The sequence below is a fragment of the Ruegeria sp. ABM4_193 genome (assembly GCF_056158705.1).
The window spans coordinates 460,864-575,882 of the sequence record NZ_JBSWTT010000003.1; the positions used below are offsets into that span (position 1 = coordinate 460,864).

110 protein-coding genes and 3 pseudogenes (1 of these 113 running past the window's edge) are annotated in these 115,019 nt (G+C 55.2%); 45 read left to right on the forward strand and 68 right to left on the reverse strand.

Translation table 11 applies throughout. The features are described from left to right. Positions 1–163: 163 nt before the first annotated feature. The 10 genes from ACXADZ_RS20390 to speB all read left to right on the forward strand — a co-directional run bounded on the left by ACXADZ_RS20390 (position 164) and on the right by speB (position 11,174). Positions 164–1,435 (forward strand): imelysin family protein, encoded by a 1,272-nt coding sequence (locus ACXADZ_RS20390; RefSeq protein ID WP_475199397.1) that lies wholly within the window; start codon positions 164–166, stop codon positions 1,433–1,435. Between the two features lie 78 nt (positions 1,436–1,513). Next, positions 1,514–1,807: a (2Fe-2S)-binding protein gene (locus ACXADZ_RS20395; protein ID WP_171188466.1), complete on the forward strand. Its 294-nt coding sequence runs from the start codon at positions 1,514–1,516 to the stop codon at positions 1,805–1,807. Next, entirely contained in the window at positions 1,755–2,240 is a 486-nt protein-coding gene (gene bfr, locus ACXADZ_RS20400; protein ID WP_171091394.1) for a bacterioferritin, read from the forward strand. Before ACXADZ_RS20395 ends, bfr (ACXADZ_RS20400) begins: the two co-directional genes overlap by 53 nt. A 13-nt stretch (positions 2,241–2,253) precedes the next feature. Beyond that, positions 2,254–3,747, forward strand: coding sequence for a di-heme oxidoreductase family protein (locus ACXADZ_RS20405; RefSeq protein WP_475200137.1), 1,494 nt, complete (start codon positions 2,254–2,256; stop codon positions 3,745–3,747). 3 nt (positions 3,748–3,750) lie between these two features. Next, positions 3,751–4,761: an imelysin family protein gene (locus ACXADZ_RS20410; protein ID WP_475199402.1), complete on the forward strand. Its 1,011-nt coding sequence runs from the start codon at positions 3,751–3,753 to the stop codon at positions 4,759–4,761. A 3-nt stretch (positions 4,762–4,764) separates the two neighbouring features. Beyond that, positions 4,765–5,850 (forward strand): DUF1513 domain-containing protein, encoded by a 1,086-nt coding sequence (locus tag ACXADZ_RS20415; RefSeq protein WP_475199404.1) that lies wholly within the window; start codon positions 4,765–4,767, stop codon positions 5,848–5,850. Positions 5,851–5,951: 101 nt separating this feature from the next. Next, positions 5,952–7,841 (forward strand): biosynthetic arginine decarboxylase, encoded by a 1,890-nt coding sequence (gene speA, locus ACXADZ_RS20420; protein WP_475199407.1) that lies wholly within the window; start codon positions 5,952–5,954, stop codon positions 7,839–7,841. A 25-nt stretch (positions 7,842–7,866) separates the two neighbouring features. Then, the gene (locus tag ACXADZ_RS20425; RefSeq protein ID WP_475199409.1) at positions 7,867–9,090 is read left to right on the forward strand and encodes a saccharopine dehydrogenase family protein; all 1,224 of its coding nucleotides are present in this window, start codon (positions 7,867–7,869) and stop codon (positions 9,088–9,090) included. Positions 9,091–9,165: 75 nt separating this feature from the next. Then, positions 9,166–10,335: a carboxynorspermidine decarboxylase gene (gene nspC, locus ACXADZ_RS20430; protein ID WP_171669539.1), complete on the forward strand. Its 1,170-nt coding sequence runs from the start codon at positions 9,166–9,168 to the stop codon at positions 10,333–10,335. Continuing rightward, positions 10,332–11,174, forward strand: coding sequence for an agmatinase (gene speB, locus ACXADZ_RS20435; RefSeq protein WP_475199412.1), 843 nt, complete (start codon positions 10,332–10,334; stop codon positions 11,172–11,174). The genes nspC and speB overlap by 4 nt, the downstream gene beginning before the upstream one ends. On the opposite strand, the gene ACXADZ_RS20440 is transcribed toward speB, so the two are convergent. Next, entirely contained in the window at positions 11,171–11,761 is a 591-nt protein-coding gene (locus ACXADZ_RS20440; RefSeq protein WP_171669537.1) for an HD domain-containing protein, read from the reverse strand. The genes speB and ACXADZ_RS20440 overlap by 4 nt on opposite strands. 101 nt (positions 11,762–11,862) lie before the next feature. Here ACXADZ_RS20440 and ACXADZ_RS20445 point away from each other — a divergent pair, with 101 nt between their 5' ends. Further along, complete coding sequence (locus ACXADZ_RS20445) at positions 11,863–12,696, forward strand: LysR family transcriptional regulator (protein ID WP_475199413.1); 834 nt, start codon at positions 11,863–11,865, stop codon at positions 12,694–12,696. On the opposite strand, the gene lptF is transcribed toward ACXADZ_RS20445, so the two are convergent. After that, entirely contained in the window at positions 12,693–13,832 is a 1,140-nt protein-coding gene (gene lptF / locus ACXADZ_RS20450; protein ID WP_475199415.1) for an LPS export ABC transporter permease LptF, read from the reverse strand. The genes ACXADZ_RS20445 and lptF overlap by 4 nt on opposite strands. Positions 13,833–14,041: 209 nt before the next feature. Between lptF and ACXADZ_RS20455 the strand changes: the two genes are divergently transcribed. Then, positions 14,042–14,968, forward strand: a complete 927-nt coding sequence (locus ACXADZ_RS20455) for an alpha/beta hydrolase (protein ID WP_475199417.1) — start codon at positions 14,042–14,044, stop codon at positions 14,966–14,968. Between the two features lie 1,011 nt (positions 14,969–15,979). Here ACXADZ_RS20455 and ACXADZ_RS20460 read toward each other — a convergent pair. Continuing rightward, complete coding sequence (locus tag ACXADZ_RS20460; protein ID WP_475199418.1) at positions 15,980–16,702, reverse strand: glutathione S-transferase; 723 nt, start codon at positions 16,700–16,702, stop codon at positions 15,980–15,982. A 276-nt stretch (positions 16,703–16,978) separates the two neighbouring features. Between ACXADZ_RS20460 and ACXADZ_RS20465 the strand changes: the two genes are divergently transcribed. Continuing rightward, the gene (locus tag ACXADZ_RS20465) at positions 16,979–17,392 is read left to right on the forward strand and encodes a universal stress protein (protein ID WP_475199421.1); all 414 of its coding nucleotides are present in this window, start codon (positions 16,979–16,981) and stop codon (positions 17,390–17,392) included. Positions 17,393–17,467: 75 nt separating this feature from the next. Here ACXADZ_RS20465 and ACXADZ_RS20470 read toward each other — a convergent pair whose 3' ends face one another. Then, positions 17,468–19,075, reverse strand: a complete 1,608-nt coding sequence (locus tag ACXADZ_RS20470) for a BCCT family transporter (RefSeq protein WP_475199422.1) — start codon at positions 19,073–19,075, stop codon at positions 17,468–17,470. 765 nt (positions 19,076–19,840) lie between these two features. Between ACXADZ_RS20470 and ACXADZ_RS20475 the strand changes: the two genes are divergently transcribed. Together ACXADZ_RS20475 and ACXADZ_RS20480 are read left to right on the forward strand one after the other, a co-directional pair. After that, entirely contained in the window at positions 19,841–20,731 is an 891-nt protein-coding gene (locus tag ACXADZ_RS20475; RefSeq protein WP_475199424.1) for an MBL fold metallo-hydrolase, read from the forward strand. A 2-nt stretch (positions 20,732–20,733) separates the two neighbouring features. After that, positions 20,734–21,675 (forward strand): MBL fold metallo-hydrolase, encoded by a 942-nt coding sequence (locus tag ACXADZ_RS20480; RefSeq protein ID WP_475200139.1) that lies wholly within the window; start codon positions 20,734–20,736, stop codon positions 21,673–21,675. A 1-nt stretch (position 21,676) separates the two neighbouring features. Here ACXADZ_RS20480 and ACXADZ_RS20485 read toward each other — a convergent pair whose 3' ends face one another. The 14 genes from ACXADZ_RS20485 to ACXADZ_RS20550 all read right to left on the reverse strand — a co-directional run bounded on the left by ACXADZ_RS20485 (position 21,677) and on the right by ACXADZ_RS20550 (position 34,593). Next, the gene (locus ACXADZ_RS20485) at positions 21,677–22,735 is read right to left on the reverse strand and encodes a YeeE/YedE family protein (RefSeq protein WP_475199426.1); all 1,059 of its coding nucleotides are present in this window, start codon (positions 22,733–22,735) and stop codon (positions 21,677–21,679) included. 52 nt (positions 22,736–22,787) lie between these two features. Further along, positions 22,788–24,011 (reverse strand): 5-aminolevulinate synthase, encoded by a 1,224-nt coding sequence (gene hemA / locus ACXADZ_RS20490; RefSeq protein WP_475199428.1) that lies wholly within the window; start codon positions 24,009–24,011, stop codon positions 22,788–22,790. Position 24,012: 1 nt separating this feature from the next. Beyond that, positions 24,013–24,447 (reverse strand): DUF302 domain-containing protein, encoded by a 435-nt coding sequence (locus ACXADZ_RS20495; RefSeq protein WP_475199430.1) that lies wholly within the window; start codon positions 24,445–24,447, stop codon positions 24,013–24,015. A gap of 80 nt (positions 24,448–24,527) precedes the next feature. Then, positions 24,528–25,790, reverse strand: coding sequence for an FCSD flavin-binding domain-containing protein (locus ACXADZ_RS20500; RefSeq protein WP_475199433.1), 1,263 nt, complete (start codon positions 25,788–25,790; stop codon positions 24,528–24,530). A gap of 24 nt (positions 25,791–25,814) precedes the next feature. Then, the gene (locus ACXADZ_RS20505) at positions 25,815–26,522 is read right to left on the reverse strand and encodes a c-type cytochrome (RefSeq protein ID WP_475199435.1); all 708 of its coding nucleotides are present in this window, start codon (positions 26,520–26,522) and stop codon (positions 25,815–25,817) included. 2 nt (positions 26,523–26,524) lie between these two features. Next, positions 26,525–27,850, reverse strand: a complete 1,326-nt coding sequence (locus ACXADZ_RS20510; RefSeq protein ID WP_475199437.1) for a c-type cytochrome — start codon at positions 27,848–27,850, stop codon at positions 26,525–26,527. Then, positions 27,834–29,096: a sulfite dehydrogenase gene (gene soxC, locus ACXADZ_RS20515; RefSeq protein ID WP_475199441.1), complete on the reverse strand. Its 1,263-nt coding sequence runs from the start codon at positions 29,094–29,096 to the stop codon at positions 27,834–27,836. Before soxC ends, ACXADZ_RS20510 begins: the two co-directional genes overlap by 17 nt. A gap of 24 nt (positions 29,097–29,120) precedes the next feature. Beyond that, on the reverse strand, positions 29,121–30,818 hold the full coding sequence (gene soxB / locus ACXADZ_RS20520) for a thiosulfohydrolase SoxB (RefSeq protein ID WP_475199446.1): 1,698 nt from the start codon (positions 30,816–30,818) through the stop codon (positions 29,121–29,123). Positions 30,819–30,906: 88 nt separating this feature from the next. Continuing rightward, positions 30,907–31,752: a sulfur oxidation c-type cytochrome SoxA gene (gene soxA, locus ACXADZ_RS20525; protein WP_171672338.1), complete on the reverse strand. Its 846-nt coding sequence runs from the start codon at positions 31,750–31,752 to the stop codon at positions 30,907–30,909. 70 nt (positions 31,753–31,822) lie between these two features. Continuing rightward, positions 31,823–32,152 carry a thiosulfate oxidation carrier complex protein SoxZ gene (gene soxZ / locus ACXADZ_RS20530; protein WP_171672336.1) on the reverse strand — a complete coding sequence of 110 codons (330 nt, stop codon included), beginning with the start codon at positions 32,150–32,152 and terminating at the stop codon, positions 31,823–31,825. Positions 32,153–32,188: 36 nt separating this feature from the next. Continuing rightward, entirely contained in the window at positions 32,189–32,605 is a 417-nt protein-coding gene (gene soxY, locus ACXADZ_RS20535) for a thiosulfate oxidation carrier protein SoxY (RefSeq protein ID WP_058275041.1), read from the reverse strand. Between the two features lie 46 nt (positions 32,606–32,651). Then, positions 32,652–33,128, reverse strand: a complete 477-nt coding sequence (soxX, locus tag ACXADZ_RS20540; RefSeq protein ID WP_171672330.1) for a sulfur oxidation c-type cytochrome SoxX — start codon at positions 33,126–33,128, stop codon at positions 32,652–32,654. Between the two features lie 131 nt (positions 33,129–33,259). Further along, on the reverse strand, positions 33,260–33,838 hold the full coding sequence (locus ACXADZ_RS20545; RefSeq protein ID WP_475199456.1) for a thioredoxin family protein: 579 nt from the start codon (positions 33,836–33,838) through the stop codon (positions 33,260–33,262). 14 nt (positions 33,839–33,852) lie between these two features. Continuing rightward, the gene (locus ACXADZ_RS20550) at positions 33,853–34,593 is read right to left on the reverse strand and encodes a cytochrome c biogenesis CcdA family protein (RefSeq protein ID WP_475199459.1); all 741 of its coding nucleotides are present in this window, start codon (positions 34,591–34,593) and stop codon (positions 33,853–33,855) included. A gap of 80 nt (positions 34,594–34,673) precedes the next feature. Between ACXADZ_RS20550 and ACXADZ_RS20555 the strand changes: the two genes are divergently transcribed. The 3 genes from ACXADZ_RS20555 to ACXADZ_RS20565 all read left to right on the forward strand — a co-directional run bounded on the left by ACXADZ_RS20555 (position 34,674) and on the right by ACXADZ_RS20565 (position 36,561). Then, positions 34,674–35,048, forward strand: coding sequence for a thioredoxin domain-containing protein (locus tag ACXADZ_RS20555; RefSeq protein ID WP_171672323.1), 375 nt, complete (start codon positions 34,674–34,676; stop codon positions 35,046–35,048). Between the two features lie 100 nt (positions 35,049–35,148). Continuing rightward, positions 35,149–35,457, forward strand: a complete 309-nt coding sequence (locus tag ACXADZ_RS20560) for a metalloregulator ArsR/SmtB family transcription factor (RefSeq protein WP_475200141.1) — start codon at positions 35,149–35,151, stop codon at positions 35,455–35,457. A 42-nt stretch (positions 35,458–35,499) separates the two neighbouring features. Beyond that, on the forward strand, positions 35,500–36,561 hold the full coding sequence (locus ACXADZ_RS20565) for a YeeE/YedE family protein (protein ID WP_170542830.1): 1,062 nt from the start codon (positions 35,500–35,502) through the stop codon (positions 36,559–36,561). Between the two features lie 183 nt (positions 36,562–36,744). Here ACXADZ_RS20565 and ACXADZ_RS20570 read toward each other — a convergent pair whose 3' ends face one another. The 6 genes from ACXADZ_RS20570 to ACXADZ_RS20595 form a co-directional block, all read right to left on the reverse strand. Continuing rightward, positions 36,745–38,463, reverse strand: a complete 1,719-nt coding sequence (locus tag ACXADZ_RS20570) for a SulP family inorganic anion transporter (RefSeq protein ID WP_475199464.1) — start codon at positions 38,461–38,463, stop codon at positions 36,745–36,747. 12 nt (positions 38,464–38,475) lie between these two features. Next, positions 38,476–38,814 (reverse strand): TIGR01244 family sulfur transferase, encoded by a 339-nt coding sequence (locus tag ACXADZ_RS20575; protein ID WP_170542826.1) that lies wholly within the window; start codon positions 38,812–38,814, stop codon positions 38,476–38,478. A 19-nt stretch (positions 38,815–38,833) separates the two neighbouring features. Further along, positions 38,834–39,715: an MBL fold metallo-hydrolase gene (locus ACXADZ_RS20580; protein ID WP_475199469.1), complete on the reverse strand. Its 882-nt coding sequence runs from the start codon at positions 39,713–39,715 to the stop codon at positions 38,834–38,836. A 37-nt stretch (positions 39,716–39,752) separates the two neighbouring features. Further along, positions 39,753–40,181, reverse strand: coding sequence for a DUF6691 family protein (locus ACXADZ_RS20585; RefSeq protein ID WP_475199472.1), 429 nt, complete (start codon positions 40,179–40,181; stop codon positions 39,753–39,755). A 4-nt stretch (positions 40,182–40,185) separates the two neighbouring features. After that, positions 40,186–40,617 carry a YeeE/YedE family protein gene (locus ACXADZ_RS20590; RefSeq protein ID WP_475199474.1) on the reverse strand — a complete coding sequence of 144 codons (432 nt, stop codon included), beginning with the start codon at positions 40,615–40,617 and terminating at the stop codon, positions 40,186–40,188. 85 nt (positions 40,618–40,702) lie between these two features. Beyond that, positions 40,703–41,365 (reverse strand): Crp/Fnr family transcriptional regulator, encoded by a 663-nt coding sequence (locus tag ACXADZ_RS20595; protein ID WP_475199477.1) that lies wholly within the window; start codon positions 41,363–41,365, stop codon positions 40,703–40,705. 462 nt (positions 41,366–41,827) lie between these two features. Between ACXADZ_RS20595 and ACXADZ_RS20600 the strand changes: the two genes are divergently transcribed. From ACXADZ_RS20600 to ACXADZ_RS20620, 5 genes are all read left to right on the forward strand, one after another. Further along, positions 41,828–42,574 carry a porin family protein gene (locus ACXADZ_RS20600; RefSeq protein ID WP_171672299.1) on the forward strand — a complete coding sequence of 249 codons (747 nt, stop codon included), beginning with the start codon at positions 41,828–41,830 and terminating at the stop codon, positions 42,572–42,574. 294 nt (positions 42,575–42,868) lie between these two features. Then, positions 42,869–43,750, forward strand: coding sequence for a LysR substrate-binding domain-containing protein (locus ACXADZ_RS20605; protein ID WP_475199482.1), 882 nt, complete (start codon positions 42,869–42,871; stop codon positions 43,748–43,750). A 109-nt stretch (positions 43,751–43,859) separates the two neighbouring features. Beyond that, on the forward strand, positions 43,860–44,237 hold the full coding sequence (locus ACXADZ_RS20610; protein ID WP_475199484.1) for a DUF1127 domain-containing protein: 378 nt from the start codon (positions 43,860–43,862) through the stop codon (positions 44,235–44,237). Between the two features lie 122 nt (positions 44,238–44,359). Next, entirely contained in the window at positions 44,360–45,289 is a 930-nt protein-coding gene (locus tag ACXADZ_RS20615; RefSeq protein ID WP_475199486.1) for an alpha/beta fold hydrolase, read from the forward strand. 86 nt (positions 45,290–45,375) lie between these two features. Further along, positions 45,376–45,726 carry an antibiotic biosynthesis monooxygenase gene (locus ACXADZ_RS20620; protein WP_475199487.1) on the forward strand — a complete coding sequence of 117 codons (351 nt, stop codon included), beginning with the start codon at positions 45,376–45,378 and terminating at the stop codon, positions 45,724–45,726. Between the two features lie 111 nt (positions 45,727–45,837). Here the strand turns inward: ACXADZ_RS20620 and ACXADZ_RS20625 are convergent, their stop codons facing one another. Further along, positions 45,838–46,695 carry a LysR substrate-binding domain-containing protein gene (locus ACXADZ_RS20625; RefSeq protein WP_475199488.1) on the reverse strand — a complete coding sequence of 286 codons (858 nt, stop codon included), beginning with the start codon at positions 46,693–46,695 and terminating at the stop codon, positions 45,838–45,840. An 85-nt stretch (positions 46,696–46,780) separates the two neighbouring features. Between ACXADZ_RS20625 and ACXADZ_RS20630 the strand changes: the two genes are divergently transcribed. Beyond that, a complete protein-coding gene (locus ACXADZ_RS20630) occupies positions 46,781–47,800 on the forward strand; it encodes a permease (RefSeq protein WP_475199490.1) in 1,020 nt (339 codons plus the stop codon). A 1,106-nt stretch (positions 47,801–48,906) separates the two neighbouring features. Here ACXADZ_RS20630 and ACXADZ_RS20635 read toward each other — a convergent pair. The 7 genes from ACXADZ_RS20635 to ACXADZ_RS20665 are packed head-to-tail and all read right to left on the reverse strand — an operon-like array spanning position 48,907 to position 57,392. Next, positions 48,907–50,325: an FAD-binding oxidoreductase gene (locus ACXADZ_RS20635; RefSeq protein ID WP_475199493.1), complete on the reverse strand. Its 1,419-nt coding sequence runs from the start codon at positions 50,323–50,325 to the stop codon at positions 48,907–48,909. A gap of 49 nt (positions 50,326–50,374) precedes the next feature. Next, positions 50,375–51,901, reverse strand: a complete 1,527-nt coding sequence (locus ACXADZ_RS20640; protein WP_475199494.1) for a sulfatase-like hydrolase/transferase — start codon at positions 51,899–51,901, stop codon at positions 50,375–50,377. A gap of 14 nt (positions 51,902–51,915) precedes the next feature. Then, the gene (locus ACXADZ_RS20645) at positions 51,916–52,740 is read right to left on the reverse strand and encodes a universal stress protein (protein WP_475199496.1); all 825 of its coding nucleotides are present in this window, start codon (positions 52,738–52,740) and stop codon (positions 51,916–51,918) included. Beyond that, positions 52,740–54,344: a tripartite tricarboxylate transporter permease gene (locus ACXADZ_RS20650; RefSeq protein WP_475199497.1), complete on the reverse strand. Its 1,605-nt coding sequence runs from the start codon at positions 54,342–54,344 to the stop codon at positions 52,740–52,742. The genes ACXADZ_RS20645 and ACXADZ_RS20650 overlap by 1 nt, the downstream gene beginning before the upstream one ends. After that, positions 54,344–54,919, reverse strand: a complete 576-nt coding sequence (locus ACXADZ_RS20655) for a hypothetical protein (protein ID WP_475199498.1) — start codon at positions 54,917–54,919, stop codon at positions 54,344–54,346. The genes ACXADZ_RS20650 and ACXADZ_RS20655 overlap by 1 nt, the downstream gene beginning before the upstream one ends. Before the next feature lie 57 nt (positions 54,920–54,976). Then, positions 54,977–55,933 carry a tripartite tricarboxylate transporter substrate-binding protein gene (locus tag ACXADZ_RS20660; protein WP_475199500.1) on the reverse strand — a complete coding sequence of 319 codons (957 nt, stop codon included), beginning with the start codon at positions 55,931–55,933 and terminating at the stop codon, positions 54,977–54,979. Between the two features lie 31 nt (positions 55,934–55,964). After that, on the reverse strand, positions 55,965–57,392 hold the full coding sequence (locus ACXADZ_RS20665) for a sulfatase family protein (RefSeq protein ID WP_475199502.1): 1,428 nt from the start codon (positions 57,390–57,392) through the stop codon (positions 55,965–55,967). Positions 57,393–57,502: 110 nt separating this feature from the next. Here ACXADZ_RS20665 and ACXADZ_RS20670 point away from each other — a divergent pair, with 110 nt between their 5' ends. Further along, positions 57,503–57,970 carry a MarR family winged helix-turn-helix transcriptional regulator gene (locus tag ACXADZ_RS20670; protein ID WP_475199503.1) on the forward strand — a complete coding sequence of 156 codons (468 nt, stop codon included), beginning with the start codon at positions 57,503–57,505 and terminating at the stop codon, positions 57,968–57,970. A gap of 129 nt (positions 57,971–58,099) precedes the next feature. Here ACXADZ_RS20670 and ACXADZ_RS20675 read toward each other — a convergent pair whose 3' ends face one another. The 13 genes from ACXADZ_RS20675 to hppD form a co-directional block, all read right to left on the reverse strand. Then, entirely contained in the window at positions 58,100–59,323 is a 1,224-nt protein-coding gene (locus tag ACXADZ_RS20675) for an anaerobic sulfatase maturase (RefSeq protein ID WP_475199504.1), read from the reverse strand. Between the two features lie 155 nt (positions 59,324–59,478). After that, entirely contained in the window at positions 59,479–61,410 is a 1,932-nt protein-coding gene (locus ACXADZ_RS20680; protein ID WP_475199507.1) for an acyl CoA:acetate/3-ketoacid CoA transferase, read from the reverse strand. A gap of 4 nt (positions 61,411–61,414) precedes the next feature. Beyond that, positions 61,415–62,062 carry a maleylacetoacetate isomerase gene (gene maiA, locus ACXADZ_RS20685; RefSeq protein ID WP_475199508.1) on the reverse strand — a complete coding sequence of 216 codons (648 nt, stop codon included), beginning with the start codon at positions 62,060–62,062 and terminating at the stop codon, positions 61,415–61,417. Positions 62,063–62,074: 12 nt separating this feature from the next. Next, a complete protein-coding gene (gene bfr / locus ACXADZ_RS20690; protein WP_475199510.1) occupies positions 62,075–62,560 on the reverse strand; it encodes a bacterioferritin in 486 nt (161 codons plus the stop codon). Continuing rightward, positions 62,557–62,799, reverse strand: a complete 243-nt coding sequence (locus tag ACXADZ_RS20695) for a (2Fe-2S)-binding protein (RefSeq protein ID WP_475199512.1) — start codon at positions 62,797–62,799, stop codon at positions 62,557–62,559. The genes bfr (ACXADZ_RS20690) and ACXADZ_RS20695 overlap by 4 nt, the downstream gene beginning before the upstream one ends. Continuing rightward, complete coding sequence (locus tag ACXADZ_RS20700; protein WP_475199513.1) at positions 62,796–63,587, reverse strand: 3-hydroxybutyrate dehydrogenase; 792 nt, start codon at positions 63,585–63,587, stop codon at positions 62,796–62,798. The genes ACXADZ_RS20695 and ACXADZ_RS20700 overlap by 4 nt, the downstream gene beginning before the upstream one ends. Continuing rightward, positions 63,584–64,432: an MBL fold metallo-hydrolase gene (locus ACXADZ_RS20705; RefSeq protein ID WP_475199516.1), complete on the reverse strand. Its 849-nt coding sequence runs from the start codon at positions 64,430–64,432 to the stop codon at positions 63,584–63,586. The genes ACXADZ_RS20700 and ACXADZ_RS20705 overlap by 4 nt, the downstream gene beginning before the upstream one ends. Next, positions 64,429–65,085, reverse strand: a complete 657-nt coding sequence (gene maiA, locus ACXADZ_RS20710; protein WP_475199517.1) for a maleylacetoacetate isomerase — start codon at positions 65,083–65,085, stop codon at positions 64,429–64,431. Before maiA (ACXADZ_RS20710) ends, ACXADZ_RS20705 begins: the two co-directional genes overlap by 4 nt. 76 nt (positions 65,086–65,161) lie before the next feature. Beyond that, positions 65,162–65,974, reverse strand: a complete 813-nt coding sequence (locus tag ACXADZ_RS20715) for an alpha/beta hydrolase (protein WP_475199518.1) — start codon at positions 65,972–65,974, stop codon at positions 65,162–65,164. Between the two features lie 28 nt (positions 65,975–66,002). Continuing rightward, a complete protein-coding gene (locus ACXADZ_RS20720; RefSeq protein ID WP_475199520.1) occupies positions 66,003–66,365 on the reverse strand; it encodes a Rieske (2Fe-2S) protein in 363 nt (120 codons plus the stop codon). Between the two features lie 3 nt (positions 66,366–66,368). Next, positions 66,369–67,658, reverse strand: a complete 1,290-nt coding sequence (fahA, locus tag ACXADZ_RS20725) for a fumarylacetoacetase (RefSeq protein WP_475199521.1) — start codon at positions 67,656–67,658, stop codon at positions 66,369–66,371. A 64-nt stretch (positions 67,659–67,722) separates the two neighbouring features. Then, on the reverse strand, positions 67,723–68,262 hold the full coding sequence (locus ACXADZ_RS20730) for a VOC family protein (protein ID WP_475200143.1): 540 nt from the start codon (positions 68,260–68,262) through the stop codon (positions 67,723–67,725). A gap of 109 nt (positions 68,263–68,371) precedes the next feature. Further along, positions 68,372–69,475: a 4-hydroxyphenylpyruvate dioxygenase gene (gene hppD, locus ACXADZ_RS20735; RefSeq protein WP_475199522.1), complete on the reverse strand. Its 1,104-nt coding sequence runs from the start codon at positions 69,473–69,475 to the stop codon at positions 68,372–68,374. A gap of 202 nt (positions 69,476–69,677) precedes the next feature. Here hppD and ACXADZ_RS20740 point away from each other — a divergent pair, with 202 nt between their 5' ends. Continuing rightward, the gene (locus ACXADZ_RS20740) at positions 69,678–71,546 is read left to right on the forward strand and encodes a SulP family inorganic anion transporter (protein WP_475199524.1); all 1,869 of its coding nucleotides are present in this window, start codon (positions 69,678–69,680) and stop codon (positions 71,544–71,546) included. Positions 71,547–71,798: 252 nt separating this feature from the next. Here the strand turns inward: ACXADZ_RS20740 and ACXADZ_RS20745 are convergent, their stop codons facing one another. Together ACXADZ_RS20745 and acdA are read right to left on the reverse strand one after the other, a co-directional pair. Further along, entirely contained in the window at positions 71,799–73,421 is a 1,623-nt protein-coding gene (locus ACXADZ_RS20745) for a thiamine pyrophosphate-binding protein (RefSeq protein ID WP_475199526.1), read from the reverse strand. 8 nt (positions 73,422–73,429) lie between these two features. Further along, positions 73,430–74,647 carry a 3-sulfinopropanoyl-CoA desulfinase gene (gene acdA / locus ACXADZ_RS20750; protein WP_475199530.1) on the reverse strand — a complete coding sequence of 406 codons (1,218 nt, stop codon included), beginning with the start codon at positions 74,645–74,647 and terminating at the stop codon, positions 73,430–73,432. Between the two features lie 95 nt (positions 74,648–74,742). On the opposite strand from acdA, the gene ACXADZ_RS20755 reads away from it, so the two are divergent. Then, entirely contained in the window at positions 74,743–75,618 is an 876-nt protein-coding gene (locus tag ACXADZ_RS20755; protein ID WP_475199532.1) for a LysR family transcriptional regulator, read from the forward strand. Between the two features lie 124 nt (positions 75,619–75,742). On the opposite strand, the gene proC is transcribed toward ACXADZ_RS20755, so the two are convergent. The 3 genes from proC to ACXADZ_RS20770 all read right to left on the reverse strand — a co-directional run bounded on the left by proC (position 75,743) and on the right by ACXADZ_RS20770 (position 78,611). Next, the gene (gene proC / locus ACXADZ_RS20760; RefSeq protein ID WP_475199533.1) at positions 75,743–76,606 is read right to left on the reverse strand and encodes a pyrroline-5-carboxylate reductase; all 864 of its coding nucleotides are present in this window, start codon (positions 76,604–76,606) and stop codon (positions 75,743–75,745) included. A 4-nt stretch (positions 76,607–76,610) separates the two neighbouring features. Beyond that, positions 76,611–77,552 carry a D-amino acid aminotransferase gene (locus ACXADZ_RS20765; RefSeq protein WP_475199534.1) on the reverse strand — a complete coding sequence of 314 codons (942 nt, stop codon included), beginning with the start codon at positions 77,550–77,552 and terminating at the stop codon, positions 76,611–76,613. Positions 77,553–77,621: 69 nt separating this feature from the next. Continuing rightward, positions 77,622–78,611, reverse strand: coding sequence for a TAXI family TRAP transporter solute-binding subunit (locus ACXADZ_RS20770; RefSeq protein ID WP_475199536.1), 990 nt, complete (start codon positions 78,609–78,611; stop codon positions 77,622–77,624). Between the two features lie 322 nt (positions 78,612–78,933). Here ACXADZ_RS20770 and ACXADZ_RS20775 point away from each other — a divergent pair, with 322 nt between their 5' ends. Then, complete coding sequence (locus ACXADZ_RS20775) at positions 78,934–79,614, forward strand: GntR family transcriptional regulator (RefSeq protein ID WP_475199539.1); 681 nt, start codon at positions 78,934–78,936, stop codon at positions 79,612–79,614. Positions 79,615–79,672: 58 nt separating this feature from the next. Next, positions 79,673–80,272: a GNAT family N-acetyltransferase gene (locus ACXADZ_RS20780; protein WP_475199544.1), complete on the forward strand. Its 600-nt coding sequence runs from the start codon at positions 79,673–79,675 to the stop codon at positions 80,270–80,272. Between the two features lie 56 nt (positions 80,273–80,328). Here the strand turns inward: ACXADZ_RS20780 and ACXADZ_RS20785 are convergent, their stop codons facing one another. Beyond that, positions 80,329–80,913, reverse strand: coding sequence for a TetR/AcrR family transcriptional regulator (locus ACXADZ_RS20785; RefSeq protein ID WP_475199548.1), 585 nt, complete (start codon positions 80,911–80,913; stop codon positions 80,329–80,331). Positions 80,914–81,012: 99 nt separating this feature from the next. Between ACXADZ_RS20785 and ACXADZ_RS20790 the strand changes: the two genes are divergently transcribed. The 5 genes from ACXADZ_RS20790 to ACXADZ_RS20810 are packed head-to-tail and all read left to right on the forward strand — an operon-like array spanning position 81,013 to position 84,784. Further along, the gene (locus ACXADZ_RS20790) at positions 81,013–81,852 is read left to right on the forward strand and encodes an SDR family oxidoreductase (protein ID WP_475199552.1); all 840 of its coding nucleotides are present in this window, start codon (positions 81,013–81,015) and stop codon (positions 81,850–81,852) included. A 10-nt stretch (positions 81,853–81,862) separates the two neighbouring features. Continuing rightward, complete coding sequence (locus ACXADZ_RS20795; protein ID WP_475199556.1) at positions 81,863–82,861, forward strand: alpha/beta hydrolase family protein; 999 nt, start codon at positions 81,863–81,865, stop codon at positions 82,859–82,861. Between the two features lie 14 nt (positions 82,862–82,875). Next, on the forward strand, positions 82,876–83,406 hold the full coding sequence (locus ACXADZ_RS20800; protein WP_475199561.1) for a nuclear transport factor 2 family protein: 531 nt from the start codon (positions 82,876–82,878) through the stop codon (positions 83,404–83,406). An 11-nt stretch (positions 83,407–83,417) separates the two neighbouring features. After that, positions 83,418–84,287 (forward strand): alpha/beta hydrolase, encoded by an 870-nt coding sequence (locus tag ACXADZ_RS20805; protein WP_475199563.1) that lies wholly within the window; start codon positions 83,418–83,420, stop codon positions 84,285–84,287. Continuing rightward, positions 84,287–84,784: an SRPBCC family protein gene (locus ACXADZ_RS20810; protein WP_475199565.1), complete on the forward strand. Its 498-nt coding sequence runs from the start codon at positions 84,287–84,289 to the stop codon at positions 84,782–84,784. The genes ACXADZ_RS20805 and ACXADZ_RS20810 overlap by 1 nt, the downstream gene beginning before the upstream one ends. Before the next feature lie 47 nt (positions 84,785–84,831). Here ACXADZ_RS20810 and ACXADZ_RS20815 read toward each other — a convergent pair. Then, a pseudogene (locus tag ACXADZ_RS20815) lies at positions 84,832–85,146 on the reverse strand (enoyl-CoA hydratase-related protein); the annotation flags it as partial. A 54-nt stretch (positions 85,147–85,200) separates the two neighbouring features. Then, complete coding sequence (locus ACXADZ_RS20820) at positions 85,201–85,881, reverse strand: IS6 family transposase (protein WP_475199567.1); 681 nt, start codon at positions 85,879–85,881, stop codon at positions 85,201–85,203. 164 nt (positions 85,882–86,045) lie between these two features. On the opposite strand from ACXADZ_RS20820, the pseudogene ACXADZ_RS20825 reads away from it, so the two are divergent. From ACXADZ_RS20825 to ACXADZ_RS20835, 3 genes and pseudogenes are all read left to right on the forward strand, one after another. Next, positions 86,046–86,264, forward strand: a pseudogene (locus ACXADZ_RS20825) (transposase); the annotation flags it as partial. Positions 86,265–86,422: 158 nt separating this feature from the next. After that, positions 86,423–89,074 carry an AsmA family protein gene (locus ACXADZ_RS20830; protein WP_475199570.1) on the forward strand — a complete coding sequence of 884 codons (2,652 nt, stop codon included), beginning with the start codon at positions 86,423–86,425 and terminating at the stop codon, positions 89,072–89,074. 242 nt (positions 89,075–89,316) lie between these two features. Further along, positions 89,317–89,817, forward strand: a complete 501-nt coding sequence (locus tag ACXADZ_RS20835; RefSeq protein ID WP_475199572.1) for a ClbS/DfsB family four-helix bundle protein — start codon at positions 89,317–89,319, stop codon at positions 89,815–89,817. Positions 89,818–89,825: 8 nt separating this feature from the next. Here ACXADZ_RS20835 and ACXADZ_RS20840 read toward each other — a convergent pair whose 3' ends face one another. Next, positions 89,826–90,395, reverse strand: a complete 570-nt coding sequence (locus ACXADZ_RS20840) for a hypothetical protein (protein ID WP_475199575.1) — start codon at positions 90,393–90,395, stop codon at positions 89,826–89,828. 77 nt (positions 90,396–90,472) lie between these two features. Here ACXADZ_RS20840 and ACXADZ_RS20845 point away from each other — a divergent pair, with 77 nt between their 5' ends. Further along, complete coding sequence (locus tag ACXADZ_RS20845) at positions 90,473–91,036, forward strand: Crp/Fnr family transcriptional regulator (protein WP_475199578.1); 564 nt, start codon at positions 90,473–90,475, stop codon at positions 91,034–91,036. Positions 91,037–91,183: 147 nt separating this feature from the next. On the opposite strand, the gene ACXADZ_RS20850 is transcribed toward ACXADZ_RS20845, so the two are convergent. The 13 genes and pseudogenes from ACXADZ_RS20850 to ACXADZ_RS20910 form a co-directional block, all read right to left on the reverse strand. Next, entirely contained in the window at positions 91,184–92,737 is a 1,554-nt protein-coding gene (locus ACXADZ_RS20850) for a phytoene desaturase family protein (RefSeq protein WP_475199580.1), read from the reverse strand. Beyond that, complete coding sequence (locus ACXADZ_RS20855) at positions 92,724–93,119, reverse strand: nuclear transport factor 2 family protein (RefSeq protein ID WP_475199582.1); 396 nt, start codon at positions 93,117–93,119, stop codon at positions 92,724–92,726. The genes ACXADZ_RS20850 and ACXADZ_RS20855 overlap by 14 nt, the downstream gene beginning before the upstream one ends. Further along, positions 93,116–94,039 carry an N-acyl homoserine lactonase family protein gene (locus ACXADZ_RS20860; protein ID WP_475199585.1) on the reverse strand — a complete coding sequence of 308 codons (924 nt, stop codon included), beginning with the start codon at positions 94,037–94,039 and terminating at the stop codon, positions 93,116–93,118. The genes ACXADZ_RS20855 and ACXADZ_RS20860 overlap by 4 nt, the downstream gene beginning before the upstream one ends. Positions 94,040–94,782: 743 nt before the next feature. After that, positions 94,783–96,780, reverse strand: coding sequence for an alpha/beta fold hydrolase (locus ACXADZ_RS20865; RefSeq protein ID WP_475199588.1), 1,998 nt, complete (start codon positions 96,778–96,780; stop codon positions 94,783–94,785). A 114-nt stretch (positions 96,781–96,894) separates the two neighbouring features. Beyond that, positions 96,895–97,041: pseudogene (locus ACXADZ_RS20870) on the reverse strand (IS6 family transposase); the annotation flags it as partial. Positions 97,042–97,044: 3 nt separating this feature from the next. Beyond that, on the reverse strand, positions 97,045–98,373 hold the full coding sequence (glnT, locus tag ACXADZ_RS20875) for a type III glutamate--ammonia ligase (protein ID WP_475199589.1): 1,329 nt from the start codon (positions 98,371–98,373) through the stop codon (positions 97,045–97,047). A 78-nt stretch (positions 98,374–98,451) separates the two neighbouring features. Further along, entirely contained in the window at positions 98,452–99,789 is a 1,338-nt protein-coding gene (locus tag ACXADZ_RS20880; protein ID WP_475199591.1) for an FMN-binding glutamate synthase family protein, read from the reverse strand. Positions 99,790–99,799: 10 nt separating this feature from the next. Further along, positions 99,800–100,483 (reverse strand): GltB/FmdC/FwdC-like GXGXG domain-containing protein, encoded by a 684-nt coding sequence (locus ACXADZ_RS20885; RefSeq protein WP_171647128.1) that lies wholly within the window; start codon positions 100,481–100,483, stop codon positions 99,800–99,802. 1 nt (position 100,484) lies between these two features. Continuing rightward, positions 100,485–101,381, reverse strand: coding sequence for a class II glutamine amidotransferase (locus tag ACXADZ_RS20890; RefSeq protein WP_171647126.1), 897 nt, complete (start codon positions 101,379–101,381; stop codon positions 100,485–100,487). A 171-nt stretch (positions 101,382–101,552) separates the two neighbouring features. Then, positions 101,553–102,203 (reverse strand): helix-turn-helix domain-containing protein, encoded by a 651-nt coding sequence (locus ACXADZ_RS20895; RefSeq protein ID WP_475199592.1) that lies wholly within the window; start codon positions 102,201–102,203, stop codon positions 101,553–101,555. Between the two features lie 343 nt (positions 102,204–102,546). After that, a complete protein-coding gene (locus ACXADZ_RS20900; protein WP_475199213.1) occupies positions 102,547–103,230 on the reverse strand; it encodes an IS6 family transposase in 684 nt (227 codons plus the stop codon). Positions 103,231–103,998: 768 nt separating this feature from the next. After that, on the reverse strand, positions 103,999–105,108 hold the full coding sequence (locus ACXADZ_RS20905; RefSeq protein ID WP_171095423.1) for a ParB/RepB/Spo0J family partition protein: 1,110 nt from the start codon (positions 105,106–105,108) through the stop codon (positions 103,999–104,001). Continuing rightward, positions 105,105–106,412 carry an AAA family ATPase gene (locus ACXADZ_RS20910; protein WP_171095421.1) on the reverse strand — a complete coding sequence of 436 codons (1,308 nt, stop codon included), beginning with the start codon at positions 106,410–106,412 and terminating at the stop codon, positions 105,105–105,107. The genes ACXADZ_RS20905 and ACXADZ_RS20910 overlap by 4 nt, the downstream gene beginning before the upstream one ends. A gap of 390 nt (positions 106,413–106,802) precedes the next feature. Here ACXADZ_RS20910 and ACXADZ_RS20915 point away from each other — a divergent pair, with 390 nt between their 5' ends. The 5 genes from ACXADZ_RS20915 (at position 106,803) to ACXADZ_RS20935 (ending at position 111,969) form a co-directional block, all read left to right on the forward strand. After that, entirely contained in the window at positions 106,803–107,564 is a 762-nt protein-coding gene (locus ACXADZ_RS20915; RefSeq protein ID WP_253762851.1) for a DnaA N-terminal domain-containing protein, read from the forward strand. 260 nt (positions 107,565–107,824) lie between these two features. Further along, positions 107,825–108,700 (forward strand): helix-turn-helix domain-containing protein, encoded by an 876-nt coding sequence (locus ACXADZ_RS20920; RefSeq protein ID WP_475199596.1) that lies wholly within the window; start codon positions 107,825–107,827, stop codon positions 108,698–108,700. Between the two features lie 210 nt (positions 108,701–108,910). After that, entirely contained in the window at positions 108,911–110,074 is a 1,164-nt protein-coding gene (locus tag ACXADZ_RS20925; protein ID WP_475199599.1) for an LLM class flavin-dependent oxidoreductase, read from the forward strand. A gap of 96 nt (positions 110,075–110,170) precedes the next feature. Next, entirely contained in the window at positions 110,171–110,698 is a 528-nt protein-coding gene (locus tag ACXADZ_RS20930) for a flavin reductase family protein (RefSeq protein WP_475199600.1), read from the forward strand. A gap of 140 nt (positions 110,699–110,838) precedes the next feature. Beyond that, positions 110,839–111,969, forward strand: a complete 1,131-nt coding sequence (locus tag ACXADZ_RS20935) for a CobW family GTP-binding protein (protein ID WP_475199602.1) — start codon at positions 110,839–110,841, stop codon at positions 111,967–111,969. Between the two features lie 61 nt (positions 111,970–112,030). On the opposite strand, the gene ACXADZ_RS20940 is transcribed toward ACXADZ_RS20935, so the two are convergent. Beyond that, entirely contained in the window at positions 112,031–112,753 is a 723-nt protein-coding gene (locus ACXADZ_RS20940; protein WP_475199604.1) for a GntR family transcriptional regulator, read from the reverse strand. A 413-nt stretch (positions 112,754–113,166) separates the two neighbouring features. Between ACXADZ_RS20940 and ACXADZ_RS20945 the strand changes: the two genes are divergently transcribed. Continuing rightward, complete coding sequence (locus tag ACXADZ_RS20945) at positions 113,167–114,057, forward strand: dihydrodipicolinate synthase family protein (protein ID WP_475199609.1); 891 nt, start codon at positions 113,167–113,169, stop codon at positions 114,055–114,057. A gap of 60 nt (positions 114,058–114,117) precedes the next feature. Next, positions 114,118–115,019, forward strand: partial view of an NAD(P)/FAD-dependent oxidoreductase gene (locus ACXADZ_RS20950; protein ID WP_475199610.1) — the 5' portion only. It continues 349 nt past the right edge of the window; only the first 902 of its 1,251 coding nucleotides appear in the window; its start codon is at positions 114,118–114,120; its stop codon lies beyond the right edge, outside the window.

Here is a 115,019-nt window from a genome sequence, read left to right on the forward strand (position 1 = left end):
CCTGTTCCGACCCCACCAGATATGGGGAGTTTAGCTGCGCTGCGCTTAGAATTTATTTCCGACAATAAAACTCAGATTGACTTTACTGAGTAATTCACTCAGTTATTCAGGTGCAATGTGAGTGGGCCGTTCCCGCACAATCAGACAAGAAAGTACCAATTCCATGACCAAATTGTTTTTAGCCGCCAGCGCTTTGACACTTTGCGCAGCAACCGCAGCGTTCGCCGGTAACGCACCCGCCAAGGCAGATGTACTGGAAAACTACGCCAATATTGCTGAAGCAAAATTTGATGACAGCCTGATCGCAGCCAAACGCCTCCAAACAGCCGTTGATGCGCTGATCGCAGATCCTTCGGAGGCCACACTGAACGCAGCCCGCGCCGCCTGGATCGCTGCACGCGTGCCCTATCAACAGACCGAGGTTTACCGCTTTGGCAACGCCATCGTTGATGAGTGGGAAGGCAAAGTGAATGCGTGGCCGCTGGACGAAGGTCTGATCGATTATGTCGACGCAGCCTATGGCGGTGCCACTGACGAGAACGAATTTGCCGTATTGAACGTCATCGCCAACCCGAGTTTCGAGTTGTCAGGCGCGTCCATTGACGCCGGCGAAATCACCCCCGAACTGCTGAGCGAAACGCTGCACGAGGCAGATGGAATCGAAGCCAACGTGGCCACAGGCTATCACGCGATCGAGTTCCTGTTGTGGGGGCAGGATATGAATGGCCACGGCGCAGGTGCAGGCAACCGCCCGGCCACCGACTATGTGCAGGGCGATGACTGCACTGGCGGCAATTGTGACCGTCGCGCCCAATACCTGAGTGCTGCGACCAACCTGTTGGTCAGTGACCTGGCCTGGATGGCAGATCAGTGGAAGGAAGGCGGAGCAGCCCGTGCCGCCCTGATGGAGAACGAGGCCGCAGGCGTCAGTGCAATCCTGACCGGCATGGGGTCACTGTCTTACGGTGAGCAGGCAGGTGAACGGATGCGTCTGGGGCTTATGCTGAACGATCCCGAAGAAGAGCATGACTGCTTCTCGGACAATACACACAACAGCCATTACTATGATGGTCTGGGCATTCAGAACGTCTATCTGGGCAGTTACACTCGCATCGACGGCACCCCGGTTTCGGGCGCGTCCCTGTCGGATCTGGTTATCGCAACCGACCCGGCGCTGGACACCGAGATGAAGGCGAAACTGGCCGCAACCATGCAAGCCTTGGGCAAGATAAAATCGACTGCGGAAGCAGGGTTTGCTTATGACCAGATGCTGGAGCGCGGCAATAAAGGTGGCGAGGCCCTGATCATGGGTGGCGTCAACGGTCTGGTCGATCAAACCAAAACCATCGAACGCATCGTAACAGCACTTGAACTGGACGGGATCGCGTTTGAAGGGTCCGACAGCCTGGATAACCCCAACGCCGTTTTCCAATAACCCCCGAGCGGGCCGGGAAGATCAGCCTCCTGGCCCGTATCCCTACCTGATCGCCTGAAAAAACCCGAGCCAACGACAATGATTGTCTGCCACTGCACCAACATCTCTGATCATGATATTCGTGCCGCCATTGACTGGATGCGCACGGCGGACCCACAGACCATTATTACCCCCGGCAAAATCTATCATGCCCTTGGAAAGTCGGCGGATTGTGGCGGGTGCATGCCTCTTTTCCTAGACACAATGCGGGCAAGCGATAATCTGGAAGTCCCCACACAACTGCGTGCCTTACGCGCAGCAGTAACTCAGGAGAAAGCAGATGAAGGGCGATCCAAAGGTCATCGAATACCTCAACAAATCTCTGCGGCATGAGCTGACCGCAGTCAGTCAGTACTGGTTGCATTACCGGCTGCAAGAGGATTGGGGCCTTGGCCATATGGCCAAGAAAAGCCGCGAGGAAAGCATCGAAGAAATGCAGCACGCGGACAAGCTGATCGAGCGGATCATCTTTTTGGAAGGCCACCCCAACCTGCAGAAACTGGACCCGCTGCGCATTGGGCAAACGCCCAAGGAAACACTGGAATGTGACCTTGCTGCCGAACTGGACGCGCGCGCGCTTTATGCCGAGGCACGCGATCACTGCCGCGAAGTGGGCGACTATGTCTCAATGTCGCTGTTCGAAGGATTGATAGCGGATGAAGAAGGCCATATCGACTTCCTCGAAACGCAGCTCGACCTGTACGAAAGGATCGGCGAAGCAAATTATGCGCACCTCAACGCGTCAAAAATGGACGAAGGCGAGTAGCCTTTTTGCCCTGATGGTGGCCGCTTTTGCGGCCGCCCCTGCCCTGTCTGCAGATCTTGAGGATCTGCATCTGAACATCACCCCCCGAACCGCGGATGAACGCGCCCGCATCGCCGTCGTCACGGCCCTACCGCAGGACTTCAGCGCGCCGCAGCCGTTTGAAGAGCTCTCTGCCGGGGCCGCGACTGTACGCGTGCGCAATAAAGCAGATGCGTTTTCACAGCCCTCCGGCAATCTGAGCTTCGATCAGGAGCTGGACTTTAAAGTCGGCAATGGTTTGTTCAAAAAAATCTGGGTATCGTCGCCGTCCTCCACGCTGGCCTCTGACGGGTTGGGGCCGCTGTTCAACGCACGATCCTGCCAACGCTGCCATATCAAGGATGGGCGCGGGCATACCCCGAACGGACCTGAAGACAAGGCGATATCCATGTTCCTTCGGATCTCAATCCCCGGGGCGCTAGAAGATGGTCCTGCAGGAATTGAAGATTACATCGCAACCCTGCCGGATCCCAACTATGGCGGACAGATGCAGGACTTTGCGTTGGCAGGGCATCCGGCAGAATACCGACTGGATATCGCGTACAAGGAAATCCCTGTAGAGTTGTCAGAGGGTGATACCGCATCACTGCGCCACCCGACCTATCAGGCTGCCGATCTGGGCTATGGGCCGCTGCACCCCAACGCGATGCTGAGCCCTCGGGTCGCACCTCAGATGATCGGGCTAGGTCTGTTAGAGGCGATCCCGGTTCAAGATCTGCTGGCCAAAGCTGATCCTGACGACATGGATGGCGATGGTGTCTCAGGACGCCCAAATATCGTCTGGTCCGTCGAATATGGGGCACCTATGATGGGGCGGTTCGGACACAAAGCCGGCATGCCCAATATAATGGAGCAATCGGCAGCGGCTTTCGCGGGGGATATCGGCATATCCAACCCGCTCTATCCCGCACCACAGGGCGATTGCACCGAATTGCAGGTGAACTGCGTTGAAGCTCCGCATGGCGACAGAGACGTACGCGGATTCGAGATTGATCAGCAAGGCATGGATCTGGTCGCCTTCTACAGCCGCAATCTGGGCGTGCCCGGTCGCCGGGATGTAGACAGCCCCGAAGTGCTGCGTGGCAAGGAAGTGTTCCACGTCACGGGCTGCGTTTCCTGTCATACGCCGTCGCATGTCACCCATCGCATGGAAGACCGGCCCGAGCACAGTTTTCAGCTGATCTGGCCCTATACCGACCTGCTGTTGCATGACATGGGCGACGGTCTGGTAGACAATCGACCCGAGGCCCGTGCAACGGGTCGCGAATGGCGCACTCCGCCTTTGTGGGGCATTGGTCTGACCCAGCGTGTATCGGGCCACACACAATTCCTGCATGACGGACGGGCGCGTAATCTGCTAGAGGCGATCTTGTGGCATGGCGGTGAGGCACAGGCTGCGCGCGACACCGTTGTTTCGATGCCCAAGTCAGACCGCGATGCCTTGATCCGTTTTCTGGAAAGCCTTTGACCCATGCGTTATCTGCCCCTCATCGCTGCTTTGATCATACCCGTCGCTGCACAGGCGCAGGATCGCGCGCCAATCCTGATGGATGTGACCGAAACGCATATCCTGCCCCGCTTCGACAAGTTACCCGAGACAACCGGCGCACTCGTCAGTGCGGCCTTGGTAGATTGCACCCCGACCTCGCCCGCCTTGCGTGCCGCATATGATGACGCCTTTGACAGCTGGATTTCCGCCAGCCATCTGCGATTTGGCCCAACCGAGGTCGATGACCGCGCATTTGCGCTGGCTTTCTGGCCTGATACGAAAGGGTTCACCGCGAAGGCGTTGTCACAGCATATCGCGACCGAGGATGAAGCAGTGCAAAGCCCCGAAGCTTATTCCGAGACGTCCATCGCGGGGCGCGGGTTCTTTGCGTTGGAACGGATGTTGTACGATCCCACGTTTGCCGATCAGGGCAGTGCAGAATACCGCTGCGATCTTATTCAGGCGATCACGGCGGACATAGACGCCAACGCTCAAGCCATAACAGAAGGCTGGCAAAGCTACGCGCCCAGCCTGACCCAACCCGGAGACAACAGCCCGTATCGGACACAGGACGAAGCCCTGCAGGAGCTGTTCAAAGCCCTGTCTGCAGGGCTTGAGTTTACTGCCGATACACGACTGGGCCGCCCCTTGGGCACATTCGACCGGCCGCGTCCCAACCGGGCCGAAGCCCGCCGATCCGAGCGCTCCTTGCGTCACGTGGAACTTTCGCTGAATGCCCTGCGCGATCTGGCGGCGCGTTTGTCCTTCGATTATCCCGAAATCGCAGCCGATCTGGACGCCGCCTTTGCCCGCGCAATCGAGAACGCCCAATCCATTGACGATCCCGCGCTGGCCGGTGTCGCTGACCCACAGGCCCGGTTTCGCATCGAGGCCCTGCAACAATCCATTCGGGATATCCGCGGTATTGCCTCCACCGAACTGGGTCCAACTCTGGGGATCAGCGCAGGTTTCAATTCGCTGGACGGGGATTGATCTGTGCCCTCACGTCGCCATTTTCTGGCCGGCCTGGCCGCGACAACCCTGTCTCCGATCCAGGGATGGGCGAGTGTCGGTGCTCCTGACTTTCTGGCCGCAGGGCTTTTTCCCGATGGCTCGTACCGGTTGGCGGGTTTGGATGAACAAGGCGGAACCTTGTTTACTGTGCCCCTGCCCGCTCGCGGACACGCAGCCGCAGCGCACCCGTTCAAGGCACAGGCTGTCGCCTTTGCCCGCCGCCCCGGAACATTTGCCATAGTCGTTGACTGCGCCAACGGCGCGCAGATGGCACAGCTTACCGCCCCAGAAGGTCGCCATTTCTATGGCCACGGCACATTCTCGGCGGACGGCACGGTTTTTTTCGCGACCGAGAACGACTATGAGGCCGGGGCAGGTCGCATCAGCATCTGGGATGCGGAAAGCTATGAACGTATAGGTGAATTCTCCTCAGGCGGCATCGGTCCGCACGACATACGCCTGATGCCCGATGGGCAAACTCTTGTGATCGCCAATGGTGGGATCGAAACACATCCCGAAACCGGGCGTACAAAGCTGAACCTGCCGGTAATGGCCCCTAACCTGACCTATCTCAGCCTGTCCGGCACTGTTTTGGATCAGGTTTCGCTGCCTCAAGATCTGCATAAGAACTCAATTCGACATCTGGCCGTTCGGGATGACGGGCTTGTAGGTTTTGCGATGCAGTGGCAAGGCAGCAGCGCCAAGCATCCGCCCCTGCTGGGCCTGCACCGTCGGGGTGAAAATCCTCGTCTGCTGACGGCCCCCGACAAGGATCAAAGCGCGCTGCAAGGCTATGCGGGCAGCATCGCCTTTGCATCCGATGGTGCGACCATTGCAATCACTTGCCCGCGCGGCAACACATTGCATCAGTTCGAAACAGCCAGAGGGGCCTTGACGAACGCCTTTGCGTTAGAGGATGTGTGCGGCTTGGGCGCAGGGACGGACGGGTTGGTCTTTACCACCGGAACCGGCTTGTTTGGCGTATTGAACGGTACTTCGCCTGCGATCCGTGCCCATAAGAAGTGCCAGTGGGACAATCATTTGATCCCGATCCGCCGCATCGCGTAAAACTCGGTTTTCACTGTCACATAGTTTACACTTGGAAGAATCAAACTGCTGCCGTATTGGCGGGCGCGAAACTGGCACCCCTACATTAAGGACCGACTTGATTGAAACAGACGCCCGACGCACCGCATTCCATCTACGGGGTTGAGAAATGGGGCAAAGGCCTCATTGAGGTGACGAAGCAGGGCGAGATCGGTCTGCGCAATCCAATGGCGCCCGAGGCTGAAGCAATCAGCCTGCCGGGCATCCTGAGCGATCTGGATGACCGGGGCATCAAAGCGCCGATAGTTCTGCGGGTAACTTCTTATCTGGAACATGAAATCGCGCATCTGAACGAAAGTTTCCACGATGCCATCGCACGCGTGGGGTACACGGGTTCCTATCGCGGTGTCTTCCCGATCAAGGTAAACCAGCAAGCGCAGGTGGTCGACCGGATCGTCGAGTTCGGTAAGAAGTACAACTATGGCCTCGAGGCCGGGTCCAAGCCTGAACTGGTGGTAGCCCTTGCGCATCGACTGGCGTCTGAAGCGCTGATCGTCTGCAACGGTGTCAAGGATGCCGAGTTCATCCAGCTGGCGATCCTGTCTCGTAAGATTGGTTTCAACACAGTCATCGTTTTGGAAAGCCCGAAAGAGGCAGACACGGTGATCAAGGTCTACAACGAACTGGGCATCGAACCCCTGATCGGTGTCCGGGTCAAACTGACCAACCAGATCAGCGGCAAATGGGAAGAAAGCTCGGGTGACCGGTCTGCCTTTGGCATGAATACGGATCAACTGGTCGCTACGGTGGACAAGCTGAAAGAAGCCGGGTTGTTGCACTGTTTGAAACTGCAACACTCGCATCTGGGCAGCCAGGTGCAGGACGTCAACGATGTCCGCCGTGCTGTGGGCGAAGCCTGCCGATATTACACCGAGTTGACCCGTGAGGGCGTGCCGCTGACCCATCTCGACCTGGGCGGAGGTATGGGCGTGGACTACACCGGTGAGAAAAAGGCCGCCGAAAACTCGATCAACTACACGGTCGAAGAATACTGCGCAAACGTCGTCGAAACAGTGGCCTACGCGATGGATGAGGCCGAGATTGCCCACCCCACGCTGGTCACCGAAAGCGGGCGTGCGGTTGTTGCGACGTCCTCGATGCTTGTGTTCAACGTGCTCGAAAGCACCCTCTACGACGCGCCCAACGGCCCCGAGGTCGAAGCGGACGATCACCATCTGGTCTCAGACCTCGCCGCCGTGCATGGCTATTTGTCCAGCGATCGCCTGCAGGAGTGTTGGAACGACGCCACCTTCTACCGCAACGAATTGCGCGCCCTGTTTCGCCGCGGCTATGTCGACCTGCGGCAGATGGCGCGTGCCGAACGTATCTACCTGTCGCTGATGGCCCGCCTCAAGGCGCTGGCCGCTTCTGACGAACTGGACAGGGATGTGGACGAGCAGCTTGAGAAAGTTGCCGATATATACCACTGCAACTTCTCGCTGTTCCAATCCCTTCCAGACGTCTGGGCCATCGACCAACTCCATCCCATCGTACCGCTTCAGGGCCTGAACCAGACACCCGACCGCCGCGCAGTCCTGTCCGACATTACTTGTGACAGCGACGGCAAGATCGACCGCTTCATCCTGGCCGACGGCGTCTCACCCAGCCTGCCGGTGCATTCGCTGCCTGAAGACGACGAATATTTCATGGGAGTTTTCTTCGTCGGCGCCTACCAGGAAACACTGGGCGATCTGCACAACTTGTTCGGCGACACCAACGTCGTCACCATCGACCTGCGCGCCGATGGTGGCTTTGACCTGCTGCACGAACAAGAGGGCGACACCATCAGTCAGGTCCTGTCTTACGTCGAATTCGATCCGACCGATTGCGTCGCCGCTTTCCGCAAAATGGTGGACGAGGCAATCTCGACCGGTACTCTGAAAGCCAAAGACCGCAAAACCCTGATGAGCGCCTATCGCGACTCGATCAACGGCTACACCTATTACGAATAACCCCCTATGAGAGGAGATCACCCCCATGGGTTCACTTAGTGGCAAAACACTGGTTGTTGGCGCAGGCGGCGTATCCCACGCAGCAGTGCACAAGATGGCGATGAACTCGGACATCTTCACCGAAATCACTCTGGCCAGCCGCACGAAATCGAAATGCGACGCCATCGCCAAAGCAGTGAAAGAGCGTGTGGGCGTTGATATCGCAACCGCTGAACTGGACGCCTATAAGGTTGAAGACACGGTCAAGCTAATCAAGGAAACCGGTGCGGAAATCCTCGTGAACCTCGCCCTGCCCTATCAGGATCTGGTGCTGATGGACGCGTGTCTTGAGGCTGGCATCCACTACCTCGACACCGCGAACTACGAGCCCGAGGATGAGGCCAAGTTCGAATACCACTGGCAATGGGCCTATCAGGAACGCTTCAAAGCGGCTGGCCTGACCGCCATCCTCGGTTCAGGCTTCGATCCGGGCGTGACCAGCGTGTTTGCCAAATGGCTCAAGAAACACAAACTGGACACAATCCGCCAGATCGACGTGCTGGATGCCAATGGCGGTTCGAACGATCAGGAATTTGCCACCAACTTCAACCCCGAGATCAACCTGCGCGAAGTGCTGGCCGAAGTCCGCCACTGGGAAGGTGGAGAATGGAAACACTCCCCCGCCATGACTCACAAGGTCGAGTTTGACTTCCCCGCCATCGGCCCCAAAAACATGTACCTGATGTATCACGAGGAACTGGAATCGTTGTCGACCCACTTCACCGAGATCGAACGCGCCCGCTTCTGGATGACCTTTGGCGACGCCTACATTACCCACGCAAAAGTGCTGGAAAACGTCGGCATGACCCGCATCGACCCGGTGATGCATGACGGCAAGGAAATCATCCCGATCCAGTTCCTGAAAACCCTGCTGCCCGATCCCGGCGATCTAGGCGCTGAAACCAAGGGCAAAGCCTGCATCGGCGACATCGCGACAGGTCAGGCCAAGGACGGCTCGGGCGAAAAGACCTACTACATCTACAACATCTGCGACCACGAGGAATGCTATGCCGAGGTCGGCTCCCAAGCTGTCAGCTACACCACCGGCGTCCCTGCGATGATCGGCGCGGCGCAGGTGCTGAAAGGCAACTGGACCGAGCCGGGTGTTTGGAACATGGAACAGCTGGACCCGGATGATTTCATGGACATGCTGAACACCCACGGTCTGCAATGGCAGGTCCACGAACTCGACGGCCCGGTCGAGTTTTAACTTCATCTTTTCCTAAATACTCCGGGGGTCCGGGGGCAGCGCCCCCGGCCTCTCCACAACACGGAGACGCCGGTTATGTCCGACATGATGACCACACAAGCCGGAGACGCCGGCGCGTTCCGCAAATTCGACCTCACCCGCGTCCCCACGCCCTGCTTTGTGGTCGACGAAAAAGCCGTCGAGCGCAACCTGACCATCCTCTCCGACATTGGCAAGCAATCCGGCGCGCATGTCCTTAGCGCGCTCAAGGCGTTTTCGATGTTCTCGCTGGCCCCACTGGTGCGAGAGCACCTCGGCGGCACCTGCGCGTCCGGCATTTATGAGGCCCGTCTGGGCCGCGAAGAATACGGTGGCGAGGTCGCAACCTTCTGCGCCGGGTACAAGGACAGCGATATTTACGAAATCCTGTCACTGTCCGACCACATCATCTTCAACTCTCCGGCTCAGAAAGATCGGTTCCTCTCCAAGGCGCAGGCTGCGGGCGTTCAAGTCGGCTTGCGGATCAACCCGGAACACTCCGAAGGCGAGATTCCAAAATACGATCCCTGCGCCCCATGTTCACGTCTTGGCACTCCGGTCAGCCAACTAACCGCCGAAACCATGACCGGTGTGGACGGGCTGCACATGCACACCCTCTGCGAACAGGGATTTGGGCCACTGCAACGAACGTGGGAGGCCGTTGAACCTAAACTCAAACCCTTTCTGGGTCAGCTCAAATGGCTCAACTTCGGTGGCGGTCATCACATCACGCGTGACGACTATGACCGCGTGGGTCTGGTGAAACTCATCAAGGACATTCGCAAGACCTACGATGTGGATGTCTATCTCGAACCCGGTGAAGCCGTCGCGCTGGATGCCGGTATTCTGGTCGGAGAAATCCTCGACCTTCCGACAAACGGCATGAACCTTGCGATCACCGATATCTCGGCCACCTGCCACATGCCCGATGTGATCGAAGCGCCCTATCGCCCCGCCCTGATGGACGAGGCCGAGGCAGGTCATACCTACCGGCTGGGTGGTCCGTCTTGTCTGGCCGGTGACGTGATCGGGGACTACACATGGGACAAACCGCTGGAAATCGGCCAGCGGTTCGCATTTCTCGATCAGGCCCATTATTCCATGGTCAAGACCAATACTTTCAACGGTGTTCCCCTGCCCACCATCGCCTTGTGGAACAGCGAAACGGACGAACTGAAAATCATCAAGCAGTTCGGCTATGACGACTTTAAGGACCGCCTCTCATGAGCATTTTCCTCGATAGTGAACTGACCGAAGCCGAGCGCACCGAAGATGCCCGATTTCGCGTTATACCGGTGCCGCTGGAACGCACTGTGTCCTACGGCTCGGGTACTGCCAAAGGCCCCGAAGCGATCATCGAGGCCAGCAACGAGTTGGAACGTATCACTGGCCATGCCGAACCCTGTGTCGAGGGCATCTTCACCGAAGAACCACTGAACTGCGACGGCCACCTGCCCGATGTCATGGAACGCCTCGCCCAGCGCACCGAAGCTGCTGTTCGTGCGGGCAAAGTGCCGGTGACCTTGGGCGGAGAGCATTCGCTCAGCTACGGCGCAGTCATGGGTGTGGCGCGCGCGTTGGGCCAGCCAATCGGAATCGTCCAGATCGACGCCCACGCCGACCTGCGCAACGCCTATCAGGGTGAAAGGCACTCCCACGCCTCAGTCATGCACTTGCTGGCCGAAGAAGGCGTCCGGCTGGCTCAGTTCGGCGTCCGTGCCTTTTCCACCGAAGAGGCCAAGAGCCGTCTGAAGAACCACGTTTTCCACGTGGATGCCGAGGAACTGGTCACCGGAAACATCCACGCGGTCGACCTGCCCGAGGATTTCCCCGAACTGGTTTATGTCAGCTTTGACGTCGACGGTCTGGACCCGTCCCAGATGCCCGCAACGGGAACGCCCGTGCCGGGAGGTTTGGGGTATTATCAAGCCTTGCGTCTGGTCGAACACGCCTTGAAAGGCCGCACATGTGTGGGCTTCGACGTGGTCGAACTGGCCCCGGACGGCAATGCCGCCTGGGACTTTACCGCCGCGCAGATCGTCTATCGCCTGATGGCTGCCTGTTAACCCTCGGACGTTTCGTTCAACTCCATATGCCCTTCGCCTTTGTTCAGGACACGGCGCAGCATGGGCTCGAAAAACTCAAGCGGTTTGGTCGGATAATCCGGGTCGAACGCTTTCTGATCGTATTCGTGACAGAAATAGCGGCAGTCCTCCCAATAGGGGCTGTCGCGGTATTTATCGCGCGCGTTGCGATCACCGCCAAGGTGATGGTTGTAGTAATACCCCTGAAACACGCAGTGATGCTTGAGAATCCAGTAGGTCCGCTCGCTGACATAGGGCTTCATCATCGCCGCCGACAGCTCACCATGGTTGTACGGCGACAGAATATCGCCGGTGTCATGGATCAGGGCCGCGACCACCAATTCTTCATCTGCTCCGTCCTCATACGCACGCGTCGCAGCCTGCAGGCTGTGTTGATAGCGGTTCACGGGATAGGGTGTCCATTCCTCATCCAACGACCGAATGGCGTCGAGGATACGGTCAGGCAAAGCGGCATTATAGGCCTCTTCGTACTCCATAACGGCGTCCCAGTCGGCCTTGGTCGCTTCTTCAAAACTGGTCCAGGTGGGTTTATGGCTTTTGTCCAGCATGGCTGATCCTCCGGCGTGTTTCCTGACCTAACGAATACCGCAGCTTTGCTGTTCAAAAAAATGAATTGATTTTATCGCTTTGATGAAAAAATACTTTCAATATGCAAACCAAAGCTCTTGAGACATTTCTCTGTGTTGCCGAAACCGGTGGTTTCCACGCGGCGGCCCGTAAGTTGAACGTCACTCAGACAGCTGTCAGCGCACGCATTCGCCTGATCGAAGAAGAAACCGGCAGGCCGTTGTTCACACGGGGTGCCGGGGGTACGGCTCTGACTGAATTCGGCCGGCAATTCAAACCTTATGCGGAACAGATGCTTTCTCTGTGGGCTTTTGCTTCGCACGATTTGCCGATGCAGGCGCAAAGCCGCCCGGCGCTGCGCTTGGGGGGGCAACTCAGCATTTGGGACCCATTGCTGGTGGACCTCGCGGTACGCTTTGAACAGCGTTTTGACAAACTGTTGTTGACGCTGAACTACGATCACGATCTCGACATGGTTGAAGCAGTTGCAACTCATGTGTTGGATGCAACCGTCACCCATGAAAAACCCACGGACCGGCGTGTCACTTGGTGCGAATTGGAGCCTGAGGTTTTGTCATTGGTACAAACGCCGAAGAAAGACGACGCTGAAGATGATCTGGTTTTCGTCAACCTTGAGCTGGGCGAGGTTTATCAGGATCACGTGAGATCCGCCGCACGACGAGCGTCCGGGCAAACGCTGTTTCTGGGCAATTGCATGATGGCGCTGCGATATGTCCTGAAGCGTGGGGGATGTGGCTATTTCCCTGACTACGTCATTTCGGACCACCTCATCTCAGGCGAACTGGAACTAGTCAAAAACAGCGTCGCCTTGCCATTACCGATGTATCTGGTTACGCGCAGTGACCAGCCCGAGTTTGACGAACTTCGCAGTTGTCTGGCGGATCTGCGTGCCTAAGCGGGTGTCGACATCGCTTTGTCTGAACGCGCTTGTTTGCGCAGGATAGGACGCCCCGCTACCAGCAGGAAGACACCTGAAATTAGCACCCCCATTATGGCAGGCAGATAGAGCAAAATCCAAAGCTTGGGATCATCTATGACGACCGGTGAAACAAAACCGCGAACACCTTCAAGCAGCACCAGAATGGTGAACGCACCTAGGATTTGTGGCCAAAGCCCGAACCGGGAAAAACTGCCCAGCATCAGTGTTGAATACCCAGCCAAGGCAACGGCGACACAGATAGCAATCCAGGAAAACCGCTGGTGCAGTTCTTCGACCAGCTTGCCTTCGCTATACCCTTCGGCGGCGGAAATCTCAGCACGATCTTGGATCAGTTCAAGCGTTGGAATGGCTTCGAGACTGCGTTGGGCCATCGGGCTGGAGTTGGTCAACTCCGATATGTCATAAGACGCATCCTGAAACAGGGTCGAAGACAACCGCCTCCCCTCTTTGGTCAGGCGCAGTGCTATACCGTCGACCATAACAAGGTGAATGCCCGTGTCATTGTTGACCAGATAAGCTGTGGCACTGGAATAGCTGACGGCGTTTTCCTGATCGCGCCGGTCCGAAACGAATACCTCATGCAGCGTTCCATCCAGATCAATACGCCCGATATACACCGTGACATCTTCAGCGGGGTGCAGAAACTCGCCTTCGTTCAACAGCTGGGCTGTCACATCCCCTGCGACTTCGGCTTGCCGGATTTCCAACTGCTCGACCGAGGCAGGACGCAGGAAAACACTGATGGCCGCCATCATCAGCCCGGTAATCGCACCAAATAGAATAACAGCACGCGCCAACCTGCGTGGGCTGGAGCCTGTGGCCAGCATCACTGTCAACTCACTTTCGCGGCTAAGACGGTTGGTGGCGTAGACTGCTGCTGCAAAAACCGCCATTGGCATGACCGTGCGGATCAGGGTAGGCAGCGTCAGCGCGGTAAACTCGAGAAAAACCATTGCCGATTGCCCCCCGCTGATGACGCGGTCGAACAGGCTGACTGAGCGGGTAATCCAGAACACACCCACCAGCACAAGGGTAAAAAAGCCGAACAATATCAGCAATTGCCGCAGGAAATATCCGTCAAAACGCGACATGGGCCCTCGTGCGTGTGTTTGTGTATTTGCAGCGGACACTAGGGCATTCCGTCGGCAGAGGAAACAGGGATTGGCCGCCTGCATCGCGGGATATGCGTGTTGCGATTTACTGTCAGCGACAACTGCCCTTCTTTTGGAAAGACAGGGAATTTTGAAAAAATGTCACTTCGTGGCACATTTCACAGATTACTTGGAATGGAGTTTGAAGCATGGCCCTGTTTTTTTCCCGCCGTACATACAATGCACAAAAGAAGAAATTCACCTTAAAGCCTGCCGCAAAGACCAGATACGTACACATCACCCAACAAAGTCCTGGGGGTAAAATTCGCAAAGGCAGCATCATCAAAAAAGCCAAATGGCTGGATCTGGTCCGCCAGGAAGGCGGAGACTCTGACGTCCTGATCTATGTCCACGGGTTCAATACAAGCCAGAAGAGTATGCTGGACCGGCTTGCAAAAATTGAAAGCAATCTCAGGTCCGACGGGTATCAGGGGGCGGTCGTCGCCTTTGACTGGCCCAGCGACGGATCGGTTCACGCCTACGACTCGGATCGTAACGATGCCAAGGCTGTAGCCCCACATCTGGTCGGGGACGGGATTTTGCCGCTACTGGGAATGTCTCCTCGGCCTAAAGTACACATCATCGCGCATTCCATGGGGGCTTTGGTTGTCCTGCGCGCATTCTCGGACTTCGGGGATGCCGCCGGACCCGGCAACAAGATCTGGTCCGCGGATCAGGTCGTGTTCGCGTCTGGTGATGTCGATGCAAAGTGGTTGGAAAAAGGCGCCTGGGCTGATCTGGTTCTGAAGAAGCGCAGCAAGCGGTTCACCAACTATTACAGCGGCAAAGACCAGGTTCTGGCCCTGGCCGGGGGGATTGTACATGGCGGGCGTCAGCGTGCGGGTCGCGTCGGGATGCCCAAGCTGACCTCGAAAGGTCATTGGGATATATTTTGCGACCACCAATATTTACGAGAGGTTCCCAAAGGTCAGCGCAAGTTGATGAAATCTCATCGCTGGTGGTTCGACAGCAACGGGTTTTATCAGGACCTCGCCCTGACGATCGACGGTCATCCGGCAAAAACGATGCCGACGCGACAGAAAACCAATATCGGAGATCAGGCGCTGGTGGTCTGACCACTCGGTTGCCCAACCTCTCTTTGGGGCTGAAGCGCTGTCGCAAAGTTAACTGGACATGAACACCGTTTTTGTTTGCGTTCACATGGCCGCTGCATAATGTACAATGCGGAGGTGGCCTATTAGCTTGCCATGTCCTTTTGCGAAACGGTTTTGACTGCTTGCGGAGCATTGACGCCAATGCATAAACCTTCGACCCCAGAAGCTGCGGCACTACACGCTCACATACTGAAGAAGAGCGACGCGGAATACGATATCGCAATGTGGGCCGCGTGTGCGTTGGCGGAACTTCATATGAAAAGAACTGATTTGTTTCAGGATTATCGGCAAATTTGGGAAGAGAAACTGGGGGTCGTGCCTCAGCCCGAGAAATCGGATTGACTTCAAACTCTGCGGAAAAGTTCTGAAACTCTCCCAAGACCGCCGACGGTGTTTATGCCTATGTCACGCGCACAGAACTCGCGTGGGCTGCATACACATCCCGGTCAGGTTCTCGCTTGGGATTAAAATGGCAGGGGCAGCAGGGTTCGAACCCGCGACCTACGGTTTTGGAGACGGCAGCGACCCTACGGGATCGTTGATTTTATTAGCTTTTTCTGAGCTGGGTTCAGCGTTTGCAACGCATTCCACGAAAACCACCTATCCTCGCGTTACACGAAGCGTTACACGCATTGATCCGCCTGAACGTTCGGCTCGACCCTGCACCCCAATATTGTCGCGCACGATGCTCCTTTGTTTCTCTCCGAACTTCGCAGTTTTTTTGATCTTTCGGTCGCGGTATTGTTCCCTATTACTTTAGGGTAAGGACCTATAAATAGGCCCCAACCTCAAAGACCGCTTCTAACAACAGCAGACGTTCGACAAAACCGGAGCAATGACCGAGTTGCGGACAAAACAGACATGGCGAGGGTTTTGGTCAGATGCGCACTAAGCTTCATTCAGCGGTCATTCAGCCCGCTCATGCTCTGCATCCGCAAAGCCAAACAATTGAAGCTTGAATAGTTAGATACTTCACCTTTGACCGGCCCAGTTCGCCAAAACGGATCTGAGAGATAGCTCTATCTGTCCTTCGCACCAGACGTTGCCCCAACGGTTTGCCTGATCGGTACGCAACGCTGAAATGGCTGGGGTCGCAGCAATTCGATTTGAAAGCGCCAGCACGTTCGGAGCGTGCCGGGCAACGATATCCTGTAACTCAGGTAGTTTGTCGTTGATAGTAACCCACAATGCGGCACACGCCAGATCTGCCACTCCCGGTTCCGGTGTTCCCAGCAATGTTCCGTGACGACCTGACAGGCCGTTCCGCCGCCCTAGTTCCTCGAAAATTTGCAACCATCGCGGAAGACGATCCGCAACGAAGGGCTCCCAGCTCTCGTCGGTCCACATGACAGTTCCACAATGGCGGGTCAGAGCGTGGATGACATCCACGCAATCGCTCAGAACTTTCCGGGTCAGCGCGTCGTCCGCCGATGTTCCCGGCATTAACCCCAAAACCTCACCTAGGTAACTGCTAATTGCAGGTGCTTGCGAAACCCACAAGTTTTCCTCGCGATCATGCAGAACTGGGGGGCCCATAAAGGGTAGCGGCTGATCGGCGACAGTTTCTTGGTAGAGCGTGAAAACGGCATCCCGGTCGGGCTCGCTCCACGTCACACCGGCATGGGCGAGTATGTATCGCGCAAACTGCGCGCGAAACGGGATGGGCCAATAATACAGGACAAAGCGTTCGGTCATCGTTCACCCACTTCCCGACTTAGCCATTGCGGATCACGGTATTGCCCAAGCTAGAACGCGAATGCTTTGTCTGTCCAGTTTCTGGCCACCGGTAAGTTGAGCAGTCCAACGTCAATCGCCGCTTTGGGCTCGTTGCATTCATTCGCCGCGTTAAGCACGAAAGACCGCTATGCGGACAAAGCTGCTGTTGTTTATGGAACGCAGTCGCTCTTGACTGTCCGCTTTGCAAAGTCATTCAATACTTAATGACCAAATGCGTGAAACGGGATGGTGAAGATGCCACGTGATACGAAATTAATCCTATGCCCGATAAACCTTCGTCACGTCAGATTGGACTACAGCGCCTACGAAGAAGCAATCGCAATGGCCAGGCGCAGAGAGGCGCGGCTTCTCGTAGTGACAGTTGCGCCAGAAATGGAGCGAAACTTGAACATTCGCGACTCTGTCGGCTATTGGAGCGAGCAATTGGAGAAGTTTGTGAAAGATCACCCGGCGGAAGGCGTCGAACTAGAAACTGTTGTTCGAACCGGTGCAGTGCATCGCCAAATCGTAAAGCTCGCCGATGAACGCAACGTGGATATGATCGTGATGGAGGCGGCCAACCCAAAGATACAGGATTACCTGCTGGGAACGACCGCCAGCCACGTAGTAACTCATGCCAGTTGCTCGGTTTTTGTAGTTCGAAACTAGTCGACTCGAAAACCTCGGCAAATCGATGTGATGGCTCCCTTATATCAGGAAGCCATCATTGATTTTGTCCGCTTGCTACAGCTTTTTGTACTCGGATCGCAGAGCCAGCCACAGACAGTAGCACATAATGAGGATCACCAGTGTAAATGGAATCCCCATTGATACGGCAGCCCCTTGGAGGGCGTTCAATCCGCCGCCAAGCAGAAGCGCAATGGCAACCAAACCTTCCAGAGTGCACCACCAAACACGCTGAACAACGGGCGCATCCAGTTTACCGCCTGCGGTGATCGTATCAATAACCAACGACCCTGAATCAGATGACGTGACAAAGAAGATCACAATCAAAATCAGCGCGATCGGGGCGACGATATTGTACAGAGGCAACTCCTTGAGGAAGCCGAACAGGGCGCCTTCTGGCGCGTAGCTGTCGATGACGGTTGCTTTGACGCCTTCAGCGCTACCCGCATTCAGCATGTCAATCGCGGCACCTCCAAAAGTGGACATCCACAATGCGCAGACCGCCGTAGGAGCAATAAGGGCACAGAGAACAAACTCACGCACCGTACGACCCCGAGAAATTCGGGCGATGAACATTCCCACGAAAGGAGACCATGCGATCCACCATGCCCAGTAGAATGTCGTCCACCCATGGAAGAAGCTGGTATCCTCTCTGCCGAAGGGATTGGAGAGCGCAGGTAGCAGCGTGACATAGTCAACCATGACTGAAACGTAACGAGCAATTGCAGCCGCCACTCCGGTCACCGCGATCACAAAAATAAACAGACACACAGCCATTATCATGTTGATCTCGGACAGCCGTTTCACACCTGCATCCATTCCCAACAAAACAGATCCAAGCGCAATAAGTGTGATCGCGACAATGATGATGACGGTCAATGTCGGGGAAGGCGTGATGCCAAACAATTCATTCAAACCCGCGGCAACCTGTTGAGCCCCAAGGCCCAAAGAGGTGGTCAGTCCGAAGAGGGTCGCAAAAACGGCTAGCGTGTCGATGACATGCCCCCAGAAGCCCCAGACACGTTCACCAAGCAGTGGAAAGAACGCCGACCTAAGCGTCAGCGGCAAATTCAAGTTGTATGCGAAAATTGCCAGTGCCAGACCCACTGCAGCGTACACGGCCCAGCCTTCGAGACCCCAGTGATGGATCGTCCCAACAACACCAATATACTCATTGCCGGGCTCGCTGATGTCGATGTTTAAGGGTCGCGCATTCCCATCTTCCGAGAAGTTGTAGTACACAGGCTCCAAAACACCGAAGAACAGAAGACCGATCCCAATCCCTGCAGCAAACATCATTGCGATCCAACCCGCATACGAGTAGTCGGGCTTTGCGTCTTTTCCGCCAATTCTGACCTTTCCGACCGGCAAGACAATGAGCGCCAGGCAGAACAAGGTGATCGCATTCACCGACAACACCAGAAACCAATCAAAGGTGCTTGTCAGCCACGGCCGCAGCCAACCAAAAAATGCTGCGGCAGCTTCCTGGTTGGCCAATGCCACGATCACGAAGCCCAAGATCAGCAAACCAGAGACGATGAAGACAGGGTTATGGATATCCAACCCGAGAGGTCTGATGTTGTCCTGTCCGAGTTCATATTCGGTCTCGAAATCCCAGACGCGAGGGTCTGGGTCGAGCATCTTTTTTTGACTTGTATCTGACATTTTGCCTCCCTTAGCACTGTGTTATGCGTCTTAGCGTTGCACAACCTGCGGCAATCTGTCCAACACTGTGTCGAACACAGGTGCCACAATAGACGGAGTTCAAAATACTAGCGCAGCAAAGATTATGAACAGAACCAGTCAAATCGGCTTTCAAAAGCGAAGAATTTCAACAGGATCAATTTGCCGCGTACCAACCCAGCCATTCGCGCGAAAACGCCGAGACCTGCAAGACTTTGCGACACGGTTTTCTGTGGCCTGTGTAGCCAGCTCAACTGCAACGCAGCCCCCCCACCTAGGTTAAGTCCACTCCTGGCTAAAAGCCCCAGCGTCTTCGCGGCTAGCTCGTTTGCCTCGGGCAGTTCGACTGTCGGTTGGGCAGAGTGGGCGAATTAAATTAGCTTGCTTTTGGCGTTGCCACGACAACTCCAATGCTGCTTCCCTAAGATGTCTGCTTTGGGCTCGTAGCAGCCGTTCGCTGCACCTTGCTTGAACGTCCACCTTGCGGACAGAGCAGACATCGAGCGACGAGCAAATTGCATAGGACATGACGCCTGTATACAGCACCACCGCAAGGTGAATGACATTGGAGCAGGTCTTGAGGTGCTTGATTGGCGATCTTCATTTCATAGAGTAAATGCTGCGAAAGCCCCTGCCCGCCTCAACTCAAGTTCTTCTGGAAAGACCCCACCTTACGTCATTTACAAATTAATACATTCATTTTATTGATTGTTAATGGATCGAAATGAGTTTTCACGACGCACATTCATGTATAGCGCCACTTGTATCGCAGCGCTTGGAGTTCAATCCAAGATCGGGTGGGCAGAGTTACAACTCGGTGCTTCGGCTCGGATTACAACCATTTCAGATGGGTACCTGTCATTGCCTTCGGAAATGGTCTTTGGCGCCATGCCGAAGGAAGAGCTCAGGCAGCTTTTGGACAACTACAAGGTGGACGCGACCAAGTACGAGCCAGAGTGCAACGTGGCACTTTATCAAGATGATCAAAACTCCGTGCTGTTCGATGTGGGAGCCGGGCCAGATTTCATGCCCACTTCTGGTAAGCTTTTGGAGGCTCTTGAAACAACCGACCTGTCGCCCGAAGACATCTCGCACGTGATCTTCACCCATGCGCACCCGGATCACATTTGGGGCGTTTTGGATGATTTCGGCGACCTTCTGTTCCCCAACGCCACGCATCACTTTGGCCGTAGTGAGTGGGATTATTGGTGGAACCCCTCAACGGTGGATACCATTGGAGAAGATCGCGCTGCGTTCGCAGTAGGCGCAAAACGGCGTATGGAAGCAATTGGGGATCAGGTCGCGTTCTTTGACGACGGGCAAGAGATCCTTCCCGGTATTGCCGCACGCGCGAGCTTTGGACACACTCCCGGTCACATGGCGTTTGAAATTCGCAGCGGGGGTGAAGCCGTGATGATTGTCGGCGATGCGCTGGGAAATCCACACGTAGCTTTTGAACGCCCCGACTGGCACAGCGGCACGGATCAGGATCCGCAGGCGGCGGCAGCAACTCGGAATTCACTGCTGGATCAGATTTCACACGAGCAAATGAAAATAATTGGTTTCCACCTGCCGAATGGTGGAATCGGCCGGATCGAGAAGACTGGGTCTGCTTATAAGTTCATTGGAGAACAATAATGATGCGATCGCTGGCAATTTTCTTGGCCCTAGCCACACCAGCTTGGGCAAGCGAGGATATTGCAGACCAATACCCGCAAAGTGTGCTGTATTCCAAACCGGTCGAGTACATCCCCGGGGTCTATTCCGCCATTGGCGCAACCGCCCCGCCGACCTACGAGAACTCTGGTCACAACAACAACCTCAGCTTCATAGTTACCGGAGATGGCGTGATCGTCATAAACGGCGGCGCGGCTTATGTGCTTGCCGAAGCGCTTCACCAGGAAATTCAGGCAATCACGGATCAGCCGGTTAAGTTTGTCTTCAACGAGAATGGTCAGGGGCACGCGATGCTTGGCAACGCCTACTGGTCAGAGCTCGGTATTCCGATCATCGCCCATTCGGATGCTGCGGCTCAATTCGAGGAATACGGCCCACAGATCCTTGAAGGAATGCAGCGGTACAACCAGGACAAGGCGGAAAGAACCTTCCTGGCAGGCCCAACCGAGACATTCGAGGATGAATACGTGGTTGAAATGGGTGATTTCCGGATTGAGGCCAAATATCTCGGGCCGGCCCATAGTCCCGGCGATATCTCGATTTGGCTGCCGAACCGAAGCCTTGTTATCGCGGGTGATATGGCTTTTCACGAGCGAATGCTGCCGATCTTTCAAGAGACCTATACAGCGGATTGGCTTGAAACATGGGACAACGAGTTCGAAGCTTTGGGAGCCAAATATGTCATCCCCGGACATGGTCATCCGACGAACATGGATCAGGTGCGCCGTTATACGCGCGACTACCTGGTCTACCTGCGCGGTAAGATCCAAGAGCACATGGATGCCGGCGGCGATCTGGCAGAGGCTTACTATGTCGATCAGTCACCGTATGCCCATTTGGACACGTTTGAGGAACTGGCGACAAAAAATGCCGGGCGGGTATTTGAGCAGATGGAATTCGAATAACTCAAGACGTTTGAGGAACAGAAATTCGGCGCATTAACCTATGCGTGCTGATCGCTCCAACCCACATGAAGAAAACGGCAAGCCAAGCCGTCAATGACAGGGCGGACCCTCCTGAAAGCCCTGCACCCACGGCGCAACCTCCGGCCAGCATGGCTCCAAACCCCATGAGGACAGCTCCAACAAGGTAGCGCTCCATCGGAGCATCCGGACCAAAACGTTCGATCTTCCACTCCCCTGCAGTTAGGGCCGAGCCTGCGGCACCAATTGCTACGCCTGGAACAAGGCCGGTACCGAAGGACAACACGACGTTTCGCTCGGCAACCAACGCCATCAGTGTATCCGTAGCCGGTCCGGTGAACGTGACTGACGAAACAGGCACGACTTCAAATGATGCTTGCGCGATGGCATATGTCATTAACCAGCCAAGCGCCACCGCCACGCCAACTCCTGCGGCTGTTACGATCCTGATTGGCGCGACTCTCCGGGGGAATGCGAATGCAATTGCCGACACCAATCCCAATACTGCAACGGCTGTATAAGCCACTGGCGAAAATCCAAGTATTTCTGAAAGATCTCTCGAGGCGCCCCCTGAGACAGTCCAGATCCCGGAAAGCAATTCGCGGGCGGGACTAAGAACGCCCGTGTAAGCAGCCTGAGCCACTAAGGTTAAAACCAATCCTGTAATCAGGGCGCGCAGATTACCGCAGGAGGCCAATACCAACAGGCGAGATGCACACCCACGCGCCAGAACCATACCAACGCCGAACATCGCTCCGCCAATTATTGCGCCGCTGAGACTGCCCGTCGACGCAATCGCGCGTGTCTCGGAAAGGTCTAACCACTCAAACGCGACAAACGCCTGCACTAAGGTGAGCGTTGCAGTGAAGGCGATTAGCCAGACAGCCAGGCGAGGACCAAGCTCGCCTTTGGCGACTTCGATGGTCGACGCTCTCAAACAAAAGTGAGACTTCTGGGCCGTCACGCCGAACAAGATACCGACAAGCGCGCCGGCAAATGCCAAAGCGCCAGGGTCTCCCAACAAATCGATGAGTTTTTCCATCAACAGAGACTCTCACTTGGTTGCTTGCGCGTCCTTGTCTTCGGTCAAGTTGTCATTGAGCGGCCATTGGCCTGCGCGCCAATTGGCATTGTGTCCATAGCTCACCCAAGGCAGCCACCAGTCGATCCACGTCGTCGGTGGAATGCACTGGGGAAGGTGTAATCCGTAGACGTTCCGTTCCCTTGGGGACGGTTGGATAATTGATCGGCTGGATGTAAATTCCATAGTCACGCATCAGCACGTCAGAGATGAAGCGACACTTGACCGGATCGCCGACCATGACCGGAATTATGTGACTTGGGTTCGGTGTATGCGGAATGCCCAGATCGTCCAGCCTGTCTCGCACCTCGCGCACGCGCTGCTGGTGTAGATGTCGTTCCGAATGGCTTTGCTTCAGGTGCCGAACCGAAGCAGCAGCTCCTGCGGCCACGGCGGGAGGCAATGCAGTGGTAAAGATAAAACCACTGGCAAAGGATCGGACAAAATCCACCAGCTCTTTCGACGCCGCGATGTATCCACCAACTACGCCGAACGCTTTGCCCAATGTCCCCTCAATGACGGTTAGCCGATCCATCAGGCCTTCGCGCTCAGCTATGCCTCCGCCGCGCGGCCCATAAAGCCCAACCGCGTGAACCTCATCCAAATAGGTCATCGCGCCATAGCGATCCGCCAGATCACAGATCTCGGCAATTGGTGCAATGTCGCCATCCATGGAATAGACGCTCTCAAACGCAATGAGCTTCGGTGCATTGGCAGGTAATTCAGCAAGGTGCCTTTCAAGGTCCGCCACGTCGTTGTGTTTCCAGATACGCTTCTGGCACCGACTGTGGCGAATGCCCTCGATCATCGAGGCATGGTTCAACTCGTCAGACAGGACTGTGATGCCAGGAATGCGAGACGCCAAAGTTCCCAGTGCGGCCCAGTTCGAAACGTAACCGGACGTAAACAGCAACGCAGCGTCCTTGCCATGCAAGTCAGCAAGCTCTTGCTCCAGCAAAACATGCTGGTGGGTCGTTCCAGAGATATTACGCGTTCCTCCCGCCCCGGCACCAACCTCATCAATCACCTTGTGCATTGCTGCAATAACTTTGGGGTGCTGACCCATCCCCAGATAATCGTTTGAGCACCACACAGTAACTTTCTCGGGGCCATTTTCCGCGTAGCTACGCGCCGTCGGGAACGCGCCACGCTGCCTTTCGAGATCCGCAAAGACCCGGTAGTTCCCTTCCTCCTGAAGCCGGTCGAGTTGACCACGAAAAAACTGCTGATAGTTCATTTCAGTTCCCAACGGCTTCTTCTACGATCCCGGACAACAGAGTCTGAACCGTTTGCATTGGTCCATCAGGATAGCTTCGGTATCCAACCATCACGCCATCGTCGCCTTCGGCTACAAAAATCCCATACGGGCAGAAGCCAATATTCATCGGGTCTGCTTCCATCACTTCACGCGAGATTTTTGCCGAGCAGAAGATGAAGATGTCTGCAGCTGCAAATATCTGTTTGTCGCTGCCGACATCAGCGCCTGTTCGATTCAACATGTCGCCGACGTGGCTTACATAGTCGATGACCAGTCCCTGTCCCACAATCGCGGACTCGACGGCGAATGTTGCATCATCAAAACTGCCGTCGAAGGGTACAGTGATGATCTCTTCTGCAAGCCCTTGGCTCGCCAGAACAGTGGAAAACGCGGCTGCGGCAATAAAGTGTTTCATGGTTTTAGTCCTCCTCCTGAACCGCATTTTCTCAGATTGATCATCGGGGTCTTTGACACCGGTCAAAGCCCCCGATTGCCTCAACCAAACATGTCCGACGTGATACCGGCGTACCAACCCAGTGACTCTTCGTAAGTCGCTTTTCTCAAATCGGCATCTTCACCGGTTTGACTGATAAAGCCATCGACTTTCGCGATCTTTTCTGGCGTCGCCTCATAGGTTGCGCCAACCTTAACGCCATCATCGGTATCGATCAGCGACCAGCATGTGTTCGAGAACTTGGCCGGGAAGACTTTAGACCCGGTCAACGCACCTCGTACCGCATTCGCACATACTTTCGCCTGGCTGTTTGCCGAAAAACCGGATTTCGGCATGTCACCCTGTTGGCTGGCATCTCCAAGAACATAAACGTCCGGATCGGCTTTGGAGGACATGTCCGCAGCGTTTACTGGTGCCCAGTTGCCGTCGGTTACTCCCGCCATTTCCGAAATGCGACCTGCTTTCATCGCTGGGATCACATTGCAGACATCGACTTTTGTCTCTTCACCGTCGATGGTCACCGTCATTGCATCCGGATTCACGGATACATTGCCACCGCCGAAATCTTCGCCGATCCAGTCGACCATTCCTTCGTAGTTGTTTCCCCAGCCTTCTTGGAACAAAGCCATTTTCGAGAATTTCGGCTTCGGATCGGCTACAATGATCTTTGCTGTTGGGTTGTTTGCCTTCAGGACGTGCGCCACCATCGAAACCCGTTCATACGGCCCGGGCGGGCAACGGTACGGGTTGGGAGGAGCGACCATCGCGAAGGTACCCCCTTCGGGCATCGCCATGATCTGCGCTTTCAAAAGCTCTGTTTGAGAACCAGCTTTGTAAGCATGCGGCATTTTATTTTGGGCCGAGAGGTCCCAGCCCTCGACCGCACCATCAACAAAGTCGATACCCGGGCTCAGGATCAGCTTGTCATAAGGAACTGACCCGCCACCGGCCAAAGACACCGTCTTAGCGTCGCGGTCGACCCCAGTGGCCCAATCATGCACGACGTTTATACCGTAGTTCGCGGCAAGCGTGCCATAGCTGTGGGCTATGTCCGATAGCTCCTGAAAACCTCCCAAATAAAGGTTTGAGAAGAAACAGGTGTAGTAGGTCCGAGACGGCTCGATCAGCGTCACGTCAATCTCACCTTTGCTGTCCTTCGCTATGTAACGCGCGGCAGTCGCACCGCCCGCACCGCCGCCGACAACCACTACACGGGGCTTGCCTTGAGCCAGCACCATCGGAGCAGATAGCCCAGCGGCCACTACCCCGGCAGCTCCAAGAAATACTCGTCTATTGAGTGTCATCGCGTTTCCTCCCCTTAGACACTGTCACTCTGGATTATTGAAGTATGCGGCCAATGCCGCGATTTCGTCATTGCTCAGCCGCCCGGCGATCATTTGCATGACCGGATGTGGCCGCTGTTTGTCCTTGTAAGCGTGCATAGCGACCACGAAGTCCTCGTCAGGCCAATACACAATCGAAGGAATGCCCTCATCGCCTCCTTCAATCTGGTGGCATGTTGTACATTCGCTGCTGAGATATGCGCCGTACTCAGGATCTCCTTGTATCGCCAGGATCGCGGGATCGATCGAATGATCCGTTCCTTTCGCCGTTGGGTCCGCTTCTGGGATGTCCTGAGGATTGTCAGAAAACGCCCGCAAATAGGCGACCACGTTGGCTCGGTCTTCCGGGTCCTTCAAACCGCGAAAACTCATCCTCGTACCTGACGCAAATGCGCGTGGATTTTCGATGTAGGCGGACAGTGTGTCAGCGTGCCATTCCAGACCTGAGTTACCCGCGCGCACAAGACTCTTGGAGTAGTTAAACCCCTCGAGACCTGCGGCTTTCCGACCAAAAACACCATTCAAGTGCGGCCCAATTTTGTTTTCGGCTCCTTCTCCAACCTGATGACAGCCTTGGCATTGGGCGAACACCACTTTCCCTGCTTCCGCGTCGCCAAGGTCTTCTGTTGCGTGGGTCGATGGAGCGATCGGAACCAATACCGTTGCGCAGGTTAAAAGGAACGACCACCGCATGATCAGCTTCCGAACGACTTTAGATAGACGATCACAGCTTCAATATCGTCTGGTTTCTTAAGCCCGGCGAAAGACATGCGCGTGCCTTTCATGTAGTCTTTGGGTTTTGTCAGGAAGGCCGCCATTTCTGCATCAGTCCAAATAAGACCTGCCTCGGCTGCAGCGTTCATAGCTTTGGAGTATTTGAAACCTTCTACCGACCCTGCGTTGGACCCAATAATTCCGTTCAAGGCTGGTCCCGTGCTATGCTTTGCACCTTCACCGACCTGATGGCAGGACTTACACTTCTTGAAGACCTTTTCCCCGGCGGCGAGAAGGTCCGCTGATTGGTCAGACTCTTCGATTTCCTGAACAGCCAGTGTTGCGGCGGCCTCTTCCTCAGGCTTTGGCGCTGCGGCTGGAATGAACGAGGGCCCTTCCGCCGTGAACGTCGGCAACCCGTCAGCGCTGGCTTCATTCATGACCGAATTCGAACCGCCTTCTGGTGGCGTCTCAACCAGAAAGACAGAACGCATAGTAACCGCTGCCTCTGTTTTGCAGTTCTCCATGCAAGGCTCTTCTCGCCATTCCGCGTATTCCGTCTCGGGTCGAACATCGACAACAAAACCGTCCATATTGTACATCTCGAAATCGGCGAAGTTTTCGTTGCTGAGAACGAAATCGTCATTCACCAGATCATTGGAATAAAGGATGTAGGCGACAATCGCGTATGTCTCGTCCGCTGTCAGCGTGCCCGCTTCACCAAACGGCATCGACCGAGAAATGTAATCCCAGGCGGTGGACAAATGCGGCCAATAAGACCCAACGGTTTTTACAGGATCTTCATCTGCAAGCGTATCGAAACCACCTGCCAGAACAGGCCAATTGTCGGCACCTTCGGCAAATTCGCCGTGACAAGACGCACACCGGTCGACAAACACTTCTTCTCCGGCCCAGACATCGCCTGATCCAACCGGCAAGCCACGCCCGTCGGGCAAGACGTCAACGTCCCATGCCGCGATCTCTTCCTCCAGAGCAGGACGTCCAAGCCCATAAGTGTCATCCTGGCTGGGCGCGGGTGCGGTCAGGTTCGTACCATTTGCAATCCGTTCCGCAGCGGCCGCTTGAATTTCTTCGACTTTGGTCTCGAGTTCAACTGCTCGGCTGGCCTCCGCTTGCGCATTTTCTTGGGCTGCGGCTGCATGCGCCTCAACCTGACTGATCCGGGTTTCCAAGGTTTCTATCTGCGATTGGCCGTAATTCCGGTTCGCAATAGCCACAGCCGCCGCAAGCACCAACGCTGTGCCACCGAATACCGGCAGGAAAACATGACTAAGAGACTTCGACATTCTCAGCGATCCCTTCTGCGCTCACGTACCAAGTCTGGATACAGTTGTTGTGGTAGACCGAGTTTTCTCCGCGTTTTTCGCGCAGTTGGTCTTTGGTCGGCTGCACATAGCCGGTCTCGTCTATCGCCCGGGCCTGCAAAAGCATTGGAGCTCCGTCCCAGTTCGTATCGAGATAGAAACGCGTCAAAGCCTTGCTGTCGCCCTGCTTGCCAAGACGCGCTGTCTCCCAGGTAATCCCACCGTCCTTGGACACATCGACCCGCGTAATTTGCCCGTGGCCTGACCAGGCAAGCCCGGAAATGACCAAGGGTCCCGGTCCGTGATTGATGGGCATTTGCGGGCTGGGTGAAGTAATGACGGATTTTGCATCCATCACCCAAGTCCATTTTTGGGCTGTGCCATCGGCGTAGACATCGGTGTACTTTGATGTTTCTTCCCGGCTTTCGACCGCCATATCGACGACCTCGATGCGGCGCAGCCACTTGACCCACATGTTGCCTTCCCAGCCAGGAACAACCAGTCGCACGGGATATCCGTGCTCCATGCGCAGCGCTTCACCATTTGCCTTGAAAGCCACCAACACGTCATCCAGTGCTTTTTCCATCGGAATGGAGCGACCATTGGATGACGCATCTGCGCCTTCAACATAGACCCATTTGTCTGGTGAGATATCAGCGCCTGCTTCCTGCAACAGCGTACGCAGCGGAACGCCGGTGTACTCCATGTTGTGAAGCATGCCGTGGGTGAACTGGACGCCGTTGAGTTGAGCACCCGCCCACTCCATACCGGTGTTTGCCGCACATTCACAGAAATACACATGGTTTTCGCGCGGGAAACGCTCGATGTCGTCGTAAGTAAATACAAGCGGGCGATCGACCAACCCGTTGATCATCAGGCGATAATCCTCCTTGCGCAGCTCGATCGCGCCCGAGTGATGGCGCTCAAATGCGCAACCTTGCGGAGTGATCGTACCATCAAGCGCGTGGATTGGTGTAAAGTTGATCGACGAAATCGGAGAGGCGGTCAGCCATTCCACATTGCGGCGCACAACATGGGATTCAAAACTGATCGGCATACCATAAGGTGACTCATCGACACCGGCACCCGTGTAAGACGCCCAATCCTGAAGCTCTGTTATCAGTGGGTCGGGCGTGTCTGCCGCTGCCGCACCCGCAACTGATCCTGCGGCTACCGCTGCACTGCCTTTCAGGAAGGCCCGGCGGGACGGTTTGAACGCGTCGTCCATATCTCTTAGGTCTCCATTGATTTCTTAAGCGCCGACAACATCGACACTGGTGTTCTCTTGCACCGTCACGGTGCCAAGGTTGCGAATGTGGTTTTCGACTACATCCCAGATCGGTGGACCTTCAGTGCCTTCATTGACACTGGCCCAACCAGCCACGACGTAGGTTTTCGATGGATCAATAGCTTCACCCGTTTTGAGCAAAGTCATTTCGCTGATCCGTCTCCCTTGTGGTTTGGTCACATCGATGCGGTAGCCAAGCCCACCGACACGGACCATATCGCCGCCCTGCTGATAGTAGGGATCGGGATTGAACAGGTTGTCACCGACATCCTCAAGGATCACATGTATGAATTCGCCCGTCATTTCTGTGCGATAGGCATTGGGATACGACATCGATGTGACGTTCCAAATGTCCTCACGCGTAATTTCCTGTCCCGGCAGGATTGAGGGTCCCCAACGGACGCCAGGCGACATCGCGATGTCTGCCTCACGCTCTTTGATCAGTGCATCGCATATCAGGTCATCCCAGGTGCCGTTAAAGTTGCCGCGGCGGTAGAGCAACGAATCCGTTTTGCCAATCACCTCACTCAGCGCAGCCTCGTACGGCGCGCGCTGATCATTTATCAGAGCAGTGATCGCAGGATCAGGAGCGATGACGTCCGAGAAGATCGGGATCAGCTTGTGCTTCAGCCCCATCATCTGCCCGTCCCTCACATCAAGATCCACTCGGCTGACGAATTTGCCGTTCGAGCCAGACGCGATGATATGCGTTTTACCGACCAGAACCGGCTCGGGCAGCGCGTCATGCGTGTGACCGCTGAGGATCACGTCGATCCCTTGCACCCGACCTGCCATCTTCTTGTCCACGTCAAAGCCATTGTGGCTGAGGACGACAACGACATCGGCACCGGCATCGCGAACCTCGTCCACCATGGCCTGCATGTTTTCATCCCGGATACCGAATGAATATTCTGGGAACATCCAGCCTGGGTTCGCGATTGGCATGTAAGGAAACGCTTGCCCGATCACTGCGACCTTTGCACCGCCCCGATCAAAAAACTTATAGGGTTGGAACAATTCTGCAGGTTCGTCCCACTCGGTATCAAAGATGTTCTGACCCAAGGCCGCAAAGGGCAAACCTTCGACGATTTCGTTAACCCTGTCGCTGCCCAACGTGAACTCCCAATGGAAGGTCATTGCATCGGGTTTAAGCGCGTTCATGACATTGACCATGTCCTGACCGGCCGTCTGATAGCAGGTGTAAGAACCGTGCCATGTATCGCCCCCGTCCAATAAAAGGGCATCGGGACGGTCAGCACGAATGGCGTTGATGACAGTTGAGACCCGGTCCAATCCACCGACCCGACCGTAGGTCCTGGCCAGCGCAGAGAAATCATTGTAGGTCAGCGCATAGGCCGACGGGCTTCCATCTTCGATCCCGTAGGCCTTGCGGAACGCCTCCCCTGTGACATGCGGCATCTGCCCTCGCGCATCGCCAATACCAAGGTTTATCTCGGGTTCGCGGAAATAGATCGGTTTGAGTTGCGCGTGAATATCGGTGACATGTATCAGGCTGATATTTCCAAAGGTCTCGAACTCCAACAATTGATCCTGCGTTAAGCTTTGCTGCGCGGCAAGTCTGGCCCAGTTGCCGAACCCGGACACCCCGTACAAAGCCGATGCAGCCATTGAAACCTGCAAGAAGTCACGTCGAGAAATCATGTATCAGTTTTCCTATAACACATATAAATGTGTGAATGTTATTTACCTGGAAAAACCCGCGCAGGACACTGTCCACGCGGGTCGTTCGTTATTGCCGTACTGCAGGTGTTTCGACTGAAAGTCCGTTGCCACGCGAGGCCACATAAAGCTCAAGCGCGCGAAACTCGTCCGATCCTTCGGCAAAAGTTTCCGCCCGCGTATCGCGAATACAGCCGCGGAAGCGATTGTGGCGCGAGATCAGCTTGGCTTGTTTCAGACGATATGTCGGGAACCCGTTGATCATACCCTGGCTCAGGTGGTCGGCACGGATCATGTTGCCCCAGTTGTCTTCATGACAATTGGCACAGCTCAGCTCCAGCTGACCATAGCGGGTATAATACATCTCCTTGCCCTGCTCCCAAAATGGGGCGGCATCGCCATCAATCGCGACATTCATTGGCATCCCGCGTGATTGCAGACCGATCAAAGCGACCATGCCCTGCATATCACCCCCGGACCATTTCCAGGCATCGGCTTCCATGCGGTCCGTGCGGCACTTGTTGATCAGATCTTCCATGACGACCAGCTTACCAGTTTCGGCATCCACCTTCGGCATGGACGCCTGCAATCCCTTGAAGCTTTCCACCCCATCGTGGCATGAGGCACAGCTCTCGCCAGCGGCACCATCAACGGTCTCGAAGAGATCGGTGGCCTGATCGACGAAGATCATTGCGGGGTTGTCGAAGTCATCAATTTGAAGCGCTTGCGTTTCATCCGTGCGAAAATGCCAACCCGAGTAGATCGTGTCCAAATTTTCCAGATGTGCCGGAGCTTCAGTAACCGAAGTCATGTCCAACTCATCATTGATCACCAAATTGTCTTCGTCCGGTCCAGCCATCGCTGCAGCCGGGAAAACCAGAATTGCCGCGATCGCCGTAAGTGCCTTGGTATTCATTGCGTTCCTCCCTTGGTGGATCAGCGCCAACTCCTCCTACCAGCGCTGATCTGCCTTAGTGGTCGAGCCGTCAGGCGATCTCGATCGTTTTCTTCTCATCGTAGACAGAGCCGTCATCATCGAACCAAGTGAATACAAACTCACCAGCCTCGGGCACAGTCGCTTCGAACTGGAAGTACGGGTTGGTCGAAATCGCCGGCTCCATCGTCACATCCACCACCATTTCTCCATTAAACTCGCAGGTGAAACGGTTGATGATCGAACGCGGGATGACGTTGCCTTCTTTATCCTTACGCTGGCCGCTTTCCATTTTGTGGCTGATCAATGTCTTGATCGTAACGGTTTCGCCAGCAGCGGCTGTCTTTGGAACCTTGACGCGGGGTTTTACACCGGAAGCCATTGGTTAATCTCCTGTTCTTCGAGGCATGCGTGGCGATCAGCCGCCGCAGCCGCCGATTGTCACTTTTACGGTCGCAGACGCTTTGGCAAAGCTGCCATCTGCCATCTTCGCCACGGCAATGACATCCTGCGTTCCGGCAAGCCGGATGCGGGTTGATGCGGCTTGCTCAGCAGCCAAAGGACCGAAATTGAAGGTTGCGACGCCCGGTTCGGGGTTACCTGCAGCCACGATGAGAATTGCAGCTGCGCCCGGAGCACTAACTTCGATAGGTACAGTATTACCGTTTTCTGCGATTTCCGGTGCAGTCAACGTAACACCGCCGTCAGCCACATCTGCCCCGCCTGTAAATGCCGCAATGGCATCTTCAGCAGCTGCATTTGCCCGAAGCGGCATAATTGTCAGGAACGCGGCGCCCAGCCCAAGGGCCAGTGTCTCGCGGCGAGAGAGTTCCATTTTCAATCTCCTTTGATTCTTCGAAAATCCGCGCCTGAAAGCGCAGCTATTCTTCTTTCAGGGTCGCTAGAAACGCGACCACATCCTCGATTTCTTGTGCTGTCAGGATCGACGTCAAAGGCGCGGTTGGGGCTTTTCCGGTATAGGCGTCGCCCGGGCGGATATAGCCGTCATCCTTGTAGAACGCAGGCATCACCGTGCCTTCGAACGTCATCTTGGCATTTGCGACCAATCCGCGAAGTTCTGCTTCGGTCCAACGATCACCGGCGCCATCCAGCATCGGACCAACTTCGCCATGGAACGGGATGTCGGCCAAAGCCGAAACCGCGTGGCACGCGACGCAGTTGCCTTTTGACTTGTCCCCAACGATGAGCGCGCCATTAGCCGCATCGCCAGCAGCACCGGTCAACGAAGCCTCAATGGCACCATAGTCGTCATAGTTTACGTCTTGCGGGTCTGTTTCTGCCGCAAATGCGGCAACGCCTGTCATTGCGCAGACCAATGTTAAGAGTCTCAGCTTCATGATCCCTCCCATTTGCTAACGCGCCGACGGCGCCTTGCGACCCAAAGCCTTTGTGTACCGTAGTCGACGAGTACCAGTTGTCGCAACATTAAATTCATAATAATGAATTTTTTTATTTATAACGGCAGCACTCAATCCTGAGAAACATTGTTTCGCTCTTGAATGCGCCGCGCATGATACCGTTGGAAATCTTCACCATTATCAAGCTCATATCGTTTTTCATCGACCCAGGTGAAAAGGTCTAAGGTTGTTCCCTTTGAGAACGCTCCGGGCATAACAGCGACCGCAGCATCGATGGCTGTCGCGTCCTCTGGCACCTCTTCCGGCAGAAATACGAGCGTCGGGGTGAACAGAATCCCCCATTTTCGCATCAGCGCTCTTTGCTCATTTTCTTCCCCGTCAAAGTCGATGGCCGCGGTGCTGCCATGCAAATCCAGTTGGACGACAAAGAAATTCTCTTCGATGAACGCTGCCAGGTCAGGCTGGGGGAACACCTCTTCATGCATTTTCTTGCAATAGATGCAGCCCTGCTGCTCAATGAATAACACAAGCCGTTTGTCCTCGCTTGAGGCCTCTTCGAGATCCTCTCGGAGGTCTTTGAACGTGTCGCGCATCCACGGCGTTTTATGTAAACCGTCGTCACCCAGTTCAGCGGCGGAAAGTGCCCCGCCGATCAGACAAGCGATCAATACTGTCAAAAATCGTTTCATGTCTTCCTCCCGAATTATCCAATGGCTGCCAGCCAAGGCATATGGTCGAGCATCCATTGTGCGACGTGATTGATGGAGTTGGTTGCGATGAGGATGCCGAAGAGCAGTAGAAAGCCACCCATTGCCTTTTCGATGAGGGGCAAGTGCTTTCTGAACCGTGCCATCCATTGAATGAAGGGGCGGACCAGGAAGGCTGCCAGAACAAACGGTGCGGTCATTCCAACCCCGTAGACGAATAAAAGCACCGCTCCACGCCAGGCCGTTTCGGTTCCGGCTGCTGTAAACAGGATCGCGGCGAGCACCGGCCCAACACAGGGTGTCCAGCCAAAAGCAAACGCCAATCCAAGAACATATGCCCCAACAAGGCTTACATTTGATGTATCACCAACATCCGCTCGAAATTGGCGATACAGGAAGCCGATGCGGATAATCCCCAAGAAATGCATGCCCATCACAATGATGATGGCCGCAGCGATCCAACGCAGGATGTCAAAATACTCTCGTACCAGCTGTCCGAATATCGAAGCCGTCGCACCCAGCGCCATGAAGATCGTTATGATCCCGGCTGCAAATGCTATCGCAGAAAGCGTTGCCTTGCGACGAACGCCGCCGGGAATTGTAGAACCCGCAGATATCTGATCAATTCCAACGCCGGCCAGATAGCTAAGATAAAACGGCACGATAGGTAGGATGCAGGGCGACAAGAAAGACAGAAGTCCTGCGACCAAAGCTCCTGCAAATGTAATGTCGAGCATGGTCAAACCTGTCCTGGCACGCTATCATTCACATATTCAAAATAGTAAAGATATAACGCTGCGGTCAATCGGAGCTTAAGATGCGCCACCTAATTCCACTATTGCTTGCAATCGCGTTTCTTGTTTCTCCCGTGATTTCACGGGCAGAAATGACTCTTCTGATGGCCGAAGAAGATGGGTGTATGTGGTGCGCACGTTGGGACACAGACATCTCGGAGATCTACCCCAAGACACCGGAAGGACATGCTGCTCCACTTCAACGCATCGATATCCACGCAGCTCTGCCTGATGGCATCGCATTGGAGCGGCCTCTCTACTACACGCCAACCTTTGTTCTGCTGGACGATGGCCAAGAGGTCGGCCGGATCGAAGGCTATCCCGGCGAAGATTTTTTCTGGGGTTTGCTGGGCGTTTTACTGCGCGACGCGGGGGTACCGATTGAGACCTCTGGATAAACTGTGGCGCATTACATAAACTGTTATGAATGCGTGAAGCTATGAAAGCGAGGCGATCTTGTTGGACAAATCTTCGAAACTGCCTGTGTTCTCCCCGGACATGTGCGCCGAAGACATGGACAGAATGATGGAAAATGCTCAGAAGGCGTCAAGTTTCCTCAAGGCAATCAGCCATGAAGGACGCTTGATGATCTTGTGCTATCTGTCCTCGGGTGAAAAATCTGTCACGCAGATGGAAGAAATGCTCTCGGCACGCCAGGCCGCCGTGTCTCAGCAACTATCCCGCTTACGCTTTGAGGGCTTGGTGAAAACACGGCGCGAGGGGAAAACAATCTACTACAGATTGGCGGATGATCGATCGACACAGATCCTGGAAGTCGTTTACGATCTATTCTGCAGGGAGAAGTAGAAGCCGCCAAAAATACCCGCCAGCTTTGGGAGGAGACTGGCAATGTTTGAAGCATTGGGAGACGCCAACACCGTCGCCTTGATCGGTTTGATCGGTGGTATTGTGTTGGGCTTGGCCGCACGCATTGGCCGTTTTTGCACGTTGGGTGCAATCGAGGACTACCTCTACGCAGATGATGACCGGCGGCTGCGCATGTGGGCAATTGCGATCGGCGTAGCAATTGTAGGCAGCCACTCAGCTATGGCTTTAGGGTGGCTGGACCCTGTTGGAACAAGGTATCTTGCACAGACCTGGAACCCACTTGGATCGATCGTGGGTGGTCTCATGTTCGGTTACGGAATGGCCATCAGCGGAAACTGTGGCTATGGCGCGCTGGCAAGGCTTGGAGGCGGCGACCTTCGATCATTCGTCATCGTTTTGATTATGGGTCTGTCTGCTTACGTTGTCATGTCCGGGCCCCTTGCATATTTGCGCGTATGGGTCTTCCCCGAGGAAATGGATATTGAAGGCCCACAGAGCATTAGCTTCCTTGCCGAACAACTGACCTCTATCCCAGCTTGGCTCATTGGCGCGGTCATCGGCATTGCGTTGGTGATTTTCGCCTTGGCAAACCGGCGCTTCCGCCGCGCTCCCGCACAGGTATTTTGGGGATCTGTAGTTGGGCTGGCGATCGTATCAGGGTGGCTCGGCACGAATTGGGTTGCGACGCACGGTTTCGATGGTGAACCGGTTCAAACCCATACCTTCGCCGCACCACTTGGCGACACGTTATTCTACCTCATGACAGCGTCCGGAAACACTTTGTCCTTTGCGGTCGGATCAGTCTCCGGCGTTCTCATTGGCGCATTTTTGGGGTCCTGGTCCAAAGGTCATTTCCGATGGGAAGCATGCGAAGATCCACGCGAACTCAAGCGTCAAATGCTCGGAGCGGCGATTATGGGGCCAGGTGCGATCATCGCGGTCGGTTGCAGCGTCGGACAAGGTATTTCTGCCTTCTCACTTTTGGCCTACAGCGCGCCTGTAACATTCGCTGCCATCTTCGCCGGTGCGGCGCTTGGCTTGAAACAACTCGTGTATGGGCTGTCCTTCATAACTGAGCGTTGAGGTCACAGTTCAAACAAGAATTCACGTGTGAAGGATGGTTTCGGCGGTTCTCTTTTTTAGAAAACGATTGCCTTTGATGGCACATATCGGCACGAGGTGTTCATTAATCAGATACGCTCATGCGTTCGCTATGCGAACCAAAGCGCTCATTCTGATCACGTTCACAAACCAAGCTGATCTTAGTCACTCGCTCGCTTCTGCAATGATCGTTGTCCACGCATCGTGCTGGGACAAGAAAACCCTGCCGTTCAGACCGTCGACAATATGAGACCGTTTGAGTCTGTCCATAACAGGACCCTTGACTTCGGACAGATGTAGGCCAACGCCAAGCTCCCTAAGGCGGTGATTGATCGCCTCGAGAGTTTCCAGCGCTGAGTAGTCCACTTCGTTAACGGCGGAGAACATCAAAACAACATGTTTGACCTTCGTCCGGTCGGCAAGGCGACTGAAGATCAGTTCTTCCAGAAAGCCGGCGTTTACAAAGTAAAAACTCTCGTCGATGCGCAGCGTTAGCACCGTAGGTGCGGTTTCGACATCGTGGCGCTGGACATTTCGAAAGTGCTCTGTCCCAGGCACGCGGCCCACTTCCGCAACATGCGGTCGAGACGTCTTGTACAAATGCAAAAGTATTGAAATCGCCACTCCAGACGCGACGCCGACTTCGACACCCATACCGAGCGTCAGCAAAACCGTTGCTGATACCGCGATGAAGTCTGCACAGGAATAGTCCCATGTTCTGCGAAATATTGAAAAATCCACGAGGCTCAAAACCGCCACAATGATTGTAGCGGCCAACGTGGCGTTTGGCAGGAAATACACCAATGGTGTCAACGCCAAGGCGGCGATTGCGAGGCCAAGCGCAGTATAGGCGCCAGCAGCTGGAGTTTCAGCGCCAGCATCGAAATTGACGACTGATCGCGCAAATCCCCCCGTGACTGGGTAGCCTCCGGTGAACGCTGCGCCTATGTTGGCTGCGCCCAGTCCAATGAGTTCCTGGTCCGGATCAATCCGTTGACGTTTCTTGGCTGCCAAAGTTTGCGCGACTGAGACGGATTCGACAAAGCCAATCACTGAAATCAGGACTGCCGGAACCAACAGCGCTGCAAGCAATTCGGGCGCAAATACTGGCAATGTAAGCGGCGGCAGGCTTTGCGGGACTTCCCCAACGATTTTCACACCCATTTCGACAAGATCTAGTGCCCAAACAGTAACCGTAGTTGCAACTACGGCGGCAACAGGTCCCGCCTTTGTTAGAATATCGGCAAGCGCCGCCGGAGCACCCAACCTCAATAACCCGGGTTTTAACCATTGGCGGGCCCAAAAAAGGAAGGCTGTCGCACTGAGGCCGATGACAAGCGTAACCCAATTCACCTCGTGCAAGTGCGCTGCAATCGATGCGACAATCTCAAGCAATGTATGTCCGTGCGCATTCACACCCAAAATGTGCTTGAGTTGGCTGGCAGCGATCAAGATCCCAGATGCTGTGATAAACCCTGCAATTACCGGATGGCTCAAAAAATTAGCCAGGAAGCCTAGCCGCAAGAACCCCAAAAGCAACAGGAAACCGCCAGAAATAAATGCGAGGGTTAGTGCCGCAACCGCGTAACCTGCCGTGCCTTGTTCTGCAACCTGACCGACCGCCGACGCTGTTAATAGTGAGACAACGGCTACCGGGCCAACCGCTAAGGCGCGACTGGTTCCAAATATTGCGTAAAGAAGAATTGGCGCGATGGATGCATACAGCCCTGCTTCTGGAGGTAATCCAGCCAAGAGCGCGTAGGCCAAGGATTGGGGTATCAGCATGATGGTGACGATCACCGCCGCCATCAGATCGTTAGAAAGCTCTGCCCGTCCATAGCTGCGAGCCCAACTCAGAACCGGCAGATATTGCGCCGTCCGCATCCTTACCTCCCGCTACGCCGCAGTGTCTCGTCGTGCGTGCCACAGCGTTGCAGCGCGCTGACCGCTTCGGCAGTAACCAAGGACAGGCTCGGACAGCTCTGCCAACGCCTCAGAAAATGCAATGTGGTTCGCTTCTGTTGCGCCGGAGGGTTTAACCGGCACATAGCGAGCTTGCAGACCTTGCGCCTTGGCGCATTCTTGGATCTGGCTAAAAGTAGGCTGCTCCTTTTGTTCACCGTCAGGACGCACACAGATTAGCGAGCGAAATCCAAGCGTTTTGACTTCCGCCAAGTCATCGGTCTCCAATTGACCGCAAGTACTGAAGTCGTGGGAAATTTGGGTGATTTCCATCGCTCTCATCCTTTCAAAATCAGAGTTTGTTGACCGGAACCTTGAGCATGGGGTTGCCGTCCACGTCCGTTGGCACTTCACCCGCGCGCATATTTACTTGAAGAGATGGGATGATCAGCTTCGGCATTGCCAGCAGAGCATCTCGTTCTACACGGAACTTGACGAACTCTTCTTTTGATTTGCCACCACCAACGTGGATATTGTGGGCTTTCTCATTGCCGACAGTTGTTTCCCAGGCGATGTCGCGCCCATTTGGTCCGTAGTCATGGCACATGAAAAGTCGTGTTTCGTCCGGCAAGCTCAGGACTTTTTGAATGCTATGGTAAAGCGTTGCTGCATCGCCACCGGGAAAATCCGCGCGCGCTGATCCCCCATCCGGCATGAACAAAGTATCGCCCACAAAAGCCGCATCTCCTGCGACATGTACCATGCAAGCCGGCGTATGGCCGGGGGTGTACATTGTGAACACCTGCATATTGCCAACCGTGTACGTATCGCCGTCTTCGAAAAGCTGATCGAACTGGCTGCCATCACGCTGGAACTCGGTACCTTCATTGAAGACCTTCCCAAACGTGTCCTGCACGATCATGATTTTTGAACCAATGCCGATTTTTCCCCCAAGCTTTTGTTGGATATACGGCGCTGCACTCAAATGATCGGCGTGAACATGGGTCTCAATGATCCATTCCAAATTTAGATCTTGGCTTACGATTTGGTGGACGAGCTCGTCTGCGTGATCGTGAGTGATGCACCCCGCCGCGTAGTCAATGTCCATTACGCTATCGACAATGGCACATGAGTTCGAGGTGGGATCCTTCACAATATAGCTGATGGTGTTCGTCGCCTCATCGAAGAAAGCCTGAACGTCCGGCTTGATGTTCATGTTCACAGGATACGTCATCTGATTGTACTCCAGGGTGGTTCAGGGAAATCGGTGACTACGCCGCCGACTGAACAGGACGCGCGAAAAGGAGCCTGCGCAGTACAAACCCGGCAAGAACGGCAACCAGAAAGAGAACAACTTCCCAACGCCCGGTACCAAGTGCCGGTATCGCAGCGCCGGGGCAGAAGCCTGCAATTCCCCAACCGATGCCGAAGATAGCCGAACCACCAACCAATCGCTTGTCTACGTTCGTCGCGTTTGGGATCTGAAAACGCCCACCAAAGAGCGGCGTTGTTTGCCGCCAGGCAAGTCTGTAGCCGAAGAACGTGACCAGGAGCGCACCACCCATAACAAAGGCGAGGCTAGGATCCCACGTCCCGGCAATATCGAAGAAATTCAAAACTTTGGCCGGATCCATCATGCCCGAAACTGCGATACCAACGCCAAAGATAAGGCCGGCAAACAAAGCAAAAACAAGTTTCATTGCTTTATACTCCAAAGACGTGACGAATCAGGAAGACTGTGATTGCAGCTGTGACCATGAAGGTCGGCACTGCCACCAAAGAGCGAACAGACAGCCGAGATAGTCCACAAACACCATGCCCTGACGTGCAGCCAGATCCGAGACTGGCGCCCAGACCGACGATCACACCGCCGATCACGATCATAATCGGGCTGACGGGTACCGTAAGTTCAGGCATTGCACCGGTCGCAGCATAGATCAGGCCCGGTGCGAGCATCATTCCCACAACCAAGGCTGTTCGCCAGGCGAATTCCTCGCGGTTTTCTGGGAATGCCAAGCCAGACAATATGCCCGTTGCACCCATGATCCGTCCAAGTCCGAGCATCAAAAGCACGGATCCAAGTCCAATTGCGAGCCCCCCTCCAAATGAGGCGATCGGCGTAAACGCGGTTTCCATCAGGCGTCTCCGGTTGTTCATGTTGCAACCTGATTACCGGCCGGTACCTTACTTTTCAGTGACAATGTCACTTAACGCAAAGAATTCATGCGCTGTTCGCCAAACGCTCCAATTGAGGTTTGTTCTGGAGGGTGATCCGCCCCCTCGTCTGAAGGATAAGTCCTCGCTTTTGAAAATCATTCAGTATGCGTGAAACGACCTCACGCGCTGTCCCTAACTCGTTTGCTAAAGCCTGATGCGTCGCCTGGATTTCGGAATGGCCTTCTCCAAGCGCCAAAAGGCGCTCTGCCAGTCGAACATCCATTCTGCCAAAGGCGACATCGTCGACTACGCGCAAAAGATCAATCAACCGACGAGAATAAGCCGAGAAAACGAAACCGCGAAAACTGTCTTCTTCAGCAGCCAGCCTATCAAATGAAGTTTTAGGTAATGTGATAGCCGTAACGTCGGTCTCGGCAATCCCCTCAGCATTATAAGCTTCCTCGGACAACATGCACGCGGTGGTCAGCACGCAGCTCTCTCCAGCTTCAACGCGATAAAGCACGATTTCTCGCCCGGCATCAGAACTTTGAGAAACGCGTATGCGGCCGGCATATAAAAACATCAGACTGTCCGGGATGTTGTCGGGTCCAAAAACTTGCTGACCCTGCTTGTATGTAACCACACGTGCTTCATGTAGAAGCTTATCCCTGACCCGCCGAGGTAGATTTCTCGTGCCAAGAAAGCTTTCGGTCCAATCTCCCTTCAATTGATGTCCTATGCTCTGTGCGTTCGGTTCACTGGTTCCCTACAAAGATGCGGTGGCACGAGATTTGGATCAATGGCTCTCTTCGTTTTTCTAACCAGCTAGATCCGAGCATCGCCCAAAATTGGCCAGCCCGACTTGCCATTAACGCACGGCTCAGCGCTTTGGCCGCTTTGGGCTCGGAGTGGCCGTTCGCGGCACCAGGCCTGAATGACAGCTCTGCGGACGATTCTGACATTCGTTGCCAAGCAGAACTGCTTGAGCGTTTAAACAATTTCTCCACAAACAATGACACCTAAGTTGCGAGCAATTTTGAACGGCATGAAAATTTGGAAAAGCGCGGTCACTGGGTCTTATTGATTCAGATCAACGCCATAACTCTCATTCACATCAGAATGGTGGAATACAAATTCGGGCCTTCGCGTTTAAGAGGTTCTTGCAGCCAGTGATTTTTGGGAGGGTACTATGCAACGGCTACCTGCACGGAAGACCGCATTATTAAGTTCAGCACTTATTTTAGCGGCACCGATGGCAGCGCATTCCAGCGACTGGAACTTCGAGGCCACTATTTATCTGTTCATGCCAGAGACCGAGACATCGCTGGATACTCCACGAGGCAACATCGATGCCACGCTCAGTTTTTCGGATGCGCTAAGCAATTTGGACCTTGCATTTATGGGTACAATTGCTGCTAGCAATGGGCGGTGGAGCTTGCTAGCTGACTACAACTATACCGACATTTCTTTTGGAGATGACACACCTGGACCAGCGTTTTCCGGGTTGGACACATCACTCAAGACGCAGTTTTTGAGTGGCTATGTTGGCTACCGTGTCTATGAAGATCCATCCGTACAGGTAGACGTTGCAGGAGGTTTCAGGTGGTTTAGTACAGAAACCCAGTTCACACTGTCACCCGGAGCGTTGCCCGGGCGTACAACTTCTGTGGACGCAGACTGGACTGACCCTGTTGTCGGAGCCCGTGCTCGGTTTAAATTCTCAGACAGGTGGACCGGCACGGCGTTTTTAGATTATGGCGGATTCAGCAGCGACAGCGAGACTTGGCAAGTATTGTTGACCGCGGATTACTCGATAAACGAAAGATGGATGATTAGAGGCGGATTTCGCTACATCACGTTCGATCACGAGATCAACGGCAACGACTTTACTTTCAGTCAGTCGGGGCCGGTTATCGGTGCGACGTACCGCTTTTGATTAGCACCCGAAGAACTGTGTGCAATTGTGCGTGCATGACACGGATGCGATAGCGCAACACGAAGCAATGGATTTGCAAAGATTGCTGTTTCCGCGGAAGCTTGAGACAGACAGTTCTTGTTTGGGCCAGTAGCAACTATTCCCTCGATTACGCTGGATGTCCACTTTGTAGACGATACTATCATTTGTGCGGCAGGGCCCATAGTTTACTATGCAATACTAAACCCGAGTACTTCTAACGGGTGACATTCAAACAAATGATGGCCTCTTCCCGAGAAATGCGAGGCCAACTGTTTGCGCTCAAGCCCGAACCTTCCTCCGCTTCTATCGCTTCGCGCTTTTTCAGCCGTTGCGAGGCTTTTGAGTTTTCGAAGGGCCGCGGATGAATTGCTGATTTCGCAAAGCACGGTCAGCCATCACATTAAGCAGCTTGAAGCGATGCTCGGAACGCCGCTTTTCGCACGACATGCCCGCAGCATCTCGTTAACTCCTGAGGGGGAGCGATATCTCGTAGAAATCAACACCGCATTCCGTACGATCACGGATGCGACCGCAGAGCTTCGGGCCGAAGCTGGGCGGGAGACGCTTCGCGTCACGGCGCTGCCGTCCTTCTGCTCAATGTGGCTCATGTCGCGTCTTGCCTCATTTTCGGATGTCCATCCAGGGATTGACATTGAACTGGACCCGACACTCGAGGTTGTCAGCTTTGCTCACGACGAGGCTGATCTGGGCGTGAGGTTCGGAACCGGCCCGTGGAAGGGTGTGGATGCCCGGTTGCTGCATGTGGAAAAGATCGCACCCGTTGCACATTCTGAGCGAACCCTACCGCTCACAGACCTGTCTGACGAACAACTTCTTACGAGCCGCAAGGAGCAGGAATGGCAGTCTTGGGCGGAGTCGCGCGGAATTGATATAGCGGGCACGAAGCGGATGCCGCTCAATGACTATAATGTTGTTGTTCAGGCTGCAATCGATGGCGGAGGTGTGGCAATCGGTCGTCAGTTGCTCGTTGAAACACTCGTGCGTGAAGGTCGGCTCACTTGGCTCGCAGAACCCAAGACAGTAGACGAAGACCTCGGCTATTGGCTGGTTAGCGCTGAAGGACGGCCTTTCACCCGAGCAATGTCGCTATTCGCTGACTGGCTCACCGAGGCTCTCGCGGAAACCGATTTTTGAGCCTTGCCATCAAGCGATCCATTTAATCGATCACTGACACGCCTCCTTCGAATTGGTAAGAAACCAAGCGCCAAATTACGTTCCTCCTTGTAACCGAAGGGAGGACGCCATGACCAAAGCGCGACCCGATAGCCGCCCAACGCACGGCCAGAAGGACCTGTTTTCAGATCTCGTCGATCACGGGCCTGTGGCAGACAAGTTTGACGCGCCTGTCGAACTCGGCCTGCTTCAACGCATCGTCGTTGCCGGCTTCCACGTACTGACAACTCGTAAGACGCGACAGGCACTGGAAGGTCTTGAGCGCGTTCGTTTGCGCGACATCGGCCTGGAGCGGAGCGATATTGATCGCGCTGTCCGAGATTCCGCTGACCAGGCGGCCGAAGAATTCGCGCGCCGGTTACACGGTCGCTGGCATACCGCCGTTCAAAGCGCTGGAAGCCTCAACGCAGAGAGCAAACGCCTTATGTGCGCCGGAAGGGGGCAGTGATGAGACTACGCGACCCTTCCGCTAACAAGAGCCAGGTCACACGCCGCACAATGCTGCAGTTGACCGTGGCTAGCGCGTTCAGCGCGGGCCTTCGACCATCCCCGAGCTTTGGAGAACCCAACATGACCCACCCGAAACCTGCCGTACCGGCCGATGCCACATTTGACGGCACTTGGCCTTTTCCCGCACACTACACCGACGCGCCCGGTTACGCCGCCCACTACGTTGATATCGGCGAGGGGCCCGAGACTCTGCTTCTGCTGCATGGCGAGCCCACCTGGAGCTATCTTTTCCGGCACCAAATCGCCACGTGGTCGCGCCATCATCGGGTCGTGGCGGTTGACCATATGGGCTTTGGCAAGAGCGCAACACCAAGCGACCGAACCTACTGGCTGCAGGACCATATCGACAATCTGGAAGCGGTCGCTCTTGCCCTCGACTTGCGAGACGTGACCCTTGTGATGCATGACTTTGGCGGACCGGCAGGTATGGGGCTCGCAATCCGCCATCCAGACCGGATAAAGCGGATTGTCTCCATCAACGGGCCAACGCCGTTCGGTCAGGCCGATCTCGTTGACAGGCTGGTTGCGAATGCTGGCGAAGCCCCTTGGTTTCAGTGGATCCTGAAAGCGCAAGATGACGGCACTCTGGAACCGCTCCTGGGCCAGCTTGATTACACAATCCTGTCCACAATGAAGCTGAACGGTTTCGAAGACGCCTCAATCGTCACGGACGCTTGGCTCAAAGCCTATCGGGCGCCATTCCCAACACCGGCAGAAGCTGCTGGCGCGATTGGATGGGCCAAGGGGTTTGCGACCGGGGCGCATAAGTTTGAAGAACCGGACGCGGCGGCCCGACTGGCGATCAGTGCGAAACCAGCACTCGCTATCTGGGGGGAAGAAGACCGCACGCTGCATGCAAAGCACTTTCTTCCACTGTTCGAGGCGGTGTTTCCGAGCGGCAAAATTCAGCGCCTGCCGGGTGCTGGCCATTACAGCCCTGAAGACGCCCCGCGTGAAGTGACGGATCACGTGCTGTCTTTCATCGGCTAAAGGCAGCTCCGGGCCGGTCCTTGACGGTGGCGCAAGCCCGAGGCACGGTGAATGCCGCTCTGAAAGAAACGCGCCTGGAGGCCGAAATGAATGATGGATCAGCAAGTCCCGGGCCAATACTGAGGTTGTTCCAAGTCCAAACTAAGCCTGGCCGTGCAGGTGAACTGATCGCGAAATTCGGGGTGACTTCCGCGGAAGTTGTGCGTGGGCACCCCGGGAACTTGGGTTATTTCTTCGGCCACGGTGTCGGCATGGATGACGATTATGTCGTCTTTACATCGGTATGGCGCGACATCAAAGCGGTGCAAGCGCGGTTCGGGGAAACATGGCAGGAGTCCTTCCTTCCCCCAGGCTACGAAGAGCTAATTGAAGAGTGCTCTATCCGCCATATCGATGTGGGGCAGGGTTGGCAGTTGGACCTTGCCCAGGCAACTTAGGTGGGCAGTACTGGGACATAGTAGTTCTACAAAGTCTCTACGGCGATGGTCCGACAGGGTGGGTTTAGAGCCGTCTGCCCATTCGACAGAGCGCAGCGAAGGTCGGCTTTGTCATGGGTTGGCCATAAATGCGGCTCGGATCGCGGCTTTCATAGCGTCCTGAGGCCCTTGTTCTTTCGGCTTGCTGGATGCCATCACCAGCTTGGAGGCGGGAGTGTTTCCGAGGCTCAATGCATCGTTCACCACCGATAGACCTCCGTGAAGCGAGGAGCGACCAAGCAGACCCACTGCGATCCCGGCTTCTACTGCTGCAATCACACCCGAGACGCTTTGGCTAGAGTAGACAACGCGATATGGCTTTCCGCGGGCTTGCAATGAAGTGACTGCCGCGTCGCGCCACCAGCACGCATGATCGAACAAGGCCACTGGAAGGCTTTCATCGGCCCGAAAGTGCCGGTGCGCCGATGACACCCAACATGTCGGGTCTTCATAAACAACCTCTTCGTGACTGGACAGGCTTTCGACCTCATAGACCGCAAGGTCTAGCGCCCCCTTATCGAGGGCTTCTGGAAAATTTGTGCTCAAGGCGCAGGTGATATCCAGTTCGACTTTCGGATGTTGACGGGCAAAGGTGGCAATGATCGCCGCAAGTCTGGCGCGCCCGTGATCGTCGGGTATGCCCAAACGCAGTTTGCCGCTCACTGTGTTCTGTGAAATCTCTCGTAGTGCGGTGTCGAGACGGGCCGTCACATCCTGCGCGACTGGAAAGAGCTTTCGCCCCGTGTCGCTCAAGACCACCCCGCGCCCATGCCTATCAAAGACCGGCTGACCCAGAATCGCTTCGAGACGCTTGATTTGAAGACTTGTCGCAGATTGCGACCGGTGGATGCGGGCAGCACCGTCGGTGACGCTTCCGGCATCAGCCACCGCGACGAAGGTTCGCAGAAGATCACTATCCAGGTTTTCCATTTGTTTTTCCAATATCGGAAATTGAAACTATGCGTTTCACAGATGCCTTGTGCCGCACTATTTTTCAAGGTCAAAGGAGTATCCCATGTCAGATCAGACCGCTGCCAAGCAAGCATCTAATCGGAAACCCCTGGTTTGGGGCGTGTCCCTGCTGCTGGCAGGCATCTGTCTTGCCTGGCCGGAACACGCCGCAAACGCAGCAAAGTTTGTCCTATGGGGCCTGATTGTCGTGGCCCCTATCGTCATTCCGGGCATCGCGCTTGCAGCCTGGATCATCGCAAGCGGCGCAGATACCCACATCGCTGCTGCCTTCGAAGGCAGAACACTGAGAACGGTTCTGGCTGCCTCGCTCATTGGAGCCATCACACCCGTATGCGGTGTGACCGTGCTGCCTTTGATGGCCGGATTGCTGGCTGCGGGCGTACCGCTCGCTCCGATCATGGCCTTCTGGCTGTCTTCTCCGGTAACGGACCCCGCAATGCTCGCGACAACAGCGGCAACCCTTGGTCTGAGCTTTGCGATTGGCAAGACGCTTGCCGCCTTCGGATTGGGGCTATTCGGCGGCGCGATCACCAGCCTGTTTGCCCAGACGCCCTGGGCCATGAATGCGCTTCGGGACAATGGCCTGGCGCGCCAGCTAAGTGCTGCACGATGCGGTGAAGATCAGCACTTTGATCCGTGGGTATGGCGGTCTGAGGCGCGACGTCATTCTTTCGGCAAGCAGGCTAGGGCAACCACGCGGCTTATCCTGATTTGCCTGATCCCGGCATTTGCGGCGGAGTATGCCTTGAACGCGGCCCTTACACCGGGTGCACTGGCAGCATATGTTGGCGAAGACAAATGGTGGGCCATCCCCGCCGCTGTCTTCGTCGGTGCCCCGGCCTATATCGACGGATACGCTGCGCTTCCGTTGACACGGGGGTTGATCGACAACGGCATGTCCGCAGGGGCAGCGATGGCGTTTCTTGTTTCGGGCGGCGCGGTCAGCATTTGGGGAGCTATGGCCATCGCACCGGTGCTCAAATTGCAACCATTCATGCTCTATCTGCTGCTTGCTGTTCTGGGGTCGCTCGGGGCGGGGTATTTCTTTGGGTGGATCGTCTGAGATTCAGCGTTAACGGGATGCAGACGTTCAGAGAACTGCAACAAAGTCTAGTTCGGCTCTACTGGCGGGCGCAATGAAAAGGCGCGGGACTTCTTTGCCAGGTCAATCATGCAACACTAAAATAGAACAATGAAATACTTGCTCCAAACCCCAACTGCCAGAGCGATCCTCATGGCACTCTTCGTAATCACTGTTGTGAGGTTATGCAGTTATGACAGCGATGAAGGGGCTGGATATCAGGAGTGTGATAAGGAGTATTGGGCCGTTGGGGGCAAGCCCTAACCCGACTATCTTCAAACTATTGAGCGAGTGAGTGCTTTTGGTTTTCAAATGACAAAAATAGCGTCAGGAGATTGCTCGACTCCTCTAAGTCAGGTTTGTCCGGCGAATTTCTAGTTCGACGACCTTCAGATTTCGCGCCTGCAGCGAATGGCCGGAAAGCGGGCGCGAATGCAGCACTTTAGGTAGGCGGTGAATGTCTCTTTTGGGCCGATTCGTACAAGGAAGAATAGCGCGGAGGACCGGGCTTTCACCGAGGATCGGGACGTTTAGACCATGCACGGAGCGTGCTATCGGATCGACGGCCGGTGATCTGATCTCGCGACCCGCTTCACCCCGGCTCTTTGCGGCGTTAGTCTCCGGTCCGAGCAACATTGAAAGGAGCCGCCCCATGTCCCTCTTCTCTATTTAACATAATTTTGATTCTACGTTTTTGGTTGCGTGGCCCGGAGCGCTCGGCCAAGTCTAGGCCTAAAATTTGCGTGTTTTCCATCGGTCGACCCTCCCTATCGCGACCCACATCGGGTGCTCCAGTTCAATTGTTAACCGGCGGGAGACGCAAACGACCACATCAACTTGTGAATACTTTCACTGAAGCTAGACAGCGAAAATGTCACCCGCGAGCGTTGCAGGAATTTCACTTTGCCCTCGGAACTAATTTTGTCTGAGCATACGTTGCAAAGGCAAGGCCGTGCGCCCGACCGCATCAAGCACTCAACATGCGCCCGCCAGTCACCAAAACTCTAATACGAGATGGCCCAGAACACGGGGCTAGACACTCTGATCGTTCCAAATATTTGCAACACAACCAGCGGACATCTTTGCCATCAACCTTCCTCTTGGAAGAGCACGCCAGCTCCGAACATCCCGTTGGGGTCAAGCGCGCGTTTGATCGTCCGTAGAGTTTGAAACTGTGAACTTTCTTTTCTCTTCTTTAGCATGTCTGCTTTTGCCCGACCGATCCCGTGCTCGGCGCTATAAGAGCCACCAATGTCGACCAGCAGATCGACGATGCGTGAAGCGAACCGAACCCGGTCGATATTCTCCCAACACTCCCCCTCATCCGCAACTACGGCATAGTGGATGTTGCCGTCACCGAGATGCCCGACCAGCATAGGCTTCAGACCGGACTCAGTGGCAAGTGGCGCGGCGCGGTCGAGAAACGCGGGAACCTGAGACAGCGGCAGTGAGACGTCCAGCGACAAGAACGGTCCCGTGGCGCGGATGGTCTCCAGAACCTCTTCACGAAGCACCCACAGATCGAGCCGCTGCTGCTCCGACGTAGCAAAGAATCCGTCGATTACGATTTCTCGGTCCATCAACTCAGCAACGATCTCGAGCATCACCGTATCAATCCGCACTGAACCGTCGTCAGCAATTTCCGCGTCGTCCGCTCTTGTCGAGGCAAGCTCAACCAGAATACCGGTCTCGACAGGGCCGTCCAACGGCGCGCGCAGGTTCGGATTATGCGCTACAATAGCCTCGACTATGTCACCGGGCATCCATTCAAAGGCTTCGACCAGCCCACCCGATCCGTCTTGAAGGGCGTTGAGCACCTCGAGTGCGGCACTGATATCGGAAAGGGCAAGAAAGGCCGTGGATCGCACCTTGGGGATCGGGAACAGTTTCAGCACCGCGCCGGTGATTATTCCCAACGTGCCTTCAGAGCCGATCAGTAAGTTCTTGAGGTCGTAGCCGGTATTGTCCTTGCGCAGCCCTGTCAGCCCATTGATGATCTTGCCGTTGGGCAGCACTGCTTCTATCCCGAGACAGAGGTCACGGGCGTTTCCATAGCGCAGCACATTTGCACCACCCGCATTGGTGGCCAGTGCACCGCCTATCAGAGCGGAACCGCGCGCGCCAAACATCAGCGGAAATTCCAGCCCGTACTCGGCCACCTTGTCCTGCAGGGTTTGCAAGACAACACCAGCATCCACCGTAGCAGTCCGCGCCGCGGTGTCTATCTCGCGAATATTGTTGAGGCGCCTCAAGGACAGAACAATGCCCTTCTTTTCGCCCGGTACGCTGCCCCCGGAAACCGAAGTGTTGCCGCTTTGAACGGTTATTGCCGTTCCGGTTTCATTGGCGGCACGGACAACTGCGGCAACCTCTTCGGATGTTGCGGGTTGAACAACCGCCTCAGCCTCACCGGAATAGGCGCCGGTCCAATCAGTCAGATAGGGCGCCATTGCGGCGGGATCCGTCAGGACATTTTGTTCACCGACGATGCTTGCGAATATCTCCATTCTCCAATTCCTCCGCTCTACTCGTAAGGATGGTTTTTGGGGGAAAATCTCATCCCGGTCCCACCCTATGACCAAGTGGGCCTATGTCATCCGGCCGGCACATCAGCATCGTTTCCAGTTCAGCCCGCATCTCCGCATGTTCGGAGTCTTCGAACAGATTGACCATTTCATTGGGGTCATTTGCGAGGTCATACATCTCGCCCGCGCCAGATCGGATGTCCATCGTGAGTTTGGCGTTCCGTGTGCGTACGGTGCGCAGCGACAGAGCAACACCGACACGGTTGGGAAACAGCTCCCATTCCATCATCGCGAAGTCACGTTCCTGGTCCTCTTCATAGACCGGCCTCAGCGATTTTCCATGCTGCGGCAGGCCCGGCTCAGTATCAGAAAGGTCATAGAACGTGGCGGCAAGATCGAGCGTAGAAACTGGCTGATCATTGACTTTGCCAGCCGGGACTCCCGGGCCTTTTACCAGCAACGGTACGCGGAGCAGCCCTTCGTAGGGCATCGGTCCCTTGAGGATCAGGCCGTGGTCACCCAGCCATTCTCCATGGTCCGACGAGTAAATCACGATGGTGTTTTCATCGAGCCCCGCTTCTGCCAATACATTCAGGATCCGACCGACTTGTTCGTCAATAAAGGAAATTTGGCCATAGGTGTTGGCGATAATCTCCCTAAGCTGATCATCGGTCTGATGGTCGATACGCGAATAGGACGAACGGACCGCAACCTCATTTGCGTCTCCTTCAGGTGAGTTTTCCATCGCCGCGCGGTGCCACCAGGGACGGTTTTCCAGGTCAAGGGTTCGGTGTTCTGGCAGGTCCACATCCGCAGGATCATGAAGGCGAGACCAAGGCTCGGGACAATCAAATGGGTGGTGCGGATCGACGAAACTGATCCAGGCACAAAACGGTTTGTTTTTGTCGCGCCCATGTCGGAGCCACTCAATTGCGCGATCGGCGGTCCATGGCGTGTAATGCCAGTTGGTTGGAAGTTGTGAATGCCAGGTCTGGGCTGCCCCCATGGTTTCGCCGCCATTCTCCAGGTATTGCGCTGTTCGTTCTTCACCATGTCCATCCGCATAGAAAAACTTTTCGTAGTGCAGCCCGTGGGGCGGTGCGAGCGGCGGATGGTTGGTTGGACCGCTCAACATCATTTCGACGTGACGAAAACCCATGTAAGGACCATACCAATCTGGCCCGAAATCGACAGAAGACAGAACGGACTCTGGCCGTCCGGTCGGCTCCCTCGCGTCGTAACTGGAAAAATGCCCCTTGCCGAAAAACCCGGTGTCGTAACCTACGGCACTCAGAGTTCCAGCAAACCCTTTTTCGCCGGTCACCGTATCCAGATCGATCCCATTGTCATGCACTCCGTGCGTGCGACACAGCTGCCCTGTCAGAATCGAGGCACGCGCAGGCTGGCATACGGGTGAAGGGCAAATGGCCGTGGTAAATCGCGTTCCGTCGCGCGCCATCTGGTCCAGATTTGGAGTGCGCACATTGCGCCCTTCAACACCAAGGCAATCGCCGCGGTGCTGGTCGGCAGAAATAATAAGAAAATTCAGTTGCTTCATGGGTGACCTCACATTCAATGAGCCATGAGAACTGGGATATGAGCGTTTTCGAGAACGTATTTCGTCGGCCCTCCGAATAATTCTTCTCGGAACAGACTGTGTTCGAAAGCCCCCATCACAAGCATACCGGCGTCCACATCGTGACAATAACTCAGTATGTCTTTGCCAACATTCCGTGATGTCGCAGAATGGCGAATGCGCTTGGCTGAAACGCCGTGTCGCTGCAAGGAGGAAACCACGTCAATTCCCTTGAGCGGTGGGCGAATGTCGTCGCCAAAGCTGACCACATTGACCTTTTGCTTAGTTTCGAGGATGAGCATCGCATCGTTGAGTGCACGAGTAGCTGCCCGGCGCCCATCCCAGGCAAGGACAGCGGGTTTCGAAATTGTCGTTTCATCGTAGGCGGTTGGTATCACCAAAACCGGACGCCCAGCTTTCAGAGCAATTCGCTCAGGGTGCAGATCGATATCGGCAATCGCGGTGTGATCATGTTGTCCGACTAGCGTGATGTCATACATACAGGCGTACTGGGCGATGGTATTATCCGGTTCACCACTAAGAGAGATCCAGTGCAACATATCTTCCGGAACGTTCTCAGAAGCCAACGCGCGAAACTGCGCCTCGACCAAAGACTCGTTCTTTTGAATCGCTTCCTCAAGAATGCCGCGGACGTTGTCAGGAACCCAGGGCCTGCTGCTGAATTTTTCCCTTTTGCCCTCATGCGCCAGAATTCCAGTCAAATGAGCACCATACTTGCGATGCATCAAAAGTGCGGCGCGCAGTGCGTTTTTGGATGTTTCGGACCCATTGAAAGGCACAAGTAAGTTTTTGATCGCCATCATGCGTCCCTTTCTGCTTCGATGGCTGCGTTAGCAGCGGGTTTCTTGGGCCGGGAAAAGAAGATAATCACGGCAACTGACAGGGCCAGGAAGAAGAGCGACAACGGGCTCTTGAACAGGAAGAATGGGTCGCCACCAGCCACTGCAAAGGCCTGACGGAAGGCATTTTCCAGATTACCCGCCAGAATGAAGGCGATAACAAAGGGCAGTGTAGGAACCCTAAGCTTGCGCATCAAATAGCCGAGAACGGCAAAGGCAAAGGCAAAGTAGAAGGCATTGAAATCCGTTTCCTGAACGTAGATCGCTGTCAACGTCAGAAGCAGGACAATCGGCAAGAGCACCTGTTTCGGAATGGCTGCCATTACACCAACGGCTCGCATGAATTGCCCGCCGATGAGCCAGTTCATGATGTTGGCCAACATCATAGTGGTAAAGAGACCGAAGGCGATGATCAGTTCTGGGTTCACCTCCGAAGTGGTGAAGCGGAAGACGCTGGGTCCCGGGTTGAAGCCCCCTATGCTCTCAGCAGCCAGGATCAGGAACACAGCACCGACATTTCCAGGAATACCCAAGGATAGAACGGGAATAAGATTGGCCCCAGAGACTGAACTGTTTGCGGCTTCGGTTGCAGCGATCCCTTCAGGCGTACCTTCGCCAAACGGGACCGGCCCTTTATGCATACGTTCGCCGGTTGCATAGCCCAATGTCGCCGCCAATGTTGATCCAATCCCCGGCAATGCTCCGATTGCAGTGCCGATTACCGCCGACATGCTGATGAATGGCATGAGCTTACGTCGTTCCTTCAGGGACAACCGGTTGTCGCCCGACTGCGGTGTCTCGATCAAGGGCTGATTTGCCCTACGGTCGCGCCACATTTGTTCAAAGGCGTATAGCACCTCACCGAGGATCAGTACTCCGAGTACTGCGGTGATTAGAGGAACCCCTGACGAAAGAACATCAGAGCCAAAGGAAAGACGCGAATAGGTATCTTCGCCAGTACCAATCGCGGCGATCAAAAGACCAAGGAAAGCCGCAATCATCCCCTTCATTGGCGACGCACCGACAACGGCTGCGACAAACGCCAGAGACAGAAGGATCAGTGCGGCCTTTTCGCCGAAACCCAGGTAGGCCTCGACAAAAATCGCCAAAAACGGAGCACAGGTGAAAAGCACGAGGTCTGAAAACGTGTCGCCTGAGACAGAAGCGAAATGTGCTGTTCGAAGCGCTTTGCCCGCCTGCCCTTTCTTGGCCATCGGATAGCCATCAAGAGTAGTCAACATTGCATCCGGGGTACCAGGTGTGTTGAAGAGGATGGCTGGAACCGATCCGCCCACTGTCGCACCTTTCATCACACCAACCAGAAAGCCCAACACCGGTAATAGAGCATCCGGAGTGAAACCGAAGATCGACAACAAAATCGGCAATGACACGGCCATAATAAATGGGCCAGCCAATCCCGGCGTGGCACCCCCTATGATGCCGATAACAAAGCCCGCGAACACCATCAGGAGCGTGATTGGGATGCCAATTCCGAAGATCTCAAATGCGGCGGGACCGGCAATAACGGCCAGCACCCCGGCCCAGACATATTCAAAGACACTCATCAGAAATCTCCGTTTGGTGGCAACAGGATCGTGTCGAAGGGAACGTCGAAGATGAGGATCAGCACGACAACGGCCAGAAGCGAAGAAGCAGCGCGCTTTGCACTCAGGCGGCCTTCGATCAAAGACGTGATGCCAAAGACCATTGTGAAGCCACCAAGCACGAACCCGATGTATTTCCACGGAACCGCGCCGCGCAGCTGACGGTAGGTCACGGGTTCTTCACCGGACTGTGCAAAGAGTGCCACTGCCGCAGGCCCTGCCCAGTACATCAACACCAGGGACAGAACGCAGATCGCAGCGAAGATAGAAAAGAAAACTGCTGTGAGATGATCGAAGGGACTGTTTCCACCCTTGTCATCCTTCCTACGCATTGACAGAACAATATGGACCAGTGCGCAGACTGCAATTCCTGTCGCAGCCACCATTGGTAGCATCGCATCACCAATATAGGTCTGTCGGCGGAAAGTGTAGATCGGCGGTGTCTCGCTGTCTAACGGCACCCACAGAAAGAGAGCGGCGAGCGAGAGGACAAGGGAAACAAGTCCAATCCAGAATTCGACGGAGCGATTGAGCACGGCGTCCTCCCTGCATATTCATCCGGGGCCAGCGAAGATGCCAGCCCGGGATTATGATTAGCTCGCTGAATCGTCCAGAAGCGCGCTGTAGGAGTCATGCAGGTCATTGATCTGCTTGGTTAGGTCTTCGCCCTGAACAACCACCGAGCCAGAAAAAGCCTTGTCTGCAAACTTGGAGACTTTGCTTTCAGGGTCGGTCAGGATTTCGGAAATCGCTGAAATATATGCTTCTTTGGCGTCAGCTGGCATTCCCGCAGGCGCAACGACGATGAACTTTGATCCGAAAATGTAGGGTACGTTGTACTCTGACATCATCGGTGCATCGGGTGAGACACGCAACGGTTCAGTTTCCGCTGAGACCAGATTGACAACATCACCGGAAAGCACCCCGGGTGTTTGCACTCCAGCGGCCCAAGCGACATCCAAGTCGTCGGCGACCACACCATTCAAACCGCCTTTGCCGCCCTTCACCATTACGGTCGTGAATTCCACGCCATTGTTCTTACCAATGATGTAGATTGCATCGGCAAGCATCGGACTCATGGCACCAAATGTGATTTTTTCACCATCTTTGGCCGCAGCGATTACGTCACCCAGGTTGTTCCAACCACGACTGGATTTCGCAATAACAGCCATCTGCGTGCCTGTGATCGTGGAAAGATAGTCGAAATCCTCCAGCGCGTAACCGGGGTTGCGCGTGGCCTGGACACCGTATGTCATGGCCTCATCGACAGTTACGCCGATAGCCAGACCATCCGATGGTTCATCTTTCAGCGCGGAAGCCATAGTCGCTCCGCCCTTTCCGGGAGTGTTCTCAGGAATGATCTCCCAGCCAGTGCGAGAACTTAACTCCTCGGCTAAGAGTCTTCCCATCGTATCAACGCCACCTCCAGCGCGGAATGCGATCATCATTTTGATCGGTCCGCTGGGCTGCCAGTCTTCGGCCATGGCAGAGATTGAGCTGGCACCAAGCGCCAGAGCCGCAATGGCCCCCTTGAACATCGCACGTTTCATTTCTCACTCCTCCTTGAGTAATTGATTAACGTCAGGTTGGTACTGGTGTTGCGCCGGTTGGGCCGGCTTTGAACGCTTTTTCCGGACCTCCGAAACGGGCGACCAACTTGTCCTGGTCGGCCTTGGCCGCCGCATCAGTCGCTTCTGGATCGCAAATCTGGCGCAATGCCGTGCGCATTGTTTCCAATTGATCTGCAAAGGCCGGATCACCTGCCAGATTACGAAGTTCTTGCGGGTCGTTTTGCAGGTCGAAGAGCTCGCAGTCGTAGCCGACATATTCATGATACTTCCAACGGGCGTTAGCGACCATGAAGCCGCCAGTTGGCGAGTTTGCAGCATGGTATTCCGAGAATGACAGCCGGTTCGGCTCATCGGGCTCAGCAGCCACTTGCAGCAACGAGCGCCCGGGCCATTCGGGCGCTGCGGGCAGTCCAAATACATCCGTCATGGTCGGGGCAATATCGACAAGGTTGACGGCTGTACGAACGTCTCGGTCCTGCGGAACCCCGCCACCGACGAGGATCAGTGGCACTTGCGTGGACTCGCGGTAAAGGAGCGACTTGCCCCAGCGCCCGCGCATTCCCAGCTGCTCTCCGTGATCCGAGGTATAGATGATCAGCGTGTCGTCCGCCTGGCCACTGGCTTCAAGCGCGTCCAATACCTTGCCGATCTGAGCATCCACAAAGGTACAGAGCGCAAAGTAAGCGGCAATCGCTTCGCGTCGCTTTTCGTCGGTACCCAGTTCCGCATCGCTGTCTTCGATATCGTTCATGCGCGCGACCCATGGATGCACGTCATATCCGGATTCGGGGCGGGCATCTGGAAGCGGCATCGCTTCTGCGGGGTACATGTCGAGGTATTCCTGCGGCACCGTCAGAGGGAAATGCGGCGCAACGAAACTGATGAAAGCGGCCCATTGTTCCGTTTTTCGCGCTGGATCCTTCAACCAGTTCGCTGCAGCGTCGGCGACATTCATATCATATTGATTGTACTTCGAAGTACCGGCGCCAATCTGGCCTAACATGCCACCGCCTTCTCGGGTGGGCGGGAGGGGGTTGCGCACCGATCCCCAAACCTGACCGATGCCTTCGAAAATGTGTATCGGCAGGATTTGTTTGTTGAACCCAGTCGGGTCGTTTTCGTCGCGATAATGCAGCTTACCGATGCTGGTGCAGGAAATACCGGCGTCTTGAAGGACGTGCCCCCAAGCGGGAACCCGACCGTCATAGGCGTGGGCGTTATCCCAATAGCCTGTCTTGTGCGCGTATAGCCCAGTCGCGACGGCGGCTCGTGCCGGAACGCAAATCGGGCTGGTTGTGTATGCGTTCTGAAACCGCGTACCCCGTGCGGCGAGCCTGTCCAGGTTCGGGGTTTTTGCGACTGGGTGTCCCAGGCAAGAAAGTGCACCGGCCTGATGTTCGTCAGCCATTAGGAACAGAATGTTGGTCGCTTTTGTCAAATTGGCACCCTGCTTGCTTATCATTGCTGGCACATCATTTACCTATCAACTATAATAATTAAATATTAGTTGTCAACAATAATGATGTGTACGCAACAATGGAGATGCGAATGAGGCTCACTGCAGCAGAATTGGAAAGCCAATTGAAAAAAGTACGCGACCTGGAAAGCCGCCTAACTTTCCGGTTGTCGGTGCTCAGCAAGATTCTTGACCAGCAGTCGACGGAACTGCTCAAGGGAACCTCTATTACTTTAACCGCATACCGAATTCTGAGTGTCGTGGAGACCTTTGGAGAGATTTCTATTTCCGACCTCAGCCGATATACCGCGCTTGACCGCGGCCAAGTCAGCCGGACTGCAGATGCAATGGGAAAACAGGGGCTTGTGGAATTTGCGGACGATCCGCACAGCAAACGCAAGAAACTCGTCCGCCTATCGAAGACGGGACATGAACGACTGAATGAGATCCGCCCACCGTTCATTGAACGCCAGCGTGAGCTGGTTAAGGCCTTGGGCCCCGAAGCGCATGAAGGTCTCTGGAAAGGGCTCGACCAACTGGGCAAAATCCTGTCGGCCTGACGTAGGTTCGCGATGATCTTTGGTCAAAAAATGTTACGCATTAGCAGTGCCCAGACCACTTCCAAAAACTGCTGAGCATCCCGGTGCATTTTCAAGATATTCGAGGTCTTGTTGCGTCCAAAACCGCAGTCATCCCTTCGATGGGCGACGGGATTCGCTTGCTTCTGCAGCAGGCAGGCCAAGAGTTAGCAAACGCGCCATTTCTTGAAGGCGGTCTTTAGTGTGCTCGAAGAACATTGTATAGCTTTCACAGAAATAGTTATGACCGATCTCACCATCGCGGGCCCTGACAAAGCGGTGTTTAGGGCAACCGCCATTGCAGGCGAAACGATACGAACAGGCGCGGCATTGAGCCGTCAAACTGTCGCGCTTATCTTGCCCGAATTCAAACTGCCGCTCTGTCCACAACATCTCGCGCAGCGGAACTTCGGAGATCTTGCCCAACCGGTATTCTGGATAGACATAATGGTCGCAACTATAGAGGCTGCCGTCATGCTCTAAAGCCAAACTATCACCGCATGTTTCCGCAAAGACGCAGATCCCCGCTGGATCACCCAGCCATTTGCCAAGCATGACATCGAAATGCTGCACGAAGACCTTCCCGATATCGCCTCGGAACCAAGTGTCGAAGACGTCACAAAGAAACTTGCCGTAAGCCCCGGGGCTCACACTCCAACCGGTGACACTGATGCCCGGGTCCATATCGACCTGCGGTGCGCCCGCCAACCCGTCTGTTCCCTTGCGCTCAGCAATCGGAATGAACTGCATGAACTCGAAGCCGAGGCTTTTGAGAAAGCGATAAACTTCCTTACCCTTGCCACCATTGGCCCGGTGCACGGTGGTGAGTGCGTTGTGTTCCACCTGGTGGCGTTGAAGCACCTCAAGACCCCGCATGACCTTATCGAAAGTAGGCCGCCCGGTGCGGTCGATGCGGTAGCGGTCATGCACCTTCTTTGGCCCATCGATGCTGATGCCCACAAGAAACCCGTTGTCGTAAAAAAAGCCACCCCACTCGTCGTCCAGCAATATGCCATTGGTCTGCAGCGCATTCGTTACCTTAGTGCCGGATGGCGCATATTTCGCCTGCAGCGCCACGATCTTGCGAAAATAGTCGACGCCAAGCATCGTCGGCTCACCACCTTGCCAGGCAAAGTTAACTTCTTGCATGCCGGCCTCAAGCGAGGCTTCGATCATCTGGCGGATGTATGACGACAGCACTTCATCCGACATCCGAAACTTCTTCTCGGTCGGATAGAGCTTTTCCTTTTCGAGATAGTAGCAGTATTTGCAGTCTATGTTGCAACGCGGCCCGATAGGTTTGGTCATTATATTGAAAGGGCGAGGTTGCGACATTCGGCTTTCCTTTCTTCACTTGAACTCTGGTGACAGAGAGGGTTTGGAAAACAACGGATTGCAGTGATTTCAGTTGATGCGCACAGCGAAAGCAAGAAACTTCTCGGCCTGACGCGGTGTCGAGCTGGTCCTCGGATGCAATTGAAACTCAGTCATTATTCCCGATCCGCTTCAAGAAACTGCCGAGCATCCCGGCGCGTTTCAAAGATATGTGCGGCCTTGGTTCGCCCAAAGACCTTGCCGAGTTTCATTCGCATGAACGCAGATGCCGAATATCGGGTCGTGGTCCGGTAAAAGCGATTTTCCAGATCCTGGACAGCGTTTGCGTACCTATCTTCGATCTCGGGATAGATTACCGTGCCGTCGTAATTCACAATCGCGTCCACGGGGTGGTCGAGCGGTGCACAGATATCTTCGACGCGTTGGATAATCCGTTCAACATCGCCTTGGTTTCTGATGCGCAGTTTTTCGAGGTTGATGAAAAGGCGATCGCTTGCGGGATCCAGTGCAATCCGAACATCCAGATCAAGTGCAAGAAGATCGACGTTCAGCGCCATCGGCTCGTCCCTGAAGATGCGCGGGTCCATTTGCTGGATGTCGTTGATGATCGGGCGGAACGCCATTTGGCGCAGAATGTCGTGTTCCAGGTTGATGCCCGGCGCGACTTCAATCAATTCCAGACCCCCTTCCACCAGTCGGAACACGCAGCGTTCGGTGACAAAAAGCACCGGCTGGCCCAGCCGCGCAGCGCGGGCGCCAGAAAAAGTGGTGTGCTGGACATAGTTCAGGAACTTTTTGACGCTGCCATCACAGCGCATATCAATCGCCTCGTCTGCAATCACAACGTCCAATCCGACCGATGTAAACGTACCAGTAAAGACAACCCGGCGGGCATTCTGACTTATATTGATGAAGCCGCCGGCCCCGGCCAGGCGCGGGCCGAATTTCGAAACGTTGACCGATCCGTCCGCGCCAACCTCAGCCATGCCTAAAATAGCGATATCCAATCCACCGCCATCATAGAAATCGAACTGATTATTTTGGGGGATTATGGCGTCGGTGTTGGTCGCGGCACCGAAATCGAGACCAGAAGCGGGCAGACCGCCGATAACACCAGGTTCCGCCGTTAGCGTCAAATGTTCGAGAAGCTTTTCCTCTGCCGCAACGGCCGCCACACCCTCAGGCATACCGATGCCGAGATTTACAATACCATTGACCGGCAACTCGAAAGCTGCACGGCGCGCAATCACCTTGCGCGCGTCGAGCGGCATCAATGCCTGGTCCTCGATGGGCGCCCGGTACCTTCCGGTAAACGCTGGCGAAAAGGCGGTGCTGAAAGTCTGCATGTGATCGTCGGGTTCGGCCAGCACCACCGCGTCAACCAATGCGCCCGGAATCTGCACCTCACGTGGGTTAAGCGATCCCGCCGAAACGACGTTCTCGACCTGAACGATAACTACTCCACCCGAGTTTTTCGAAGCCATCGCTTGCGCCAGATTATCGATGGTCAGCGCCTCATTCTCCATCGTCACGTTGCCCTTTGTGTCGGCGGTAGTCCCGCGAAGCAGTGCGACATCAATCGGAAAAGCCTTGTAGAAAAGGAACTCTTCTCCATCGATATTCATCAATCGGACGAAATCACCGGTTGTCACCGCATTCAGCTTGCCACCCTCCTTGCGCGGGTCGACGAAGGTTTCTAACCCAACGCGCGACAGCGTCCCAGGCTTGCCTGCGGCGATGTCACGATAAAGTTGACTGATCACCCCCTGCGGCAGGTTATAGGCCTCAATCTTTCCCTCGTTGGCCATCGCGCCGACTTTCGGTATCAGCCCCCAATGGCCGCCAATCACGCGTGACAACAATCCATCGTGTGCCAGGTGGTTTAGCCCCCGGTCACGCCCATCGCCCTGTCCGGCTGCAAAAAACAGCGTCAGATCCGATGGCGTACCGGTCTCAAGAAAACGCGCGCCAAGCGCTTTCAGAAGCGTCTCAGGCACGCCGATCCCGACAAAGCCAGAAGTTGTGACCGTGTCTCTGGCATGAACAAGAGCTGCGGCGGCCTCGGGCGAGATTGTCTTGTTGGGCATTGTGTCAATCCTTTGGGGGGCCAATCATATCAGGATGAGCGGCTTGAAAGGCCGGGTGATTAGCTGCGCACTTTCCGATCCGGTCAATGTTGGCGTGACCGGAATAGTTCACGCCCCAGCGATCGGCGTTGTAGAGCTGCGGAATCAGACAACAGTCCGCCATGGTCGGCGTATCGCCAAAGCAGAACTTTCCATCCGGCTGCTGTTCCAAAAGCGCCTCGAAAGCTGCCAGCCCCTTACTGATGAAATGGCGCATCCAGTTCAACCGGGCTTCGTCCTCGCCTTGTATCAGGTCGACCACGTGGTTGACCACGTTCAGGTTGCACACGGGGTGAATTTCCATGGCCACGGCGCAGGACAGCTGCCGTACACGGGCCTGTTCCATGGGATCCTTGGGCAGCAGAGTCGAACCGGAGCGTGTGGCATGCAGATATTCGATGATCGCCAGTGATTGCGTCAGCGTACACCCATCAATCTCGAGCGTGGGTAGAACACCCTGAGGATTACGCTCAAGGTAAGCATCTGAGCGGTGCGCCCCAGTTAACAAGTTCACCGGTTGCGCATCGTAGTCCAGCCCTAACAGGTTCAGCGCAATGCGCACACGATAGCTTGCCGACGAACGCCAATAGTCGAACAGGACAGGTTTGCTCATTGGATCGCCCGATCAATCCAATTGATCAACTGGTTGCGCATTCAGTGCACCATAGTTTTGCTCGCCAATCCGGTCGTGGAGGTCCATCTGGGTTTCGATGAAATCGATATGGCCCTCTTCGTCGCTCATGAGTTTCTCAAACAGTGACATCGAGACTAAGTCTCCCTCTTCGCGGCAAACGTCTCTGGCCTCCTTGTACAGCGCGCGGGCCTCGTATTCGATCTTGAGATCGGCCTCGAGTACCTCACGTACACTCTCGCCAATACGCAGAGGGGCAAGGTGTTGCAGATTGGGATGGCCTTCAAGAAAGATGATCCTTTCTATCAGATCATCGGCATGGACCATCTCTTCGATGCTTTCCTCGCGCCACTTTTTCCCCATCTTTTGAAAACCCCAGTCGTCGAGTAGGCGGTAGTGCAACCAGAACTGGCTGGTGGCCGTAAGTTCGTGTTTGAGAGCCTGGTTCAGATAATCGATGACTTTTTCGTTGCCGTTCATTTCTTCAACCTCCTTGGAATTTCTCCGCCGCGAAGCATCCCGCTGAGGGTCACCTCGCCGGCGATACGGGTGATTTTGTGGTTTAGAAGCGGTGCACAATCGGTACAGTCCGGCTTCACACCTAATTCTTTGAAAAGGCGGCTCTGGGTGATCTGCGCTTTTGGATTCTTCTTCAGAAGAGACCGAATGGCGTCCTCCAGATCACTTTCCCGAATAACGGCGCATTGACAGATGATCATTGTGCCGTCCAACCGCCATCGATCGGCAAGGCTGCTCCGGTAATTGAGGCGGCGTGATCAGTGCTGAGGAAAACGGCCAGCCCGCCCAATTCGTCGAGACCGACAAACTTTTTGGTTGGCTGGCCAGCCAGCATCACATCACGCACGACCTCTTCTTCGGTGATGCCGCGCGCTTTGGCAGTATCGGGGATTTGCGCCTCGACCAGCGGGTTTTTCACATAGCCAGGGCAGATGGCATTGCAAGTGATGCCGTTTTGCGCTGTTTCCAACGCAATGGTTTTTGTCATGCCGACAACACCATGCTTCGCAGTGACATAAGCCGCCTTGTAGGGTGATGCGATCAGGCCATGCGCCGAGGCCACGTTGATGATACGTCCCCAGCCGCGGGCCTTCATGCCTGGCAGCGATGCACGTGCGGTGTGGAAGGCTGAGTTCATATTGATTGCAATGATCGCGTCCCATTTGTCCAACGGGAAATCTTCAACCGGCGACACATGCTGGATACCGGCATTGTTGACCAGGATGTCGACCGAACCGAGATCTTCTTCTGCCTTGGCCACCATCGCGGCAATCTGATCCGGCTTGGTCATGTCGGCCCCGTCGTACGGCACAGACACACCATGCTCGGTTGCAAGGTCAGCTTGTGTTTTTTTGATGACCGACGCATCGCCAAAGCCGTTCAACACGACATTGGCGCCCGCCCCGGCCAGTGCACTGGCAATGGCAAGGCCGATCCCACTGGTCGAGCCTGTGACAATCGCGTTTTTATTCGAAAGCTGTCTCATCATAGTTCAATCTCCATCAGGTCCTCACCGATGACGATTTGTCCGTCATAGATTTCAGACATTTCTTCGAGAATGCGCCGATGCACGCCTTCAGCATCCATATGCGGGCGCAAGTGAGTGAGGATCACCTTGCCCACACCGGCCTGTTTCGCGGTTTGGGCCACTTCCAGGTGCCCCGAAGATCCGGCCAGCCACTCCGGACCCCGGATTTCCTGGCTGAGATTGAAGCACATATGGACCAGGGCATCAGCGCCCGCGGCCAATGCTGTCAACGCATCGCAAGGTCCACTATCGCCGGAATAAACCAGCGAGGCGTCACCGGCATCGATCCGGTATCCCATACAGTTCAGATGCGGTTGCGCGTGCGGCACTTCAACTGAGCGAATGGTCCAGCCTGTGCCTCCGCAGGCAAATCCGGGGCCGATCTCCACCAGGTCGAATTCGTGTCCGGGACGTGGGATCGTTCCGCCGCGCTCTTTCCAGATTTCTTGGCTGGGGCCATGGTTGATCCGGGCGCCGAAATCATCCTGAAACACCCCGCTGTCACTGAACAACTGCTCGGCGATCCGCCCGATTGGTGCCGGGCCGCGTACCTTCAGCGGGGCAGCGCCCTGATCCCAACGGGCATGCGACAACGAGGCAAAATCCATCATGTGATCGGAATGCAGGTGGCTGAGGAAGAGCCAATCCACCTCTTCGGGCATCCGGCCGGCTTCCAGCAGTCGCGAATAGCTGCGGCCGCCACAATCAAACTGTATCGTATCAGCGCTGATGTCGACCAGATACCCGGATGAAGCGCGACGGATATAAGGTTCAGGCGATCCGGTACCAAGCAACGTCAGCTTCACGGGAGATCCCCCTGTATTTGCGTTTTCGGAGCCACCTGGTCAGGGTGGGTGCTGGCAAACTCCGGCCTCTCGAGCGCTCGGTGATAAATCGTCGAGAGGATTGGCCAGTCTGAAAGAACCAGCCCTGCACGTTCGGCATTTCGGGCCTGCGGAATAAGACAACAATCGGCCATCGTCGGGACGTCCCCATGGCAAAACCGGCCAGTGGCTGGATGATCAAGCTGCTCCTCGAAAGCATCGAACCCACGCCGAACGTAGCGATGCATCCAATCTGACAGACGACCTGTTACGCCCCCCGAGGCATCGCGCGCGACATCCATGTTGGTCGCTACGTGGGTTTCCATCGCGATAATATGTGAAAAGAGCCGCACCCGGGCTCGCGCGGCGGGATCCTGCGGCAGTAAGGGTGGTGTGGGGCGGGTGTCGTCCAGGTATTCCATGATGGTCAAGGACTGCGGGATCACTTGCCCATCAATTTTCAGAACCGGCACTGTTCCTTGCGGGTTGATCGCCAGAAATTCCGGCGTTCGGTGTGGCTTTCCAACAATTTCGAGCATCACCGTTTCATGGACAATTTCCTTGAGTGCCAGTGCGATCCGCACCCGCCAGGCCGCCGAGGACTGCCAACTGTCGTAGAATACTGGTGTGCTCATTTCGGGCACGCTCCCTTACTTTGATCAGTTGTTTCGGGCAAGGTCCGGCGACATGATGTCGCCAAGCCGCATTGCCTCAGCCGTTGGCCACGGCGATCAGTGTTTTCGCAGTCAGACTTCCGTCGATCGTCATGACGTCGTGGTGACCGTCAATGTCGACAACCGCAAAGTCGGGACGTGCGGCCATATCGGTCCTGAATTTGTTAAACAGGGGGTTTCCATTCTGAGCGGCTTTGACGAATGTCCGTTTCATTTCGCGAGCAAATGGATCGCCACGCACCGTCTCAAGAAATGTTTTTGGCGATTGAGCCACCATTCTTGGTTCAGCAAAATCCGCAAGATCTCCTGTCAGACCCCAGATTTTTTCCCATGTCTTCCGCGGGCGGGGCGGGATCATCTTGCCAGCGGCGGCAGCGCCCTGCATTTCTTTGCGAACCTCTTCGGGCACGAAGGTGGCAAGGCTCTGCGCATCACCGGGCACTAACGCGTCAAAATAGACCGCGTGTGTGACCCGGTCATCGCCGACGCCCAGCAAATCCGACAGGACGCAGCCAGCGTAGGAATGTGCAACCAACACCACGTCGCTTAGGTCGTGCATGAACAGATGGTCCTGCACGGCCTGCGTGTGAGCGTAAAGCCCGATATCGGCACTGGCCTCAGCGCGGCGCCCCCCCATTCCGGGCAGATCAGGCGCAGTGACCCTGTGGCCTTCAGCCCGTAGGGCATCCACAGTCGGCCCCCAGGCCCATCCACCGTGCCAGGCGCCGTGTACGAGGCAGAAGTTCCTGCCGGTTTCGTTTAAATCAGCGCGCAATACAGCTGGAGCGGCAAGTGCCGCGCCGCCGATAGCAGCAGCTTGAAAAAGTTGGCGGCGATTGAGTTTGGTCAATTGGATGTCCTCCCTGGGTTTTGGCAGCTCAGTCGCCACCGATAACGAGCAACTCGTCGTCCACTTTCAAAGGTACCGGGTCGAGGCATTCGCCAATGCCCATCCCTTCAACACCTTCTCCAGTCAACACAGAGAAGCCGGCACTATGGTTGGTGCAACGAATGAGAGTTTTATCCGCCGAAATAAGCCGGTTACCCTTGTGATTCAGCGGCATGTACTGGTGCGGACAGGCGTTGACGTAGGCTCGCACTTGATCGCCCAACCTCACCAACAGCAATGGAAAACCGTCGAGCTCAAGACACAGCGTATTGCCGTCCGGGATGTCGTCCTTAGCACAGACAGGGGTGTCTTCTTCCGGAGCACCACGGTAGGTTTTCCAGGCGTCGCTCATTGCTCATCCTCCAAATTCCGGCGCAGGCAGGATCTGACCTGAACAGTTCCCGAACCCGATGCGGTAGTCGCCTTCGCACCAGCCGGTAATGTCGACCGTGTCGCCATCTTCGAGGAAAGTGCGCGTACCGCCATCAACGTTTAGCGGATCGCGACCATTCCACGTCAGTTCAAGCATCGAGCCGAAGCTGTCCTGGGTAGGGCCGGAAATTGTTCCGGAGCCCAACAGGTCGCCGGTGCACATGGCGCAACCTGAAGACGCGTGATGCACGAGCTGCAAGGCCGAAGAATAGTACATGTACTTGTAGTTGGTCTTGCTTATCACCGACGGCTTGCCGCCGTCAGGGATGAGTTCGACCACCATTTCAATGTCGAAGTTGTTTGGCGCCACTTCTTCCAGATATGGCAACAGCGGCTTGACCCGTTCGGGTGCGGAGACACGGAATGGCTCAAGCGCTTCACGAGTCACCAGCCAAGGGCTGATCGAGGTGCCGAAGGCTTTGGATTGAAACGGCCCCAGCGGCTGGTATTCCCAGACCTGGATGTCGCGCGCCGACCAGTCATTCATCAACACATAGCCAAATATGTTGTTGTAGGCCTCGGTTGCACTGACAGGGGATCCCATCGGGTTCGGGGTCCCTACAATCGCGCCGAGTTCCAGCTCTATATCCAGTTTCTGACAAGGGCCAAAGCGTGGAGGTTCGTCCTGTGGGCCTTTGAGCTGACCATTGGGACGGTGGATGGGCGTTCCCGAGGCTACGACTGTCGACGCACGACCGTTGTAGCCGATTGGAATGTGCAGCCAGTTCGGCATCAGCGCATTGTCGGGATCACGAAACATACAACCCACATTGGTGGCATGCTCTTTGGACGCGTAGAAATCGGTATAGGAGCGCACAAACACCGGCAGGTGCATCTGCGCTATCGACATCGGGATCAAAGCTCGACCAATCGTGTTCAGCTCTTCGCGCGACAGGGCATGGTTCTGATCCAGAATGTCAGCAATCTGCCTGCGGGTTTGGCTCCAGACCGCCTGCGGCAACGACATCAACGGGTTCAAAACACCCTGGTCGAATACAGTCTGTTCCTCTCCCGGACGCAGCAGCCCTTCTTCCTCGAGGACAGTTAGGTCCAGAATGCGGTCACCGATGGCCACTCCAACGTGGATCGGACCGCCATCGACCGAGAACGCACCATAGGGCAGGTTCTGAATTGGAAAATCAGTTCCCGGCACGTTGGCACTTTCCACCCAGCTTAGGCGTTTGGGGTCGTGAGTTTCGTTTAATGACGGCATGTTGCTCCTCCCAGGGAGTAGTTTGATCGCTCCGGCAAGACAGGCTCTCACCAGAGCGCAATCGTTATTTCTCAAGTTCCTTGGCATGCAACCAGTCGGCATGCTTGGGTGCGCGCTTGGTCTTGGACCAGTCCTCCAGCATCAGCCATTTTACCTCGTCCATGCGCTTGAGCATCGCTTCCTCCTCCGGATCCGGGCAGGCCAGCTCGACGCGGTGACCGTTGGGATCGAAGAAATAGATCGAGTGGAACATCGAATGATCGGTAACGCCAAGAACCTCAACGCCCTCGGCCTCGATGTGTTCTTTGAATGCCACCAGGGTTTCGCGATCCTTCACCTTGAAAGCGATGTGCTGCACCCAAATTGGTGTGTTGGGGTCGCGGCCCATTTCCGGCTTTGTCGGCAATTCGAAGAAGGCCAGAACATTGCCCATGCCTGCATCCAGAAACAGGTGCATGTAGGGATCAGGATCGTGCGTGGACGGTACGTGATCTTCGGCAATCGCAAGGATGAAATCCATGTTCAGAATGCGGCCGTACCACTCGACGGTTTCCTTGGCATCCTTGCAACGATAGGCGACATGGTGAATTTTTTCGATTTTCAGGTCCATTGAACATTCCTTTCGGGCGCGCCACCCGTGCGTAGCAGCGCGAAATGATGGTTGGGGAGTGCCGCGGACGCGGGAGAATCGCCCGCGGCCCCTGCGAATGGCGTTAGTCAGCTTTCAACACGCCACGCTGGATCTGATCTTCTTCGATCGATTCAAAGAGTGCGCGGAAATTGCCTTCGCCGAATCCATCATCGCCTTTGCGCTGGATGAATTCGAAGAAGATCGGGCCGATCACGGTTTTCGAAAAGATCTGCAGAAGGATGCGGGTCATGCCGCCGCCAACAACACCTTCACCGTCGATCAGAATGCCGTGCTTCTTCATCCGATCCAGTGGTTCTTCGTGATCCTTCACCCTGGCTTTGGACTTGTCGTAGTAGATGTCTGGCGGAGCCGGCATGAAATCGACACCGTGATTGCCGATGGTGTCAGTCGAGGCATAGATGTTATCCGTACCGATGGCGACATGTTGGATGCCTTCGCCCTTGTATTCCTTCAGGTATTCCTCGATCTGACTCTGATCGTCCGAGCTTTCGTTGATCGGGATACGAATTTTACCGCAAGGCGAGGTCAGCGCGCGGCTGGTCAGCCCGGTTAGCTTGCCTTTGATATCGAAGAACTTAATTTCCTTGAAGTTAAATGCGGTTGAATAAAACTTGTACCAAGTGTCCATGTTCCCTTGCATCACATTATGCGTCAGGTGGTCCATGTAGTAGAAGCCAGCGCCCTGTGGTTTGGGGTCGCGCTCGCCGGTCCAGTCGAAGTCATTGTCGTAGGGTGATTTACCTTCGTCGTAGTCCTCGACGAAGTAGAGCAGCGATCCGCCAATCCCAATAACAGCGGGCACTTCGATCGACTTGCCGTCGCCGGTATATTCCTCGGCGCCGTAGTCCAATGCGCATTTCAATGCGTGGTGCGCGTCAACAACGCGCCAGGCCATCGCCGGCGCACAAGGTCCGTGGTCCTTCACGAATTGCGCAGCATGGCTGTTGGGGTCGCGGTTGACCAAATAATTCACGTTGCCCTGGCGATAGACTGAGATGTCCTTGGTTTTGTGTTTTGCTACCTCTACAAATCCCATCTGGGAAAACAACTCTTCCAGTTTCCCAGCTTCCGGATGCGCAAACTCGACGAACTCAAACCCGTCAGTCCCGGCTACGTTGAAGTCATCGATCTTGGCTTTGGGTGCATCGTGCGGAAACGGTCCCATGGTGTTCCTCCTGAACTTCGGCGTGGTTTCCGTGCCCTCCACGCCCGTGGTCTGGAAAATTCCCGGCCCGCGGGAGGCCGGCGATGATTCCGGCTTGAATTAAGCTTAATCGATATAATGATGCATTGTCAACATTATTATTGTTTTTTATATAATATTGATGTATAGACTGCATATAAGCAAGAGTTCTTTCGGAGCCACCATGAACCCTTCCCAAGAGAAGACTACGCTCAAGAAATCAAGTCTTGCGATGATTTCTCCGGTAAGGCCGTGGTTGGTCTCGATCAGCAAAACGACGCTCCGGCAGGATGCAGCGGCCGGGATTACAAACGCCGCAATCGTTCTGCCACAGGGAGTTGCCTTTGCCATCATTGCCGGGCTTCCCCCAGAGTACGGCCTTTACACAGCCATGGTTACCGCAGTGATCGCAGCCTGGTGGGGGTCGTCGACCATCATGGTCTCCGGACCTACAACAGCGATCTCGGCCATCCTGTTTGCGACTTTATCGAGTATGGCGGAGCCGGCGACCGCCTCTTATATCGCGCTGGCGCTGACAGTCACGATCATGGTCGGTACGCTGCAATTGGCCGCCGGACTGGCTCGGATCGGCGGATTGATAACTTTCATTTCACATTCGGTGATCGTCGGGTTCACCGCAGCGGCCGCACTCCTGATCGCCGCCTCCCAACTCGCCGGCGCCTTGGGGATATCGACCGAACGCGGCGGAGGGGTCGTCGAACGCCTACTGCGAGTTGTCGAGGGGAGAGGAGAAGCGGATCTGACCGCATTGCTTGTCGCCTCGTTAACGCTGGCATCCCTCCTCCTTGCTCAAAAGCTGGACAAACGCTTTCCGGCTTACCTCCTCGCATTGGCCGTCGGCAGCGGCGCCGCATTTTTTCTGGGTGCTGCCGACAAGGGGATCAAGTTCTTTGCGCCATTGCCCTCGGTCACACCCAGCTTCGGAATGCCGCAGCTTGAAATCGGAATCGTTCTCGAGCTACTCCCCGGTGCTGCGGCAATTGCATTTGTGGGCCTGCTGGAGGCGATATCAATCGGCCGGTCCTTCGCCCTTCGGCGCAAAGAACGTTATGACGCAAATCAGGAAATTGTTGGTCAGGGGCTCTCAAACATAATCGGCAGCCTGTTTCAGGCCTATGCAGGCTCTGGCTCATTCACTCGGTCTGGTTTGAACGCAGAAAGCGGAGCGAGGACACCCATGGCGGCAATTTTTGCTGCTGTGATTCTTTCTGGCATGCTGTTTTTGATTGCGCCGCTGGTGATCTACATTCCGGTTCCGGCGATGTCAGGGATTATTCTATGCGTTGCCTGGAGGTTAATAGATTTTGACGAAATCAGGCACATTCTGACCAGTCGCAGCGAGACCGTGATACTGGCCGCAACGTTTGGGACCGGGGTGCTAACGGAGTTGGAGCTCGCCATTGTCATCGGCGTGATCAGTTCATTGACCGTTTTTCTGTACCGGAGTGCCCACCCTTACGTTGCGGTCGGCGCCCCGACAATCAAGGATGGAGCGCGTGTGTTCAGAAGTGCCGAACGGTTCAACCTGCCAGAATGTCCGGAGATTTCCGTCACCCGCGTTGAAGGCAACATCTTCTTTGCGTCAGTGGAGGAAATCGAACATCGGTTGCGGGATCTGGATGCGAGAAAGCCCAGCCAGAAAACAAGAATTCTTGGCTTGAAGGGAGTGGGCAAGATCGATCTGTCCGGCGCCGACTTATTGATCAACGAGATTCGAAACCATCGAGCACGCGGCGGCGACTTCCATCTGATTGCTGTCTTTCCGGACATTGTGCGGTCGCTCAAGCGCTTAGGTGTCCAAAAAGAGCTTGGAAATAGCCATCTACATCAGAGCAAACGGCAGGCAATCGCCGAGGCGGTTGCCAATGTCGATCCGGAAGTTTGCAGAAACTGCGCGGCGAGAATCTTCTTGGAATGTGCCGAAAAACCAAACGATACTGAGGTAGGCGATGTTAAGACGTTTCACGTAGAAAACACCTCAACCCATACATTCGCCACCGGGTGTGGGAAGTCGACTGCATCAAGCCCATGATCATTCAGTACTCAGAGAAAAACAGTTTGCCCAAATCGCTTATATCATTTGGCTAAACTTCTAATTGATCCTAAGGTTCAGCATGACCCAAACCAATAACGAAATTAGGTGCTGTTTAGCCGCGGGTCGGTGGCATCTCTTCGTGCAATCAGAAACCTAGCAACAGATCCCTTTGGCTTTCAGGGCCGGCCCTTCGCAACAAGCCCCATGATGATAGAAGGCGCCACGGCGGCCAAACTATTTGCGCGCATATCAAATCCGTCCGTCATACGCTCCCCGGTCGATCACGGCAGCGATGACTGTGAAACTATCAGCATCCTGCGAGGCAGCAAGAGCGGCCCTCAGCTCCGCGTCGGACCGCACAGTATGCCCCACACCGCCAAAGGCCTCTGCCAAGCGCGCGAAGTCGTGCTTCGCAAAATCCACGCCTGCGTTCTCAAGCTGCCGCCCGCGCTGTTTAATCTCAATTAGGGCAAGGCTCGCGTCCACGAAGACCACAAAAATCGTTTTCAGACCAAGCTCTACTGCCGTCGACAACTCCCCTGCCACCATCAGCATTCCGGCGTCGCCGGAGAATGAAACAACTCTGCGATCTGGTTCGATCAATGACGCGCCCATAGCAAGCGGCACGGCACAACCCATTGTGCAAAAGGCAGACGATTGCAGCAGGCTTTTCGGGGCGTAGCAGCTCCACTTCTGCGAAAGAAGAATGCGGTGCGCACCGGAATCGACTGTGGCTACGGTTTCCTTTGGCAGCACTTCGCGGCAAATCTCAATTACCGTTCCCGGCCCCCAAACCTCCGTCTCGGCAAATGTTGAGGTCAAGCTCTCACGAACCGAGTGGATCTTGCCGTCCGACCAACGGGATTTTGCCGCGACCCCAGTCGAGAGAGCGTCCAACGTGTGCCCGACATGCGAGACGAACTGAAGGCTCGATTGGTGCATATAGTGAGTATTTGGCTCCGCCGAAATATCGATAACATTGACTGTCTGTGTGTCCCAGACATCGCGCCAACCGACCCGCATTTCAATCGGGTCGTAGCCAGCACAGATGATCAGATCGGCCTCCTGCACGAACGGTAGCAGGACTTTATCGTTCTTGGGCGACAGGCCCGCACCACCCATACAAAGGGAATGATCTTCAGGGACAATCCCTTTCGCTTTGTAGGTCGTGATGACCGGCACGTTCTGCGTTTCGCAAAAACGCAGGATAGCGGCACTTGCATTGTCTTTGAGCGCATCCAGACCCACGATCATGACAGGTCGCTTGGAAGTCGCCAGCCAGGATCGGGCCAACGTGAGATCGTCGCCCGCAGGGATAACAGCACTCACTTTTGTGCGGCGGCGCTTCTCAACGGGGCCAGGACGCGCGTCGGCTACGGAAATCGGTATATCGATATGGACAGGGCCGTCGCGGCCATCAGTTGCGATAGCAACCGCTTTGTCCGCAATCGTATCTGCCCCTTCTGCGGTCAGCATAAAGCTGGACTTGGTGATCGGGCGGAATACGGCTTGGTGGTCAAGAACCTGATGTGTGTAGGTGAGGGCCTCAGTCGCATCGACACACCCGGTCAGGACGATAAGTGGCACTCGATCTTGCAGTGCGTTGGCGACGACATTCACACCATTTAACGCGCCCGGGCCAACCGTTGCCACGAGAATACCTGGTGCCCCGTTCATGTGATGCGCCCCTTCAGCCATAAAGCCGGCGCTGTTTTCATGTTTACAGAGAACGAATTCGATACCAGCTTTTTCAAGCGCATCGACAATCGTCAGCACCTCTCCGCCGGGCATGCCGAAGGCGTGCCGGCAGCCAGCATCATAGAGCCGCCGCGCGAGAAGGTCGGCGGCCCGCAGGTCCTTGTCAGTTTTCATGGGGCCTCCTATTCAGCTGCGTAACGCGCCGTGTCGGCAAGGCGCGTATACCCGTCCCGCGTCTGTGGTGTTTTGATGCCAAGAATGCTCCCGGCAACTTGGGTACGAAGGATCTGTGCGGTCCCGCCACCGATGGTGAACATGCGCACATCGCGATACATCCGTTCCAGAGGTTCACGATCACTGTAGCCACGTGCGCCAAACATCTGCAGCGCGTCGTTGACCACCTTAATAGCCATCTCGGATGCAAAGAGCTTGGCGCGGGCGGCCATCATCATATCTGGATACCGACTGCCGTTTGGACCACGTGATCGCGCCGCTTCGTGGAGAAGCAGCCGGGCTGCATGAACTTGCGTGTCCATATCGGCGAGCATCCATTGAAGTCCCTGGAATTCTGCGAGTGGGCGCCCGAACTGTTCGCGTTGGAGGAGATAGCTTTTGGCCCGTTCGAGCGCCCCTGCCGCGACACCCATGGCAATGGTGCCGGCACCTACGCGCTGCGAATTGTAGGCATTCATCAGCTCGGCAAAACTGTGCTTGAGACCCGAAGGTGGTTTGACCAGCCATTTCTCGTCGATCTCGACATTCTCGAACCGCAATTCTGCTTCGGGCATACCGCAAAGGCCCATCGTGTATTCGCGGCCAACCACAGTGAATCCCTTTGGCATATTGCCCGAGATTGGATCGGCAAACAGAATGAAACCGCCAATCCCCTGTTCGACGCCCGCCTCATTAAGCACGCGCGCAAATACCAAGTGGAGCTTCGAGACCCCGCCTCCCGTGATCCAGTGTTTAGTCCCGTTGAGGATGTATGTGTTACCTTGTTTCCGGGCGGTGGCTTGCATGTCAGTCGCGGCACTTCCTGCGTGAGGTTCTGTGATGCAGATCGCGGGCTTGTCCCCTGCCAACACATATTTGGCACAAAAAGCCTTTTGATCGTCGTTGCCAAACCCCATTACCGCGCTGATGCCGCCCATGTTGCCTTCGACAACGATGCGGGCCGTCAGGGCGCAGGCTTTCGCGATCTCTTCCACCACCAAGGCAACGTCCAGAAAACTCGCGCCATGCCCGCCATACTTCTTTGGAATGGTCATACCCATAATACCAGCATCGGCCAGCTCACCAACGTTCTGCCAGCAATAGGCGCGCGACTTGTCCCATTCCGTGGCGCGTTTCTCAAATCCAGGGGCCAGTTCTCTTGCAACGTTCACAAGCGGATGCGTCATGGCGTGTCCCTCGTTTCTGTTTTCACCAGAATACGCTTGCAGAAATACAACTCAATCGAATAAGGTTTGATATCAAATACAGATTTACTTAAGTTATGCAGACGCGCTCTCTCAGAACTCTCATGCGGATCTCCAAGATCGGCTCCTTTGCAAAGGCGGCCGAGCAACTAAACATGACATTGTCCGCAGTTTCGATGCAGATGAAGGCACTCGAGACGGAGCTTGGCGTTGACCTTTTTGACCGCACCGTGCGACCGCCGCGACTTACGCCAATCGGTCGAACCATCGTCGAAGCCTCAATCCCGATCCTGCAGCATGAAGATAGCCTTCTTGAAATCTGCCGTCCGACAGACACGCTGGTCGGACACTTCCGGCTTGGGTTTGTCACAACTGCTGCCGTTCGCCTGCTGCCGGATTTCCTGAAAAACGCAAAACATCAAGCACCGCAAGCGACCTTCTCGTTTGAAACCGGCCTGTCCAAGGCGCTACAGGAGAAGGTCGTTAGTGGACAGCTTGATGCCGCACTTGTCACGGATGCCGAAGGTGTTCCCGACGCGCTTACGGAATTGGTGCTTCGAGAAGAGCCCTTTGTTTTCGCGGCCAACGAGAGATTGCTGAAAGACGGGCTCGCAGGTTTGTTGAGTGCGCGGCCCTTCTTTCACTTTATGCCTGATACCGGGATCGGAAAGCTCATTGCTGGCGAGATGCTTAAGCACAAAAGGCCAAAGGGTTCCGAAACGATTGTCCTCGATAACCTTGAAGCGATCATGGAATGTGTCTCGGCGGGTTTGGGTTTTACGCTCCTGCCTGCTCCCGACGTGATGCGATATCGATCTGCTGACGTCAAAAGCATCCATCTTGCTCAAACGTCGGCGAGAAAACTCGTTCTTGCAACCGCGCGCGTGGGCGCGCTGTCTGGAAGGGAGACGGTACTCGCGGGACTGTTTTCAGCCGGCAAGGCTCATGCTTAGCGTGTAAGTATAAACTTTTCCAACGCTCGAGGCATCGCGCAATCTAAACGATTGTGACTGTGCGACACCAAAAAAGTATTCCCAAGGACCATAGCTGCAACGGGTCACGTTGAGATTCTGGAGATCAATTCCCGTCAGTGCTTTGAGACAGTTCAACACTGCGGCTATGGGTAGCCCACACAGTCCTTTGCAGTAGAGGAAACACCCCGTTCTCACGGGACATCAACTCCTGCAGTCCGGCTTCAGTTGTTCCATTTGGGGACGTAACCTCCTTTCGAAGGTCGGCTGGAGAAAGCGGACTGGATCGCAGAAGATCGCCACTCCCGGAGATCATTCCACTTGCCAATTTTGCTGCAACTTCTGGTGCCAATCCCAATTCTTTTCCTGCTTCTGTCAACGCTTCTGTCATCGCAAACACATAGGCCGGACCGCTTCCAGAAACGGCTGTCACAGCGTGAAGCAAGTCTTCATCATCGAGGACCAAGGTCTCTCCAACTGCCTGCATCAGTTGTATTGCAAGTTCCATATGACTGGCCGTCGTGCAGGCATTGCCGACAAGCGCGGTGATGCCAGAACCGACCGATGCAGGTGTGTTCGGCATTGTGCGCACAATTGGCGTCTGCGGACCCAGCAACTCTTTATAGGTCGAAATCAAAGTGCCAGCAGCGACCGAAACAAAAAGAGTTTGCCCGGACCCAAATGAATTCAGATCCGACAAAGCAGAGGTCATGACCTGTGGCTTTGTCGCAATTACCGCAACAGCAGGCGGCTCATCTGGTTGTTGGTTGAGTCGCAGGCCGCGTCTCGAAAGGCGCTGCAGCCAGTCAGATGGGCGCGGATCCAGAACAATGATCTTTTCGGCGTCCAGCCCGGCATTGAGCCATCCGTTTAATAGTGCGGATCCCATCTTGCCGCATCCCAATAGCAACAAGCCACGATCACCGACCTCTAACTGGCACTGACCTTCTGGGCGCACGACTTGTTCCATACAATCAGCTCGCGACCTTAAGGGTGCTTCGTTGCACAAGTTCTTTGTAGAGCTCGCGTAATCGGCGGGTCATCGGACCAGCGCCTTCATGCTCCCCGATCTGTTTTCCATCTATGGACGCAACGGGGGTTTGCGCTCCGAAAGTCCCGGTCAGAAAGGCCTCGTCAGCTCCGTAGGCTTCATAAAGCGAATAGTTCTTCTCGAATACCGGGATGTCGTTTGCCCGGCACAGGTCTATGACCTTCTGGCGGGTCACTCCGTTCATGCAGTAATCGCCTGTGGAGGTCCAAACCTCACCTCGGCGCACGATGAAGAAGTTGCACGCATTTGTGGTGTTCACAAACCCATGCGGGTCCAGCATCAGGGCTTCGTCAGCGCCAGCCTGTTCCGCCTGCAGACATGCGATGACGCAGTTCAGCTTTGAATGACTGTTGTACTTGGCGTCCTGACTCATCGGCAGACCGCGCACCTGAGGCACTGTGGCCAGGCGAATACCCTGGTTCATCAGGCTGTCCACTGGCTTCGAGTGTTCCACAATCGCAACCACCGTAGGCCCAGATCGAGACAACCCCGGGTGCTGAAACGGCTTGTCCTTTGGCCCGCGAGTCACCATGAACCGGCAATGCGCGTCCGTTGTCATGCCATTGGCTTTGGCCGTGTCATTCAGTGCTTGCAGGACTTCGTCCTTCGTCATGCCGACGTCTATGGAAACGGCCTTGCAGCTGTTGAAGAACCGATCCATGTGTTCGTCGAAAAACGCCCAAGTACCGTTGTAGAGGCGCAACCCCTCCCACATTCCATCGCCCAGCATGAAACCGGAGTCGTAGACAGACACCATCGCTTCGCTGCGCGGGACGATCTTGCCATTAAGAAAGATCTTGATGTCTCGATTCCGCGCGTCTTCCTGCGCGTCATGTGTGGAATGGCTTAGAGTTTGCTCGCTCATGTCATGACTCTTGCGTGGGCGTTGCGTTGAAGAGGCGCAGAGGCGGCGGCGACCGCCTCTGCTTTGCATTTAATTGATCAATCCGGCTTCGCGGAAATAACGCTCAGCGCCCGGATGCATTGGTGCGGACAATCCGTTAACCACCATTTCCTCCTTCTTGAGGTTGGCAAAAGCCGGGTGGAACGATTTGAAGGCATCGAAATTTTCGAAGACTGCCTTGACCATCACGTAGATGGTTTCTTCAGGTACATCTGACGACGTTACGAACGTAGACGGAAGACCGAACGACGGAACATCTCCCTCAACGCCTCGGTAGAGTCCGCCGGGGATGGTTACGTTCCCATAGTATGGTTTGCTTTCAACCAGCGCCTGAACGGCCTCACCTTCAACAGGAATTATGTTGATGTCGCACGTTGTGGCCGCTTCCAGTACGTTTGCGACTGGATTGCCAGCAACCATCAGAAAGGCCTCGATGGTGTTGTCGCATAGCGCTGCTGATTGCTCTGCTGACTTAAGCTCGGTCACCAACCCAAAGTGATCCATGTCCCAGCCCATCGCGTCCACGAGGACTTCAGCAGTGCCACGCGTTCCGGAGCCAGGATTACCCAAATTGATGGTCCGACCGCCCAGGTCGTCCAGAGACTCAATGCCGGTGTCTTTGCGTGCGGCGATGATGACCGTATCGGGGTGGAGCGAGAAAAGACTGCGGAGTTCACCATCCGGGCCGTCCTCTTCGAATAGGCTGGTCCCGTTCAGAGCGTGGAACTGCCAGTCGGACTGAACAATGCCCATTTCCAGTTCGCCCTCGCGCATGGTGCGTAGGTTGTAAACTGAACCGCCCGTACTTTCGACCGAGCATCGAATGCCATGTTCCTTGCGTTTCTGATTGACCAGCCGACAAATGCCACCACCGACGGCGTAGTAGATGCCGGTTACACCGCCAGTGCCGATCGTCAGAAACTCTTCCGCTTTCGCCGGTGCACCAGCCAACAGTGCGGCTGCGCTGAAAGCTGCGAACCCGGTTTGGATTCTCTTTTTCAGGATGTCGTTCGACAACATGAATAACTCCCTTTTCACCTGTTGCGTCACCGCAGTTACATACCGGGTGATCATCTCTTGCTGATAGAGCGGGCAATCGCAGCCAAGGTTCGGAGCTTTTCGAATCCCCACCTGCCACAACGATACAGTAAGATTTCAATATTGTCGACAATTTATAATATTGTCGACAATATTGAAAAGACTGGGTACCTTGAAACTGGTCCGCAGCCGTCGACCATTGGACCTAAATTGGAAGTTCAGCTGCAATCATTTTTCTGGCTATCTTGGCCTAACAACGTAATCTCGCCTTCCATCCAATGGGTGTTCCATCAACAGGATCGAAATGACACAGCAAGTATCCTCATCGGAAAAATCCGGCGACACATTGAAAGACAGAACGCTGGAGCGACTCCAGAAGCTTATCTTGACCGGGGATCTGGAGCCTGGGGCAAAACTGCTTGAAACTCAGGTTGCTGCTCAGCTGGATGTCAGCCGCGCCACATTGCGCGAAGCGATGGTTCAATTGAGCGAGATCGGCCTTCTTGTTTACATCCCGTTCCGCGGAACCTTCCTTCGCACGCTGGATCCCATTGATCTGGATGAAATCTATTCGTTCCGAACGGGGCTCGAGAAGATGGCGTTTCAGTTCTGCTGGGACAAACGAAATCTGATTAGCCTCGCCGACCTGCAAATGCGTAACAACAGGCTATGCGATTGCATCTCGGACAATGATCCCTACGGCGCGATCATGGCAGAAATGCACCTCCACTCTTGGTGCTATGAACTTTCGGGACACACCCTTCTGCTGCAAAGCTGGGAGCGCCTGAAACCCAACCTTCAATTCTATTTTGCCATGCATCAAAAGGCGCATGGGCGGGGCGGCCCACTTCGGGAATCTCATGACAAGTACATTGAGCTCGCCAATGGTAAGAGTTTGGATGACATGCTCGCTCACCTTGAAGATCACATGCGGCAAGGCTTGAAAAACACAATGAAGTTTCTGAATGAGCGAAATGCTGCATAGGTCGCATCTGCGCTTGCGCTTCTCAAATTGGCTCCAGTCGCGAACAGGTTAGGCAAATATGAACGCTTGGATCGAGCCCTTTTCACTTGATGGGCAACATGTTGCAGTTGAACCGCTTGAAAGAAAGCACAGTGATGACCTCACCCGGGCCGCCGCCGATGGGGACCTGCATCGTCTCTGGTATACAATGGTCCCAACACCAGAGGGTGTACCGGAAGAGATCGAGCGCCGACTGACCTTGCGCGAAGCGGGTACAATGTTCCCATTCGCGGTCATCCAGAAATCGACGGGTCATGCTGTTGGCATGACCACCTATATGAACATCAGCGCACCAAATCGCCGCCTTGAAATCGGATCGACTTGGTATCGAAAATCGGTTCAAAGGACGCCATTGAACACAGAGTGCAAGCTGTTGCTTCTACAGCATGCGTTTGAAGAGCTCGAAAGCATCTGCGTCGAGTTCAGAACCCATTTCATAAACACACAAAGTCGCCGCGCGATTGAACGTCTGGGGGCGAAACTCGATGGTGTATTGAGGTCCAATATGATCATGGCAAACGGAACCGTTCGAGATACGGCGGTTTATTCGATCATCCAATCGGAGTGGCCAACCGTCAAAGCGAACCTAACCTGGCGACTGGAACAGCCAGCCTCCTGAAAACCGTAGAGCGTCAACGCGGAAGCGGAGCTCCTTTATGGATGTTTGATCGTTGCTCAGTGCTCCACGGAGAGAAGGCAGTTTGTTTTTAGAACAGCTATGAGGCTTTCAAGGTCCGACCTGTCCCGGGCGCCATATTTAAGCCCCATCACCACCGTGACAAAGAAATGGGCTTGCTCAGGGACGGATAGTCCATGCTGTTCCATTGCCTCAGCATAGGGCTCCAGGATTTCTGCGATCAGCGCTTCGTGACGGTCATGTGACCGTGCGATTTCGTCTTTGCCGGCTGCGTTATGGCCAGTGATCAGGTCTTCTGCATCCCCTGCGTTCTGCAGCATCTCAAAACTCTTGATCACCGTCTCTTCGAAGTAGGCGTCGAGCTTCTCCGACAAAGTGGCACATTCCGCCAACCGCTGCCTGACCAGCGCCAGGTTTTGATCGGTGATGCTTCGGATCGACGCCCGGATCATCTCATCCTTTCCACCAAAAAGATCATACAGCGTTTGGCGCGACACTCCGGCTTCGGCCGCAATGTCATTCATGGACGTCTTACGTGCACCGAAGCGGACAAAGCAGCGGATCGCCGCTGCGATCGTTTTTTCTTCGGTTTCTGACAACGGTTTGGTCGTGATCTCGTTCATGTGGATCAAATAAATCCAACCTTACCACTTGACAAGAGGTGTCTTGATGTAAAATACAAACCGACAACAACGATACACTTGTAAAGCTTGGAGACTTGGATGACCCACACCGTCCTCATCACTGGCTGTTCCAGCGGTTTTGGAAAACGAATTGCCTGCACATTCCATGATGCGGGATGGAACGTGGTCGCCACGATGCGAAGCCCCGAAAAGGAGGCTGAGCTTAGAACTGACGACCAGCTGCTTTTGACCCGGTTGGATGTGACCGATGCCGACAGTATCAGAGGTGCCTTCGCCAAAGCCCGTGAGGTATTTGGGCACGTCGACGTTGTCGTCAACAATGCGGGCTACGGCGGTAGCGGGCTGTTCGAACAGTTCAGCCCGGACGATATCCACGTTATGTATGAAACCAATGTTTTTGGACCAATGAATGTAATGCGGGAAGCACTGCCCGATATGCGCTTGGCGGGCGAAGGCGTGATCGTCAACGTGACCTCAATGGCGGGACATTTGGGCCTGCCTGGAAACTCGGTCTACTCCTCCAGCAAACACGCAATGGTCGGCCTCACCGAGGCGATGGCGATGGAGTACGCGCCTTTTGGTATTAGAGTTTTCAATGTAGCGCCGGGTGCGTACCCGACGACTGGGTTTGATTCCGCGGTAGACAAGCGCCTCGACAGTGGAGATCCGCAACTGGTCACCTTCTCTAACAAACTACGGGACCGGATCAGCGCTGTAGGCGCCCAGATGGCCAACGAAGGCGGCGCGCTCGCCGACCCTCAGGAAGTAGCAGATCACGTATTCGCCTGTGTAACAGGAGAGAGCCCGATCCATATTCCCAGCGGCTCTGATGCGGAAATGCTTACGAATATGTCGAACCAACAGAACCGCCAAGATTTTCTCGACCAGCTAAAAGCCATGCTGGTTCCGGCGGCTTGAGGGTTTGCCGATGGCTCAGACGCGTAGGCAATTCCTGACAACCACCGCGACCGCCGTGGTCGCAAGCATTCTGCCTTGGGCGACCAAGGCGGCGACATTGAAAGGACAGACTATGGATAAGGCTCAAGAAGATACGCTGATCGACCAGATCGCAAAAGGAGTCAGCTATTCGTTCCGCACACCTATTCTGAAACGACCTTCGGACTACGGCATGACCTATGAAGATGTCTTCTTCCCGGCAATAGACGGTGTCATGTTGGACGGATGGTTTATCCCGGCCGAGGGCAGCAGCAAGCTGGTGATCGTGAACCACTTTATCGGGGCTAACCGCTATGGATACCCCGGCCACTTGGAACCATGGACCTCGCAGGGTGGTTTCGAAGTGAACTTCGTCGAAGCCTACAAGGCGCTGCAAGATGCCGGCTACAACGTCCTGGCCTATGACCTGCGCGGACATGGGCATTCGGCCGACGGGGCCGGTAACATCACCGGCGTCGGAGCGATTGAGTGGCGTGACGTGATTGGATCTGTCCGCTTCGCTCGGGAGAAAATGCCTGGCGCAAAGATTGCTCTGCATAGCCAGTGCATGGGCTGCAATTCCACCTTCCTGGCGATGGAAAAACATCCGGAGGAGTTTGAAGACATCGTTTGCATGATCGCAGTGCAACCGCTATCCGCCGCGCCATTTATCGAGCGGGCACTAATCGACAACGGAGTCGAAAATGCGGTGGAACGCTTTAACGGGCGCTACAGTTACTACTCAAGCTTCCGCCACACGGACTCCAATGCCATTGCCCGCGCCGACAAAGTGAAATGTCCGACGATGCTGGTGCAGGTGAAAGACGACGCGACAACCAAGCCGTCAGACGCCGAGGGCATTTATGCCAAACTACCGAACCGCGACAAGAAGCTGCTTTGGATCGAAGGCACGCCAGTTCGCTACGAGGGCTATCGCTACTTCAGCCAAAACCCGGCGGAAATGATCGCCTGGTACGACGCACGCATGTAAAGGGTGAATAAGTCATGAAACAGGTTGTTTTTGGCCTCGCCGCGCTGGCACTGACAAGCGCATCCGGTGCTGCATCTCAGGCGGACATGGTCACTGCATGCACGCAGACTGCTCATGATTATGCGTGGTATCTCGACCATCCGGATCAGGATCTGAATGTTACCGCAGCCAAGTTCGCGCAATTGTTCACTGAGGACGCCACTCTGAAGCTGGCCAACATGCAAATGCAACTTGTGGAACACCAGGGCCACGAAGAAATCGCGGCCCGCTACAAGCAAGGACGCGACTCGTTCCGGTTTTTGCACATGCTGTCCAATCAGAGGATCATCTCAACTTCGGACACAACTGCAAAGGGTACCAGCTATGTGCAGTTCATCATCCATCCGATCGGTGAGGATATGACCCACGAGTTTGGCGTCAGAGGCGTTGCCGAATACCGCTCCACCTTCGAGTTCGTAGATGGAACGTGCCGGTTTTCCCACCGCGAGGGGCTGGCACGCTTCCTCAGCCTGAACCCCAAAATAGTTGACCCAATCCCAGAATAAGGACCAAAGAAATGTTTGGAAACATGATCTCTAACATGATGGTCAAGCCAGGCCAGTCTCCGTTGTTCGATAACCCTGAGGCGCATGGGCTGGACTATGAAAACGTCGAGTTCAAGGCCGAGGATGGCGTCACTCTGCGCGGTTGGTTGATCAAAGGCGGTAGCGACAAAGTCATTGTGCAAACGCACTTCGGGGTGCAGTGCAACCGAGGTGGCTGGACGCCCAAAGGGCACGGTCCAATCACGCCCTGGAAGCAGGACATCCAGTTCCTGCGGCAAGCCAAGTACCTGGTGGATAGAGGGTACTCCGTGCTGATGTATGATATGCGGGGGCACGGCGAAAGCGATCTTGGACCCGTCCCTTGGGTAAGTTGGGGACCCGAGGAAGCGAAGGACGTGATCGCCGCAGTGGACTTTGCAACTGAACGCTTCCCGGATGCTCCCATCGGTCTTTTGAGTATCTGCATGGGCGCCGCGTCAACCACCTATGCCTATGGTCGTGACAATGGGTTGAGCAAACGCGTTAACATCAAGGCGATCATTGCCGTCCAGCCGCTGCTCTATACCTGTTTTGTTGAGGCGCTTGGGATGCCCAGTTTTATGACGCGGGCGGGCGAAAAAGTCAGCGAACGGCGCTTGGGGTTCGACATGGGCGCCCCCAACTTCGTCGAAGAGGCTTACAGGATTAACGTACCGACGCTGGTGGTACAGAACAGCAACGACCCTTGGACGAAGATGGGGATGGTCGAAGACTATTACGGCGCCCTCACTGTCGAGAAAGAGCTAAAACTGCTCGATCTCGAGAAAAGCCGGTTTGCGGCCTACGACTATGTCGGCACCCATCCCGAAGACCTGATGGGATGGTTTGATCGGTTTATGTGATGCTGTGGACCATCCTAAAATGGGGATTGCCTGTGCTTGCTATTGTGGCGATCGCAGGCGTCCTGACACGCAAGACTTTCCATGTTGAAACGTTCATCGCGGCCTCGCCGGAACAGGTCTGGAACGTGTTGATGGCGACGGAAGAGTATCCGGACTGGAACCCGGTGTTCGTCGAAGTCGACGGCGCCTATATCGAAGGCGCAAAATTATCGAACAACGTGTTGGATCCTTCTGGCAAAACACTTGAGATGACCTCTACGGTCGTCGCGATGTCACCTGAAAGAGAGCTCCGACAGAAGGGCGGTCTTCCGGGCATCCTAACCTTTGACCACAGCTGGCTCTTGGAGCCAGTGCCTGACGGCACCAAGGTCACTCAGTATGAAATCGACCGCGGGATTGGGCTTTGGTTCTGGAACTCTGATTGGATTGAGCCCGCATACGCGACCGTTGGCGAGGCACTGAAAAAACGTGCAGAAGCGCTTTCTGTAGAGTTCTGAAGGTGTAGACGCCCCCGCTGGCCTCGATGTGCAATTGCCAGATCTCCTTACGTCCACCGGGCTTTGCTTTTTTCCAGAAACGCCGCTATGCCATGTCGGGCTTCTTCCCCTTCCCACGTGTCTGCTAGGCGACGAATAGTGTCGTCAACTACCGCGGCATCGATGTGCGAGCCAAGCGATCGGGCAAGCGCTTTTGCAGCTCCGACCGCTATAGGTGCGACGGAGAGATAAGGTGCAACTTCGGCTTCGATGGCACCATCCAGATCTTCCGCACTTACGGCGCGACTTACGATACCAAGTTCGGAGGCTTCAGATGCGCTGAATATCCTGGCGGACATGAAGACACGGCGGGCATTGCCTTCAGGATCTGTTGCAAAGTTTCTTACTGACCGGAGAGGTGAAACCGAACCTGCGGCTTATGCCGCCAGTTCTGCAAATTGGCGAAACGGACAGAGTCCGGGCGTTAGCTGACCTTTGCGGATCATGTGTGCCACTTCAATCCCGTCCAATGTAGCCGCCGCTGATGCGAAGGCCTTGAACCCTAACATCGGCCGAGTTCGTCTCTTGATGAAGCGATGGTCCTGTTCCACGATGTTATTCAGATACTTCCGCCTGACCATCTCGATTTGGATCGGGCAGCCAAAGCCTTTCAGCATCCTGTTTATGGCTTTGATGCCAGCCGTGTTAGCTCCGCTTTTGTCGATGACAATCTTTCTCGGAAGGCCGTTGACCTCCAGCATCCGCGCAAAGAATTTGGTGGCGGCGGGCTTGTTTCGACGCTGCGAAAGCATGAAATCAAGTGTCTTGCCGTGCTTGTCGACAGCTCGATAGAGATAAACCCATGCTCCTTTCACCTTGATGTAAGTCTCGTCCATTCTCCAGGAACGGTCGCACGGTCCCTTTCGCCTGCGTGCGACATCGGCAATTGCACTAGCGTATTTTGCCACCCAACGGTTCAGCGTCGTGTGATCTATGGCAACGCCACGCTCGGACATGATTTCTTCAAGGTCACGGTACGACACGCCGTATCGAAGGTAGAAGAACACAGCAAATAGGATCACATCCTTGGGATATTGTGCACCTTTGAAGGAGATCATGAGCTGCCTCTCGACTAGTTGGGACCGAGCGCCATTCATGCGCTAAACCCTAGCACGTCAACAGCTAAATCTTTGCAACAGAGCCCCTGAGGGCGTTCACGACACTGACAGCTTGCGTGGGCTCGGACGTTCGACCCTCAGCAACACGAGTATTGAGGTCCAGGGCGTTGAAAGACAAAGGGATACGCGCCTGCATCCCCGGCCGGAAGCAGCGGAAGAAACCGGTTAAGTACGACAAGCGTCGTTACAAACGGCGCAACCGGATCGAGATCATGTTCGGCGGGTTGAAGGATTGGCGGCCTGTGGCAAGCCGCTACGACAGGTGCCCAAAGGTCTTCCTGTCAGCAATCGCCCTCGCGGCACTCGTTATCTATTGGCTATGAGTCCTGACCCTGGCGGTTCGACAAAACACGCTAGAATATCAGCAATATAGTCAAGATCATTCAGATTTCAGATCATCTACCGACCATATATTCCGTTAATTTAGTAGTTAAATGGTCTAGGCTTCCCATTGGATGAATCGGAATTTTAGGAGAAGAACGTGCGATACGTTGCAAAAGGTATTTTGATTTGTTGCGCTGTCGCGTTTGCCGCTGTGTTTGCAGCTTGGCTTTTCCTGTCTTCTGCGTTGTTTTCCTCGGTCAGGACTGCTTTCGTCGAAAACCTGATCTCTAAGAAACTTGGCCAGGAGGTTAGAATTGAAGATGAAGTGCGTCTGGGTATCGGCCGGCAATTGCAGGTGTCAGCGGCAGGGCTGGAATTACCCGGTTCTCCGAATGCTGGTGTGAAACTTGCAGCAATCGATGAGATCGAGTTTGAAGTTTCCGCGCGCGACCTTTGGAACAATAAACTGTCACTGAGTGGTCTTTCACTCTCAGGAGTTCATCTGAACCTAATCACAGACAAAGACGGCTCCGGAAACTGGCAGTCCATTTCCCAAACGGAAGCTGAAGCCGGGAAACCTGCAAATTCCCCGACGCCGCTGTTGGCCGGAATTCTAACGGACCGCAAAATTGATCTGACTGATATCGCCATTCTTTATCAGAACGATTTAAACGGACTTGAGTTGGACCTTCAGCTTCCTGAGCTGCTCTTAAAGCGTGATACGGAAACCGATGTTGCGACGGCAGTCGGGGCCGGTTCGCTGAACGGAGAGAGGTTTGATCTGAACGCGACATTCCCCACGGAGGACCCGTTTCGGTTGGCGGTGAACTTCGAACAGATTTCGATTGTCGCCGAGGAAGTCCCTCAAGACAGCGGTCTGCAAGTGGCAACGACCGTAGAGGTTGCCGAACTTGGCCAGCTTCTCGATATCCTGAAGCTGAGCCGCGTTTTGGAAGGTACAGGGAATATTGGCGCAACGTTCACATCAGTCGACGGCGTAGCACGGATTGATGACCTATCTGTATTGGCGGAATTAGATGGCGGGCAAAGCCTGTCGCTGACGGGGCAGATCGGAGAATTGGGTAACCCGGAAGACGTATCGTTGACAACCCGCATTCGGTTGTACCCTGAAGATGCTGAGCCAGCCCCTGCCGCATCGCGATATGATCTTAAACTTATCGCAGTCGACATGGTTATCGACAGCGTGCCTGGGCAGGTGCCGCAGCGACAAATGGTTATTAAGACCAACGGTTTAACGTTGGACACGTCCGGCGAAGGCCCGCCCCCGATTAAGTTCTCCGAGCTTTCCAGAACACCAGAAGGCGCCTTAAAAGTCGGAAACATCAACCTTAGAATTGGGAAACCAGCCGATCCGTTTATCATTTTGAACGGTTCGGTCGATGACGCGCTTCAGTTGCAAGGCATATCAGCAGAAGGCCTAATCGACATACCGGCAAGCAGTTTGATCTCGCCAGAATTGTTGGGACCAGACGACCAGCTTGGCAGGTTTTCCGGTGACTTCCATTTGAACGGCGACATCAATCAGCTTTCGCTGACGAATTTGGATGGAAAGACAAGCGATACAGACGTCTGGAACCTTGAAGTGCATGGCACTGTCAAAAATGTACTCAAATTCGAGGACCTGGATTTGGCAATTGACGTCGCAGTCCCATCCGGGGCAGACCTTTTGGAGGCACTATCACTTGAACGTGTGGAAACCGGGCAGGCTCGCCTTGAAATCAACCTCGTTAGCGAAGGCACCGATTGGAACGCCAGTGCTAATGTTGAGGTCGCCGACTCTATCTTGCAGATTATGGCCGATCTTGATGATGCAACAAGCGACCCGGTGCTGCAGGGTTCCATTGAGAGTGACCTGATAAAGATAGATCAGATCCGAACTATTGTTCAGGCTGCCGCACAATTGCGGAAAATTGGCGGCCCAGAGCCGGAAGAGAAAGAAGCTAAGCAAGAAGAAGAGGGCGGCCAAGGTGCGTTAAGAGATGTAACGCTTAAACCTATCGGGCGTTCAATTCTCTTGTCCGGTATGGATATGGATGTCGACGTTGACCTTCGGCACATCGAAGGCGCCAAGGGCATCAGCAGTTTGCAGAGCGAACTGACGCTCAACGAAAATGAGCTCAAGGCCGGACCTTTGAAGTTCGAATATGGAGGGGCTCATTTCGACGTCAGCGGGCAGATGGATCTATCAAACGACGCGCATCTACTCACGTTGACCGGCAAAGCGGGCGGTTGGCAGCTGGATGACATTCTTCACAACCTGAACTTCAAAAAGGGTGCGAGCGGTACGATTTATGCAGATTTTTCGGTGACCGGCGGAACCGATTCACCGAAGCATTTTGCAAACAGCATGAACGGCAATGCCACAGTTTCAATGCGTGATGGCTCGATCGAGACGCAGCTTTTGGATCTGGCAGGGCTAGGGGTGCTACCTTGGGTGTTTACCAAAGAGAAGCAAAAGGTTGCTCCAATCGTATGCTTGCGTGCGCCGATTAGTATCTCAAATGGGAGTATTTCGACGAAACAAACCACATTGGAGACAGACCATGTCCAAGTTGTCGTCTTTGGCGGTGTTGATGTTGCGGGCAAGGTTTTGGACCTAAATCTGCAGCCCCGTAAGATTGGCGAACCTCTGTCGAAGAGCCCCTGGCCCGTGACCTTGAAGGGCCCGCTAGCCAAACCGAAGATTAAAGTCAAAGACGGGCCAAAAAGACTGAAACGATCGGATGGTGCGAACAAAATGCCGGTAAAAAGAAAACTTTGCGTTCCGGATATATTACAACTGCAGTAGTGGCGGAGGCGATCAGTTGAAGTCAAATCTAGAGTTCAGAAAGGCAGACTTTGCTTCCGAAAAGCAATTTCTGCTTTGGGCTCTGAACTGCCGTTCGCAGCCTCTGGTGCCAATGACCGCTCTGCGGACAAACCGCTTATTCGTTGCCAACTCACTAAGGTCTGCTATTGCGCTGTCGCAGAAACGTGACGACCTTGACGTGCGTCAATGATGCAATTTCTTCCTTTGCGTAGTCTTCAGACATGCCAGCAGCAACCAACAAAACCGATTTGCTTGCCGTTTTCGATAAGGACCTGGCCAAGCTCCGCAAGACGCTCGATGGCGTCGACGAAGCAAAAGCCTCTTTGTCGACCCCAGATGACGATACTACGATCAAGGGCGTGATTGCGCACCGCACTCACTGGATGGGTATGTTTCACGGTTGGTACGAAGACGGCGCTGCGGGCCGCGAAGTTCATGTTCCCGCCGAAGGTTACAAATGGAACCAGCTCAAAGAATACAACGCCCCGCTCTACGCAACAGGTAACAATACGCCATGGGCAATTCTGGTTTCGGAGTTTGAGGCCGCTTGTGACAAGTTGCGCCAGTTTATTGCAGCCCAAGAAGATGACACGCTATACACTAGCGGTGCGTACGAGTGGACCGGTAGGTGGACGCTTGGTCGGTTCGCAGAGGCGTCGGGCCCATCGCATTTCCGCTCCGCGACCAACTATATTCGAAAAGCGTTGCGAAACGCCAAATGAGGCCGGTTTCAATGGCCGTACGTCTGACCTTGAGGACAAAGGCCCCCTTTGGGAAGACGCACCCAAAGAAACCCGATCAGAAACGCAAGCAATACAGCCAAAGTTGTCAAGGCCGATTTAACAATTGTGGCTGTACTGGCGGCATACACCAGCGCATTTGATACCTCTGGCCAACCCCAAATCATGGCCGCGATTCCTATGTTTTCGAAGTAATCGAACAAGGCGCAGCCAACCGATAGAAGTATGCCAGCGCGAACAAGCTTGCTGCCGGGCATACGTCGCCCAAACCAGCTAAACGTGGCTATCAAAGTCACCGCGAGTATAGCCGGGTAAAATGTATCCAGAGAGATCTGGTAACGGAGATAATACTCGCGCCCTTCCGCGCCTAAGGCTTCAAGAAGCATCGCGGCGTCTTTAGGACGATAGCCCAGTGGACGCATGTCGAATGGGACCTGCCCCGAGACAGCTTCGATGTGGGCAAGCGTGACGCTTAGCATCAGCACGTAGATGACCGTAGCAATTAAACCGCAGCCAACGGCGGCAAATCCGATGTACCTTGAAAGAAGTGTGTGAATCATTTTGGGACCTCCTTGATCTGTGCCAAGTTGCCCTTGGGTGAAGCCACACGCATTATCATTTGATAAGGCATACCAAGATGGATCTACGGAAGTTTCTCGCAAAGTCACCTGACCTGTCTGATATGAGTTTTGCAAACGGTTTTGCGTCTCAATGGAGATGTAAGGGTTTGAACAAAGGCGCGCGTCTTGCCCACCAAGGACAACCAGAATCAGATGAGTTCATTCTTTTGGATGGGTACCTAGCCAGCAGTATTTGTGACCAAGAAGGCAAGGAAGTATGCGTTGGGCTCCATGTAGGTCCTTGCGTTGTCACGCCGAATATCGCGCGAACGCGGGATGGAGTGTCCCTTGTGTCCATCCAGGCAACCAAAGAGGCCTCGCTTTATTGGATCGATACGGATCGGCTTACAAAGCTGATGATTGAATTTGAACCGATCCGAAACTGGGCAAATGGTATTCTACGAGACGCATTGAGTGAAAAAGCGGAGCGCGAATGGTGTCTCGCGGCTCTTGGCGGGGCGGAGCGGCTGAGCTGGTTCCGCCAAGCATTCCCCGGCTATGAAGACATTTTCACTCATTCCTTGATAGCATCTTTTTTGGGGATCACGCCTGTCACGATGAGCCGTCTACGCGCTAGGTAGAGACCAAGAAAAGGCGGACCGCTATGCATCCTGCAACATCCGGCAATGTGGGCTCGAGTCAGGCGTTCGCCGCGCAATGAGAAAATGTCTGGTATGCGCCGGAGTGTTTTCGATTTTGAAGTCTTACAGATTTGCGCCCTTCTATTCTCATTTCTGGAAGTGTTTGAAGACCCGCGGGTCAACGCTGGCAGCGGCAAGTAACCCACCCCAGAGTGCCCCTGGAATGCCGGGGCTAGCGACGTCCTGTCCTGCTAGAAACAAACCCGGGATCGGCGTTTTCGCCCGCAACCCATCGCACATCACCCGCTCTGGTGTCACATCCAGACCGTAGAATGCACCTTTGCGGTGCCCGGTGAAGCTGACGGTCGACAGCGGCGTCGCCAGTTCTTGGTAGACGATCATTTTAGCCAGATCGGGAAACTGGGCTTTGAAGTGCGCCACCAAAGTGTCTTCCGCGTGCTTCTTGAAGGCTTCATAATCATCGCCTCGCGCACCGGCTGGACGGTCTGCCCATTCCTCAACAGTGGACCAATCCGCCCAGAAGATGGCTTGGCCCACATGCGTCTGGCGTGGTCCCGGATCATGCGCGATGTTCTTGAGCGAGCCAAAGGACACAGCCATGTGAGGCGGCGGTCCGTCTGGCGCATCCGTCCAGACAACATCGGTTTCGCCCGTTGGGTAAAACCAGTGGTTTGCTCGCGTGGCGCCGGCGGCCTCTATGTCTCCTTCGAAGCCAAAGAAGAGATTGAAATGGGCGATGCTGGAGGGCAGTGCACGGATTTCTTCCTTCCAATCTTCGTGCCCGCAATTCTCGGGCAAGAGGCTGTCGATGGTCTCACGCGCGCCGATATCCGAAATCACGACCTTTGCGCGAAACTCCGTGCCGTCCTCTGTCCGCACCCCGACCACGGTGTGGCCGTCAAACAGCAACTCTGTGACGAGGATACCTCCGCGTGCTTCGCCGCCGCGCTTTTTGATGGTTGGAAGGATGTGTTCGGCATAGGCCTTGGCCCCACCCACGGGATACCATGCCCCGCTGGGCAGGTACGCGCCGGCAATCAGGGCATGCATGGCAAAGCTTGCTTTGCTGGGGCGTCCGCCGTGGTCTCCCCATTGGGCTGACATGACGGCCGCTAGCTCTTTGTTACTGGTGAGGTCATCTATGACCTCTTGCGTCGTACGAGCAATCCACTTCGAGATTGTGGCCCTGTTCCACCAATCAAGCATGTCACCTGCGAGCTCCGGCATCGCCCGGGTCGGAAAGATCTTGTACATCGCATTGTAGCCCGACCGCATTGCGTGGGTCCAAGCCTCAATGGCTTCAGTTTCGTCCGGGTACCGGTCCTTGAGATCCCGCTCTTGCGCTTCGTAAGGACGCGAGAGGGACAAAGGTTCCGCCGACCCGATATGGAGGGTATCGTAGATTGATCCCATGGGAGCAAATTCGATGGGGGTGTCGGACAGCCAGTCCAGAACTGCCCGGGCGCGGTCACCCGGCGCCATTTCACTCAGGTAATGAACGCCGACATCCCATGTGAACCCATTGCGAGAGAAGTTGTGTGTGAGCCCTCCGAGCGTCCAGTGCTTCTCCAGCATCAAGACCTTGTGACCGACTTGGCTTAGGGCCGCTGCCGCTGCCATGCCACCCATTCCAGAGCCTATGACGATCGCGTCCCAATCAGTGTTCTCAGTCTCCGACATGCTTAATCTCCGTTGGTTGACTAGGAACGATGTCCCAGACCTCTTGAATTCGCCCCTCGACAACGCGCCAGACGACAACGACGTCCACGGTGATGATCTGAGCTTCGAAGGTCAGCGTGTTGCGAGACTGGACAACGACCAGTTCCGGCCCCACGGGCGTGGCCGAAACGGGCTCTATCTGGAAAGTCCCTTGGGATTTCTCTGCGAGATTGGCAAAAAAGGTGCTTATGCCTGCCGGTCCCACATAGTCGCCGTTCAAGTCCGGCAGATTGGGGTTGGAGTAGTGCCAGACGGCATCTTCGGCGAAGAGATGCGCAGAGGATGCTATGTTTCTGGTATCAAGCTGCTGCAGAACAGCCAAAGCGGGATGATCTTCAGTCATGTCTGCAGACTTTCAGGTTCGTGTGCAACACCTGTCGCTTGATCAATGAACTCTGACGCGCCGAAATCATGCGAAGGAACGATCGCGAGATTAGGCAGGCGCTCTTGTAGCTTCCGAACCTTGGCATAGGACGCCAGCAGTGTTGGACCGTCGCCAACACCGGGGACCACATCTTTCCCCATCAACGATGCTTCGTAAGTGAGGTCAGCAACAAGCAGGATCGGATCCCAACCCTCCTGCCGGATCAACATAGACATCGAGCCCTTGGTATGGCCGGGCGTCGGCAACAAGATCATGGAGCCGTCACCGACCACGTCATGGATGCCTTCGAAGCCCTCAAACAGGGGGTCGTCTGTGGGCACAAACGAAATCTGCTGCCACTTCGCGGATGGGATTTCGATGTGCTCTCGCAGGATCCAGTCCTGTTCCGGGTGTGGCTCCGACAGGATCGACCATTCCTCCGCGCTCACCAGCAGGTCAGCCTGCGGGATGTGTTGAATACCCCCGACGTGGTCAAAATGCAGGTGCGAAATGATCGCCGTCTTGATCTCCTCCGGCGCAACGTCGGATTTGCGAAGGACATGATCGATGCGGTCCTCCGCAGTCAGGTGCAGCCGAAAGATGCGCGGCAGCAAAAAAAGCCCGATGGCCTGTTTGATATAACTGCGGTCCAATTGAACGGCGGGGTCAATTCCCGTGTCAAACAGCACCAAACCGTCCTGATGGGAAATCAGGAAGGCCTGGAGCGGCAGCTTCACCCAGCGCCGCCCGAAGAACACCCACCAAAGCTTGGGCAATGGACTGCCGTGCCGGTGTTCCCAGTGCTGTTCCGCGTGCCCGCAATCGAGAACCTGCACGGACCTGATGAGTGCGTCAGCGTTTTGATACGCACGTTCTTTATCCGCTTGTGTGGTTTCCATAGCTTGCTCCCTTCATTGGATCGCTCGGACACATCTAGATGTGTTCGCAAGCTAAATGAGTGTGGAGATCCGATATCAGGTACGACTTTGGCACATTTAGGGATTGGCAGAATTGATCTCTCTCAAAACTCACGCAAATCCATTAAGTCATTGCCCCGCTTGGCCAACGAGCATTCTGTCACCTCGTGGTCGGCTTCGCGATGCAGGGATCGTCAAATCTGTGTTTTTCCGAAGAGAGAGACTAAGAAGCCAACATTGGTGCGATACGCAACAAAAAGCAGATATGGGCTCGTTGCAGACGTTCATCGAAATTTCCCGAGCGACCGAGTTGCGGACAAAACCGCCATTCGATTTTCGCGCTTCGCGCAGCATTCTCTCGCCCATGAAGCAAGCCTGTCGTTGCGACGCAGCACATGTCACCGAAGCAGCAGTTCGAGAGAGTGGCTTGGACCTAAACCAAACTGTAAATTCGCCGCGGCTTAATCCGACAACCCAGCGAGGGACAAAGCGGCCAATGCCAATCTGGTTCGGGACGCTTGCCGTCAACTGACGAGCGACCGCCTTTTTGCAATTGGCTTCGCACGATCTCCGCAGGTAAGTATGCGCTGTCTCACAAACTTGCGGCTCCAGCGCGTGTCGCGACTTCAGTCAATCATCCTGTCGTGCTCAACTGATCCCGACAGGACATTAGGTTTGACCTAGACGGGCCACCTCCTACCGAAGTGACCTGATCAACACCTGTCTCACTCTTGCGCGAACAAGGCTTCCAGCCCTTCGAAACGAAGTTGGTAATTGGCTCCGCTCGCACAACTCATATCCGGCTCTGACGATGGATCGTCGAGGAAAGCTGCGGTGATATCACTGGGACAACTGTCGAGGCTACGGCCCAGGATCACGTGACCTTCGCTGACAAATTCCGCGTAGAAGGAGTTCGGCAATCTGCTTGCCGCCTGCTCTCCAAAGACAACCGCCGTTTGCGTATCCATCCCCTGAGTCATGACCAAAGCGGGGGTATCGCTTTCCACCGGAGCGTGGATCTCCGCCTCTTCGAACGGCTTTGGCCAGAACTCGCAGATGGCTTGGGTCAGCCGGTAATCGCGCAGGTCACGCAAGATCACGCCGGGGTACGGGGTTGTGGCGATCAACTCTTCCACGTAGCTCAAGGGTGTGAAATTGATCTCTTCCATACAATTCATGCCATAGAGAATCGCCACCGCCATTCCAGGGTTGCCGGAGCGCTCTCCGTAGCCGCTCATTTCCTGTGCGATGTCTTCGATTTCCCACATTGTTTTGCGCAGATCATTCGTGGTCATGGCATCCGCAAGCGCATTTGCGATACGGGCACGCTCGGGGCTGAGATGCGTGTCTGCAAAGGCCTTGAGCGTCGCCGCATCGGCGCGGTTTGCCCGCAGCATGCCAAAATCAAACATATCTTCGATGATGGTGGATTGGTCCACGCCCTGACGCAATTCGTCAATAAAGTGATTGACGACGACGACCGTCCATTCGACCGCAAGGCTGCTTTCGCCCGGGGTCGGCATGTTATTGGCGATCGAGTGCAGAATTTCGAGCGTCGGGGCCGCGAAACCGTCATCGGCCTCAAAGGCGGTTTCAATGGTTGCGGGCGTCGGTGCCGGGGTCAATTCCGGAGCCTCCCCGCCTAGCACCTTGCGGAAATAGGCATCATCGCCATTCTCCAGCGCCACAACTAGCGCGGGGAGCAATGCGCCATAGCCGCCGCCCTGAATACCGTTGTTGAGCGCCGCAAAATCGGCAAAAAACTCTGGCGTGATCTCATCAAGAACCGGAAAGCGGCCCCGTACAATTGGATTACCGACAAGCGGCGGATCGAACACAAAAGGCTCTGTCGCAAGGTTTTCCAGCACGGCAATAAAGCGGTTGCGAATATCCGGGTATTTAGCCGAGCAGAACGCATCCGCGCTGCAGGCCTCAAAAATCGTATCGTAGCTATGGCGCACTTTGGTGGAGGTTTGCGCGGTGCCGGAAATCTCGGGGCCGGCGACGCCATCCAAAATCACGGACCGGATCCGCTCAGGAGTCTCTCGCAGGGCATTCAAGGACAGCCGCGTGCCGTAGCTTGTGCCGTACAGGTTGTAGTCGCCCTCATATCCCAAAGCCGTTGCAAGTGCCGAAATGTCATGGGAACTTTCGACCGAGTTATAGCGGCCGACATCCACACCTTCCGCCTTGTAGGCGGCCGCGCAAAGGGCGTTGATCAAGTAAAGGTCAACGCCGCCTTGTTCCTTGAGTGCAGCAAGGTCCTCAAGCGTCGCGCCCGGCAAGTCCATCGTTTCGCCGATCACGCTGATGGCGGCGGAAACAGGGCCGCAGGTCAGCAGGTTAGAGTGACCGGTGCCACGCTGATCAAAAAAGATCACGTCACGACGCTCGCGCACCGGGCCCATATTGTCAAAGATGCGCTTGATGGTCGTCACTTCGTGCAAAGCAGAACTGCCCGGCCCACCAGACAGATAGATCAAAGGATCAGAGCGCGGCGCCAGCGTCGTGGCGTTGAGCCGCAGGAAGAGCAGTTCCAACTGCCGCCCATCCGGGTCGTAGTGGCTCTCCGGAACGGCGACGATCCCGCATTCAAAGGTCTCGCCCTCTACCTCGCCGTCCCACGTGAGTTGAAGCGGACAAGAGATGACATCGTAGTCCGTGTCGGCATGAACGGCGCTTGCAAAGCCGGTCAGCATCGCTATGGCGGTAATGACACCCAAAATGCGGCAGAAAATATCGATCTTTTAATCTCTTTCTCTATTCTACAGTTAGTCAGTTTAGAGGGTATTGCCAAGTTGTTGGCGGCAGATTGTGCTTCTTTGGCGGAGGCTGGTTTACGCCACCATTTCATCGGTGTAGTCGGCCAATAGGCTGAATGCATCGGAACGGGCGTGGCGGTATGAAGTTGCGGTGAGTTGACAACGGCGGGGGCGGAAGATCTGGTTGATCTGGTCATGCGTAGACAAAATCCTCAGAGCCTGCCCCTAGACATCCAACGTGTGCTCTTTTTCCCAGCGTGAGAAATGACTGACGAAAGAGTTCCACTCCTGATGTTTCATTTTCAGGTAGGCAGCGGAGAATTCCAAGCCCATCGCCTCTTTCAATGCGCCATCCCTGTCATATTCACGCAGCGCATCCAGCATGTTCAGCGGCAGTTTCGGTGCATCGTCCACGGTGTGGCCTTCCGCATACATGTCGATGTCATAGCGACGGCCCGGATCGGCCTTTGACCGAATGCCCGACAGACCTGCCGCAATGACCACCGCCTGCAGCAGATACGGATTAGTCGCGCCATCGGCCAGGCGCAGCTCGAACCGGCCCGGCCCGGGAACGCGAACCATATGGGTGCGGTTGTTGCCCGTCCATGTTACGGTATTCGGAGCCCATGTGGCACCTGACATCGTGCGCGGCGCGTTGATGCGTTTGTAGGAGTTCACGGTCGGGTTGGTGATCGCCGCCAGCGCACCGGCGTGCTTCATGATCCCGCCGAGGAAATACTTGCCCTTCTCGCTCAGGCCAACCTCGCCCGTTGGACCGTCACCTTTACCGGCAAACACATTGGTTGTGGCATCCGCACCGGGCGCATCCCAAACCGAGATATGGGCATGGCAGCCATTGCCCGTCAGACCTTCGACTGGCTTGGGCATAAAAGTAGCGCGGAAGCCGTGCTTCTCGGCCACCGATTTGGTCATGAACTTGAAGAAGGAGTGTTTGTCGGCGGTCTTCAGAACATCGTCAAACTCCCAGTTCATCTCGAACTGACCGTTTGCGTCCTCGTGGTCGTTCTGATACGGACCCCAGCCCAGTTCCAACATATAGTCGCAAATCTCGCGCACCACGTCATAGCGGCGCATCACCGCCTGCTGGTCGTAACAGGGCTTTTCGGCGGTATCGAACGGGTCGCTGATCTGTTCACCATTTGGGGTCAGTAGGAAGAATTCGGCCTCGATACCGGTTTTCACATGCATGCCCTCGGCGGCCGCCTCGTAGATCAGGCGGCGCAAGACGTTGCGGGGTGCTTGGGCGACATCCTCGCCTTCCATCACACAGTTGGCGGCAACCCAGGCGACCTCGGGTTTCCACGGCAGTTGGATGACCGAAGACGGGTCAGGCACAGCCAGCATGTCGGGATGCGCCGGGGTCATGTCGAGATAGGTGGCGAAGCCCGCGAAACCCGCTCCTTCCTCTTGCATGTCGGCAATCGCTTGCGCAGGAACCAATTTGGCCCGCTGCCCACCGAACAGATCGGTGAACGAAATCATGAAATACTTGACGCCTTTTTCCTTGGCGAAAGCTGCCAGATCTGTTGTCATGGTCACCCTCCCTTTCCCAGTTGGTTCAAAGAAGAAAAGCGCCGCCCTTTTGGGTCGCGCCTTCGTATTGTTTGCAGTTCAGAACACGGCTTTGCCCGGATACCAGTCGGTGCCCGCCAACGGCACTTTGGCCATCGCAGCCGCCTCCATCGTCAAGGCGCAGAGGTCCTCGGGCTCCAGATTGTGCAGGTGATTGTGACCGCAGGCGCGTGCGATGGTCTGCGCCTCCAAGGTCATCACCTTCAGATAGTTGCGCAGGCGACGACCGGCCTCGACCGGATCCAGACGCGCAGCCAGTTTCGGATCCTGCGTGGTGATGCCCGCAGGGTCCTTCCCTTCGTGCCAATCGTCATAGGCCCCGGTGGTTGTGCCCAGCTTTTGATACTCAGCCTCCCATTTCGGGTCATTGTCGCCCAAAGCGATCAGGGCTGCCGTACCGATGGCCACCGCGTCCGCGCCCAAGGCCATCGCCTTGGCCACATCGGCCCCGGTGCGGATGCCGCCCGAGATCACCAGTTGCACCTCGCGGTGCACACCCAGGTCCTGCAACGCCTGAACAGCAGGGCGGATACAGGCCAGCGTCGGAATGCCGACATGTTCGATGAACACATCCTGCGTGGCAGCGGTGCCGCCCTGCATCCCGTCCATCACCACGACATCGGCCCCGGCTTTCACCGCCAGCGCGGTGTCGTAGTAAGGTCGGGTCGCGCCGACTTTGACGTAGATCGGCACCTGCCAGTCGGTGATTTCTCGCAGTTCGAGGATTTTGATCTCCAGATCATCCGGCCCGGTCCAGTCCGGGTGACGACAGGCCGAACGCTGGTCAATCCCTTTGGGCAGCGTGCGCATCTCAGCCACGCGATCGCTGATCTTCTGACCCAGCAGCATGCCGCCACCGCCCGGCTTGGCCCCCTGCCCCACGACAATCTCGATGGCGTCGGCTTCGCGCAGATCGTTGGGGTTCATACCATAGCGCGATGGCAGGTACTGGTAGACCAGCTTGGACGAGTGCCCGCGCTCTTCGGGTGTCATGCCACCGTCACCGGTGGTCGTTGACGTCCCAGCCATCGAAGCACCCCGACCCAGAGCCTCTTTTGCCGGGCCGGACAATGCCCCAAAGCTCATACCCGCGATCGTGATCGGGATATCCAGCTGGATCGGATTCTTGGCAAAGCGTGTACCGAGCGTCACCGAGGTATCGCACCGCTCACGGTACCCTTCCAGCGGATAACGCGAGACGGACGCCCCCAAAAACAGCAGGTCATCAAAATGCGGCACCTTGCGTTTCGCCCCACCACCACGAATGTCATAGATGCCGGTGGCCGCTGCCCTGCGGATTTCCGCGTTGATCGGGTTGCTGAAAGTCGCCGACTGGATCGGCATGGTACGGGGGATGCTGTTCTTAGTCTCTTTCATTCCCGTGTCCTCAGTAGGCCGCTGTGTTGTCGACGTCGAAGTTGTAAAGCTGACGGGCCGAGCCATAGCGCTTGAACTCCTCCGGCCGGGCGTTGGCCCCGGCACGCTCCAGCAGATCGGCCAGCAGCTCCAGATGTTCCGGCCGTATCTCTTTCTCGATGCAATCCGCGCCCAGGCTCTTGACCGAGCCACGCACAAACAGCCGTGCTTCGTACAGCGAGTCTCCAAGCGCATCGCCTGCATCGCCGCACACAACCAAATTGCCTGCTTGTGCCATGAACGCGGACATATGGCCGATATTGCCATGCACAACGATGTCGATGCCTTTCATCGAAATCCCGCAGCGCGAGCTGGCATTGCCTTTGATCACCAGAAGCCCACCATGCCCGGTCGCGCCCGCATATTGGCTGGCGTCGCCTTCCACGACAACGGTGCCAGACATCATGTTTTCGGCCACTCCCGGCCCAACCGAGCCCTCAACCCGGATGGTCGCCTGTTGGTTCATCCCTGCGCAATAGTACCCGGTCGAGCCTTTGACGGTCACTTCAATCGGTGCGTCCAAACCCACGGCAATCGCGTGGCTGCCTTTTGGATTCTGCACTTCCCAACTGGTTTGGTTCGTTTCGTCGCTTTGCGCCTGTAGGGCCGCATTCAAACCCCGCAGGCCGTTTTCTGCAACATCATAGGTCTGCATCTCAGTGGCTCCAGAAATAGACAGTGGCGGGCTCGGGCTCCCAGACGCGGGCGTCTTCGATACCGGGCAGATTGACCAACGCGCGGTATTCGCTACCAAAAGCCACGTATTTATCGGTTTCGGCCATCACTGCGGGCTTGCAGGCAATGGGATCGCGCACTACCCCGAACCCATCTTTGGTGCCCACAACAAAGGTGAAGAAGCCATCGAGGTCCTTAAGACTGCTCTCCAGCGCCTCACCCAGCGTTGAACCGTTCTGCATTTTCCACGTCAGATAAGCTGCACCAACCTCGGTGTCATTCATGGATTCAACCCGAACACCCTCGCGTTTCAGCTTCCGGCGCAGCACATTGTGGTTAGACAAAGAGCCATTGTGGACCAAGCACTGATCCGACCCGGTGTTAAACGGGTGTGCGCCTTCGGTGGTCACGGCGGATTCGGTGGCCATGCGGGTGTGACCTATTCCGTGGCTGCCGCTCATGGCGGACAGGCTGAACCGGTCGGCCACATCGCGGGGCAAGCCAACCTCTTTGTAAATCTCGATGGCCGCGCCATCCGACATCACCCGCAAACCCGGACGTAATTCTCGCACCGCTTGGCGAGCTTGGTCAGCCTTGTCACCGGCCAGCTCCAGAACCGCGTGCGTGGAATTTGCGCGCAGGGTCACTTCGGCACCAATGGCGGCCCCAAGATCCACGGCAAGGGTCGCAAAATCCGCCTCTGGCGTGTCGGATTGCACGGTCAGCTTGACTGCGCCGTCCGCCTCTGCCCCATATATCGCGATACCTGCACTGTCCGGGCCACGGTCCGTCATCGTGACCAGCATGTCCGTCAGCATTGAACCCAACTCAGGCTCTAATGCCCTGTCTTTCAAAAAAAGGCCAACAATTCCGCACATGGCTTTTGCCCTCTGAAATTTCGCCGTGGGGAACGCTAGCAGGCCGAAAATCTAAAAACAACTTCAAGAAATATTTTTTCCTGATGGGAAAATATCTGTGCCTAAATCATAAGCAACAAACAGCGGACCCGAAAAACGCACCTCGGGCCTGTCGGGACGATGCAAGACGCATCAACTCGTTTGCGGATAAGAGATGATGGAAAGGTATTTCGCTGGAAGTTTCACCAAAACCTCGGGTCCGTGCGGCGCGTCTGCGTCGAAAAACAGCGTGTCTCCCGGTTTCAGCGAATAGATATCGTCTCCATGACGGTAATCCACCTCACCTTCGAGCATGTACAGCATTTCGATTCCGTCGTGCTGAAAGGTTGGGAACCTGTCCGATTCTTCTGTCAGCGTGATCAGGTAAGGCTCGACCACCACGCCACTGGCATTGGCCCCCAAGTGGCCTAGCAGATTGTATTGATGCCCGGCTCTTGTACCGGCCCTGTCGGTTTCGACCCCTTCACCGGCCTTGGTATGTACCGCATTGCGCGTTTCCTCATACCGACGAAAGAATGAAGTGATCGGAGTGCTAAGCGCGTTTGCCAGCAACTGCAGCGTTGTCAGCGACGCAGATGTCGCGCCGTTTTCAATCTTGGACAACATGCTGATGGACAGACCGGTCAGTGCCGCCAATTCAGCAATCGTTGTGCCCTGTTGCAGGCGCAGGGCCTTGATCTCGCGCCCAATCGCAGTTTCCAGGTTTTTTTCGCCGCTGTCCCGAAGCTTGTGCGGGTCCTGCGACAGGGCAACGGGCTGCTCGGGATCGTGTGACTGCACCATCTGGCCTCCTGATCTCTAATGCGGGTTCATTAAGATGGATCGGCATTTCTCAAGTGATCTGTAAACGACCACAAACCTACTCGCAGATTGTTCAGATATTTAAAACATGCAAGCGCACTCCTCAAATCTCAGTGAAATTGGGCTAATCAGAACACCTCGTAAATACAGTTTCCAAGCGGTTCCGTTGCAAAGTTTGCGGTTGTTCGGAAAACTGCCTTACACGCAAAAACAGGGCGTTTCGCTCATTACTTCAGATGAGTTCAAAAACCTCTATCACACTCGATAAGTATGGTAGTGTCGCAAACTTTTGGGACGACCAAAGCCAGCGATATGCTGGACGCAGTTATCCTGCGATCTCAGCAAACATCCGAAAGCCGGAAGTCGTATCACTAGAGAATTGCCGCTTCCGGATCATGTTGGCGACCTCGATGCCGTCCAAAGTGGCGGAAGCGGATTCGAACGACTTAAACCCACACATGTGCCGAACACGCCGCTTTATGAACCGATGATCTTGTTCGATCATGTTATTCAAAAATTTGGACCTGATCGTCTGTACTTTGGCTGGGCAGCCGAACCGCTTCAGGATCCTGTTCACTTCTCGAATGCCAGCTGCATTTGCTCCACTTTTGTCGATGACGATTTTGTTTGGGATCCCGTTTGACGACAGTGCTTTGGCAAAGAACCTGGTTGCTGCTGGACGATTTCGTCGCTCAGACAGCATGAAATCTAGGGTGTTTCCCGCTTTGTCGACTGCTCGATAAAGATACATCCACTTGCCGCGCACACGGAGATAGGTTTCGTCCATGCGCCAGGAACTCAGCGTTGGTCGCTTCTTCGATTGCGCGCTCGCGGCGATCATCGACGAATACTTAACGACCCACCTGTTGAGAGTGGCGTGGTCCACCTGCACGCCGCGTTCGGCCATGATCTCTTCCAAATCACGATACGACACTGTGTACCGCAAATAGAAATACACAGCGTAAAGAACTGCATCCTTGGGAAAGTGGCAGCCTTTCAGAGAGATCATACTTAAAACCTGTTCGAAAACTATTCGACGGGAACAGACTGCGAAACCTGAGTGCTCGTCAATCTCAGTTCAAAGTTTGCGACACAACCACACGGCTTAATTCGGATGACCGCAAGAAATTTAATGGTCTTTTTTTACATTTTTTGCACACTACATGGGGAGTCCTGTTGCCGTCCTTGGCAGCTTACCTATCGCCGCACTATGCAAGTGCGCCGTTGAGACAAACACTTCGAACGGTATCAGCCACTGCCCTACCCTTTGCTCCCCTTAAGAATGAGGTTCGACCAAAACTCGGCAACCCCCAGTTCCGATGAACGCGACGCGTTTTCTTGGCCGACAAATGACCACCTTCTCGATGGCGTCGTTTCGTGTGAGACGAAGGTTCAGACTACATGAGATTCTTCTGTATCAGCCCCTGTCCTTACCACGCGCCGGTGACCGTGATGTTCAAACGCCTTCATCGGTTGGAACCAACGACACGCCGCATTTCTCGCGCGTCGTGTTTTCCAGATGAGTACCTTGGTTCTGGTTCCTCTGAAGGGGTATGTTTGAGCATCAAGCGCACAAGCAACTTACAAGCCGGTTGCAACTGCCTCATTCGTCAACTTGCGTAAAGCCCTTGCTCGTCACTGTGAATTAAATGCGGTGTCTCTTGAGACGCTGTGCGCCATTGCAACTGGTCGAGCCCGGGCAAGGGAGCCAATGCGACAGGTTGAAAAAAGGCACGGACAAGTGTCCGCGCCCTTTTGAAAATGTAGGCTTGAAATCTTACCCGTGGGTAAGGTCGTCTTCCTCGGGCAGTGCTTCAATAAAGGCCGAAATCGCTTCTTCCAGTTTGCTTCGATCCACCCGCGTAAAATCCAAATCGTACTTTAACTCAATGCGACCGCTCGAGGCGGAGCATTTTGCGACCCCTGCCCGTCCCGATACCTGGAACGTCGTTTTTGCCCGCCGTGGCTTGCTGCTGCCTTCATTTGCCGGCTTCTTGCTTACACTGGGCTCTTGCTCTTCCAAGAACGACCGCAGTATCGCAACTTCCCGAGCACCATCACGATCCGGCTCACTCAACAACGTGTCGGTCACACGTCGAACCAAACCTGGCGTTGCGTCGAGCTTTCGCTTTAGCTCTACTCCAACATTGCGCGGAATGTCATTCGGATGCATGAGCGCCTTGTCCATCATCATCAGCAAACTGGCAAAAGATCGTATGTAGCTGCGCTTGGTATAGCTTGCTGACTTGAACAGTTTCGACACGGCCTTGTCCACATCGGGACAATCATTTGCGGGGTCTTCAGCATAAGCACGCGCCAACGCACCCATTTCAGCGAATGAGATATCCTTACGGATCAGGTTTTCATCCACCATCCGCCGATAACTATTGTCGAGGTCACTTGCCTCAGAAATACCGGCAGGGATCTTCGCGTATATCTCTTCGCCGGTTTCCTCAAACAGAGCTCGATATGCGGATAGTCGACGCATCCCTTGAATCAGTTCGAACCGACCGTCTGCACGACGTTCAAGCCGTATCGGATTGGACAATCCGATATCGCGAATGGATGCCTTGAGCTCGTCCAATTCAGGGTCAGGGCCCGGCTTGCGATCTCGTGTCAGTTTTTCGGTCAGAACGTCGGCCAGTGCCACATGCTCTGTGACAAGCCCTTCGTTCCGCAAACGAACCAGTTCATGCGCCAGTGCATCGTTTTCGGCACGAATAGTTTCTTCTGTTGATTGCTGATCCCGCAAAGCGTCAGCGTTTTCTGAAATCGCTGCGGCCATAGGGCCGCGTCGCTTTTCCAGAACTTTGTCCGGCACCTTGCCAACAGGAATGTCGTCCATGGCCGGTATATCGATATCGAACATTCTGCGCTTGCGGCTCATGCCTCATCCTCCAGCTTGTCCCAGGCCGACAGCATGACGCCCCGGAATTCCTCATACACATTGTCAAAAGTCGACCGGGCGCGGCGCCAGGTTTCCCGCGTCATCTCTCGGTAATCCATCTCATATACTGAACTAAGAAAGCGGCCGGACTGTTCAACCGCGCGCGTCATCTCGACCGGATGTTCGGCGACATGCTCACCAAAGACTTTCTTGAAAGCCTCAAACATCGCCAGGTGAAGGGCGTTACCAGGCTCGTATCGCGTCAGCAGGAACCGCAACTCGCAAAACGTTTTCGGCAGGCCGATCTTACCCGTGGGTAAGGTTTTGTCGAAACCGTAGGCCAGATCCTCCAAAGCTTCAGCAAGCTGACCGATAAAGGACGTGGTGGAATCGTACTCCCAATATCCGGGGCCTGAAGGGATATACAGCATGTCTGCCGCGAAAACCGCGTTCATCGACTGATACCCGATGGCCGGCGGGCAATCGAAAATGATCAGGTCATACGCGTCGTCGGGAATCTGATCCAAGTATCGAGACACGGCTGCAAAGAATGACCATTCGGGGTTTAGGTGCCGGTACTGGGCCGAGGCAAACTCGACGAAAGCTGCGTTAGCGCAGGACGGGATCGCGTCGATGGTGGACCATGAAGTCTTGCGAATGAAGTCAGAGATTCTCAGATCGCCAAGACCCATATCTGTAATTGCTGGCGGCAATTCGCGGCGGGGCAGGGCGGTTCCCGATTGCGCGGCGACAGGGCGGTTGTTCATGCGCTCCGTCTCGCGGATGAGGTCGCGCGCCATGATCCCCCAGACAGTATAGTCTTCTGCAACATCCGTCAGGCCCATCGAATGGCTCAAGGTCGCTTGCGGGTCAAAGTCCACCACCAGAACACGATACCCGTCCAGCGCTGACGCATGCGCAAGATGCAGCGCCACGGTCGATTTGCCGGCACCGCCCTTGAAGTTGGCAACGGCTGCGCGAATAGCGCGCTTGCCTTCCGGGCGCGGGGGCATGAGGGACTTGCGGTTCACTTTGAGGCGGCGGCGCAACTCGTTCACCTCTTCCAGGCTGAACCAGCGTTGACGACCGTCGGGCTCGACCTCGCCACCAGGCAGCGAAGGATCCGCCGCCAGCTTGCCTCGGAAGGTCGATTGATTGACCCGGAAGATCAGCTCGGACACCTCCCAGCTGGAAAACCGGCGGAGGGTTTTCTCCATCTCGGGGCTAAAGGTCTGCTGGCGGATCCAACCCTGCAGCTTAAGGGATTGGTTACGCAATGCGTTCAGGTCTTCGTGCGTGTACATGCCTCGGGTCTCTTTGTTTGGAACGTAAATTTCTGTTCGTTTTCTATTTACGACCGATTTGCACTTTACGCAAAAGAAAATATGATGAGACTGCAATCTTACCCACGGGTAAGAAAACAAAGCCTTTAGGGGTTGGAATCGATTCGGCAGCCCTACCGTGCCGCCACATGGAACACAGACCCTCACACCCCGGTATTTAGGGGGACGCCTGAGGCCCAAAACCCATATATAGGGGGACACAAAAGGCAAATAAGGGGACAACCAAGATGTCCCCCCTCACCAATACTTCACCAGATTCTTTTTTAAATTTGAATTGGAATGGGCGCAAATTTCGCCTGAATTCAGACTCTTCTTGACAGAATCGAAGCTTTGGACGCTAATTAGGCCAAGATGACGAAAAGCGTTGGCAAACGGCGCGAACACGGCGGGGAAAACCCGTCTGAGGCAGATGAAGCGGTGAGAACGGGTATGCAGCTGGCTAAACCGGTCGGGCGTAATGCAGCGGCCTTGAAATATGATATACTCTCTGCGCTGACCGTTCATGCGTTGTCCGGAGACAAACATCGACAGCGCAGTATCCTGCGCATCATTGCTTTGATTACGACCCGATATAACTGGCGAAGCAATGAATTGTCGATCGGGCGTGAAGAAATTGCGCGCCTTTGGACAGTGAACGAAAGGACGGTAAAGCGCGAAATGTCCAAATTTCGCGCATTAGGCTGGGTAACGGTCAAAAGACCCGCGGCGCGTGGCAGAGTTGCCGTTTACGAAATTGACCTCAAGCAGATCATGATCGACACGCAAGAGGTCTGGCCGGTCATAGGTTCTGATTTCCACGCGCGAATGACAGATGAGCCTGAAGCGGAAACAAACATCGTGCCTTTCGCAATCAAGCCTGCAACCAGCGAAGTTGGCGAGGGTGATGTATGGTCACAGGTTCAGTCGATTCTTCACGGTCGCGATCCTGAACTTTGGGCCAGTTGGTTTCAGCACCTGTCCGAAGGTGAAAGGGCAGGGGGGTCTGTGACCCTTAATGCCCCGTCGCGGTTCATGGCCGACTACATCTCGCAAAAGTGGAGCCAGCGTTTGCTTGCGGCGTATAGCCGGGTGGATCCCGCTGTCAGAGTTGTGCGCGTGGAATCAACCGAGTGAAGCCTGCCGGACTGGTGTGAAGGGGTCTTGACCAAAAGCCTTCACTGAACGGGAAAGACTGATCCAATCGGATAACGCATACGTTGGGGTGACACATCTGCGATAACGCCCTGAGCACTGCGGTTTTCAGTGCCTGAACTTGACAGGTCGAGAGGGGCCATAGTTTACTTTGTCAGGTATCCACCAGTTGCCTGACCTGACACGTTTGTCGACCGATTGCCTGTTGAGCCCTTGAGCGCTCAGCTTCAGGAGGAGGGAGAATGAGCGAAATTTCCTATAAACAGCTCCCGGACTACGCACCGGGAAGTTTGTTGGGCAGTGGCGACGGGCGCGGATGGTCTGGCATCAATTACCGAAGCTACAGGCATCTTGGGATGGAAATCGAGCTGCCGCCAATGGAAGATTTTCTGGTGATTGCCTACGACAAAGGCCGCACACCTGTGCATCGAAAAGTGGGCAACACTTGGAGCGACTATAGCCTTGGAGTGGGTGATCTTACACTTTTGAACAAATCAGACAGATCGGAATGGGCGTGGTCCGAAACGGTTGAAGTATCTCATGTCTATCTCAGTGCCGAACTGGTCGAGAGCGTTGCCAACGAGGTCTACGAACAGGATGTGCGCGACATTCGCTTACGGGATACTTTGAAGGCGCGCGACCCCGGTATTTCCAGATGCGTTTCGGTTATCAAAACCGAGGTCGGAGAAAACAGTGTTGGGGGCTCTTTGATCGTCGAAGCTGCGGCACGGGAGATGTCGGTCAGACTGCTGCGGAAATATGCTGACACCCGGTTTGGATCTGCCGCACGTTTTGGCAAACTCTCGCGCGCTGAAACAAACCGCGTTGTCGCTTTTGTTCAGGACCAGTTGCGCGAGAAATTGTCTTACGAACAAGCTGCGGCCGAAATGGGTCTTGGGGACTGGAATTTCATGCGCAAGTTCAAATCGACCTTCGGGCATTCCTTTCACGATTATGTCCTGACGCAGCGGGTGGAACGTGCGGTTTCCCAATTGCGCAACACGCGCAAACCCATAAAGAACATCGCTTTGGATTGCGGGTTTTATGACCAACCGCACATGAACCGTGTGTTCAAGAAAATAAAGGGCGTGACACCAGGATCTTTGCGCAGAACGTGAACCGTTTTTCCCGATCCACTCGCAGGGCAGGGATAACGCGAGCCTGTGCAAGATTGTGCAAGAAATTCACAGAATCCTCCAAGAGTTTGCCGGGCCAGCTTGATTGACTTAGCGGATCCTGTGCCCTGACGTTTCGGGTGATCCCGCGTCAGCGGCAGTAAGGTGCGCTGCGCGCAAGCAGCGCCGCATGGACTTAACGGGAGGATACCTATGCGGATGAACTTCGGGATTTTCATGGCTCCGTTTCACGCGCCGGGGCATAACCCAACGATTTCACTGGAAGACGATCTTGAACTGCTCCAGCATCTGGACACGTTGGGCTATGATGAGGCGTGGATCGGGGAACATCATTCCGCCGGTAGCGAGATCATCGCATCCCCTGAGATTTTCATCATGGCCGCCGCCGAGCGCACCCAGCGCATCAAACTGGGGACAGGCGTCGTGTCGATGCCCTATCACAACCCCCTATGGACGGTAGAGCGCATGGTTCTGCTGGATCATCTCACGCGTGGGCGCGTGATGTTCGGTATGGGGCCGGGTGCCTTGCCTACGGATGCATCCATGCTTGGCCTCGAACCTCAGCAGATGCGCCCGATCTTTGAGGAATACATTGATATTGCCTATAAACTGCTGACGACGGACGAGCCGATCAACTACCAGTCTGACCGACTGACGTTGAAAGATGCGCGGTTGCATCTGCGTCCGTATTCCGATCCGTTGTTCGATCTGGCTGTTGCTGCCGTGGCCTCGCCTTCCGGAGCAAAACTGGCTGGGCGCTACGGGGCTGGTCTGTTGTCATTGGGCGCAACCGTTGCCGTGGGCATGGATGTTCTTGCCCATCACTGGACCATTCAGGAACAGGCAGCGGCAGAATACGGTCAGGTCGCGGATCGTGCGAAATGGCGGCTGGTCGGGTTGATGCACCTTGCAGAAACCGAAGAACAGGCCCGTGAAGATGTGAAATACGGCATGACCCAATGGTTCAGGTATTTCCAGCACGTGGCAGCCTTCCCGCAGATGGCCGTCGAAGGTGGCAATCTTGATGAGATGATCGATTTCGTGAATGGCGGTCTGGGTGTAATCGGCACGCCCGAGATGATGGTCAAGCAGATCAACGAACTTGTCAAACAAAGCAATGGCGGGTTCGGTGCTTACCTGACGCTTGCGCATAACTGGGCGAACAAGGCTGCGACGTCAAAAAGCTTCGAGCTTTTTGCGCGCGAAGTCATGCCGCATTTCCAGTCTTCCGGTGGCGGTTTGCAGGCAGCCGCAGACCGTGCGCAAGCGCGCCGTGATGGGCTGGCAGAGAAGCAACTGAAGGCAGTGGCCGAAGCCACGGAACGGTATGAAAAAGAAACCGGCACTGCAGGTTAGGGTTCAGGTTTTCTTGTCTTTATTGCCAGGCAATCAAGGGTCACGCGCCGCGCAATGCCGCGCGCGTGGCTCTGTCTCACGCAAGGTTGCACAGTTATGAGCACCTCAAAAACAACGGCTTCGGAGCACGAATCCGTGGACGAAACGGCGTTCCGCCAAGCTTGCGGTCACTTTCCCACAGGTGTCGCGATTGTCACCGCTTTGGATATTGAGGGGCGGCCAATTGGGCTGACGTCAAACAGCTTTACGTCGGCTGCATTGTCGCCGCCGATGGTTCTTTGGACAATCGGCCCCAAATCGCGCAGCTTCGATAGCTTTGCTCGCGCACGGTTTTATGCGGTTCATATTCTGCGCGACGAACAAAAAGAGATTGCCGCGCATTTCGCTGGTCGCAGCGACGACAAGTTCAGGGATCTGGAATGGCAGGCTGGCACGCAAGGGCTTCCGATCCTCCCGGATTTCTCGGTGTGCATGGAATGCGCTGTCGAAGATGTGCACCCCTGTGGCAATCAAAGGCTCATGATTGGACGCGTGGTGAATATCCGGCAAAACGAGAGTACCGGTTCACTGTTTTATTTCCATAGCACCTTCGGCGCGCTTGATCGTCCGGTGACCGATCAGTGAGGAGGACCAAAGGCGTTGGTCTTTGGCATGTCCGTTCCTTTCCCTGGCCGCTTGAGCAACTTGGTCTGTGCCTGACTGGACAGCACAATTGAATCGCTTTAGTGATGTAATGTTATTACAAAACAGAGCTTGCGATGTTCATGACCCATGCCTCCCAAACTCAGCCAGAGCAAACTGACGACCTACGCGTTCCCGTGACGTTGCTTACGGGTTTTCTGGGGGCAGGGAAAACAACGTTGCTGAACCAGATGCTTTCGGATTCATCTTCGGGGCGCATTGCGGTCATTGTGAATGAGTTTGGTGAAGCAGGGCTGGACCATGACCTGATCGAAACGGTGGACGGCGATGTCATGCTGATGTCGTCGGGTTGTTTGTGTTGTTCTATCCGTGGTGATCTGTCGGACAGTTTTGTCAAACTGCTCGCGCGGCGGGATGAAGGTATGCTCAGCTTTGACAGGGTGGTGATTGAAACCACAGGGTTGGCAGATCCGGGACCGATCCTTCAGACTCTGCTGGTGGATTCATTTCTTGCGCGCAATACGCGCATGGATGGTGTCGTTACGGTGGTGGATGCGGTGAACGGACCCGCGACACTGGATGCCCAATTCGAGGCCGTGTCGCAGGTCGCGATGGCCGATCTGATCGTGCTGAGCAAAACAGACCTTGTTTCCAAAGCTTCAGCGAAAGCCGTGACTGACAGACTGCGCGATCTGAATCCGACGGCCGACATTCTTCGCCGGTCAGATCATGAATTCGCATTGAAAAAGCTTTGGAACCTGACGAGCATGCGCGAGGACGCGCATCAACACGAGGCTATTTCCTGGACGACACCCAAGGTTGCCAACGATCCACTGGGCAACCTTTCAGGGTTGATGGCAACGTCCGTTTCAAAACCTGTGACGACATCCGAGTTTAGTCGCCATGACACTGATATCACATCCGTTTCGATTGTGCTGGATGAGGCGTTGGATGACGCGGTTTTTGACAAGTGGTTTGACACTTTGATCGCCTACAGGGGTTACGACATCCTGCGCGTGAAAGGTATTTTGTTTCTTGAAGGGATCGAGACGCCGTTTGCGTTTCACGGTGTCCAGCACATCTTTGACCCGCCAGTTCCGTTGAAGAACTGGATCGGCAATGACCGGCGGACCCGTATCGTGTTAATTGGCCGCAACCTGAGCCGACCCGAAATACAGCGAAGCCTTGATTTGCTTCGCAAACCTGAGCGCGCCGATGCGATGCCTGTTCAAGCCGCGCGGGGCAGTGATTGAAACGCTGAACCGTGCGGACTGGCGCGGTTAATAGAACGACATGCTGATTTCGCCGAGGTTTCTAGGTCAAAGTCGACACAGCAAAATCAAAATCTTCGTTGTATTGCGCACTTAGGAAGTCAACGAACCGTTTGTGAAATTGTCGCGTATGTTCATGGGCCAAATGGTCCGCGCGCGCGATGTCACGGTCCCCGATCGCTGTGATCATGTCCTCGTGTTCTGACCCCAACAGAGTGTCGGTGGCTGAAGACTGAATATAGTCGAAGTGCATATGAAGGATACGGCGGCCTTCGTCCAAAAGCTGGCCATAGGCGCGCGCCAAATACGGGTTTTTGCCTGCCTGGGCGATGGTCATGTGAAAGTCGCGATTGCTGGCGGACATTGCGAGATAGTCGTTTGCAACACAGGCTTGGTCAAACGCCTCTGCTTCCTTCTTCATCAGTTCTATCTCGCTGTCGGATCTGTTTTGCGCGGCAAGCCTTGTGTTGATCCGCTGCAGGAAATCCAAAGCTTCGACATAACGGGGAAACTCGGTCAAGTTGATCGGCGCGACAAGGGTCGAGCGGTTCGAAAGCATGACCACCAGCCCTTCGGCGGATAAACGAACAAGCGCTTCGCGTACGGGTGAGCGCGACATGGAAAACCGTTCCGACAGGCCGGTTTCATCGAGTGGCGTTCCCGGTTTCAACGCGAGGGACAGGATCTCGCGTTTGAGGGTCTCGTAGACGTATTTTGACCCTCCGCCCTTGGCGCGTTTCTTCGTTTCCATCTGTTTTTTGCTCATTTCCATTTTTTTCCCACAGTGGAGCAAAGACCCGAGAAGAGGTTTGTATCAACAACAAGCATTTAGGCAGGATGTTGACAAGGCAATGGCTGACAAACGGTAGCGTACTGTTTGAGGCACCGTATCGTGGCGCGGTTTTGTGAAGGAGGCCAGCAACCCAAACACCAAGTTGTACCTGTGCCGTTCCGTAGCTCCATTTGGTTGGTTTCGCGCGTTTGAATCTTGTCGACATATAATCGACAATATGCGAAATCACGGAAAGGAACCACAAAGGAATCAAGTCCCCGGTCGACTGCTGTTGCCGTGTTCCCGCTCTGAAAAGAGCGCCAGTATCGGTTGCGCGTTTTGACGGTGGTTCTTCCCCACTGTTGGGCGGCAGGGGGATTTGCGATGCGAGGAAAAGAGGACCGCAAATGAGCTTTAACGTCAAACTTTCGGGCGTCATGCCTGCATTGGTCACTCCTTTCGGTGCGGATGACCAAATCAATTTCACTGCTTTTGAAAACCTGCTGACTCATTTTCGCGACGCGGGCGTGACCGGATGGGTCCCGAACGGTTCGACCGGGGAATATTTCAGCCAGTCCACCGATGAGCGCCGTCAGGTGCTGAAATTCGTCAAGGATTTCGCCAAGGACGATGAGATCCTGATCGCAGGGACCAATGCCCCGGCTACCCGCGAAGTGATCGAACAGACAGCAATGGCGAAAGAGATCGGGTATGACAACGTTCTGCTCGCGCCTCCGTTTTACACGCGTCCCACGCAGGACGAATTGATCAAGCATTACGAAACGATTCTGGCCGAGGTCGATGTGAACATCGTGCTCTATAGCTATCCGCTCAAGGATGGTGCCGACATCTCATTTGATCTGATGGACCATTTTGCTGACAATCCGCGCGTGATTGGCATCAAGGAAAGTTCGGGTGTTTTGCAGCGCGCGATCGACATCGCGTCACGTTATGAAGGCAAAATTCAGTTGGTTTCGGGGTCTGACGACATCGCGTTGGATTTCATGTTCTGGGGGGCTGACAGCTGGATCTGCGGGCCGTCGAATTGCATGGCCAGAGCCTGCTGCGAGCTGGACCGGCTTTACAAGGCTGGGGAGTTGGTGGCTGCCAAAGACCTCATGAAAAAGCTGTATCGGGCCATGAACATTCTTGAGAGCGGAAAGTTCGTGCAGAAGATCAAATTTGGGGCTGAGTTGCAGGGACTGGATGTGGGTGAATGCCGCGCACCGCTGGGCCCGTTGACCGAGGCGGAAAAAGCCGAGTTTTCTGAGGCCATGCAACCCATTCTGGCGATGTAATCGCATCTCTGAGTGATGGCCCAAGCGGGTCATCATTCAGTCTACGAAGGGTGGCACCAGATGCAATCGGATCAGCCCAAACTCAGCGTTGTTGTCGGAGCAGGTATCATAGGCTCTGCCATAGCGTATGAGCTGCAAAAACGCGGTGGTCAGGTGACGCTGGTCGACGCCGATACGCCGGGTCGCGGGGCGTCTTACGGCAACATGGCCTCGATTGCAGTGACGGAGTTTATGCCTGTCTCGCACCCGTCGGTCTGGCGGCAGACGCCCGGCTGGCTTCTGCATCCCGAAGGTCCGATACGTGTTTCTCCGAGATACGCACCGCATTTGATTCCCTGGTTTGCCCGGTTTTTCTGGGCCGGGCGGCCATCGAAACTGCGCCAGCTCGAAGCGCAAGGCGCGGCCCTGTGCCAGCGTTCCTTGGCCGATACCGAGAACTTGATGGCCGAGCTGGGCTTGGCCGGTGATCTGAGCACAACAGGCTGCCTGTCGCTTTATGCAAGTGAGGCCGAGTTCATTGCAGATCAGGAGCGGCTGGATATGCTGGACCGCCATGGATTTGGCTATGAGATGCTGAACCGGGATGCTCTGCACGATCTGGAACCCGAAATCTCTCCGGTCATTCAAAAGGCGGTACTGCTGCCCGACAACCGAACGGTGCGCGATCCTTATGCCTTTGTGACCCGTCTGGTTGAGGCGTTAGTGAGCCGGGGTGGTCAGGTTCAACGCGGTAAGGTGACCGGTTTTGAGCGAGCTGAGCGGGTCACCAGCGTGCGGCTGGAAGATGGGCGCCAGATAAAAGCGGATCAGGTCGTTCTTGCCGCCGGAGCCTTTACGGCTCGGTTGTCAAAGAAGCTGGATGAACCCATCCCGCTTGAGACCGAGCGCGGTTATCACACCCAGATCAATGCGCCGGGCATCCGTTTGGATCATTCGATCATCTGGCCTGCCATGGCATTCAT

Coding starts and splice junctions, on each gene's coding strand:
- acdA (WP_475199530.1), bottom strand. CDS start 74,647: ATGACGCATCCGCTTGTGAACGTTGCAAGAGAACTGGCCCCTGGATTT.
- ACXADZ_RS20670 (WP_475199503.1), top strand. CDS start 57,503: ATGAGGCTCACTGCAGCAGAATTGGAAAGCCAATTGAAAAAAGTACGC.
- ACXADZ_RS20780 (WP_475199544.1), top strand. CDS start 79,673: ATGAACGCTTGGATCGAGCCCTTTTCACTTGATGGGCAACATGTTGCA.
- ACXADZ_RS20795 (WP_475199556.1), top strand. CDS start 81,863: ATGGCTCAGACGCGTAGGCAATTCCTGACAACCACCGCGACCGCCGTG.
- ACXADZ_RS20930 (WP_475199600.1), top strand. CDS start 110,171: ATGAGCACCTCAAAAACAACGGCTTCGGAGCACGAATCCGTGGACGAA.
- ACXADZ_RS20790 (WP_475199552.1), top strand. CDS start 81,013: ATGACCCACACCGTCCTCATCACTGGCTGTTCCAGCGGTTTTGGAAAA.
- maiA (WP_475199508.1), bottom strand. CDS start 62,062: ATGAGCAAACCTGTCCTGTTCGACTATTGGCGTTCGTCGGCAAGCTAT.
- ACXADZ_RS20590 (WP_475199474.1), bottom strand. CDS start 40,617: ATGGAAACCGCGTTTACGCCGATCGCCTCATTTGGAGGGGGGCTCGCA.
- ACXADZ_RS20910 (WP_171095421.1), bottom strand. CDS start 106,412: ATGTACACGCACGAAGACCTGAACGCATTGCGTAACCAATCCCTTAAG.
- ACXADZ_RS20445 (WP_475199413.1), top strand. CDS start 11,863: ATGCAAACCAAAGCTCTTGAGACATTTCTCTGTGTTGCCGAAACCGGT.
- ACXADZ_RS20675 (WP_475199504.1), bottom strand. CDS start 59,323: ATGTCGCAACCTCGCCCTTTCAATATAATGACCAAACCTATCGGGCCG.
- ACXADZ_RS20650 (WP_475199497.1), bottom strand. CDS start 54,344: ATGAGTGTCTTTGAATATGTCTGGGCCGGGGTGCTGGCCGTTATTGCC.
- bfr (WP_475199510.1), bottom strand. CDS start 62,560: ATGAACGGCAACGAAAAAGTCATCGATTATCTGAACCAGGCTCTCAAA.
- ACXADZ_RS20465 (WP_475199421.1), top strand. CDS start 16,979: ATGCCACGTGATACGAAATTAATCCTATGCCCGATAAACCTTCGTCAC.
- ACXADZ_RS20805 (WP_475199563.1), top strand. CDS start 83,418: ATGTTTGGAAACATGATCTCTAACATGATGGTCAAGCCAGGCCAGTCT.
- ACXADZ_RS20560 (WP_475200141.1), top strand. CDS start 35,149: ATGTGCGCCGAAGACATGGACAGAATGATGGAAAATGCTCAGAAGGCG.
- ACXADZ_RS20475 (WP_475199424.1), top strand. CDS start 19,841: ATGTATAGCGCCACTTGTATCGCAGCGCTTGGAGTTCAATCCAAGATC.
- ACXADZ_RS20860 (WP_475199585.1), bottom strand. CDS start 94,039: ATGGAAACCACACAAGCGGATAAAGAACGTGCGTATCAAAACGCTGAC.
- ACXADZ_RS20945 (WP_475199609.1), top strand. CDS start 113,167: ATGAGCTTTAACGTCAAACTTTCGGGCGTCATGCCTGCATTGGTCACT.
- ACXADZ_RS20505 (WP_475199435.1), bottom strand. CDS start 26,522: ATGCGGTGGTCGTTCCTTTTAACCTGCGCAACGGTATTGGTTCCGATC.
- ACXADZ_RS20395 (WP_171188466.1), top strand. CDS start 1,514: ATGATTGTCTGCCACTGCACCAACATCTCTGATCATGATATTCGTGCC.
- soxC (WP_475199441.1), bottom strand. CDS start 29,096: ATGGACGACGCGTTCAAACCGTCCCGCCGGGCCTTCCTGAAAGGCAGT.
- ACXADZ_RS20570 (WP_475199464.1), bottom strand. CDS start 38,463: ATGCGGACGGCGCAATATCTGCCGGTTCTGAGTTGGGCTCGCAGCTAT.
- maiA (WP_475199517.1), bottom strand. CDS start 65,085: ATGAGCACACCAGTATTCTACGACAGTTGGCAGTCCTCGGCGGCCTGG.
- speB (WP_475199412.1), top strand. CDS start 10,332: ATGAGCATTTTCCTCGATAGTGAACTGACCGAAGCCGAGCGCACCGAA.
- ACXADZ_RS20890 (WP_171647126.1), bottom strand. CDS start 101,381: ATGTGCGGAATTGTTGGCCTTTTTTTGAAAGACAGGGCATTAGAGCCT.
- ACXADZ_RS20575 (WP_170542826.1), bottom strand. CDS start 38,814: ATGGAAATCACCCAAATTTCCCACGACTTCAGTACTTGCGGTCAATTG.
- ACXADZ_RS20785 (WP_475199548.1), bottom strand. CDS start 80,913: ATGAACGAGATCACGACCAAACCGTTGTCAGAAACCGAAGAAAAAACG.
- ACXADZ_RS20390 (WP_475199397.1), top strand. CDS start 164: ATGACCAAATTGTTTTTAGCCGCCAGCGCTTTGACACTTTGCGCAGCA.
- ACXADZ_RS20410 (WP_475199402.1), top strand. CDS start 3,751: ATGCGTTATCTGCCCCTCATCGCTGCTTTGATCATACCCGTCGCTGCA.
- ACXADZ_RS20485 (WP_475199426.1), bottom strand. CDS start 22,735: ATGGAAAAACTCATCGATTTGTTGGGAGACCCTGGCGCTTTGGCATTT.
- ACXADZ_RS20920 (WP_475199596.1), top strand. CDS start 107,825: ATGAGCGAAATTTCCTATAAACAGCTCCCGGACTACGCACCGGGAAGT.
- ACXADZ_RS20925 (WP_475199599.1), top strand. CDS start 108,911: ATGCGGATGAACTTCGGGATTTTCATGGCTCCGTTTCACGCGCCGGGG.
- glnT (WP_475199589.1), bottom strand. CDS start 98,373: ATGACAACAGATCTGGCAGCTTTCGCCAAGGAAAAAGGCGTCAAGTAT.
- ACXADZ_RS20775 (WP_475199539.1), top strand. CDS start 78,934: ATGACACAGCAAGTATCCTCATCGGAAAAATCCGGCGACACATTGAAA.
- hppD (WP_475199522.1), bottom strand. CDS start 69,475: ATGGGACCGTTTCCGCACGATGCACCCAAAGCCAAGATCGATGACTTC.
- ACXADZ_RS20765 (WP_475199534.1), bottom strand. CDS start 77,552: ATGAGCGAGCAAACTCTAAGCCATTCCACACATGACGCGCAGGAAGAC.
- soxB (WP_475199446.1), bottom strand. CDS start 30,818: ATGATTTCTCGACGTGACTTCTTGCAGGTTTCAATGGCTGCATCGGCT.
- ACXADZ_RS20885 (WP_171647128.1), bottom strand. CDS start 100,483: ATGCAGACCTATGATGTTGCAGAAAACGGCCTGCGGGGTTTGAATGCG.
- nspC (WP_171669539.1), top strand. CDS start 9,166: ATGTCCGACATGATGACCACACAAGCCGGAGACGCCGGCGCGTTCCGC.
- ACXADZ_RS20770 (WP_475199536.1), bottom strand. CDS start 78,611: ATGTTGTCGAACGACATCCTGAAAAAGAGAATCCAAACCGGGTTCGCA.
- proC (WP_475199533.1), bottom strand. CDS start 76,606: ATGGAACAAGTCGTGCGCCCAGAAGGTCAGTGCCAGTTAGAGGTCGGT.
- soxX (WP_171672330.1), bottom strand. CDS start 33,128: ATGAAGCTGAGACTCTTAACATTGGTCTGCGCAATGACAGGCGTTGCC.
- ACXADZ_RS20565 (WP_170542830.1), top strand. CDS start 35,500: ATGTTTGAAGCATTGGGAGACGCCAACACCGTCGCCTTGATCGGTTTG.
- ACXADZ_RS20630 (WP_475199490.1), top strand. CDS start 46,781: ATGTCAGATCAGACCGCTGCCAAGCAAGCATCTAATCGGAAACCCCTG.
- ACXADZ_RS20555 (WP_171672323.1), top strand. CDS start 34,674: ATGCGCCACCTAATTCCACTATTGCTTGCAATCGCGTTTCTTGTTTCT.
- ACXADZ_RS20545 (WP_475199456.1), bottom strand. CDS start 33,838: ATGAAACGATTTTTGACAGTATTGATCGCTTGTCTGATCGGCGGGGCA.
- ACXADZ_RS20470 (WP_475199422.1), bottom strand. CDS start 19,075: ATGTCAGATACAAGTCAAAAAAAGATGCTCGACCCAGACCCTCGCGTC.
- ACXADZ_RS20640 (WP_475199494.1), bottom strand. CDS start 51,901: ATGAAGCAACTGAATTTTCTTATTATTTCTGCCGACCAGCACCGCGGC.
- ACXADZ_RS20500 (WP_475199433.1), bottom strand. CDS start 25,790: ATGACACTCAATAGACGAGTATTTCTTGGAGCTGCCGGGGTAGTGGCC.
- ACXADZ_RS20820 (WP_475199567.1), bottom strand. CDS start 85,881: ATGATCTCCTTCAAAGGTGCACAATATCCCAAGGATGTGATCCTATTT.
- ACXADZ_RS20615 (WP_475199486.1), top strand. CDS start 44,360: ATGACCCACCCGAAACCTGCCGTACCGGCCGATGCCACATTTGACGGC.
- ACXADZ_RS20800 (WP_475199561.1), top strand. CDS start 82,876: ATGAAACAGGTTGTTTTTGGCCTCGCCGCGCTGGCACTGACAAGCGCA.
- ACXADZ_RS20680 (WP_475199507.1), bottom strand. CDS start 61,410: ATGCCCAACAAGACAATCTCGCCCGAGGCCGCCGCAGCTCTTGTTCAT.
- ACXADZ_RS20915 (WP_253762851.1), top strand. CDS start 106,803: ATGACGAAAAGCGTTGGCAAACGGCGCGAACACGGCGGGGAAAACCCG.
- ACXADZ_RS20810 (WP_475199565.1), top strand. CDS start 84,287: ATGCTGTGGACCATCCTAAAATGGGGATTGCCTGTGCTTGCTATTGTG.
- ACXADZ_RS20695 (WP_475199512.1), bottom strand. CDS start 62,799: ATGATCATCTGTCAATGCGCCGTTATTCGGGAAAGTGATCTGGAGGAC.
- ACXADZ_RS20895 (WP_475199592.1), bottom strand. CDS start 102,203: ATGGTGCAGTCACACGATCCCGAGCAGCCCGTTGCCCTGTCGCAGGAC.
- ACXADZ_RS20720 (WP_475199520.1), bottom strand. CDS start 66,365: ATGAGCGACGCCTGGAAAACCTACCGTGGTGCTCCGGAAGAAGACACC.
- ACXADZ_RS20660 (WP_475199500.1), bottom strand. CDS start 55,933: ATGAAACGTGCGATGTTCAAGGGGGCCATTGCGGCTCTGGCGCTTGGT.
- ACXADZ_RS20935 (WP_475199602.1), top strand. CDS start 110,839: ATGACCCATGCCTCCCAAACTCAGCCAGAGCAAACTGACGACCTACGC.
- ACXADZ_RS20580 (WP_475199469.1), bottom strand. CDS start 39,715: ATGACGTATCCTGTGAACATGAACATCAAGCCGGACGTTCAGGCTTTC.
- ACXADZ_RS20460 (WP_475199418.1), bottom strand. CDS start 16,702: ATGACCGAACGCTTTGTCCTGTATTATTGGCCCATCCCGTTTCGCGCG.
- ACXADZ_RS20585 (WP_475199472.1), bottom strand. CDS start 40,181: ATGAAACTTGTTTTTGCTTTGTTTGCCGGCCTTATCTTTGGCGTTGGT.
- ACXADZ_RS20455 (WP_475199417.1), top strand. CDS start 14,042: ATGGCCCTGTTTTTTTCCCGCCGTACATACAATGCACAAAAGAAGAAA.
- ACXADZ_RS20480 (WP_475200139.1), top strand. CDS start 20,734: ATGCGATCGCTGGCAATTTTCTTGGCCCTAGCCACACCAGCTTGGGCA.
- ACXADZ_RS20495 (WP_475199430.1), bottom strand. CDS start 24,447: ATGAAACACTTTATTGCCGCAGCCGCGTTTTCCACTGTTCTGGCGAGC.
- soxY (WP_058275041.1), bottom strand. CDS start 32,605: ATGGAACTCTCTCGCCGCGAGACACTGGCCCTTGGGCTGGGCGCCGCG.
- ACXADZ_RS20610 (WP_475199484.1), top strand. CDS start 43,860: ATGACCAAAGCGCGACCCGATAGCCGCCCAACGCACGGCCAGAAGGAC.
- ACXADZ_RS20700 (WP_475199513.1), bottom strand. CDS start 63,587: ATGATGAGACAGCTTTCGAATAAAAACGCGATTGTCACAGGCTCGACC.
- ACXADZ_RS20620 (WP_475199487.1), top strand. CDS start 45,376: ATGAATGATGGATCAGCAAGTCCCGGGCCAATACTGAGGTTGTTCCAA.
- ACXADZ_RS20845 (WP_475199578.1), top strand. CDS start 90,473: ATGGATCTACGGAAGTTTCTCGCAAAGTCACCTGACCTGTCTGATATG.
- fahA (WP_475199521.1), bottom strand. CDS start 67,658: ATGCCGTCATTAAACGAAACTCACGACCCCAAACGCCTAAGCTGGGTG.
- ACXADZ_RS20405 (WP_475200137.1), top strand. CDS start 2,254: ATGGTGGCCGCTTTTGCGGCCGCCCCTGCCCTGTCTGCAGATCTTGAG.
- ACXADZ_RS20635 (WP_475199493.1), bottom strand. CDS start 50,325: ATGGAGATATTCGCAAGCATCGTCGGTGAACAAAATGTCCTGACGGAT.
- ACXADZ_RS20850 (WP_475199580.1), bottom strand. CDS start 92,737: ATGTCGGAGACTGAGAACACTGATTGGGACGCGATCGTCATAGGCTCT.
- ACXADZ_RS20840 (WP_475199575.1), bottom strand. CDS start 90,395: ATGATTCACACACTTCTTTCAAGGTACATCGGATTTGCCGCCGTTGGC.
- ACXADZ_RS20550 (WP_475199459.1), bottom strand. CDS start 34,593: ATGCTCGACATTACATTTGCAGGAGCTTTGGTCGCAGGACTTCTGTCT.
- ACXADZ_RS20835 (WP_475199572.1), top strand. CDS start 89,317: ATGCCAGCAGCAACCAACAAAACCGATTTGCTTGCCGTTTTCGATAAG.
- bfr (WP_171091394.1), top strand. CDS start 1,755: ATGAAGGGCGATCCAAAGGTCATCGAATACCTCAACAAATCTCTGCGG.
- lptF (WP_475199415.1), bottom strand. CDS start 13,832: ATGTCGCGTTTTGACGGATATTTCCTGCGGCAATTGCTGATATTGTTC.
- ACXADZ_RS20755 (WP_475199532.1), top strand. CDS start 74,743: ATGCAGACGCGCTCTCTCAGAACTCTCATGCGGATCTCCAAGATCGGC.
- hemA (WP_475199428.1), bottom strand. CDS start 24,011: ATGAACTATCAGCAGTTTTTTCGTGGTCAACTCGACCGGCTTCAGGAG.
- ACXADZ_RS20645 (WP_475199496.1), bottom strand. CDS start 52,740: ATGGCGATCAAAAACTTACTTGTGCCTTTCAATGGGTCCGAAACATCC.
- ACXADZ_RS20940 (WP_475199604.1), bottom strand. CDS start 112,753: ATGAGCAAAAAACAGATGGAAACGAAGAAACGCGCCAAGGGCGGAGGG.
- ACXADZ_RS20740 (WP_475199524.1), top strand. CDS start 69,678: ATGAACCCTTCCCAAGAGAAGACTACGCTCAAGAAATCAAGTCTTGCG.
- soxZ (WP_171672336.1), bottom strand. CDS start 32,152: ATGGCTTCCGGTGTAAAACCCCGCGTCAAGGTTCCAAAGACAGCCGCT.
- ACXADZ_RS20905 (WP_171095423.1), bottom strand. CDS start 105,108: ATGAGCCGCAAGCGCAGAATGTTCGATATCGATATACCGGCCATGGAC.
- ACXADZ_RS20510 (WP_475199437.1), bottom strand. CDS start 27,850: ATGTCGAAGTCTCTTAGTCATGTTTTCCTGCCGGTATTCGGTGGCACA.
- soxA (WP_171672338.1), bottom strand. CDS start 31,752: ATGAATACCAAGGCACTTACGGCGATCGCGGCAATTCTGGTTTTCCCG.
- ACXADZ_RS20900 (WP_475199213.1), bottom strand. CDS start 103,230: ATGATCTCTCTGAAAGGCTGCCACTTTCCCAAGGATGCAGTTCTTTAC.
- ACXADZ_RS20745 (WP_475199526.1), bottom strand. CDS start 73,421: ATGAAAACTGACAAGGACCTGCGGGCCGCCGACCTTCTCGCGCGGCGG.
- ACXADZ_RS20625 (WP_475199488.1), bottom strand. CDS start 46,695: ATGGAAAACCTGGATAGTGATCTTCTGCGAACCTTCGTCGCGGTGGCT.
- ACXADZ_RS20880 (WP_475199591.1), bottom strand. CDS start 99,789: ATGAAAGAGACTAAGAACAGCATCCCCCGTACCATGCCGATCCAGTCG.
- ACXADZ_RS20440 (WP_171669537.1), bottom strand. CDS start 11,761: ATGCTGGACAAAAGCCATAAACCCACCTGGACCAGTTTTGAAGAAGCG.
- ACXADZ_RS20425 (WP_475199409.1), top strand. CDS start 7,867: ATGGGTTCACTTAGTGGCAAAACACTGGTTGTTGGCGCAGGCGGCGTA.
- ACXADZ_RS20855 (WP_475199582.1), bottom strand. CDS start 93,119: ATGACTGAAGATCATCCCGCTTTGGCTGTTCTGCAGCAGCTTGATACC.
- ACXADZ_RS20600 (WP_171672299.1), top strand. CDS start 41,828: ATGCAACGGCTACCTGCACGGAAGACCGCATTATTAAGTTCAGCACTT.